Raw genomic sequence first — 115343 nt, forward strand, 5'->3', positions numbered from 1 at the left:
ACCGACGCGCCGAAATTCGAAGATAACGAAACGACGGTCGCCGATCTGCGCGAACGCCTCGCCAAGGCCGAAGCCTATCTGGCGACGGTTACGCCTGACATGCTCGATGGCGCTGCAAAGGCAGAAGTCACCCGCCAGATCGGCGGCAAGACGGTAACGCTGAGCGGCGACGAATATCTCGCCACGTTTGTGCTTCCGAACTTCTATTTCCACATCGGCATGGCCCACGCCATCCTGCGCAACCAGGGCGCCCCGGTCGGCAAGATGGACTATCTCGGCAATTTCGGCTGAACGCTTCAGGGCCGGTAAGACACCGGCCCTTTTTCCGTCAGTTCGGTATAGGCAAGCGTCTGATCGAGGTGACGCGCCCTGAGCGACAGCAGCTTCTCCGCATAGGCAAGCCGCGTTCCCGCATGCGCGGGATCGGCGGCAAGGTTCCGCAACTCCATCGGATCAACCTTTAGATCGAAGAGCAGCGGCGGCAGCGCCGCGAAATGCACATATTTGAACAGTTCGTCGCGGATGACCGCGAGATTGCACTGATTAGGCCTTAGCCCGAAATGCGCCTCGGCATCACCGCTGGCGATCTCCCGGAAGTCGAATTCCCAGAAGGCCGCATCCCGCCACTGACCGGCATCCGCACCATCGACAAGCGCGCGCAGCGAACGGCCATCGAGCCCGTTCTGAGCGCTCATGCCAAGCGTTTCGCAAAGCGTCGGGAAGATATCGGCAGCGCTGGTGAACTGGCTGATGGTCGCGCCTTTTTGCCCTGTGCGCGGATCACGGATGACGAGCGGGATGTGATAGCTGCCGTCGAAGAAGCCGCCCTTCCCCAACATCCAGTGGTCGCCCATCATCTCGGCATGGTCGGAGGTGAAGATGACGATCGTGTCATCCCAGATCCCGGCATCCTTCAGCGCCTGCCAGATCCGCCCGAGCTGCGCATCCACCTCGGCAATCATCCCATAGTAGATCGCCCGGATTGCTGCGAAATCATCGGCATCCCAATCGTTGACCAGGCCTTTGGCGCCATGGATGAAGCTACCTTTGCCGCTCCTTGGCATCGCATAGGCGAGATAGGGATGCGCCTCCATCTCCGCCTCAGCGGAAGAGGCACGCGCGAAGGCCGGTCCGTCACCGGGCCTGAACATCGCGCCATAGGGCTCCGGCACCGAAAACGGCGGATGCGGGCGGAGAAAAGAGACATGCGCAAACCAGGCATCCTCCTGCTCGCCGAGCCAGCGAATGAATTCACCCGCCAGAAAAGCCGTCTGCGTCTCGTCTTTTGAATAGGCCGGGCTGCCGGCCGATATTTCACCCGCCTGTGCCCCGGCCGGAATATGGATATCGCGGTTCACCGCTCCGGCATGCCCGCGCGACCGAAGCCACGACAGCCACTGCTTTTCATGCTCCGGCAACAACTGCCGTGCGGTGAAACCCGGCAGCAGCCCTTCATAACTGGTCAGATGCGGATCGCCGCTCTGAAGCGCCCGCGGATCGGGCGCCGTATCGGTATAGCCGAACAGCGTCGGATCATAGCCCGCCCGCCGCGCCATCAGCGCCAGATTGTCGAAACGACGGTCGAGCGGCGACCCGTTCCGGCAGACCCGATGGTTCATCTGATAGAGGCCGGTATAGAGCGTCGCCCGCGCCGGAGAGCATGGTGCCGCCCCGGCGAAATGATTACGAAACAGCACGCCCTCGCGAGCAAGCGCATCGACACCAGGCGTTCGCACGGCGGGATGGCCGACTGCGGAAAGGCAATCACCGCGCCATTGATCCGCGGTGACCAGGAGAACGTTCGGGCGTTTGCTCAAGGCTGCCTCAGTGCTGGTTGGTACGCGAATGCCAGTTCCAAGCCGAGCTTATGATCTGCGACAGATCATATTGCGGCACCCAGCCGAGCACATCGCGCGCCTTATCGTTATTGGCAACCAGCGTATGCGAATCACCCTCGCGGCGACCGATATATTCGACCGGGAACGGCCGGTGCGACACATCCTCGATCGCCCCGAGCAGCTCCTTCACGGTCGTGCCAGTACCGGTGCCGAGATTGAGCGCCACCGAATCACCGCCGCGCAGCAGATATTCGACCGCGCGCACATGGGCGTCGGCAAGATCCAGTACATGAATATAGTCGCGCACGCAGGTGCCGTCGCGCGTCTCGTAGTCGCTGCCGAACACCTTGAAGCCTTGGCGGCGGCCGAGCGCGGCATCAATCGCCAGCGGGATCGCATGCGTTTCCGGATCATGCCACTCGCCGATCCGGCCCTCGAAATCGGCCCCGGCCGCATTGAAATAGCGCAGAATCACCGAACGCAGGCCCTTATACTGGTCATAATCGGCCAGCGCCTGCTCGACGATATACTTCGTCCGTCCGTAAGGATTGATGGGCACCTGCCGGTGCTGTTCATCGAGCGGTACGCTCTGCGGCAGGCCGTAGGTCGCGCATGTCGAGGAAAACACGAAGGCATTGATGCCGGCCGCCTGCGCCGCCGACAGCAGCGTCAGCGTACCCACCACATTGTTCTCATAGAAGGCAACGGGATCCTTGACCGATTCGCCGACCTCGATCAGCGCCGCGAAATGCAGGATCGCCGAAGGCTTGTGCTTCGCCAGCACCTCGTCGAGCCGCGCCCGGTCCCGGATATCCCCTTCCTCGGCCGGCCCCCATTTGACGAATTCCCGATGACCATTCGAGAAATTGTCGAAAACGACGGGCTTATACCCCTTGTTCGCCAGATCGAGGCACGTATGCGAGCCGATATAGCCGGCTCCGCCGACCACGAGAACAGTTTCACCTGCCATGTACCACCTTTGTTGCCGTATCGGATGACAGGAACCTAGAGGAGATAAACGGCAAGAAAAAGGGGGACTGACCGAGAGATGCTGCAGAGCAGCAAAAGAGGTATAGGAAGGCTTAGCTCGGGTGGCGGCGCTGTGCCGAAATGTCGAACCCGGCAAGAACTATGCTTGGAGGATGAATGGCGGAGAGGGTGGGATTTGAACCCACGGTACCCTTGCAGGCACGCCGCATTTCGAGTGCGGTACATTCAACCACTCTGCCACCTCTCCGCAGTTTTGGTTGGCGCTGTTGGGCGCGGGCTGTCTCATAGCGATAGAATCACGGACTGGCAAGACGAAATTGCGAAGCTTTTTCATCCTTCTGCCTTGACAGATTTTTGACACTCGTCTATCCCGCGTCCGCAATAGGCGTGGAAAAGTCCGTGCCTTGCCCGCCCCGCGCTCGCGTGGGGCTTCACCGGCAGACAGAATTTGGGGCATCCGCCCTGAAGTCCCTGCTTAACACAGACTGATAAAAAGACGGCCACCTGCACCTTGCGGGGAGAGCTGGATCGAACATGAAAGGATTAAACAATGTTCGCAGTCATTAAGACCGGCGGTAAGCAGTACCGTGTGGCAGCAAACGACGTGCTGACCATCGAGAAGCTTGAAGCATCCGCTGGCGACTCCATTGAATTCACCGAAGTACTCGTCATCGGCGAAGGCGCCGATGCGGCGATCGGCGCACCCTTCGTCAAGGGCGCATCGGTAAAGGCCGAAGTGGTCGAGCAGAACCGTGGCAAGAAGGTCATCGCCTTCAAGAAGCGCCGCCGTCAGAACTCGAAGCGCTCGCGCGGTCATCGCCAGCATCACACGGTTGTCCGTATCACGGACATCCTGGCAGCCAAGTAATCGGTTCGGGCAACAAGGTTTAAAGGAGAAATCCAATGGCACACAAAAAAGCTGGCGGTTCGTCGCGCAACGGTCGCGATTCTCAGTCTAAGCGCCTTGGCGTGAAGAAGTTCGGCGGCGAAGCCGTCATCGCAGGCAACATTATCGTGCGTCAGCGCGGTACGCAGTGGCATCCGGGCGCCAATGTCGGCCTCGGCAAGGATCACACCATTTTTGCGCTTACGGCAGGCAATGTGGACTACCGAACGAAGGCCAATGGTCGCGTGTACGTATCTGTAATGCCGAAAGCCGAAGCAGCGGAATAAGCCGGTAGCGCTCTAAAACAGCCGGCGTCTCATCGACCCGGCTGAGCGTATCAGGTTCAGTCCAGAAAACAGGGGAGATGGGGCGCCATCTCCCCTTTTTCTTTGTCCATAAGGAGGACTGAACATGCAAGGCGAACTGATCAGGGTCGACCAATCACGGTCAACCCGGGAAGACCAGAGGTCTCCCAAGGAACGGCTGAGGCCGGAGCGGTTAAGGACTGATTGCCCTGTCTTGTTATCGGAACGGCTCGTCATGCGCGCGCCGCACGAGGAAGACATTGACGCCCTTTCCCATCTCGCCAACAACGCCAAAGTCGCCACAATGGTATCGCGCATGCCGCACCCGTATACCGCCAATGATGCCGCTGACTTCGTGCGTCGCACGAAGAATGGCGAGATCGGCAAGTGCGTCTATGCGATTACCAAAGCTGAAAACGGCGCGTTTATCGGTTGCTGCGGTGTCGAGCCGCATGCCGATGGCCGCACCGTCGAGATCGGCTACTGGCTCGGCGAACCCTTTTGGGGCCAGGGCTACACGACGGAAGCATGCCACGCGCTGGTCGACATGGTTTTCCGCACGCGGGAAAACATCGACCAGATCGATGCCCGTTGCCGGGTGATGAACATCGCCTCGCGGCGGGTCATCCAGAAGTGCGGCTTCCAATTCCAGGGATCCGGCCTTGCCGCATCGCTGGCGCTCGGTTCCAACGTGCCCGTCGAATGGTACCGGCTGGACCGGAAGACCTGGATGTCGCTGAGAAGCTGGGGAGCACTGTCATGAATGCTGCCCTGCTCGACCGGCCGAAGGTCCAGCCGATGACGCCAGGGCCTGCCCCGGTCATCGGCACGGCAAGACTGTCGCTGCGCCCTCACCGGCTGAGCGATGCCGATGCCATGGCGGAAACGCTGTCCGACTTTGCCGTGACCCGCATGCTTTCGCGCGTCCCGGCACCCTATCACCGGCAGGATGCTCTGGACTGGCTGGTTCCGGTCACTTCAGGCGCCCTGCCGGGCTGGAACCTGGCGATCACCAACGGTGACGATGCCCATATCGGCATGGTTTCCGTCGAGCTTCGTCATGGCCGCTGGCACCTCGGCTACTGGCTGAACCGTTACTACTGGCGGCGCGGCTACATGAGCGAGGCTGTCGAAGCCGTTCTGGAGCGGTTCTCGCGGCGGATGCCCGACATGCCTGTTCATTCGGGCGTGTTTGCCGACAATCCGGCATCGCTCCGGCTGCAGGAAAAGCTCGGCTTCCGCATGACCGGCTGCTCGGAGATCTACAGTTTCGCCCGCAACACCATGGTGGCGCATGTCGAAACCGTTCTCCAGCCCGGCGCACTGCAGGCTGCCAGGGCCGCCTGAAACATGAAGGACACGCCGCGGTTGCGCCGCGGCGTTTCTAGATTTCGATCTCGGCCCAGATGGGGAAATGATCGGAACCGACAGACCCCGTATCGATATGGGCGCCTCTCAGGCTGCCTGCCAATCCGCCGCTGACGAAACAATAATCGAGATGCATGCGCTTTCCGTGATCCCCAGGATCCATCCAGCTATAGCTTCCCGGATGATAGCCATCGAGCGCCGCAAGCGCATCGACCGGCGTGCCAACACGCGGCGTGCGGCCGTAATAGCCGTCCCTGGTACCGGCGAAAGCACAATATTCCGGCGATTCAGGCACCATGTTGAAATCGCCCATGACGACGTAATCCTCCGGCAGAGGCAACTCCTCCAGACCGATCTCCGCCGCTCCGCTGACCGACCCGCCTTCAAGGCGGAACGCATTGATCCGCTCGTTGAGATGGCGGATCTGGGCAATGCGCTCGTCGACCCAGACATGGTCAAGATGCACGGAATAGACGCGCAGCGGCCGGCCGGGAATATCGATCAACGCCTCGGTCGCGCCGCGCTGCAGGTTGAGCTTGGAGACCGTGCGGCTGCGCGGCAACAGGATCGTTCGCGTCGACAGGATCGGAAAACGCGACAGGATCATGTTGCCGAACTGGAAGCGCGTGCCACGCGGCGGAAAGCCGCCCTCGCCGGCCGCAACATGCAGATCGCACGGCGCGCCATAGACCCAGAAATAGTCGGGAAAGAAGGCCGCCAGATCGGCCGGCATGTCGGCAAAATCGTTCTTCTCGTAGCCTCGGGTCACCTCCTGCAGGGCGATGACGTCAGCACCCTCGAGGCTCTCCGCAATGCGTCCCAGGTCGTAAATCCCATCAAGACCGAAGCCGTACTGTATGTTATAGCTCGCAAACTTCACGATATTCTTTGACCTCCGCATGAACCGCCTATATCGAAAGCGGCGAATGGGGCGCGTTAATAGCCACCGGTACTGGAAGTAAAATGAAATTTCTCGACGAAGCAAAGGTCTATATCAAGTCTGGAGACGGTGGCGCGGGCAGCGTCTCGTTCCGGCGCGAGAAGTTCATTGAGTTCGGCGGCCCCGATGGCGGCGATGGCGGACGCGGTGGCGATGTCTGGGCCGAAGCGGTCAACGGGCTCAACACCCTGATCGACTTCCGCTATCAGCAGCACTTCAAGGCGCAGATCGGCACGCACGGCATGGGCCGCAACCGGACCGGCGCCAATGGCGGCGACGTCACACTCAAGGTGCCGGTCGGCACGCAGATTTTCGAAGAAGACCGCGAAACGCTGATCTGCGATCTCACCGAGGAAGGTCAGCGCTTCCGCATTGCAGCCGGCGGCAACGGCGGCTTCGGCAATGCGCATTTCAAGTCTTCGACGAACCAGGCGCCCGATTGGGCGAATCCCGGCCTTGAGGGCGAGGAAAAGACGATCTGGATGCGGCTGAAGCTGATTGCTGACGCCGGTCTCGTCGGCATGCCGAATGCCGGCAAGTCCACCTTCCTGGCCTCGGTCACCCGCGCCCGCCCGAAGATCGCCAACTATCCCTTCACCACGCTGCATCCGAACCTCGGCGTTGCCACCGTGGACGGCCAGGAATTCATTCTCGCCGATATCCCGGGCCTCATCGAGGGCGCCCATGAAGGCGTCGGCATCGGTGACCGCTTCCTCGGCCATGTCGAGCGCACTCGCGTTCTTCTGCATCTTGTTTCCGCGCAGGAAGAGAAGGTCGGCAAAGCCTACAAGACCGTCCGCCACGAGCTCGAAGCCTATGGTGAGGAACTCGGCGAAAAGGTCGAGATCGTCGCGCTGTCGCAGATCGACGTGCTTGACGACGAAATGCTGAAGAAGAAGACCAAGGAACTTGCCAAGGCCTGCGGCCGGACGCCGTTCCAGATTTCGGCCGCGACCGGCAAGGGCATGACCGAGGTGCTGCGTGCTTTGCGCGAGATCATCACCGAGGCCAATGCCGGCTCGTCTGAAAAGATCGCCAAGACGCCGAAGCTTCGTCACCGCGATATGGCATCCGATGAAGAAGGCGAAGTGGATGACAACGCGTAAGCCGCTCGACCGCTATCGCCGCATCGTCATCAAGATCGGCTCTGCACTGCTCGTCGATCGCAAGACGGGCCTGAAGAACGCTTGGCTCGATGCCATGTGCGCCGATATCGCGGCGCTGAAGGCCAAGGGCGCCGATGTCCTCGTGGTTTCCTCCGGTGCTATCGCCCTCGGCCGCTCGGTTCTCGATCTCCCCTCCGGCGCTCTAAAGCTTGAAGAAAGCCAGGCCGCCGCCGCCGTCGGCCAGATTTCGCTGGCACGCGCCTGGTCGGAAAGCCTGTCGCGCGACGAGATCGTCGCCGGGCAGATCCTGCTGACACTCGGCGATACCGAAGAGCGCCGCCGCTATCTCAACGCCCGCGCCACCATCAACCAGCTCTTGAAGATCGGCGCCGTGCCGATCATCAACGAGAATGACACGGTTGCCACCAGCGAAATCCGCTATGGCGACAATGATCGCCTGGCCGCACGCGTCGCGACGATGACCGGCGCCGACCTGCTGATTCTGCTCTCCGATATCGACGGCCTCTACACGGCCCCGCCGCATCTCGACCCGGATGCGAAATTCCTGGAGACGATCGCCGAAATCACCCCCGAGATCGAAGCCATGGCCGGTGGCGCCGCCTCCGAGCTGTCGCGCGGGGGCATGCGCACCAAGATCGACGCCGGCAAGATTGCGACGACCTCCGGCTGCGCCATGATCATTGCTTCCGGCAAGACGGACAGCCCGCTATCGGCCATCGCCAATGGTGCCCGCTCTTCCTGGTTTGCACCATCTGGAACGCCCGTGACCGCCCGCAAGACCTGGATTGCCGGTCAGCTGCAGCCCGCCGGCGAGCTCCATATCGACGAGGGCGCGATGACGGCGCTCGGCGCCGGCAAGAGCCTGCTTCCCGCAGGCGTGCGCAAGATCAACGGCGTCTTCAGCCGCGGCGATACAGTTGCGATCATCGGCCCCTCCGGCCGCGAGATTGCCCGCGGTCTCGCGAGCTACGACGCCGACGAGGCCCGCCAGATCGCCGGCCGCAAGTCCGCGGAGATCGAGAAGATTCTCGGTTATCCCGGCCGCGCCGCGATGATCCACCGTGACGACATGGTGATGACGGCGCAGATAAGTTCGAAATCTGAAAGGCAGAAGAAGGACGCAAGCTATGCTTGATACAGTTGTGCAGGGCCCTGACATTGATGTGCTGATGAACGACATCGGCCGCAAGGCAAAGGCTGCAGCACGACCGTTGGGCTTTGCCTCCACCGAAAGCAAGAACAAGGCGTTGAACGCCATGGCCGATTCGATCCTGCGCAACAAGGCGCATATCCTCGCCGAAAACGCCAAGGATCTTAAAGATGTCGAAGGCGGCAGCCTGCTGGCGTCCTTCGTCGACCGCCTGACGCTGAACGACAGGCGCGTCGCCGAAATGGCCGAGGGTATCCGCACGATTGCCGCGCTCAAGGATCCGGTCGGCGAAGTCATCGCCGCCTGGGACCGGCCGAATGGCCTGAAGATCCAGCGAACTCGCACGCCGCTCGGCGTCATCGGCGTCATCTTCGAAAGCCGCCCCAACGTGACGGCAGATGCCGGCGCGTTGTGCCTGAAGGCCGGCAATGCGGTAATCTTGCGCTGCGGCTCGGATTCGCGCCGTTCCTCGCAGGCGATCCATGCCTGCCTGGTTGAAGGCTTGAAGGAAGCCGGTCTGCCCGAGCATGCGATCCAGCTGGTTCCCGTCACCGACCGTGCCGCCGTCGGTGCTATGCTACGCGGCCTTGAAGGCGCGATCGACGTCATCGTGCCGCGTGGCGGCAAGAGCCTTGTCGCCCGCGTACAGAACGAAGCCCGCGTCCCGGTCTTCGCCCATCTCGAAGGCCTCTGCCATATCTATGTCGACAAGTCTGCCGATCTCGGCATGGCCAAAGAGATCATCGTCAACGCCAAGATGCGCCGCACCGGCGTCTGCGGCGCTGTCGAGACGCTGCTGGTCGACCGCGCGGTCGCTGAAACGCATCTGAAGCCGCTTCTCGATGGGCTTGCTGCCGCCGGCTGCGAAATCCGTGGCTCTGCCGATGTCCTCAAGGCCGCTCCGGGCATCAAGCCAGCGACCGAGGAGGACTGGTCGACGGAATATCTCGATGCGGTCATCTCGGTTGCGCTCGTCGATGGCATCTCCGGCGCGATCAAGCACATCCAGACCTATTCGTCGAACCACACCGAAGCCGTGATCGCCGAGGATCCTGCCGTGGTCGAGCGCTTTTTCACGGAGATCGACTCGGCCATCCTGCTGCACAATGCCTCGACCCAGTTCGCCGACGGCGGCGAGTTCGGCATGGGGGCGGAGATCGGCATCGCCACCGGCAAGATGCATGCCCGCGGCCCAGTCGGCGTCGAACAGCTCACCTCCTTCAAATACCGCGTTCGCGGTACCGGACAGACGCGGCCCTGACGTGATCCCAGAAGAGATCGACCGGCGCTATCTTCGCATGCCGCACACCGAGCGCGGCATGGTCGTCGGTCTTTTCGGCGGGTCGTTCAACCCGCCGCACCAGGGCCACGCACTGGTGGCTGAGATCGCCATACGCCGCCTGGGTCTCGATCAGCTTTGGTGGATGGTGACACCCGGCAATCCGCTGAAGAGCCGCAATCATCTGGCGCCGCTCGCCGAGCGCATCGCGCTCAGCGAGACGATCGCCACCGATCCGCATATCAAGGTCACGGCCTTCGAGCAGTCGATCGGCATCAGCTACACGGCCAATACGCTGGCACGGGTGAAGGCGCGCAATCCGCATGTCCATTTCGTCTGGATCATGGGCGCCGACAGTCTGGAAACCTTCCACAAATGGCAGAAGTGGCAGGATATCGCCCGCACCTTCCCGATCGCCGTGATCGACCGGCCCGGCTCGACGCTCTCCTATCTCTCTTCGAAGATGGCCAAGACTTTCGCCTTTGCGCGCATCGACGAGGATGATGCGAGGGCGCTCTGGAAGAAGCCGGCGCCCGCCTGGACTTTCATTCACGGACCGCGCTCTGCCTTGAGCTCGACGGCAATCCGCAAGGCTGCCGAATAAACGAATTCTGGAAGTGTGGAGAAATGAAAAGCCCGACGGGGGAGGATCCGTCGGGCTTCATAAACTTGATCGACAACTGGGAGGAGGAGTGTTGCCGATCCATATCGAACGGCCTGGGAGGAGGAGTGGCCGTTTCGATGAGTATGTTTTACCATAATCGATCGAAACGTGAAGATCGCATATCGCATTGCAGCAATGCATCATGCGCAAGGCTGGGCTAAATACTTCGCATGATGATGCTGTTTTTTGCGGCAATCCGAACGGGCTATCGGTAGACTCGTTCGGAAAAGGCGCTCATTCCTGACCGGATCATCAATTCATAGACCATTCGCCTGCTGATTGGATTGTGGAGCCTTGCAACTTTGGACCCCAGGAATTCCGTTTCGACATGGTCGAAGGCAGTCAGGTCCGGCGCCTTGGCGATGACATCGTAATAGAACTGGTGATGGTCGCGGCGGCAGACATAGGTCTTGTACTTCGTCATGCAGAAGGCCGAGAACTCCGCGCCATTCTCGCGCAGGAAGTCGGCGACCCCCACCGTGACCTCCGGCCACGCCGGATTGAAGGTGTCGTCGAACGCGATCACGCCATGCGGCGCCAGGCAATCTTTCGCCAGCTGGCTGTCGGCCACGACATGCGGCAGCATATGCCCGCCATCGATGCTAAAGAATCGGATTTCGCCCGCCTTGGCCCTGATCTCGTCGGCCGAAAGCCGGGTGCTATCGCCCTTGATGACCAGCTCCTCATCGACAGCAAGGCCGAGACGCCGGCCATTCTCTAGGAAACGGCCATATTGCGGCGAGGCGCCGTCATCGGTCTGGCCGAGATCGAAGAGATCGATCGCCACGACCTTCTGCTCCGGACCGCAGATTTTGCGGAAGAGGTAATATGAGCGCCCGTAGAACACGCCGATCTCTGCAATGCCGCCGGCAAGGCTCTTGCTATTTTGACTTTGCAACAACGAGAGGAACACCAGTGCATCCGGGGGATCAATGTATCCCTCGATCGTCTGCAAGTCGTGAAAGATGAATTTCCGTGTCGTCGAGTTCATCAAAACTGCTGATCCTCTATGCCTGTTAATTCCATAGCGATTCCTGCATATTTCTACCGTCATTAAACAGCAGATAAAACAGTTTCGGCAAGATCAACCCGCATATGACTCTATTTTACTTTGGTTACCAAGGGATTCCGGCAGAATAGATGCAATCATCGCGAGAAAAATATCGCGGTTGCTTCGTCATTTGTGGCAATACTTGGGCAGATAATCTATAGCGCTTCCGCAATATGTCCTGCCAAATATATCGCTAGCAAAGCAGCAGCAGATCGATATATTCCCTTCGATATTTCGAACTGGGGAGTGAATGACATGCAAAACCGCCGCCATTGGATGAAACTGGCTATTGCCGCGATTTCGGCAGGCTTTATCGGCCTCGGCACCCTACCGCAGCCGGCCGCAGCCGCCGAGAAGGTCACCGTTTTTGCCGCAGCCAGCCTCAAGGATGCGCTCGACGCCGCCAATGCGGCCTGGGCAAAGGAGAGCGGCAAGGAAGCCGTCGTTTCCTACGCAGCAAGTGGCGCGCTGGCAAAGCAGATCGAGAATGCCGCACCGGCTGATGTCTTCATCTCCGCCGACCTCAACTGGATGGACTATGTCGCCGGCAAGAAGCTGATCAAGGACGACACGCGCTCCAACCTGCTCGGCAACCGCCTGGTGCTGGTTGCCGCCAAGGACAAGGCCAAGCCTGTCGACATCAAGCAGGGCTTCGATCTCGCCGGCCTGATCGGCGATGGCAAGCTTGCCATGGGCGAGCCGAAGTCGGTTCCGGCAGGCAAATACGGCCAGACCGCGCTCGACAAGCTCGGCATCTGGAAGGCCGTGGAGCCGAAGGCAGCCTTTGCCGAAAGCGTCCGCGCCGCGCTGGCGCTCGTTTCCCGCGGCGAAGCGCCTTACGGCATCGTCTACCAGACCGACGCAGCCGCCGATAAGGGCGTCGCGATCGTCGGCACCTTCCCGGCCGATTCTCATCCGCCGATCATCTACCCGGTCGCCCTTCTCGCCGAGAGCAAGAATGCCGATGCGGCTGCCTATCTCGACTTCCTGAAGTCCGACAAGGCAGCTCCCTTCTTCACGGCGCAGGGCTTCACGATCCTGAAGTGATCAAACTGAAATGATTGCGGAATTTCATTCTGCAGCTTAGCGTGAAGGCTCGCACATCAGCGAGCCTTCTATTTTTTTGGAGAACCGCGATCTTGGATGCCCTTGGCCTCAGCGCCGAAGAGTGGACCGCCATCATGCTGAGCCTGCGCGTCTCCGCCGTGGCGATGGTGGCAAGCCTGCCATTCGGCATTGGCGCCGCCCTACTGCTCGCCCGCGGACGCTTCTATGGCAAGTCGCTGCTGAACGGCATCATCCATTTGCCGCTTATTCTTCCGCCTGTCGTCACCGGTTTCCTGCTACTCGTCCTGTTTGGCCGCCGCGGGCCGATCGGCAGCATGCTCGACCAGTATCTCGGCATCGTCTTCTCCTTCCGCTGGACCGGTGCCGCGCTTGCCTGTGCCGTCATGGGCTTTCCGCTGATGGTTCGCAGCATCCGCCTGTCGATCGAGGCCGTCGACCGCAAGCTCGAGGAAGCCGCGGGAACGCTGGGCGCCAGCCCCCTCTGGGTCTTCCTCACCGTCACTCTGCCGCTGACACTTCCCGGCATCATCGCAGGCATGATCCTCTCCTTCGCAAAAGCGATGGGCGAATTCGGCGCGACCATCACCTTCGTCTCCAACATCCCGGGCGAGACGCAGACACTGTCGGCCGCCATCTACACTTTCACCCAGGTACCGGGCGGCGATGCGGGCGCCTTCAGGCTGACGATGGTGGCAGTCGTCATTTCGATGGCGGCCCTGCTGGCCTCCGAATTCATGGCCTATCTTGCCGGCCGGAGGATCGATCCGGAATGACGCTGACCGTCGAAGCCAGACATCGCCTCGGGTCCTTCCGCCTCGACGGCGCCTTCACGTCCGAAAGCGGCGTCACCGCCTTGTTCGGCCGCTCCGGCTCGGGCAAGACCTCGATGATCCGCATCATCGCCGGATTGACCCGGCCCGAAGACGGCAAGGTGCTGCTCGACGGTGAGCCGTTGACCGATACCGCAAAGGGCATTTTTGTCCCCCGCCATCGCCGCCGCTTCGGCTACGTTTTCCAGGAAGCGCGGCTCTTTCCGCACCTGAGCGTTCGCAGCAACCTGACCTACGGCCGATGGTTCGCACCGAAGACAGGCGGGGCCGGTGATTTCGACCGGGTGATTGACATGCTCGGCATCGAGCCATTGCTTGGCCGCAGCCCGGCGAAGCTTTCTGGCGGCGAAAGACAGCGCGTTGCCATCGGCCGGGCCCTGCTTTCGTCCCCGCGCCTGCTATTGATGGATGAGCCGCTGGCCGCGCTCGACGACGCGCGCAAGGCCGAAATCCTGCCCTATCTCGAACGGCTGCGTGACGAGACGCAGATCCCGATCGTCTATGTCAGCCATTCCATCGCCGAAGTGGCACGCCTCGCAAGTCAGGTCGTCGTCATGCGCGACGGCAGGGTGGACGCGATCGGCAGTGCCGTCGATGTCTTGAGCAAGCCATCGACGGAAGAGGGGCGGCGCGAGGCCGGCGCATTGCTGGAAGGAACGGTCGAAAGTGTCGATACCCTCCACCGGCTCGCCACCGTGGCGCTGAAAACCGCGCAGCTGCAGCTCCCCGGAACAGCGGTCCAGCCCGGCAAGCGCGTGCGCATCTTGATCCCGGCCCGTGACGTCATGCTCGCGACCCAAAAGCCGGAGGGCCTCAGCGCCCTCAACATCCTCGAAGGCAGCATCCGCGATCTCGCTCCGGCCGACGACGGGACAGTCGAAATCCAGGTGGATTGCGGTGGCGATATCGTGCTGTCGCGCATCACCGCGCTCTCTGTCGAGAGACTGGCATTGGCGCCGGGCAAGCCCGTCTACGCCATCATAAAGACGGTGGCGCTGCAGCCGTAATCAGCGCTGTCCGCCATCGGCAGGGCTGCGGTTGTCTTCGAGCCAGGCGAGCTCGCTGGCAAGGGTCGTGCGCACCGTCGCTTCCATCCGGCGGAAGCAGGCGAGCAGCTCCTCGCCGAACGGCGTCAACGCCGCGCCGCCACCCTTCTGGCCACCCCGCTGCGATTCGACGACCGGCTGCTTGAACATCCGGTTCATGTCGCTGACCAGCAGCCAGGCGCGGCGATAGGACATGTCCATCGCCCTGCCCGCCGCCGAAATCGATCCTGTTTCGCGAATATGCTCGAGAAGCTCCATCTTGCCGCGGCCGAGGCGATCCTCGTGCGGGAAGCTGATACGGAGCACCGGAATGAGATTGTTCTTGGCGAGCTCGGGCATGTAATCCGCATTTTCTAAAACAATGGCGGCACTTTACGCCGGGCCTTTGCCGCTGTACACCGCCGCCATCGACTGCGGCCTGTCATAATTGTTGATCGCCAGCGCAAGTCTTCGCGCGACGAAACCGGGCCTGTGTCTTGAAAGATTAATGGTTTGATGCCTATCTTAACTATGATTTGGACGATCCAAATCAGTTGATGTGCATGTCTGTTATTCCAGGAAAGGGAAAGCACTGACAACAGTACACGCCAAGGGAAGAACGCTCGCCGTTATCCCGAAGAGCCCGGAACGTGGCGCCGATGCCGCTGCCCGCGCCCTGCAAGCCGTCCTCGCCAGCCTCGAGGACTCGAAAGCTGAAGATATCGCCACCATCGACATTGCTGGGAAATCTGCGCTGGGCGACTACATGGTCGTTGTCTCCGGGCGATCGAACCGCCATGTCATGGCGATTGCCGACCACCTCCTCTCCGACCTGAAGGACGACGGCTTCGGTGCCGCTCGTGTCGAAGGACAGGAAGGTGGCGATTGGATCCTGATCGATACCGGCGATATCATCGTGCACGTTTTCCGCCCCGAAATCCGCGAGTTCTACAACATCGAAAAGATGTGGGCCGCTCCGGATATGGACGAAGAAACGCGCCACTAACAGGCACCCGGCCTTCATCCGGCGCCTGACATGCGGCATGCAGCAAGGCCGGAAACAATGGACACCGGCCTCAGTAGGCCGGTTTTGCGTTCTGAAGGGCGCTGAACAGGAGCGGATGATATGCGCATAGGCCTTTTTGCCGTGGGGCGGCTCAAATCCGGCCCGGAGAAGGATCTTGCGGCCCGCTATTTCGACCGCTTCGCCAAGGCTGGCCCGGCGGTAGGCCTCGAATTTTCTCGCGTTGCCGAAGTCGCCGAAAGCCGCGCCTCCAATGCCGAGACCCGCAAGCGCGAGGAAGCGGCAATGCTGCTGAAGACGCTTCCGGATGGCGGCATCCTCATCCTGCTCGACGAGCGCGGCAAAGCCCTCGACAGCGAGGCTTTCGCAAGCACGCTCGGCACCTATCGCGACAACGGAAAGCGCGACCTGACGATCGCGATCGGCGGCGCCGACGGGCTCGATCCCGCTCTCTACGACCGCGCCGACATGACGCTCTGCCTCGGCAAGATGACATGGCCGCACCAGATCGTCCGCACTCTGATCGCCGAACAGCTCTACCGCGCCGTGACCATCCTCTCCGGCCATCCCTACCACCGGGTCTGAGCCTCACGCAGCCGTGTATTCCGCCGCTGCGATCTTTCTGGTCAAAACTGCCAAATCAGCTTAGTCTCCGCGCGATTTTGAGAGTTGCCCCGAACACGCATGACACGACGCGCCCGCAAGCGAACGAGCCTGATTTTGCCTCTTCTTGCGGCAGGTCTTACCGCGGCAGCCGTGCCTTCCCTTTTGCCGCTTCCATCTAGAGCGCAGGATGCACCCGCTCAGAGCGGTGATGAGGCCACGCCTGCGCCTGCCGCACCACCTACAACACCTCAAGCCGCAGAAGCGCCGCCGCCGGATCCGGCCGCAGAACTCGCCAAGAAGCGTGACGAGACCCGCGCCGAGCTCGATGCTCTCTCGAAGACGATCAATCTTTCGTCAGACAAAGTGAATGAGCTTGAGAAGAGCATCGCCGATCTCGACAAGAGCAGCACGACCATTCGCCAGGCGCTGATCGATTCCGCCGCCCGTCGCAAGACGCTGGAAAAGCAGATCCTCGACAGCGAGAAGAAGCTCGCCGATCTCGGCGTCAAGGAAGACGGCATCCGTCGCTCGCTGCATGACCGCCGTGGCCTGCTCGCCGAAGTGCTGGCAGCACTGCAGCGCATGGGCCGCAACCCGCCGCCGGCGCTTCTGGTAACCCCCAATGACGCACTCGCATCCGTCCGCAGCGCCATTCTGCTTGGCGCTGTTGTACCGGGAATGCGCAAGGAAACCGATAAGTTAGCTGCTGACCTGACCAATCTCGCCGCCTTGCAGGCAGCCAGCACCAAGGAACGCGCCGACCTGACGGCGACGATGACCAACGGCATCGAGGAGGAGCGGCGCATGGATCTGCTGCTCGCCGAAAACGACAAGCTGAGCCGCAGCAACGCCGCCGAGCTGGAGGCCGAAAAGAAGCATTCCGAAGAGCTCGCCGGCAAGGCGACGACGCTCGAAGGCCTCGTCGCATCGATGGAATCGGAGATCTCTTCCGTGCGCGACGCCGCCGAGGCGGCCCGCCGCGAGGAGGAAAATCGCAAGCTCCTGACCGATGAACAAAGGGCCCAGGCGAAGGCCCTGGCAGACAGCGGTGTGCCCGATAAAAACCGCATTGCGCCCGCATATCCGTTCGGAGAATTGAAGGCGAAGCTGGAGCTGCCCGTGGCGGGCGATATTCTGCGTCAGTTCGGCGATGCCGACGGTACCGGGCACGAGGCCATGGGCATGACGCTGGCGACCAACCCGGATTCGGTGGTCACCGCACCGGCGGACGGACTGGTGGTTTATGCCGGCGCCTTCCGCAGCTATGGCCAGATGATCATTCTTGATACGGGCGACGGTTACCACCTGGTTCTATCGGGGATGGACACGATCAGCACCCGCCAGGGCAAGTTCGTTTTCGCCGGTGAACCGCTTGCGGCAATGGGCGCAAAAAGAGTGGCAAGCGCGACAGCATTGGCGCTGGAAACAAACCTTCCAACGCTTTACATTGAATTTCGAAAAGACGGTAAACCGGTCGATTCCCGGCCGTGGTGGACCGCCAAAGACACTGGAAAGGCACGCAATGATTCGTAGGGCTTCTCTTGTTCTGGTCGGCGCATTGATGGGTGCGACCGCGATGAGCGTCATCTATTCGGCAGGCGTGCCCGCCGAGGCGGCGGGAGCATCCACCTACAAGGAGCTCTCGGTATTCGGTGATGTTTTCGAACGTGTGCGCGCCCAGTACGTGACGCCTCCGGACGAGAACAAGCTCGTCGAAAATGCCATCAACGGCATGCTTTCCTCGCTTGACCCGCATTCCAGCTACATGAATGCCAAGGACGCCGAAGACATGAGCACCCAGACCAAGGGTGAATTCGGCGGTCTCGGCATCGAAGTCACCATGGAAGACGAGCTCGTCAAGGTCATCACCCCGATTGACGACACCCCGGCAGCCAAGGCCGGCGTTCTCGCAGGCGACTACATCTCCGAAATCGACGGCCAGTCCGTCCGCGGCCTGAAGCTGGAAGACGCTGTCGAGAAGATGCGCGGCGCCATCAACACGCCGATCAAGCTGACGCTTATCCGCAAGGGCGCCGACAAGCCGATCGAACTGACTATCGTCCGTGACGTCGTGGCCGTACAGGCCGTGAAGTCCCGCGTCGAGGACGATGTTGGCTACCTGCGCGTCATCTCCTTCACCGAGAAGACCTATCCGGATCTCGAAAAGGCAATCACCAAGATCAAGGCAACCGTTCCGGCCGACAAGCTGAAGGGCTACGTCCTCGACCTGCGCCTCAATCCGGGCGGTCTGCTCGACCAGGCGATCAAGGTCTCCGACGCGCTGCTGGAGCGCGGCGAAGTGGTTTCCACCCGCGGCCGCAACCCGGATGAAACCCGCCGCTGGAACGCCGGTCCTGGTGATCTGACCGACGGCAAGCCGGTGATCGTGCTGATCAACGGGGGTTCTGCCTCCGCTTCGGAGATCGTCGCGGGCGCTCTGCAGGATCTGCGCCGCGCAACGGTGCTCGGCACCCGCTCGTTCGGCAAGGGCTCGGTCCAGACGATCATCCCGCTCGGAGAAAACGGCGCCCTGCGCCTGACGACGGCGCTCTATTACACGCCGTCGGGCCGCTCGATCCAGGGCACCGGCATCACGCCTGACATCAAGGTCGACGAGCCGCTTCCGGACGATCTGAAGGGCAAGATGGTGACCGAGGGCGAATCCAGCCTGCGCGGCCACATCAAGGGCCAGAGCGAGACAGACGAAGGCTCCGGCTCTGTTGCCTACGTCCCGCCGGATCCGAAGGACGACGTCCAGCTCAACTACGCGCTCGACCTGCTCCGCGGCAAGAAGACCGATCCGGCCTTCCCGCCGAACCCGGAAAAGGCGGTTTCCGCAAAGTAATTTCGAGATTGCATCAGGCCGGAGTAACATCCGGCCTGATGATTCTGACTGTTTCCCGGTTTGGGGCGGGCGAGGAAATTGGGAACGGATTTGCATGCACCGCTTGGCCAGAAGCGTAAATCTGGCCCGAAGAGGCCGGGCATCCTGCGCATTGGCCGGATCGCCGCCAGCCTTTGCCTGATCGCCATCGGCGGCTTCTCGCTTTACACAGCAATGCGCGACGACGGCCTGCAGAAGCAGCCCGCACCGCCGGTCGCCGGTACAGGCTCTTCCGGCGTGCCGACGGATACCGCCCAGACGCCCCCCGCACCAGACAAGCAGCCTGCCAGCGGCATGACACGCTCCGATCCCCATTCAGGCGCCAATGTCGAGACGATGGTGACGGGTGACGGCTCTGTCGTCACCAAGTACAGTCCGCGCCCGCGCGACGGCAATGGTCCGGCGCTGGTCGACGCGACGCAGATCGGCCAGGATCCGCGCATGGCGGCGATGCCGAACGACAAGCTGCTGGAAGACTCTCCCTTCGGACGCCTGCCGATCGTCGGCCCGGATGGACGCCGCCCGATGGACCAGTATGCACGCCCGTGGTCTGGCGCCCGCGGCACCCGCATCGCCATCGTCGTCAGCGGCCTTGGCCTCAGCCAGACGGGCACGCAACGCGCCATCAAGGAACTGCCGGAAGAGATCACCTTTGCCTTCGCCGCCAGCGGCAATAGCCTGCAGCGCTGGATGCAGGAGGCCCGACGCGGCGGCCACGAAATCCTGATGCAGGTGCCGCTGGAGCCCTTCGATTATCCGGCAAACGATCCGGGCCCGGAAACGCTGCTGACCTCGAAACCGCCGGCCAAGAATATCGAGAACCTGCACAAGGCGATGGGCGAGATCACCAACTACACCGGCGTCATGAACTATCTCGGCGGCCGCTTCCTGTCGAACCCCGACGCTATGGAGCCGGTGATGCGCGATATCGGCAAGCGCGGGCTGCTCTTCCTCGACGACGGCTCCTCGGCACAGTCGAAGACCGAGGCTGTCGCCAAGGGCACCGAGCTGCCCTATGCCTTCGCCGACTTGCAGCTGGACAACCAGCTCGACGTCAACGCCATCATGCAGAAGCTCGACGAGTTGGAACGGATCGCCAAGCGCAACGGCCAGGCGATCGGCGTCGCCTCGGCTTTCGACGAGAGCATTGACGCCATCTCCAAGTGGAGCGAAGAAGCGGCCATGCGCGGCATCGAGATCGTCGGTGTCGCGGCGCTTGCCAACGACCCGCAAAAGCCCTGAGGACATACAATGACCAAGGCGCCTGTGAAGGCTGAAGACCTGCCCTACCGCCCCTGCGTGGGCGTGATGATCTTGAACCGCGAAGGACTGGTTTGGGCCGGCCGCCGCATCCCGGTCGGCAATTCCGAATATGATGGCTCGCCGCAGCTTTGGCAGATGCCGCAGGGCGGCATCGACAAGGGCGAGGATCCGCTGGAGGCCGCCTATCGCGAGCTCTACGAAGAGACCGGCATGAAAACCGTCTCCCTGCTCGCGGAGGCGAGCGACTGGATCAATTACGACCTGCCGCCGCAACTGATCGGCATCGGCCTGAAGGGTAAGTTCCGCGGCCAGACCCAACGCTGGTTCGCCTTCCGCTTCGAGGGCAACGAAAACGAGATCGCGATCAACCCGCCACCGGGAGGCCACGAGCCGGAGTTTGACGCCTGGGAATGGAAGGCGATGGCCGAGCTACCCGGCCTCATCGTGCCATTCAAGCGCGCAGTGTACGACCAGGTTGTCGCTGAGTTCTCGCATCTCGCCGCGCTGAAGGCGGCGGACTGAGACGGCAAGCGGATCGCCACGTTCAAGATCGTCGATCACGCTCCGTGGGCAGGGTGATCACAGAGCCAGAGACCAAAAACTACCAGCGTAACCGCTGCCGTATTGCCTCAGCGGTATGTCTCCATAAGAGACGCGGTCTACGACGGCGGCGGATAGGTACCCAAAGCAGGATATGAAAACGGCCGCTTTCGCGGCCGTTTTGTTTGGTCTTAGTGACCTTCCGCCTCGTTGGCGGGATCGGCATTCAGCTGGCCATACTTGGCTTCGCCGATCTTCTCCAGCAGCTCGAGCTGCGTTTCCAGGAAGTCGATATGGCCTTCCTCGTCCATCAACAGCTCTTCGAACAGCTTCATGGACACGTAGTCGCCGGCATCGTGACAGATATCGCGGGATTTCTTGTAGGCCGTGCGGGCATCATATTCGCCGGCAAGATCGGCTTCCAGCACTTCCTTGACGTTCTGGCCGATGCGCAGTGGCGCCAGCGTCTGCAGGTTCGGATGGCCTTCAAGGAAGATGATGCGGGCGACGAGACGGTCGGCGTGGTGCATCTCTTCGATGGATTCGGCGCGTTCCTTCTTCGCAAGCTTGGTGTAACCCCAATCTTCGAGAAGGCGGTAGTGGACCCAGTATTGGTTGACTGCACCGAGTTCGAGAAACAGCGCCTCGTTAAGCCGCTCGATGACTTTTTTGTCGCCTTTCAATGTCCGCTCTCCTGTTTTCCTCATGGAATTCTTTTAGGCGGGACATGAAATCAAATATTTCGGCTTCCGTCGAGTGGCGACGGGCATGATAGTCTTCAGTGGTCTGGATGATGATATCGACGACGTTGGGGAAGCAACCGCAGCAACGGCCGCGCTTCTCCATGGCATGATAGACCTTCGCAGGAACGATCAGCTGCCAACAGTCTTCGTCGAGAAGGCTGTTGATAACCTCACGGATTTCCTTGTCGGTTATGTAGTTGCAGCTGCAGACCAGCACGTCATCATTCCAAACATGACATTCACTATCGTGTTTTCTGCTAAAGAAGATGGTGAGTGTCAAGAAAAAATCGAGATGAAAAAACATCACCAGATGCCCGGGACGCTCACATCAAGGTGAGCACCCTGCACGGTAAAAACCTATCGATCTGATCTTGCTGCATTTTCGCGGGATCAATGGAAATTGCGCCCTCTCGGCATCACTTTCACGGTTTCTGCCACTTCCTTATCGCTCTTCTCTCCGGCCATGCGTTTTTCCAGACCTGCACGTTCCAGCGCCGTCATGATCTTCTTCTGCCGGTGATCGACCGTCGGCCGCATGGCTTCGTCCGATCGATCGCTCGCCCCGAACCGCCGCGCCTCCTGCTGGAGAATGCCGAGCGCAGGGGTCATGTCCTCGATATGCTCGACAACGGTATGGATTACACCGCTCTGGCTCTGCAGCTTGCCGCGAATCTTGACCAGCCGGGCACCCATGACGGTGGCGCGATATTTTTCGAACACGGCGGGCCAGACGATCGCATTGGCGACACCGGTTTCGTCTTCTAGGGTCATGAAGATGACACCCTTGGCCGAACCCGGCCGCTGCCGGACCAGGACGAGCCCAGCAATCGTCACCCGCCTGCCATTTGCGACCTGCAGCAGATCGACATTGCGGGTTATGCCGGCCCTACGGAAGTCCTCGCGCAGGAAGGAGACAGGGGGCGCTTTCAGCGACAGCGAGAGATAGCGATAGTCCTCGACCACTTGCTCACCGGGCAGCATTTCCGGCAGCTGTGTCTCCGGCTCGATCTGCAGATCATCCTTACCCGCACATTCGAATAGCGGCAGCTTCTCGGCGGCGCTCTGCACATCCAGAGCTCGCACGGCCCATAGAGCCTCGCGCCGGGTAAGCCCGATGGACCCGAAGACATCTGCATCGGCCAATCTTTCGATATCGGACTTCTTGAGGCCGGAGCGCAGCCAGAGGTCGTGGATCGAGCGATAACCGTTTCCACGCATGTCAACGAGCCGCCGCATGCTGTCTTCAGAGAGACCCTTCACCTGCCGGAAACCGAGCCGAACAGCGCGCTTTGATTGGATGACATCGCGCATCCCGGCATGCCGGAAATCGACCTTGCTCTTATCGAAGGCCGCCTTTTCCAGCAGGCAGTCCCAATCCGAGCTGTTAATATCGACCTCGCGGATCTCGACGCCGTGCTCACGCGCGTCGCGCACCAGCTGCGCCGGCGCATAGAACCCCATGGGCTGCGAGTTCAGCATCGCCGCACAGAAGACATCGGGATAATAGGCCTTCATCCAGGATGAGGCATAGACGAGCAGGGCGAAGGAGGCTGCGTGGCTTTCTGGAAAGCCATACTCGCCGAAACCCTTGATCTGATTGAAGCACTGCTGGGCAAATTCGCGGTCATATTCCTTGGCGACCATCCCCTCGATAAAACGGCTTTCGAAATTTCCGATCGTGCCCGTTCGTTTGAACGTCGCCATGGCGCGCCGCAACTTGTCGGCCTCGGCGGGTTTGAAGCCTGCCGCCGTGATGGCGATCTGCATTGCCTGTTCCTGGAAGAGGGGAACACCAAGCGTTCTCTCCAGCACGGATTCCAGTTCCGGGCTCGGATAGTCAATCTTGGCGCCGCTTTTGAACTGTTCCCGCCGCTTCAGATAGGGATGCACCATGTTGCCCTGGATCGGGCCTGGGCGCACGATCGCCACCTCGATAACGAGGTCGTAGAACCGGTCGGGCCTGAGACGCGGCAGCATGCTCATCTGCGCCCGGCTTTCGATCTGAAAGACGCCAAGCGTATCCGCCCGGCACATCATCGCATAGACCGGCCGCCCCTCTTCGCCGTGCTCCCTGTTGCCGAGATCGGCCAGCGTTTTGCGGACCCCATAGTGATCCTCAAGCAGCGCAAAAGCCTTGCGCAAACAGGTCAGCATACCGAGTGCGAGAACATCGACTTTCAGAATCCGGACATTATCCAGATCGTCCTTGTCCCACTCGATCATGTAGCGGCCGGGCATCGCGGTCTTCATGATCGGCACGATCTCATCGAGCCGATCGCGGGTAATGACGAAGCCACCGACATGTTGCGTCAGATGCCTCGGAAAGGAGAGGAGCTCGGACGCATATTGCAGCACGTTTCTCGTCATAGAATCGAACATGTCGAGACCCGCGGCGCGTGCCTCGCGCTCGGACAGGCTATCGTCCGACCATCCCCAGACCAGACTGCCGATCGCCGACTGAACATCTTCGGAAAGACCGAAGGCTTTGGCCACTTCGCGCCCTGCCGAGCGCGTCCGGTAGGTGGTCACCCCTGCCGTCAGGCCGGCGTGATTGATGCCGTAGGTCTCATAGATGAACTGGATGACCTCTTCGCGCCGGTCATGCTCGAAGTCGACATCTATATCCGGCGGCTCATCCCGGTCCATGGAAATGAACCGGTCGAAGAGCAGGGTACTTTTTGCAGGATCGACTTCGGTTATCTCAAGGCAATAGCAGATGACGGAATTGGCTGCCGAGCCACGCCCCTGGCACAGGATCTTCTTGTCGTAGCGCGCATGCTGGACGATCCGATGAACCGTCAGGAAATAGGAGGCATAGTTTTTCTGCCTGACCAGATCGAGTTCATAATCGATCTGATCCTGGATCTTCTTCGGAACTTCACCGGGATGATACCGCTTCACCGCACCGGCCCGCGTCAGCCGGTCGAGCGTTTCATAGGCGGTTTCGCCAGGCGCGTTCTCCTCCGGATAATTGTGGCTGATCTCGTCCAGGGAGAATTTCAGCTGAGCAAAAAAATGGCCGGTGTTCTCAATCGCCTCCGGGTAGTTCCTGAAGAGCCGCGCCATTTCCCGGCCTTTCTTGAGATAGCGTTCCGCATTCGGCGCTAGAAGAAAACCAGCCCGGGGGATTGGTACATGCTCGCGAATGGAGGTCACCACATCGGATAGCGGCCTGCGCGTTCTTGCGTGATAGAGCGGCTGATTGGTCGCAATCAGCGGGACACCGATGTCTGCCGCCATGTTGGCAAAGGCCGCAAATGTCAGCGCATCGTGACCGTTGTAGGCCGGGGTCAATGCCAGGAAGAGATTGGAACGGAACCGGTCTTTGAGGCGGCGGAGACAATCCAGGAAGAGGCCTCGCCGATCGCTATCCTTGATGAGCTTGGGATCGGGCCCGACAGCAAGCATCATGTCATCGCCCCATTCCATGATATCCGCCTCCTCGAGAAGACAGGTTCCCTTTATCGCTCCCTCCTTCAGATTCCCGGCACTCAGCAGACGGCAGAGATGCCCCCAGCCTTTCCGGTCTTTCGGGTAAGTCAGGATTTCAGGCGTCTGATCACAGAAGACGAGCCGCGCTCCCGGCTGAAACGGCACGGGATCCAGGATCTCTTCTGCCTCCTCTCCTTTCTCCAGCCGGCCCGCCAGCTTTCGCTCATACTTGCCGCGAAGGACCTTCGTCTGGGCATAGGCGCGCACGACACCCGCCACGGAATTCCTGTCGGCGACCCCGATGCCGGAGAGACCGAGAAGGGCCGCCTGGGTGACGATCTCCTCAGGCTTGGAGGCGCCCTCCAGAAAGGAGAAGTTGGTTTTCGCGCCGATCTCGAAGAAGGCCGGGCTCATGCGAAAATTCCATGCATGAACCATTGCGGGGTATCCGGCCCATAGTGACCTTCGCGATAGATCCAGAAACGATATCCTTGCTCGTCCTCGACGCTGAAATAGTCGCGCTCCTTGGCGCCGACGCCATCGATCCACCATTCCATGGCGATCCGCTCCGGCCCTTCGCTCTTCAGGACGCGGTGACGAATGCGCCTCCAGCGAAAATGTGCCGGCGCGCCATCCGGAACCTCTGCGGCAAACGCTTCCATCAATTCAGGCGCCGGAAGCAGGCGAGCCGGCCGCTCGCTCTTTGCCGCGGGTGGCGTTACCTCCACCGGCGCTCTGTCCAGGACTTGAATGGCGGGAACGGCAAAGGTTGCCCGCTCCGGGATATGGCTTTCGCGCAATTCAAAACGGGTCAGGCATTCCTCGCCGAGACGGGCCGATACCTTATCGACGAAGACGGCAAGCGAGACCTGTGATTGCCTATTCCCTTCGAAATCGTCCTGAACATTATGGAAGCTCTCATGCCGGAGAACATTGATCCGCAGGATTTCGAAACCGTATCCCGCATCGATATCCTCATGGATTGCTGTCAGGCGTTCGGAAAACAGACCGGCAATGCGCTGCGGATCCCGCAAAGGCCGGGACGCCCCCGCAGAAATTCGAAAGACGCATCCATCCACCCGGAACAGGACCAGCTCGAAGACCCGGCCTCCGACGCCCTGGGTTTCAAAGGAGGGCTTCAGGCAATGCGCGACCTGGCTGGCAAGAGCGATAATCTCTTCTTCGGCGGCAATGGGATCAACAAGCCGCCGCTCGGCCGACAGGCTGGCGACCGGCAGACGGGGAGAGACCGGTTCTTCATCATGCCCCAATGCCTGATCGAGCCGCAAAAGAACACTGCCGCCAAAGCGGCGGTTGAGCGGCGCGCGCGGCGCCTGCATGAGATCGCCGACATAGCGCAGGCCGAGCTTTTGCAATGCCTCTATGACAGATACATCCAGCCGCAGCGCCGTGACCGGCAGGGGCTCGAGAACCGCTTCCGCCTCGTCCTCCGCAATCACACCGCCTTCGCCGAAACGGCTGACGGCCCAGGATAGTCCCGGTGACGAGGAAATCGCGCCGCGGATATCGAAGCCCATGCCGGCAAGACGAGACAGGATATCCTTCAGCATCGCCCGCTCGCCGCCGAAGAGATGCGAGCAGCCTGTTATGTCGAGGAAGAGCCCGTCCTTGCCATCTAGAGCGACCAGAGGCGTATAGCGGTCACACCAGTCAGCAACGGCCTCAAGCAGGCGTTTGTCGGCTGCCGCATCTTCTTCCACGACATCGATGATCGGGTGGATGGCGCGAGCTTCGGCGACGCCAAGACCCTTCTTGAGGCCGAGTTTCTCCGCCTTCTCGTCCAGCGCCGTCAGCCGCATCGTATTGTCGGAGCGACCAGAGCAGACGATCGGAGCGGCCTCAGGACGCCCTTTCGAACGCCACGAGAGGCCCCACCGCTTTCGGGCGATCCTGTCGGTCGAAAGATGTGGGAAGTACAGCGCCAGAATGCGCTGCCCGCTGCTCTGGAAAGCGAGTAACGGCTGGTTGGTCGACAGGGAGAAACTGGCGGTCATGGGGATTCCACTCCAGGAAGAGGGAGAGGGGGGCCGGATTGCGGCTCTTCTCCAGGGTGAGATGAAAGACCGGATTGCCGATGCTGCCGCCCAGCATCGAACCATCCGGCAGGGGCCGCTCCCGCGCAGGCGCGGGCCCGGCAAGAAAACGGAAATGTGCGCTGCTTGTCTCTTCCTCTCCTGATTGCCGCAGCAGCAGCAGGGAGCGACCGGCCGATTTCGCCCGCAGGTGAAAGCGCCGGCTCTCGGCAAGGCCGAAGGATTTCGGATTGCCGCGGATTTCCAGGATCGTCGTCACGAAGGCGCCGCTCTCAAGCGCCGCTTCCGCAAGCCAGAGCGCATCCTCCAGTTTGCGGGGGCTCGCATGCAGGAAAAGCTCCGGCCGCAATCCGAAATCCTTCAGTCCGACGGCATAGGGCACCCCTGCCTCGATCGTGCCGACCTTGTCGGCGATCCAGAGGACGGGATTTTTTTCCTCGGCCCGATGCTGCAAAGCTGCGGCGATCGCCAGCGCAAATCCGCTGCTGCTGCCTGCATCGAGAAACATCTTCGTGCGGATTTCCGTCAACGCATCGAGCGGTAATCCGCCTTCGAGTGCCTCATCCAGCTCCGGTATGCCAAAGCAGAACCGTGGTGTCTCATCCCTCTTTCGCGGTGCATTTCCCTTACCCAGCGCTTCCTGTTCGGCTGCCGCAAGCGCCGGCACCGGTTTTCCTTCAAGCTTTGCAATGGTTTCGCGGAGCGCAAAAAGCCGCTCGCGCGTCACGGCCGTCTGTGCCATGACGTTCACTCCAGATCAGAATTGTTCCTGTTATGTTCTTATGGATTCCAGAGCCTGCCGGAAGAGTCAACAGCCGTTTGTTGTGAATTTATTCCTGCCATTGATTCCACACTCGAAAATCCTTCACAAAGGTTCTATATGGGCGGCAGAGAAAGGGGTTTTTGATGGCCCGCATAGACCAGAGCGAGGATTGGCGCGATCGCCATGCTCCGACGCTCAGCACATTTGAATCCCTGGCGATGGAGGCTTACAGCCACCTGCCGGACGAGTTCCGTTCGCTTACCGCCAATCTGACGATCGAGATCGAAGATTTCCCGGACGACGACGTTTTCGAGGACATGGCGCTGGAAACGCCCTTCGACCTGCTCGGCCTTTTCGAGGGCAGGGGCATTTCGGAACGGTTCACAATGGAAACCGGCGAACTGCCGAACCGCATTCGCCTCTATCGCCGCCCGATCCTGGATTACTGGGCCGAGAACGACGAAACGCTCGGCGATATCATCACCCATGTCCTCATCCACGAAATCGGCCACCATTTTGGCCTCAGCGATGACGACATGGAGCGTATCGAGGCGAGCGCCGAAGAGGCGGCCGACCGGTAAATCTTACTGCTCGGAGAGCTTCATATCCGGGTGGTAGTCCTTGCCTTCGACGTCCTTGACGATCGCCTGGGCGGCAATGACCTGCTTGGTCTCGGCATTGAAGGTGACCGAGGGAGAGCCCTGCAGCGACCAGCCCTTGTTGAGAGCATCGGTTACACGGTGGCAGAATGCGGCATCGTCCTGGCCGGTCAGAAGGCGGTAGAGCTTCATGTCATGATTTCCGTTCAGCAATGAGGCGGGATTTATGAACCAGACTTTCCGCCTGGACAAGATGCAGGCGCTCGATCATCCGGCCGTTTGAATTGATGACGTTGAGACCTTCAGTCGCAGGATCGGCAAAGGCAGCGATAATCTCTTCGGCCTCGCGGATGGCAGCGTCGTCAGGCCCGAAATGCCGGTTTGCAATTTCGATCTGCGCCGGATGGATCAGCATCTTGCCATCGAAACCCATCGCGCGGGCATGCGCGCATTCCGCCTCGAAGCCATCCGCATCCTTGAAATCGTTGAAGACGCTGTCGATCGCATCGAGCCCATAGGCCCTGACGGCCAAGATCACCTGCATCAGCCACGGCACCAGATAGGTGCGCCCCGGCTGCGGCAGAACGCCGGTTTCCTTGCGCAGATCGTTCAAGCCCACAACGAAGCAATCGAGCCGCGACCCGGCTGTCCGCCCGAACTCGGCGATCGCCGCCGAATTTAGGATGCCGCGCGGCGTCTCGATCATCGCCCAGATCCGCAGCGTTTCCGCGGCATCGGCATCGCCAAGCATGTCGCTGATCGCCATCACATCCTGCGGCTCGTCCACTTTCGGCAGCAGCACCGCATCCGGCTCGAGAGCCCGCACCAGTTCCATATCGGCAAGGCCGAAACCGGAGGAAAGGGCATTGATGCGGATGATCCTCTCCTTGCCCGCCAGCGCCGGGCCGGCGAAGAACGCCTTCAGGTTTGCCCGCGCCTCATCCTTCTTCTCCGCCGCGACGGAATCCTCCAGATCGAAGATGACGGCATCGCAATCAAGCACATGGGTCTTTTCCAATGCGCGGGCATTGATGGCAGGAACGCTGAGCACCGAGCGGCGCAGGCTGAGGGAACGGGCAGGGGAATTTCGGCTCATCACGAATGTGTGCCAAGCTTTGTGAAGGCTGACAAGACAACAAAAAGCCATGCTTGCCTTGCACAGAGGGAAATCAAGGACCACATTCCTTTCGAAGAGAGGTCTAGAATTATGCAGAATATCCGTTCCATCTTCCTCATGCTGGCAGGCGTCACCGTGTTTGTGGCTCTTGCGCTGTTTACCTTCTCGGTCACGCTCGCCGTCGGCGGCATCCTGACCGTGCTGATGGTTGGCCGCGCCCTGTCGCTGAAGATGAAACCGGCTCCGGTGCGCGCCAAGGCTCAGACGCAGCAGCGCGAAATGCGCATCTGGAACGACGGCCGCGGCACCATCATCGATCTCTGATCGCACCGGCCTTCCAGCCTTCACGAAAAATTCTTTATGGAGCTGTCGGCTCCCGCTCTACCTTCACGTCCTTGAGGCGGACGGCCCCGATGCCGGACCTTCAAATCAGGAGACGGAGGAAGAACATGAGCACGATGGAAACCGCACCCGCCAAGATGCCGCCGGTCAAGAATGGCCTGCTGCCCTATCTGACAGTCGACGGTGCGCTCAAGGCCGCAGAATTCTACAAGAAGGCATTCGGCGCCGAAGAGGCCTATGTCGTGCCGGCCGACGAGAAGGGCCGGACGATGCATGTGCATCTCTATATCAACGGCAGCTCGCTGATGCTGTCGGATGCCTATCCGGAATACGGCCATCCCTTCAAGGGTCACGAAGGCTTTGCGATCCAGCTCGTCATCGACGACATCGATGCCTGGTGGAACCGCGCAGTGGCTGCCGGCGCCGAAGTCGTCATGCCGATCGAGCTGATGTTCTGGGGTGATCGCTACGGCCAGCTGCGCGACCCCTTCGGCGTCGTCTGGGGCCTCAACGAAGCATCCAAATAGCCGCCTATGCAAAGTGGTCAGGCTGCGCGAAACGCCGCGCAGCCGCCATTCTGGAAAGATTCTCCTTCATTTCGGCGGGAAACTGGACTAGATGCTGATCAACGAAAGTACATCCGCTGAATTTGGAGCCTAGGTCATGGATAAATTCGTGAAGCTCACCGGCGTTGCCGCGCCCCTGCCCGTCGTCAACATCGACACGGACATGATCATCCCGAAGGACTATCTGAAGACCATCAAGCGCACCGGCCTTGGCAAGGGTCTCTTCGCCGAAGCCCGCTACAATGAAGACGGTTCCGAAAACGCCGATTTCGTGCTGAACAAGCCGGCCTACCGCGACGCCAAGATCCTCGTTGCCGGCGACAATTTCGGCTGTGGCTCTTCGCGCGAGCATGCCCCGTGGGCGCTGCTCGATTTCGGCATCCGCTGCGTGATCTCCACTAGCTTCGCCGACATCTTCTACAATAACTGCTTCAAGAACGGCATCCTGCCGATCAAGGTCAGCCAGGAAGATCTCGACAAGCTGATGGACGACGCTTCGCGCGGCTCCAACGCCATCCTCACCGTCGACCTCGAAAACCTCGAGATCACCGGCCCGGACGGCGGCTCGATCAAGTTTGACCTCGACGCCTTCAAGCGCCACTGCCTGCTGAACGGCCTGGACGACATCGGCCTGACGATGGAAAAGGGTACGGCGATCGACAGCTTCGAAAAGAAGAATTCCGCTTCGCGCCCCTGGGCTGCCTGAGCCATCGAGAACATCTGACGAAAAAGCCGGGCAATGCCCGGCTTTTTTGTTTGCCCCTCAGAAAAAGCGTTCCTGCCACGCCTTGAGCTTGCCGAGCGACACCCCGATGCCGCCGCAGACTTCAATGAGCGGGTTTTCGAAGCGTGACAGCAGTCCCGCATGCACGTCGGCAACGGCGAGCGCCGCGCCGCAGGCGGGCTCGACGAGAATGCGGTGCGCATCGGCAAATTTCAGGCAGGCGGCCACCGCTTCCGCATCGGTCACGGTGACGCTTTCGATCGGATGGTGATTGGGCAGATCGAAGACATGCTGCGCAACCTGCCGGGCGCCGAGCGAGTTGGCGATCGAGGTGATGCCGGGCAGGGTGATGCGCTCCTTCGCCTTCAGCGCTTCATGGAAGGAGGCAGCACCTTCGGTTTCGACGGCGATCACCGGCACATCGCCAAGGCCATTGCGCTTCAGGCCCGCGACGATACCGGCCAACAGACCGCCGCCGCCGACGCTGGCGATCACGCAGTCGAAACGGGTCCCGCTCGCAACGACCTCATCGATCAACGTCCCATGCCCTTCCCAGAGCAGCGGATGATCGAAGGGATGCACATATGCGGCCTTGCGCGCTTCCGAGAGCTTGATTGCATAGGCATTGGCCTCATCGAAGACCGAGCCATGCACCAGAACGGAAGCACCGGTCGCCTCGATCGACTGGCGGACTTCAGCTGACGTTGTCTCCGGCACGACGATCGTGACGGGAACGCCGAGCGCCCGGCCAGCAAACGCCGCCGCAATCCCGGCATTGCCGCCGGAGGCGCAGAAGATCTCCTTTGCGCCATTCTCCACCTCATGCTGGCACAGCCGGCTGACGCCGCGCATCTTGAAGCTGCCTGAAGGCTGCAGCGCATCGAGCTTCAGTAAGAGCGGCTTGCCGCTGGCGCTGTAATCGGCAGCGCTGCGCAGGAGAGGGGTGTTGAGATGCAATGGAGACGGGGACATTCTGAATTCCATTTCTTGAAACGTGACCATCTTCTTGGCGCGGAGACGCGCAGGGGTCAACACTCCAGAACAGATCGATAGCGCGGCAAACCGTACCGATTCGGCCTCTCTCTTGCTTGAAATGCGGTTTTCCGGGGTCTAAGAAGCCGCAGCTTGTTTTTCTGCGGAGGGTTTCATGACATCGCGCAATCTTTTCCTGCTGCCGGGCGACGGCATCGGCCCCGAGGCCATGGGCGAGGTCCGCAAGATCATCGCTTACATGAACGATGCAATGAAGGCCGGTTTCGTCACCGACGAAGGTCTCGTCGGCGGCTCGGCCTATGATGCCCACGGCCAGGCGATTTCCGAAGCCGACATGCAGAAGGCGCTTGCCGCCGATGCGGTTCTGTTCGGCGCCGTCGGCGGCCCGAAGTGGGATAGCGTTCCCTATGAAGTGCGCCCGGAAGCAGGCCTCCTGCGCCTGCGCAAGGATCTGCAGCTCTTCGCAAACCTGCGCCCGGCAATCTGCTACCCGGCGCTCGCTTCCGCTTCCTCGCTGAAGCCGGAACTGGTTGAGGGCCTCGACATCCTCATCATCCGTGAACTCACCGGCGGCGTCTATTTCGGCGAGCCGAAGGAGATCATCGATCTCGGCAACGGCCAGAAGCGCGGCATCGATACGCAGGTCTACGACACCTACGAAATCGAGCGTATCGCCGGCGTTGCCTTCGAAATGGCCCGCACCCGCCAGAACCGCGTCTGCTCCATGGAAAAGCGCAACGTCATGAAGTCTGGCGTGCTCTGGAATCAGGTGGTGACGGCGACGCACAAGGAAAAATACGCTGACGTCCAGCTCGAGCACATGCTGGCCGACGCCGGCGGCATGCAGCTCGTGCGCGCACCGAAGCAGTTCGATGTCATCGTCACCGACAACCTGTTCGGCGACATGCTCTCCGACGTCGCCGCCATGCTGACCGGTTCGCTCGGCATGCTGCCGTCTGCTTCGCTCGGCGCTCCCGATGGCAAGACCGGCAAGCGTAAGGCGCTCTACGAGCCCGTTCACGGTTCGGCACCTGACATCGCGGGCAAGGGCATTGCCAACCCGATCGCCATGATCGCCTCCTTCGCCATGTGCCTGCGTTATTCCTTCAACATGGTCACCGAAGCCGACAACCTCGAGAAGGCGATCGCCAACGTTCTCGACAAGGGCATCCGCACCGGCGACATCATGGGCGAAGGCTGCAAGCAGGTCGGTACCGTCGAAATGGGCGATGCTATCCTCGCGGAATTCAAGGCGCTCTCCGCCTGATATTTCACGTGAAACGCTTTTCAGGCCCTTCGCGCATCCGCGCGGAGGGCTTTTTCATTGAAGCCGCCGCCTCGTCTCCCTATGTCCCCCGTGCCAACCACAAAGGGACAGAATGAGCGACACCGCCGGAGCGAAGCCAGGCTGCAAAGCCTATCTGAAGAAGCGCTATGAGGCGCGTCGCACGATCCATCGTCGGGTTCCCTGGAAAGCTTTCGCGCTCTTCGCCATCAACGCCGTCGCAATTGCCTTCTTCGTCTTCGACCGGCCGCTGGGGCAGGCGGTCAAAAGCCTTTCGCCGCCGCTGGTCTCGATTGCCGGTGACGTGACCGATATCGGCAGGCTCGCCTGGATCCTTGCCGGCCTCGCCACCATTCTGCTCACCGGCTATGTCGTCCGCCGCCGCCTCTGGAAAGTGAGGCGCAGATTCCGGATGACCTATTTCGGCCAGATGGCCGCCTATGTCGGCCTTTCTGTCGTGCTCGCGAGCGCCATCGCCAATCCGCTGAAGTTCCTGATCGGCCGCGCCCGGCCGCTGCTCTACGAGCAGGAGGGTATATTCAGCTTCACGCCGTTCAGTTGGGATTTCCTGCACCAGAGCTTTCCTTCGGGACATTCCGCCAATATCGGCGCGCTCTTCATGTCGCTGGCCTTGCTCTTCCCGCGCTTCCGGCTGGTCTTCATCGGCATCGGCCTCTGGCTCGGCGCCACCCGGGTCATCATCGGCGTCCACTACCCGAGCGATGTCGCCGCCGGACTGGCGCTTGGAGCCTGGCTCGCCTTTGCGCTCTCCATCGCCTTCGCCCGTTTCGGCTTTGTCTTCTCGGTCGGGCGCGAGGGCTGGCCGATACCGCGGCTCAGCCGCCTTCTTTAAAGGCATCCGTAAAAAAACTGTCGCCGCCGGATGCTAGCGTCGATCCGTTCTTGAGATTGATTTTCGAACGGATCGGATTTGATGCAGGCGATACTTTCCTCGCTCGACAGGCGCTGGCGCCGGAGCACCTGTCGCATGCCGCAATTGCGGTGGCAGACCTGCCTTTTCATCACCTGTAACGCAGTTCTGTTGTCGATGCTGCTTCTCGACGGTCCTGTCGGCGCCGGACAGGTGCCACCGGTCATCCGACGCCTCGGCCGCATCCTCACCGATTTCGGCACGTCCGGATGGATCATCATCGTCAGCGCCTTCCTGTTCTTCGAAGGCCTAGCGGCGCTTCGTATCGTCAGATCGCTGCGTACCCGCATCCAGGCGCTGCAGATGTGCTGGATCGGCGCCTATCTGCTGATCTCGATCGCACTATCAGGCATCCTCGCGAATATCCTCAAGCGCGCCATTGGCCGCGCCAGGCCGCAGCATTTCGATGACTACGGGATCTTCTCATTCTCGCCCTTTTCGGGTCACGCCGCCTTTGAAAGCTTCCCGTCAGGACATGCGACGACCATCGGCGCTTTCTTCGCGGCGCTGTCGCTTCTCTTCCCGCGCTACCGCGTCGTCTTCCTTGCCTGCGCCCTCTGGCTCGGCATGACCCGCGTCATGGTCAGTGCCCATTATCCAAGCGATGTGATTGCCGGCCTGGCGCTCGGCGGCTGGTTCTCGCTGATGATCGCCATCGTCTTTTCGCGCTACGGCATCCTTTTCAGGGTGGCGGATGGCTGGCCGGTGCCAAAACGCATGCTGCGGACATAGAAAAACCCGGCGCCTTGAGAGCGCCGGGTCTTTTTCGTCACTACGCCAAATCTTTAATCAGCGTGGATATCGCGGTTCTTGGTTTCCGGCAGGAACAGCAGGCCGATGACCAGCGTGATGCCTGCGAAGACGATCGGATACCAGAGGCCGTAGTAGATATCGCCGGCGGCGGCACTCATCGCGAACGCCGTTGCCGGAAGCAGGCCACCGAACCAGCCGTTGCCGATATGGTAAGGCAGCGACATGCCAGTGTAGCGGATGCGGGTCGGGAAGAGCTCGACCAGAAGTGCTGCGATCGGGCCATAGACCATCGTCACGTAAAGCACGAGAACGAAGAGGACGGCGATCGTGCCGACCCAGTTCACGCGCGCCGGATCGGCAACCATGGCGAAGCTGCCGCCACCGGCGACCGTATAGACCGCCATGTCGGTCACACCGTTGGCTTCTTCCGCCGTCAGCAGCTTGCCGGCAATCAGCTTGTCGGCCGGCATTGTTTCCTTCTCGCCGCCGCGGATCGTCTCGGCGTTGAGATTGAGTTCCGGATTGGCAGCGATGAAAGCATCGAGCTTGGAATCCGGAACCTTGGCGGCGCCACGGTTCAGCGGATAACCGGCATCGTGAAGCGCCATGTTGGTGCTCTTCTCGAAGGCGGCCGTCATGCCCTTGGCCTTGTCGCCGGCAGCGATGACGTCGAAGCTCGGAATGGTCGCTTCGCCGATCTTGACGGTTGCCGGTTGTCCGGCCGGGCCGGGCACGACGTCATAAGGTACCGAGTTCTTCGTCAGGAACGCCGTAGCCACGTCGCAGGAGCTGGTGAACTTCGATGTACCGGTCGGGTTGAACTGGAACTTGCAGTCTGCCGGGTCAGCGGTCACCGTTGCGCGGATCGCAGCCTGTGCCTCATAGAGGGCCGGATTGGCCATATAGGTCATTGCCTTGAACAGCGGCTGGTAGGTGATGGCGGCAATCAGCAGGCCCGCCATGATGATCGGCTTGCGGCCGATCTTGTCGGAGAGCGAACCGAAGATCACGAAGAACGGCGTTGCAAGAATAAGCGCGATCGCGACCATGATATTGGCCGACTGCAGATCCACCTTGAGAACGTTCTGCAGGAAGAACAGCGCGTAAAACTGGCCGCAGTACCAGACGACTGCCTGACCCATCGTGGCGCCGAGCAGCGCGATGATGGCGATCTTGGCATTCTTCCAGGTACCGAAGGCTTCCGTCAGCGGCGCCTTCGAGCCCTTGCCCTCGGCCTTCATCTTCTGGAAGGCCGGAGATTCATTCATCTTGAGACGAATCCAGACCGAAACGCCGAGAAGCAGAACCGAAACCAGGAACGGAATGCGCCAGCCCCAGGCAGCGAATGCGGTCGAGCCGAGCATCTGCTGGACGGAGATGATGACGATCAGCGACAGGAAGAGACCAAGCGTTGCCGTCGTCTGGATCCATGAGGTGAAATAGCCGCGCCGGCCATTCGGCGCATGTTCGGCAACATAGGTCGCCGCACCGCCATATTCACCGCCAAGCGCCAGGCCCTGCAGAAGGCGCAGCACGATCAGAATGATCGGAGCCGCAATGCCGATTGTCGCCGCACCCGGAAGGATGCCGACGAGGAAGGTCGAGAAGCCCATGATCAGGATCGTGACCAGGAAGGTGTACTTGCGGCCGACGAGATCGCCGAGACGGCCGAACACCAGCGCACCGAACGGACGGACAAGGAAGCCCGCCGCAAAGGCGAGAAGCGTGAAGATGTTACGCGTCGCTTCCGGATATTGGGTGAAATAGGTCGCGCCGATATAGGTGGCGAGCGAACCGTAAAGATAGAAATCGTACCATTCGAAAACGGTACCGAGCGACGAGGCGAAGATGACCTTCTTCTCCTCGCCGGTCATCGGACCGGCCTTCGCGCCTTCGGCGCTTGCGACATTTGCCATTGTCTGTCCTCCACAGAGTGATGAGCAGCAAGGCGCGTCCCAAACTCTCCTCAAAGTATGCCCCTGGACGCGGCTCGCCTGTGAAGAGTGTGGCAGAAAAGGATTCGGATAAAGAGAGCGGCTTTGGGATTATGACTTTAGTCTAATGCGTTTGCACAGATTGTCGCAGCCCGCGAACGCCTCAGGCGCGCAAGGCCTGCGCCGGAGACTGCCGGTAGGCAAGAACGGCGGGTAGAGCCGCAAGCAGCGCTCCGAAGCCGAGCAACAGAAGCGCAAGAAACACATCCTGACGCGCAAAGCCGACCGGCACCGTGATACCGCTGCTTGCACTGAAAAGGCCGGACAGCATCAGCGCGGCGCCATAACCCAAGCCAAACCCGCCAGCGATGCCGATCGCGATCAGCGCGAAGAACTCGCCCCAGACGATCCCGAAGATGGCATGCCGCGGCGCGCCGAAGGCCCGGAGAGCCCCGATCTGGCGCCGCCGCTGGCCGATATGGATGACCGTCACCAGAATGAGCGAAGCCGCAACCAGCCCCTGGGCGCCAGAAGCGACGGCAACGAGAATGCGTTTCGCATCGCCGAGCGTGGCATAAAGGTTCGTCAGGACTTCGCCTGGAAAAACCGCGACGGTGCTGCCGTTGCGGTAATCCTGCCGCAGCTTGTAGGCATCGGCGATCGTCTTCGGCTTCACCAGGATCGCAGGAACGGCGGGTGTTTCCGCAGACCAATCAGCATCAAGGTCATGATCTGACTCCGGCTCATGATCGTTATCATGCTCGTTATGACCGGCCTCGTCATGCTCCGCTTCCCCATGCGCCTCCAGCCCATGAATGTGCCAGACGGCCTGGATCGGAACGAGGATGGCGCGATCCCAGGCCGTTCCCGTTGCTTTCATTCGACCGGTCACGCGATAGACGATTTCGGTATGCGTGTGGCCGCCGGTTTCGGCGGTGCCATGCATCGGCTTTATCTCGGACCCAAGCGGCAGCGTGACAGCCGCGCCGACCACCGCCTCGGTTTCGGCAGCAAAACCCTGACCTTCGCTGAATCCGCCCGACAGATCCGCAGGCAGCGCAGTGCTCGTGCCGACGACCGGATAGCCGGAAAAGGAATCGCCGAAACCAACAGGCGACAGCCAGGCGACGCGCGGGTCTGCCGCAAGCTTGGCAAGTACTTCACCGGGCATCAGCGGCAGGGGTGAGGGCTGGAGGAAAATCGAAGACAGCACCAGCTGTGTTTCGCTGCCGCCGGCGCCGATGACGAGATCGAACTTGTCAGCAGCACGAGCACTGCCGAGGCGCAGCGCGCGCTCCTGCAGGATGACGCTGACGCCGAGCGCCGTTGCCAGCGCCACGAGCAGCACGACGACGAGCGAACCGGCCCACAGGCGCCGGAGGTCGGCCAGAATGAAACGGATCATGCCGCAGCCTCGTCCATCAGGGTGTCGTCGGCGATCCGTCCGGAGCGCAGCAGGATGCGGCGATCCATCCGGTCAGAAAGGCGCGTATCATGCGAGATGACGATCAGCGTGCCGCCTTCGGCGATCGCAAGATCGAGCAGCAGATCGCCGATAATGTGCCCAGTTTCGGCATCGAGGCTCGCCGTCGGCTCGTCGGCCACGATGACACCGGGCTTGCGCAGCAGGGCGCGCGCGATCGCCACACGCTGCATCTCGCCGCGCGACATCGTCTCGATTTTCTGACCGGGTCGCGGCAGCCCGGTGCGCGCCAGCAATTCGCGAGCCCGGGCGATGAGCACTGCATCGGCGACGCCCGACAACCGCGCCGGCAGGAGAACGTTTTCGATTGCTGAAATCCCGGGAAAGAGATGAAAGTCTTGCATGATCAAACCGATATTCGCGGCCCTGAAACGGTCGCGGCGGCTCTCGGAGAGGCGGCAGATATCCTCGCCATTCCAGCGGACGGATCCGCTTCCGGCGCGCTCCAGCCCGGTGACGATATTGACGAAGGTGCTCTTGCCGGAGCCCGAGGCACCGGTAATCGCTACCCGGCTTCCGGCCGCAAGAGACAACCGTCCGATCTCAAGCGCAGGCGCGCTCAAGCCCGGAAAGACCACGGACAGATCGTTGATCTCGAGAGCCAGCATCAGGCGATCGAATACTCGGCCTGCCGCAGGCGCAGGAGGCTTACAAACCCGGTTTCCGGATCTTTCCAGGAACCGTATTCCAGCACGCCGCGGACTTCGATCGTCTGGCTCGGCTGCACAAATGTCTGCTTCTCGTCGAGATAAACGACGACGATATTGTCGGGCCAGTCTGCGTCGGATGAGCAGAACGGGCAGAGCGACATCGGAATTTCGGTCAGCACGAAGAACGCAGCCTCGGCCTTCAGCGGCGGCGCCATGAAGCCGCGCATCGAAATCTCCTGGCCTGCCAGTGTCTTGACCTTGCTCGAGAATTCCAGGCCGAGCACGCCGAATTTGCCGTAGAGTTCGTCGAAGCTGAGTGTTGTATCCGCCGCGCGTGACATCGACGCCGCAAAGGGCAGCAGGCCGGCAGCGGCCATGAATGCGCGCCGGTTGAGAAGCGGGGCCAAAGGCTTTTTCATGCCGATCTCCATCAAATGGGTTCCCGGCCGTGACAGCCGGGAACGTGATTGGCGAAGAGAGGGGGACAGTGTCCCCCGCGATGGATCAGTTGGTCTGCTTCGCGCCGAGCGCGAAGGCATCGGCCAGCACGCGATAGACGTCGCTGCTGTTCCATATAGCCCTTGAAGCCTTCGGCGCCGGGGCCGGTTGCCTGCAGCACCACGTCGTCGACGGTGTGAGCGCCGGAAGCCTGGCTCTTCGGCAGGTTGCCCTGAACGAAGACGGCACCGGGGACATCCTTGTAGGCTTCGTTCGCGACGAAATCCTTCTTCTCGTTCTGAACCGCCGGAGTGAACGGATTGTCGAGCTTCGGACGGAAGGTTTCGTAGTGATCCGGATAGTTCGATACGAACATCGCGAGACGCTTGGAAACGTCGATATTGTCAGGATAGCCGTCGTTGTTTGCGTCGACATAGTTGGTAAAGCCGCGACCAGCGACCTTCTCGCGCATGTCGGTGCCTTCAACGGTGTCGTCGACCGTGCCGACGATGGTGATGCCGTGCGTATGGTCGCCGGTGACGACGATCATCGTATCCGGGTTGCTGGCAGCAAATTCCTTGACAACGCCGATTGCCTTGTCGAACTCGATCGTGTCGACGACAGCGCGCTCGTTGTCGAGCGGATGAGTCATCTTGTCGATATTCGCGGCTTCGACGACCAGAAAGAAACCTTCCTGGTTCTTCGACAGCGTATCGAGAGCGACCTTGGTCATCTCGACGAGACCCGGCTGTGCCGGGAACTTGCCGACAGTGCCCTTCCTCAGGAATTCACGGTCCAGCGTCGTATCCATGTTGCCGGTGTGGAACAGGCCGAGGATCTTGCCGTCGTTGGCGCCGGCAGCTGCCGAAAGTTCCGTCTTGTCGGTCGCAAGCTTGTAGCCGGCGTCCTGGAACATCTTGACATAGTCCTTGTCGTCCTTGCGCTTCGAGCCCGCGGTTGCCTGCGGCAGGAAGTAGGCCGAGCCACCACCGAGAACGACATCCGGCTTCACGTCGAACAGCATGCCGGTGATTTCGGCCTTGTCGTCGCGGCGGCGGGTATGGGAGACGACGGCAGCCGGCGTGGCGTCCTGGAGCTCCGAAGTGGTGACGATGCCGATCGACTTGGCGGTCTGGCGGCGCAGGGCTTCGCCGAGCGTTTCGACGCGCGGATCGTCGAGCGTATCGGGCGTACGGTCGGCATAAACGCCGAGCGAGTTGATGGCGCCCTTATGGCCGCTCATGTAGGCCGACATCGTATTGGCGCTGTCCGTCGTGATCGAGTCCGTCGCCGAGGTGCCGATGAAGGCCATACGGTCGAGATCGTCCATGTTCAGGCGGCCATTGGCCTTACCTTCGGTCATGCCCTTGGACATGATGCGGGCAGCAGTGCGATGCGCAACGGAAAGACCATCGCCGATCAGGAAGATGACGTTCTTGGCCTTCGGCGCGGTGCCGGTGCCGTAGACGTTCCAGGTGACCGACTTCTTCTCGTCACCGGCGGAAACCTCGACCTTGTACTCGCCGGGCGCGGCGATCGTCAGTCCGCGCAGGATGATGGCGGAACCGAGCGCCTTGTCTTCCTTACCCTTTTCCAGTTCTACAAACTTGGCCTCGCCCCCGAGAACCGTCTTGTAGTCCTGACCATTGACCGTGATATTGATGTCTTCAGCCTTGACCTGCTTGCCGAGCTCGACCTTGAAATCGAACGGCGAGCCGGCGAGAATCGTCGCACGGTCAAGCGGATAGACGGTGGCCGCCTGTGCGGCACCGGCAAGAATCGTTGTGGCCGCCAGAGCGGCAAAAATCATACGCATGGAAAACCCCCGTTTTCGTTGCAGTCAATAAACAACGGGCCGGGGATAGCCGCCGGGGATGACATGTCGATGACATCGCTATGACAATCTGCCGCAGCCGCCGGGAGGCCGTTGGGCCAGCGCAAAAACCTTGACTCCTGTGGAAAACCTTTTAAGAGCAACGGCGGAAAAGGAATTATCCATGGTTCGCCGCGAACACGCCATTGCTGCATGCAATGACCGGGCACTGAGTGCCGGGATGGATATTGCCGTTCCGGTTTCTTCCAAAACCAAGGCCAAAACGACGACGAAAACCGTCTGACGTCTCTGGCCTGCCGCTCTCTCCCCGGCCCGGCTGGGGACAGGAAGCCGCGAGGATTTCGCGCCTTCCCCCCTCACCGGACAAGAGGAGAGAAGAGAAAGAGAGCTTAAAATGGGTTTCAAAGTAGCAATCGCGGGAGCAACCGGAAACGTCGGCCGGGAAATGCTCAACATTCTTTCCGAACGCGGCTTCCCCGCCGATGAAGTCGTGGCGCTCGCTTCCGCCCGCTCCCAGGGCACGGAAGTTTCCTACGGCGACCGCACGCTCAAGGTTTCCAACCTCGAAAACTACGATTTCTCCGACACCGACATCTGCCTGATGTCCGCCGGCGGCGACGTCTCGAAGAAGTGGTCGCCGAAGATCGGCCAGCAGGGCTGCGTCGTCATCGACAACTCCTCGGCCTGGCGCTACGACGCCGAAGTGCCGCTGATCGTGCCGGAAGTGAACCCCGACGCCATCTCGCTCTTCACCAAGAAGAACATCATTGCCAACCCGAATTGCTCGACCGCCCAGCTCGTCGTGGCCCTGAAGCCGCTGCATGACGCTGCCAAGATCAAGCGCGTGGTCGTCTCAACCTACCAGTCGGTTTCCGGCGCCGGCAAGGACGGCATGGACGAGCTCTTCAATCAGACGCGCGCCGTCTTCGTTGCCGATCCGATCGAGAACAAGAAGTTCACCAAGCGCATCGCCTTCAACGTCATCCCGCACATCGACGTGTTCATGGAAGACGGCTACACGAAGGAAGAGTGGAAGGTCCTGGCAGAAACCAAGAAGATGCTTGATCCGAAGATCAAGGTGACCTGCACCGCGGTTCGCGTCCCCGTCTTCATCGGTCATTCGGAATCGGTCAACATCGAGTTCGAAAACGAGATCACCGCCGACCAGGCCCGCGATATCCTGCGCGACGCCCCAGGCTGCCAGGTCATCGACAAGCATGAAAACGGCGGCTACATCACGCCTTACGAATCCGCCGGCGAAGACGCGACCTACATCTCGCGCATCCGCGAAGATGCGACTGTCGAGAACGGTCTCAACATGTGGGTCGTTTCCGACAACCTGCGCAAGGGCGCCGCTCTGAACGCCATTCAGATCGCCGAACTCCTGGTCAACCGCGGCCTCGTCAAGCCGCGCAAGCAGGCCGCCTGATACCGAATATTAACCATAGCTTGCTATCAGCCCCGCATGTCGTCAGACTTGCGGGGCTTTCCTTAAACAGGCAGACGGCAATCGCGCGGCAGACCGCCAATCTCGCTAAAAGGTGATCGTGACAAAATCACCCCCGGCTGGCATTCTGCCCGGCATTCCAGCGACTGCAGATCGAGATCGGGGTTTCTCATGCGCATGACAAAGTTCTTGGTGGCGGCCATCGCGGCGGTGGGCGCTTTCCATGTAGTTCCGGCAGCGGCCAATGCTGCGCAATGCGGCAATAACGGCGCTGGCTTCGATGCCTGGGTGCAGCAGTTCAAGCAGGAAGCTGCAGCGCAGGGCGTCAGCCAGTCGGTTCTCAACCGCGCCTTCGCCAACGTCGCCTACAATCGCCCGACAATTGCCGCCGACCGCGGCCAGAAGAGCTTCAAGCTCTCCTTCGACGCCTTCATGCAGAAGCGCGGCGGCGCAGCGATAATCTCCCGTGGCAAGGGCATGAAGCGCTCCAACCAGGCGCTCTTCACCTCGATCGAGCGCCGTTACGGCGTCCCCGCTGGCCCGCTGATCGCAATCTGGGGCATGGAAACCGGCTTCGGCAGCTATATGGGCACGCAGCACACCATGTCTGCGGTCTCGACGCTGGCCTATGACTGCCGTCGCTCCGACTATTTCACCGACCAGCTCTACGCTGCCCTTCAGCTCGTCTCCGAAGGCTATCTGAGCCCGCAGGCGCGTGGCGCCGCGCACGGCGAAATCGGCCAGACGCAGTTCCTGCCGCGCAACGTCGTCCGCTTCGGCGCCGATGGCGATGGCGATGGCCGCGTCGACATGGTCGGTTCGCGCGCCGATGCGCTGGCATCAACCGCCAACTTTCTCAAGGGCCACGGCTGGCGGGCAGGCGCAGGCTATCAGCCGGGCGAGCCGAACTTCGTCGCCATCCAGGGCTGGAACGCGGCAACGGTCTACCAGCAGGCGATCGCCTATATCGGCAAGCAGATCGACGGCGGCCAGTAAGCCGCGGCGACAGATTGATTGCAGACGAGATCGAAAGGCGCCTCATGGGCGCCTTTTTCATTTGGCTTCGGCTCGTGCCATCGGTTGCGGAACCAGTGAGCCCGCCACGACGCAATTGCGTCCGGAAGCCTTGGCAGCATAGAGCGCCATATCCGCCCGCTTGACCAGATCTTCGAAATGATGACCGCTGCCGGCTTGCGTGCGGCCGGCGCAGCCGAAGCTCGCGGTTACCACCAGGCTTTCTCCGCCCGGCAATATGATGACTGCACGCTCTATCGCCTCACGCACGGCTTCGGCAACGGCCGCCGCCTCATCCGGCGTCACATCGGGCAGCAGGGCGAGGAACTCTTCCCCGCCATGGCGCACCAGAAGGTCGAACTGGCGGAAATTATGCTTGGCGACAGCCGCAACGTGGCGCAGCACGATATCGCCGACGTCATGACCATGGATATCATTGATCTTCTTGAAATGATCGAGATCGAAGAGCACCACCGAGATCCAGCGGGAGCCGCTTTTGGCCTGCTCGAAGAGGGCGGCTGCAGCCGCCTCGAAGCCACGGCGGTTATAAAGCCCGGTCAGAAGATCCGTCTGCGCCGCACTGCGGAGCTCACCGACCAGAACCTCACGCTCCCGTGTCAGCCGCGAGATCATCCCAAGCCCTTTTGTGGCCAATGTCGCGACGACGCCAGCAAGCAGCAGCAAGCCGCCGCAGAGCACGAAAACCAGCATCACATGCAGGTGTGAGCGCTGCGCCAGCGTTTCGCCGGTGCGATGGATGTCCGCAGTCGCCTCGGTGATCTTCTCCTTGAGGAAAGCAATGCGGTCAGCCTGCGCCGCCGCCCAATCGTTGCGGACTTCCAGCGGAGGCCGCGCTTCGCGGGCCAGGATCGCATCGGTTACCGCGTCGGCACGAACCTGCTGCGGCAGTTTCATGTAATCGGTGATCGACGTGACGAGCGGGGACGTCGAGTGGAAGACCATATGGTCCATACCCTCGGCCTGCATCATCTTGCCCTGCACATAGAGGTCGCTGGAGCGCAGCGAATAGCCGTGCTCGCTCAGGTGACGCGTGCCGATGAATGTTAGCAGCCGCTCACCGTAATAGCTCAGCAGGATACCCATCAGCTCATTCGATTTTGCCAGCAGGACGGGATCCTGGATCAGCGGTGATAGCGCATCGACAACATCAAGCTGCTTCAGCGCCGCCTGCCAATAGACATAGCCCGGATCGCCCCCGGCATAATATCCGCGGTCGACAGCGGCGCGGATCGAAATGATACGGCTATAGGCAAGTGCGAGATCGGAGAGTTCGTTCTGGAGATTGCCATCGAGCATGCCTGCCGAGGGCAGGCTCATCTGGAATTTCCGGCGCTCCTCATCGAGCCGCGCGCGGCTCTGCTGCATGCTGACCGCATTGTCGGTACCGGGATGGGTGAGATACTGCCTGGTCGCAACGGTCTCGCCGAGGATCTCGTTCGCCGCGATCGAGCCACCGCGCGCCAGAACATCAGCGAAACGATAGTCTTTTTCCAGCGAAACATACTGGCGGAACGACGTGCGTACGACCAGAACGCCTTCGGCGATCATGAAGATGAAAGGCAGCAGGATGGCCGCGAGAATGATCTTGTTGGTCGTTTCGAACTTCATCGAAAGCCGCCGCAATCCGCAGGTTGAAGACGTGTTTCGATGAAATTCTAGCGGGATTCCCTAAAGAACCCATAAACCTATATGCAAAGGCCTATACGTCGGGACGGATGAAATCGCGCGTTTCGGCATCCATGACCCACAATTCGCCGGTCGAGATGTCGAACCAGGCGCCGTGAAGGGCGATCTTGCCCTCTTTTTCCAGCGCCTTGACCTCGGGGAAGGTCCTAAGATTGTTGATCGAGTTGCGGATCGAGACACGCTCGAGCGCCGTCTGGCGCTCGGTCTGGGTCATGACGTCGTTGCTGCCGATCTGCTCGGCGGCATCCTTGACGAGCGACATCCAGCGGCCGATGAAATCGCCCGGCGAAAGCGGTTCTGAGCTCGGATCGAGTGCAGCGCGGATACCGCCGCAGCGGCCATGGCCCATGACGACGATATCGGTGACTTTGAGCGCCTGTACGGCAAACTCGAGGGCAGCCGAAGTCGCATGGAAATGCCCGTCCGGCTCATAGGGCGGCACGAGATTGGCGACGTTCCGGATAACGAAGAGCTCGCCCGGGCCGGCATCGAAGATCAACTCCGGAGCCGCGCGGGAGTCGCAGCAGGCGATGACGAGCGTGGTCGGGCTCTGCCCGTTTTCCGCAAGCGTCTTGTAGCGGTCGCGCGCATCGGCATAGCGCCCGCTCATGAAGTTGCGATAACCGTCGAGAAGTGATCCAGGAAAACGCTGCATGACATTTCGATTAACGCTTGGCGCGGGCAAGATCAACTGCTGCAGTGCAAAATGAGTCGTTGCTATTGCTTGCGCCGCTGCGCCGGATGCATGAGGCGGCGCATCTGCACCATGGCCATCGGCGTGGCGAGGCTCGAAGCATCACTCGCAAGCGTCAATTCGTCGCTTCCGCGTTTGACGGCACGGGCAAGCACTTCATAGACGCTGGCCGTCGCCAGCTGCAGAGCCTTCTCGTCATCCATGCCCGAGAGCAACCGTGACATGAAGAGAGCGGCCAGGAGATCTCCGAGCCCATTCGGCGGATTGTCGATCGCCCGATGCTCGGCAAGCAGCGCGTGGCGTCCGGAAAGATAGAGATTGCCGATCCCGCCGCTCATCATCGGAACAGCCGAGGTGACCAGCATGCGCGACGGACCGAGCGACAGGGCCGCCTCCATGACGGCATTGTTGTCATCGAGCGGCGCGCCGGCCATCCAGGCGAGCTCGTAGCGGTTGGGTGTGGCGAGCGAGGCAAGCGGGATCAGGTGATCGCGGATCGCTTCCGCTGTTGCCTGCGGGACATAGAGACCGCCGAGATCACCCATGACGGGGTCGCAAACATAGAGAAGATCCGGATTGCCCTGCCGCAGCGAGCTGACCAGGCGGGCCACCGACTTGGCCTGCGCCGCATTGCCGAAATAGCCTGACAGCACCGCCTTCACCTCGCCCACCCAGGGCGCGCGGATCAGGTCATCGATCGCCGCATCGAAGTCGGCTTCGGCAAAGGTCAGCCGTGTGGAGCGGCCATGCCCGGGATGCCAGGGCAAAACCACCGTCGGAAGCGCCCAGACCTGATGTCCGAGCGTTTCCAGCGCGAAGACGGCGGCGCGATTGCCGACCGAACCGCGAACGACGTGACTGGAGATGACGATAACCGTTCCGGCAGCGGTATTTTCTGGCATGATGATGGTCCTGAACCCGATGCGCCGTTGATCCCCTTTTTGCGCCACAGCTGTCAACCGTTCTTCATCTCTGCGTGGAAAGGTCGCGAAGCGGACGGAGAAAACCGGAGACGACTTATTTTAGCTATTCGAGATAAGCGTCAATTCTTCCGGAAAGTGATCCAAACAGGGGCGAAAATGAACGAAAGCTGCCGTCAAACCGCCTCTTTTAGAGATTTTTTCGATAACTCTTCTGATATTTTGCCCAAAACCGACCGACTCGGGGGGAGCATCTGAAATGGCCGTAAGACAAAATCCGAAACGTGAAAAGCAGATCGAGAGCGCCAAGAAGATCGCGGCCGCGACCGGCGACAAATTTCTTGAGCCCGAAATTCTCTTCGGCCGCGCCAGCGGCGACGATCTCGACCGCTACACCCCGGAGATGCTCGCGCTGTCGGCGGTCCATTCCGCCCGTGAATTGCAGGCCTGGAACGGCAAGACGCCGCGCGTCAGCATCGACACCATCGCGGATGTCGAGCCCGCGGGCATTGCCGTATCGGTTCTGACGATCACCGACCACAACATGCCCTTCCTCTACGAGTCCGTGATGGGCGAGGTGACCAGCACCTACCGCGATCTCTTCATGGCGGTTCACCCCATTCTGGTCCTCGAAGACGGCAAGGCTCCTGAGCTGTATTCGGCCGATGAGCCGAGCGATCCGGCAAAGCGCGTCAGCCATATCCAGATCCATATTTCGCCGCTGACATCGGCCCAGGCCGCCGACCTGCAGAAGCGCATCAAAACGGTGCTGGAGCAGGTCGACCAGGCGGTTTCCGACTGGAAGCCGATGCTGTCCAAGCTCGATACGGCGATCGACGAGCTGCGTGAATATGGCTCCAGCCGCAAGAAGGCAGACCGCGACGAAGCACTCGCCTTCCTGACCTGGCTGCGCGATGAGAACTTCACCTTCCTCGGCATGCGCGAATACGTCTATTCCGGCAAGGGCGCCGGCGCCAAGGTGGAGCGCGACAAGGGCACCGGCCTCGGCATTCTCTCCAATCCCGACGTTCTCGTCCTGCGCACGGGCAAGGACGCGGTGACGACGACGCCCGAGATCCTCGCCTTCCTCGACGGCCCGGATTTCCTGATCGTCACCAAGGCCAACGTCAAATCGGTAGTCCACCGCCGCGCCTATATGGACTATGTCGGCGTCAAGCGTTTCGACAAGGATGGTAACGTCACCGGCGAACTCCGCATCGTCGGTCTCTTCACGTCGACGGCCTATACGTCCTGGGCGTCCGAGATCCCGCTGATCCGCTCGAAGATCGCCAAGGTGAAGGAGCATTTCGGCTTCGACCCGATGAGCCACTCCGGCCGCATGCTCGACAACACGCTGGAATCCTATCCGCGCGACGATCTCTTCCAGATCGACACGACGCTGCTGTCGAGCTTTGCCGAGCAGATCAACGACCTCGCCGACAGGCCGCGCGTGCGCGTCCTGCCGCGCATCGACCATTTCGACCGCTTCGTCTCCGTCATCATCTATGTGCCGCGCGAAGAATATGACTCGATCGTCCGCGAGAAGATCGGCACTTACCTGAAGACCGTCTATGACGGCCGCGTTTCCGCCTATTATCCGGCCTTCCCGGAAGGCGGCGTCGCCCGCGTCCACTTCATCATCGGCCGCTCCGGCGGCAAGACGCCGCGCATTCCCCAGGCCAAGCTCGAGGAAGCGATCCGGGCAATCACCGCCCGCTGGGACAGCCGCTTCGAAATGCTGGCAGGCCCGAAGGCGCCCCGGATCGGCGTCAGCAACGCCTTCCAGGAAGCCTTCTCGCCGGATGAAGCCGTCGGCGATCTTCCCGATATCAGCGCATGCGCAGCCGGCGAACCGATCCGCATCGAGTTCTATTACCGCGACGACAACGAGCGCGGGCGCATCCTGTCCCTGAAGATCTTCCACAGCGGCGAACAGCTGCCGCTCTCGCGCCGTGTTCCGCTGCTCGAAAATCTCGGCTTCAATGTGCTCAGTGAACGGACCTTCGATATCGAAGTCCCCGCTGCCGATGGCGCCACCAGCATCGTCGTGCTCCACGATATGGAGCTCGAAGCCCGCAGCGGCACCGACATCGATCTCGGCCGCTTCGGCGCGCCACTGGAAGAAGCCTTCGTTGCCGCCTTCAACGGCACGATCGACAATGACAGCTTCAACCGGCTGATCCTATCGGCGGCCCTCTCCGCCCGCGAAACCAACGTGCTGCGTGCCTATGCGCGCTATCTGCGCCAGGCAGGCATTGCCTATTCGCAGGATTATATCGCCGCCACGCTCGACAAATACCCTGATATCGCAGCAGCGATCTTCCGCCTCTTCCATGAAACCATGGATCCGGCAGTTGCCGAGAAGCCGCGGCTGAAGAAGCTTGCCGATCTGCACCAGTCGATCGAAACGGCACTCGCCAACGTTCCGAGCCTCGACGACGACCGCATCCTGCGCCGCTATATCAACGTCGTCGACGCCACGCTGCGCACCAACTATTTCCAGCGCAACGAGGACGGTTCGGCCAAGGCGATGCTCGCCTTCAAGCTCGATCCGCATCTGGTCGATGGCCTGCCGCAGCCGCTGCCCTTCCGCGAAATCTTCGTCTACGGCGTTGAAGTCGAGGGTGTTCACCTGCGCTTCGGCAAGGTCGCCCGTGGCGGCCTGCGCTGGTCCGACCGCGCCGAGGATTATCGCACGGAAGTGCTGGGTCTCGTGAAGGCACAGCAGGTCAAGAACGCCGTCATCGTTCCCGTTGGCGCCAAGGGCGGCTTCTATCCGAAGAAGCTCCCGGTCGGCGGCAGCCGCGACGAGATCTTCAACGCCGGCCGCGAAGCCTACAAGACCTATATCCGCACGTTGCTGTCGATCACCGACAACATCTCCGGCGCCGATATCCTGCCGCCCGCCAACACGGTTCGCATCGATGGCGACGACCCCTATTTCGTCGTCGCCGCCGACAAGGGCACCGCGACTTTCTCCGACACGGCCAACGCGCTGGCGCAGGAAGCCGGCTTCTGGCTGGACGACGCCTTCGCATCGGGCGGCTCTGCCGGTTACGACCACAAGAAGATGGGCATCACCGCCCGTGGCGCCTGGGAGACCGTGAAGCGCCACTTCCGCGAAATGGATATCGACATCCAGACGACGCCCTTCACCGTCGCCGGCGTCGGCGACATGTCGGGCGACGTCTTCGGCAACGGCATGCTGCTCTCCCCGAAGATCCGGCTGCTCGCCGCCTTCGACCACCGCGACATCTTCATCGATCCTGATCCGGATATGGAGAAGACGCTCGCCGAGCGTCAGCGCCTGTTCAATCTCGCCCGCTCCAGCTGGCAGGATTTCGACAAGTCGGTTCTGTCGAAGGGCGCGATGATCATCTCCCGTGCCGCAAAGTCGGTAACCCTGACGCCTGAAGCTGTCGCTGCGATCGGCATCGACAAGTCCGTGGCGACACCGTTTGAGATCATGACCGCGATCCTCAAGAGCCCGGTCGACCTGCTCTGGTTCGGCGGCATTGGCACCTATGTGAAGGCCGCGGCCGAAACCGACACCGAAGTCGGTGACCGCGCCAACGACCCGATCCGCATTGCCGCCGACGATGTCCGCGCCAAGGTGATCGGCGAGGGCGCCAATCTCGGCGTCACCCAGAAGGGCCGTATCGCCTACGGTCTGAAGGGCGGCCGCAGCAATTCCGACGCCATCGACAACTCCGCCGGCGTCAACACCTCGGATGTCGAGGTCAACATCAAGATCGCACTCGCCAACGCCATGCATGACAGCCGCCTGACGCGTTCCAAGCGCGACCAGCTGCTGTCCTCCATGACGAACGAAGTCGCGAGCCTCGTGCTGCGCAACAACTATCTGCAGTCACTCGCGATCTCGCTGACCGAGCGCAAGGGCACCGCCAACGGCCTGGAACTTGCCCGCTTCATGACCGTTCTCGAAGGCGCAAAGCAGCTGAACCGCAAGGTCGAGACGCTCCCTGACGATGCAACGCTCGCCGAGCGCTATGCCGCCGGAAAGCCGCTGACCCGCCCGGAAATCGGCGTCCTGCTTTCCTACGCCAAGATCGTGCTCTTCGACGCGCTGATCGCCAGCGACCTGCCTGACGATCCCTATTTCGCCTCGACGCTGTCGGGTTATTTCCCGGCGAAGATGCAAAAGACCAACGCCGCCGATATCGACAGCCATCGCCTGAAGCGCGAAATCATCGCAACGGTTCTGGCTAACGAAGCGATCAACCGCGGCGGCCCGGCCTTTGCCGTCAGCATGGTCGATGCGACGGCAGCCTCCGCAGCCGAAGTCGTCCGTGCCGCAATCATCGCCCGCGATGGCTTCGATCTGACACGCCTCTGGAGCGAGACCGATGCGCTGGATGGTAAGATTTCCGGCCAGATGCAGAACCGCATCTACGAAGAGATCGGCCATAGCTTCACGGTCCTGACCCGCCTGATGCTGAAAACCGGCATGGCCAAGGGCGATATCGCCGAAACCGTTAGCCGGCTGCAGGCCGCTCTGAAGAAGCTGAAGCCGTCTTTCGCGGCGCAGGCGCCCGCCGAATTCGAAGCGCGGCAGACGGAGTTCCAGGAAGCCGGTCTGCCCGAGAAGCTGGCAGCCGATATCGCCGGCCTTCCGGGCTTTGCACTGGTGCCGGAGATCATGCAGATCGCCGAGCGGACCGGCGAAGCGCTGGCACGCGCAGCCGAGAGCTATTTCGCAGTATCGCAGACCTTCCGCATCGGCCGCCTGCTTGCCGCCGGCAACCGGATCGTCACTTCCGATCACTACGAGAACCTGGCTCTCGCCCGCAGTATCGACCAGATCGCCAGCGCACGCCGCGACATCGTCATTTCGGCGCTCTCGGAGCACGGCAAGGAAAAGCTGCCGGTTCAAGCCTGGCATGCGGTCGATCGTATCCGCATCAACCGCATCACCGAGGAGCTATCCAGCCTCGGCGACAGCGGCGAGCCGAATCTCGCCCGGATCACCGTTGCCGCAGGTCTCCTGACCGATCTTGCGCGCGACCGGACGAGGTGACACAGTCCGCCGCGATAATGGGAGCGGACGTGTGAGCAGAATCGACTGGACGGGAGAGGGAACTCCGGCGCCGCAGAAAGCGCCGGAGGCGGGTATCTGGGGCTGGATGTTTTTCGATTGGGCGGCGCAGCCGTTCTTCACCGTCGTCACCACCTTCATCTTCGGTCCCTATTTCGTCTCCCGGCTGACCACCGATCCCGTCCATGCCCAGGCCATGTGGAGCAACATGGCGACGATCTCCTCGGTGATCATCGCCGTGCTTTCACCGATCCTGGGATCGATCGCCGACCAATCGGGCGCCAGAAAGCCCTGGATCGGCTTCTTCGCGGTCATCAAGATCGCCAGCCTGTTCGGCCTCTGGTTTGCGGCACCGGGCTCTCCGGTCATCTACCCAATGATCTTCATGATCCTGGCGTCGATCGCCGCCGAATTCTCGATCGTCTTCAACGATTCGATGATGCCGCGGCTGGTTGGCAAGGACGAGGTCGGACGCCTCTCCAACACCGCCTGGGGCCTCGGTTATCTCGGCGGCATGATCGTGCTGATCGCCGTCGTCACCCTGCTCGCCGGCAGCCTCGAAACCGGCAAGACGCTGCTCGGCTTCGATCCGCTCTTCGGGCTCGATCCCCACACCGGCGAGGACGCCCGCGTCACCGGACCGATTTCCGCGGTCTGGTACCTGATCTTCATCATCCCGATGTTCCTCTTCACGCCTGATGCGCCGAAAGGCATACCGTTCGGCCGCGCCGTAAAGGTGGGGCTCGCAGAGGTTCGCAACACGATCGGCGAACTGAAACACCGCAAGGGCATCCTGAAGTTCCTGCTCGCCCGCATGATCTATCAGGACGGCGTCAACGGCCTGCTGATCCTCGGCGGCACCTTCGCCGCCGGCATGTTCGGCTGGGCGACCATCGAGATCGGCCTTTACGGCATCATCCTCAATGTCGTCGCGATCTTCGGCTGCATCATTGCCGGCCGCATCGATCACCGCATCGGCTCGAAGGTGACGATCGTCATCAGCCTGATCATGCTGCTCATCGCGACTGTCGGGATCATCTCGACGGGACCTGGCTATACGCTTTTCGGCCTGATCGAGCTGCCCGTTGCCGATTCCGGGGGCTTCTTCGGCACCGCCGCCGAAAAGGCTTACATTCTCTACGGATTGCTGATTGGCCTTGCCTTCGGCCCGGTGCAGGCTTCATCGCGCTCGTATCTGGCACGCAGCGTCAGCCTCGAGGAGGCCGGACGCTATTTCGGCATCTATGCGCTCTCCGGCCGCGCCACCAGCTTCATGGCAACGCTGATGTTCTCGATCGTTACCTATTCCAGCGGCTCCGCCCGGCTCGGCATGGCAACGCTGGTGATCTTCCTGATCGGCGGCCTGGCGCTGCTGTTCTTCACACCCTATCCGGCTGACAGGAAGAAGGCCTGAACGAAAAACCCCGGCTCGAGGCCGGGGTTTTCTTGATCAATGGCGGAAGTGCCGCATTCCGGTAAAGACCATCGCGATATTGTGCTCGTTGGCCGCGTCAATGACCTCCTGGTCACGCATCGAGCCGCCCGGCTGGATCACCGCAGTCGCGCCCGCTGCGATCATCGACAGCAGACCGTCGGCGAAGGGAAGGAACGCCTCGGAGGCGACGGCCGCACCCTTGGTCATCGGAACGGGCAGGCCAAGCGCCTTTGCCGCTTCCTCGGCCTTCAGGGCGGCGATACGGGCAGAGTCGACGCGGCTCATCTGGCCGGCGCCGATACCGGCCGTCTGGCCGTCCTTGGCGTAAACGACGGCATTCGACTTCACATGCTTGCCGACCTTGAAGGCGAACTTCATGTCTTCGAGTTCCTGGGCCGTCGGCGCACGCTTGGTGACGACCTTCAGCTCGAGGTCCTCGACCATGCCGTTATCGCGGGTCTGAACCAACAGACCGCCGGAAACCGTCTTGGCAGTGATGCCGGCAACGCGCGGATCGGGAAGACCACCGGCCGACAGCAGGCGCAGGTTCGGCTTCTTGGCGACGATCGCCTTGGCTTCCTCGGTCACATCAGGTGCAATGATCACTTCGGTGAAGAGCTTGATGATCTCTTCGGCCGTTTCCGCATCCAGCGTCTGGTTCAGCGCGATAATGCCGCCGAAGGCCGAAACGGAATCGCAGGCGAGCGCCCGCTTGTAGGCTTCGAGCAGCGTCGGGCCTGTTGCCACGCCGCAGGGATTGGCATGCTTGATGATGGCGCAGGCAGGAGACTTCTCCGGCAGGAACTCGGAAACGAGTTCGTAGGCCGCATCGGTATCGTTGATATTGTTATAGGAGAGCTGCTTGCCCTGCAGGAGAGCGGCAGTCGAAACGCCCGGGCGCTGCTCGCCGGTCACGTAGAAGGCAGCCTTCTGGTGCGGGTTTTCGCCGTAGCGCATCTCTTCCTTGAGAACGCCGCCGATCACCCGGTGGCGCGGCGTATCGATTGCCAGCGCTTCGGCAAACCAGTTCGAGATCATCGCGTCGTAAGCCGCCGTGCGGGCATAGGCCTTGGCGGCCATGCGCTGGCGGAAGCTGTAGCTCGTCTGGCCGGCATCATCGGAAAGCTGCTGCAGCAGCTCGGCATAATCGGCCGGATCCGTGAGGATGGTGACGTAGGCATGGTTCTTCGCCGAAGCACGGATCATCGCCGGGCCACCGATGTCGATATTCTCGACTGTCGTCGGATAATCGCCGCCGGCAGCGCGAACTTCCTCGAACGGATAGAGGTTGATGACGGCGATATCGATGCCTTCGATGCCGTGCTTCTTCATCGCGTCCTGATGCTCGGCATCGTCGCGGATAGCGAGCAGGCCGCCGTGAACCGTCGGATGCAGCGTCTTGACGCGGCCATCCATGATTTCGGGAAAGCCGGTGACCTCGGAAACGTCGGTGACATCGAGACCGGCAGCGGCAATCGCCTTGTGCGTGCCGCCGGTCGAGAGCAGGCGAACGCCCTTTTCCGACAGCGCCTTGGCAAGCTCGACGATACCGGTCTTGTCGGAGACGGACAGCAGCGCGGTCTTTGCTTTGACCTTGTCGGGGGCGGGGATCTTCTTGGAAATGACGGCCATGAACCTTCTCCGTTCGGGCTTCGGGAGACATCCGGCGAGGGACGTATAGGATTATGGCGCCGCGTTAGCACGAGCGCTGCCGCCGCGTAAATGCCGACTAGCTCTTGCGGGACAGAAACCAGCGAATTTCCGGCTTTTCAGCGAAATCGAAGTCGATTTCGATCTGATCGGAACCGCAGATGCCGGAGGCATCGGCAAAGAAGATGTCTTCCGAAATCAGCACTTCGTTGCCGGGAGAGGAAAACAGCCAGCTCTCGCCATCGGGCGCGGTCAGCAGGATGGATTCCCGGTCGTTCTGTTTCAGATTGATCGACGGGTGGATGTGAAAACGCACCGCCGCCTTCAGCGGCTCGTCGCTGACTTTCTCGCCCGGCAGGATCAGCCGGTCGCGGCCGGCGATGATAGCGCCCGCAGAGTTCATCGACAACTCGCGCTCGTGCAGCACGCCGAAATCGCGCAGATAGCCGTCGTGAACCATCTTCAGCCCATCACGTCCGTCTTCCGTCTCGGCACGCTCAACCGTCACGCTATCCACCATATCGGTCATCACGTGACCGAGGAATTCCGAGGGCGAGAAGTGGCTGGAGGACGTATCGTTCAGCGTCACCGTCGAATGCGTCGCCGTGGTGCGTGCCATCTGTACATAGCGCTTGCCGGCAAATTTCGGTGAACCGGAGTTGACGATGAAGCGATGGCGGCCAGACGACATCTCGAAAGACAGGCAACCGGCATGCGCAGTGCGTGACAACAAACCCACCGGAGGAGTACCGGTATCGGCAATGACGACGGTCTTTCCTGCCGCCAGCCGCTGATAGCGCGAATGCGGCATCGCCTTGAACGGCTGGCCGGCGGTCTCGTCATAGCGCAGCACCGACATCAGCTCATTGGCGAGCGTCGAGGTCGCGCCGTTGAAGAGCGCAAGATCGCCGTCCTGATGCCGGAAGAAGCGCAGCGCCGGATACATGCGGTCGATGCCGGAGATCAGCTTCTGCGGCAGATCATGGCCGAGATTCACATAGGTCTGGCGCAGCGGCAGCAGATCGAGCAGGAGTTCAAGCCCGGCGCGGGGATTGCGCGAGATGTGTCCTCCATCGGGAAGGATCTGCAGATCGAATTCATTGTCGAGCGCCAGCGCGGCCTTGCGCAGCGCACCGGCGCGCATCGGCATGGAGATCGACGCCATGGCGAGCGCAATCCGCAGACGGAAGAGCACTTCGCCCGCAGGCGCATAAGGCGCCATCCGCCGCAGATACCGCACCTGAAAGGCAAGCGAGCGCATGAAGCGGCGATAGAAACCGCGGTCGGCATTGTGCAGCACGACAGGCGAATGCGACAGCCAAGCGATGACCCGCTGCGCCGTGACGTCGATTTCCCAAGCCACGCCTTCGATGCGGCCGGAATGCAGGGACAGCCAGCTATCGACGATCGACCGGGCGATCAGCGACGCACGATCGCTCTTGTAGGCCCGCATATGCCGCAGCCAGCCGAAGCCATGCAGGCGATTGGCGAAGGCGCGCGAGGGCAGGGTGAAAGCGAAGGGCGACTTGCCGTTGGTCTCGAGCATCCGCCCCGCCAGCGGAAAGCGCCCATTCATGATCTCGTCGGCGACATGGGAATCGATGGCGCGCAGATCGGTCGGCGCAACGATCAGGCGCTCCGGCGCCTGAATGGTATGACGGAAGGCGCGCAGGCGCAGCAGGGCAGCACGGCGCGACACGCGCCGCCAAGCCTCCCGAACATACAAAGTCCAAAAACGCCCGCCGGATTGCATAATTTATTTTCTATTGACCCTCGTGATTAAGAATAGGTGAACGAGAGCCGCTTTCACCGGGTGGGCTGCATTAATTCGTGACAAAGATGAAATATAAGAAGCTGCCTTGCAATCAGGCAACACGTCGCAACACCGCGGCATAGAAACCATCCAGCCCCGAAGCGATCCCATCAGGCATCGGCAGCATGACGGGGGTCGTGCGGAAATCACCAAGCGGGCTGATGGCCTGCTCAAGGCCTGGCCAGGATGCCGCCTCTATCGGTACCCGGGCAATGCCGGGCACATCGGCCAGAACACGCGCAATCACATCCTCGCCTTCGGCGGGATCGAGCGAGCAGTTCGAGAAGACGATGACGCCATCGGGCTTCAGAAACGCCAGCGCGTGACGCAGCAGCCGCTCCTGGACACCGGCCAGCTTCTCGATCTCCTCCGGCCCCTTGGTCCAGAGCACATCGGGGTGGCGCCGGGTCGTGCCGGTCGAGGAGCAGGGAGCGTCGAGCAGGATCGCATCGAAACCCTCTTCAGGCTGGAACTTGGTGAGATCCGTGACCAGCGTTTCCGCTTCCAGCCCGAGCCTTGCGAGATTGGAACGCAACCGCTTCAGGCGGTTTTCGGACTGATCGATCGCCGTGACCTTGCCGCCGGCAAGGATCAGCTGGGCCGTCTTGCCGCCCGGCGCAGCGCAGAGATCGGCAACGCGCTTGCCGGTGAGATCGCCGAACAGTTTCGCGGGGATGCTGGCTGCAGCATCCTGTACCCACCAGGCGCCGTCCTCAAAGCCTTCAAGCGAGGGAATGCTGCCATCGAAGGCGGCCAGCCGCACGCCGCCTGTCGGCAGCACGGCGCCATTCAGACGCTCAGCCCAGCCGGCGGCATCGGCTTTCACGGTAAGGTCGATTGCCGCGGGTTCCAGCTGGGAATCCGAAATGGCGAGCGCCGCTTGCCTGCCGTAAGCCTTGGTCAGACGCGCCAGGAACCAGTCCGGCATGGCCGGAACATCGGCAACGGCAGCCAGGATCGCTTCCTTCTCGCGGCCGAGACGGCGCAGGATGGCGTTGACGAGCTTGGCAAAGCGGCGGTTGCGGGGATCGTTGTTCGCCTGCTCGACGGCGAGGTCGACGGCCGAATGATCGGGCACGTCGAGATAAAGGATCTGCGCCGCACCGACGACGAGAACGTGATGCAGGGCGCGAGCACCATCCGGCAGCGGGGAATCGAGAAGCGAGGCAATCGCCGCATCAATGCGCGGCAGATGCCGGAGCGCAGAGTTCAGAATCGCGCGGACAAGCGCGCGGTCGCTTTCGCCGAGCGCCTTATAGGCCGGATTGCCGTGCTCGTGATCGAGAGCGCCATCGAGCGGCAGCTTCTTGTCGACCACCGCAGCAAGGATCTTGGCGGCAGCGGAGCGCGCCTGCAGACCGGGCTTTGCCGACGGGCGCTCACCCGGTTTGTTGCTGTTCTTATTGGCTGGCTTCTTGCCGTTCGAATTCAAGACCACGGACCTTTGGGCGGTTGGGAATCACCGCGGCCAAGGCCGGTATCCGGAACAGAGCGCGATTTCCGCGACGGATTAGCAGTCCGAGCCGGTGCCGTCGAGACATTCATGCCGCCGCGGGCCATTTCCTGCAGTGCGGCGATGCGGTTTTCGGTATTCGGATGGGTCGAAAACAGGTTGTCCATGCGCTCGCCGGACAACGGATTGATGATGAACATATGCGCCGTCGCCGGATTGCGCTCCGCGTCATAATTCGGCACCTGCGCCGCGCCGCGGGCGATCTTGCCAAGCGCCGAGGCAAGCCACAGCGGATTGCCGCAAATCTCGGCACCGCGCCGATCGGCCGAATATTCGCGCGTGCGGCTGATCGCCATCTGCACCAGCATGGCGGCCAAAGGCGCCACGATCATCGCCACGAGAACGCCGATGAAGCCGAGCGGATTATTGTTGTTGCCGCGATTGCCACCAAAGAAGAAGGCGAAATTGCCGAGCATCGAGATCGCACCGGCGAGTGTCGCGGTGATCGTCATGGTCAGCGTATCGCGGTTTTGAACATGGGCGAGCTCATGCGCCATGACGCCGGCCACTTCCTGCGGCGACAGAACCTGAAGAAGGCCAGTCGAGGCGGCAACGGCGGCGTTCTCGGGATTGCGGCCGGTCGCAAAGGCATTCGGCTGCGGATTGTCGTAGAGATAGACCATGGGCATCGGCAGGCCGGCATTTCGTGCCAGATCGCGAACAATGCCGTAGAATTCAGGCGCATTGCGCTCATCGACCTCCTGGGCGCGATAGGCCGACAGCACCATGTTTCCCGAATTCCAGTAGGAGAAGAAGTTCATGCCGGCGGCGATCAGGAAGGCGATCATCATGCCGCCGCGGCCACCGATCAGGAATCCGACGAACATGAACAGGGCCGTCATGAAGGCAAGCAACATGGCAGTACGAACGAGGTTCATCGAGGGTCTCCATCTCCTATGTGGCGGCTCAAGGGTTTCAATCGGCCCTTCCAGGCACTATGATTTGGTTATTCGCCCGCCACTTTCAATATTTTCCGGCAGGATAGCCCCATGCAATCAGCTGACAACGACAACACCGAAGGCCCGGCCACGGAAGGCGCCGTAACGCGCAAGCCCCTTTCGCCTGCCGCCAAACGTGCGCTTGCCGAAGCTGAAGAGCGCCGGCGCACCGCGACACCCATGAACCTGCCCCCGGAAATCGGCGGCCGCGGCGGCGCCGAACCCGCCCGCTTCGGCGACTACGAGATCAACGGCCGCGCCATCGATTTTTAAGTAAATATTCCTATTGACAGTAGCAAATTATCGGAATTTATTCCTCTACATGAGGACGATGATTTCGATTCTTGTCGCCATGTCTGTCTTTCCGCTTACGGCGGAGAGCGCCGAGCAAATTGCCGGTCCGGTCGCTGCGCAGATCATTCGCGTGATCGACGGCGACACGCTTCTGGTGGAAGCGGCCCCCTGGCCGCAGCAGCGCATTGAAGTCTATGTCCGCATCCGCGGTATCGACGCACCGGAAATGAAATCGAAATGCCCCGCTATCAGGCAAGCAGCCGAACAGGCACGTTCCGTGCTGGATGAAATGGCGGCCAATTCGCCGCACATCAGGCTGACCAATATCAGCGGCGACAAATATTTCGGCCGCATCGTCGCCGATGTCGCCATGCAAGACGGGAGGAATCCGGCTCAGGAGATGCTGAGTGCTGGCCTTGCCGCCGGATATGATGGCGGGCGCAAGCCCCGTATAGCCTGCGCCAGCACCAATTGAAAAAGCCGCTCCGGATGGGAGCGGCTTTTGAGATCAGCCGCTCGCCTTGTTCTGGCGATTGGCGATGAGATCGTCGACGACGGCGGGATCGGCGAGCGTCGAGGTATCGCCGAGCGATCCGAAGTCGTCCTCGGCAATCTTGCGCAGGATGCGGCGCATGATCTTGCCGGAGCGGGTCTTCGGCAGACCCGGCGCGAACTGGATCTTGTCGGGCGAGGCGATCGGACCGATTTCGGTGCGGACATGCTTGATCAGCTGCTGGCGCAGCTCGTCAGAGCCCTCGTTGCCGGCCATCAGCGTCACGTAGCAATAAATGCCCTGACCCTTGATCGCATGCGGATAGCCGACGACGGCGGCTTCCGAGACGAGATTGTGCGAGACGAGCGCCGATTCCACTTCGGCCGTGCCGAGACGATGGCCGGAGACGTTCAGCACGTCGTCGACGCGGCCGGTGATCCAGTAGTAGCCATCCTCGTCGCGGCGGCAGCCGTCGCCGGTGAAATACTTGCCCTTGTAGGTCGAGAAGTAGGTCTGGATGAAGCGCTCGTGGTCGCCATAGACGGTGCGCATCTGGCCCGGCCAGCTGTCGGTGATGCAGAGATTGCCGTCGGCCGCACCTTCGAGCACCTTGCCCTCATTGTCGACCAGCTGCGGCTTGACGCCGAAGAACGGCACGGTGGCCGAACCGGGCTTCAGATCGGTCGCCCCCGGTAGCGGCGTGATCATGTGACCGCCGGTTTCCGTCTGCCACCAGGTATCGATGACCGGGCAGCGCTTGTCGCCGACGACGTTGTAATACCATTCCCAGGCTTCCGGATTGATCGGCTCGCCGACCGTTCCGAGCAGCCGCAGCGAGGAGCGCGACGAGCGGGTGACGAAATGATCGCCGGCGCCCATCAGCGAGCGGATCGCCGTCGGTGCGGTGTAGAAGATGTTGACCTTGTGCTTGTCGATGATCTCCCAGAAACGGCCCTGATCCGGGAAGTTCGGCACGCCCTCGAACATCAGCGTCGTCGCGCAGTTCGAAAGCGGTCCGTAGACGATATAGGAGTGACCGGTGACCCAGCCGACATCGGCCGTGCACCAGTAGATATCGCCGGGGTGATAATCGAAGACATATTCATGCGTCATAGACGCGTAGACGAGATAGCCACCGGTGGTGTGCAGCACGCCCTTCGGCTTGCCGGTAGAGCCCGAGGTGTAGAGGATGAACAGCGGATCTTCCGCCTTCATCTTCACCGGCGGGCACTCGGCCTTCACGGTGGCGACTTCCTGGTGATACCAGAGATCGCGGCCCGGCGCCCAGCCGGTCTTGCCGCCGGTGCGGCGCACGACCAGCACCTTGTCGACGATGACATGCTGCTTGGCGGCGATATGGATCGCGGTGTCGGTATTTTCCTTGAGCGGAACCGGCTTGCCGCCGCGAACGCCCTCGTCGCAGGTGATGACGAAGGTCGATTCACAGTCGACGATACGGCCGGCCAGCGCCTCCGGCGAGAAGCCGCCGAAGACCACCGAATGCACGGCGCCGATGCGCGAACAGGCGAGCATCGCATAAGCCGCTTCGGGGATCATCGGCATGTAGATGGTGACGCGGTCGCCCTTCTTGACGCCGTGCTTCTTCAGCACATTCGCCATCCGGCAGACGTGCTCGTAGAGCTCGTTATAGGTGATCTTCTTGTCGACGTAGGGGTTGTCGCCTTCGAAGATGATGGCGGTCTGGTTGCCATGCGTCTTCAGGTGACGGTCGATGCAGTTATAGGAGACGTTGGTCTGGCCGTCTTCGAACCACTTGATCGAAACCTTGCCGGTGAAGGAAGTGTTCTTGACCTTGGTATAGGGTTTGAACCAGTCGATGCGCTTGCCGTGCTTGCCCCAGAACTTGTCCGGATTCTCGACGCTCTCCTCGTACCACTTCTCGTATTTCGCCTTGTCGATCAGGGCATGGCTCTTCACCGGTTTGGTAACCGGATAGATCTTCTCCGACATGGAAACTCCTCCTCACGCGGGCACCGGTTTCGCCGCACGAAGCAGCGCCCGGGACTCAATTCAGGGCATTCATAGCAGGTCAAAACGGCCCGGCAATTAGACAAAGGTCATTTCATTCCGGATCAATTGCAATTCTGCGTCACTCCGGTTATATAGCGCCAATATTTCCCGGACATTGTGGTGACAATCCACGGACCGCGACACCGGCGCGGACGACAGAAGGACTATATCCATGGCTCAACAACTGCTCATGCCGAAAGCGACTGCCATCTGGCTCGTCGACAACACGGCGCTGTCTTTCGACCAGATCGCACAGTTCTGCAAGCTGCATCCTCTGGAAGTCAAAGCGATCGCCGATGGTGAAGCTGCGCAGGGCATCAAGGGCCTGGATCCGATCGCAACCGGCCAGCTGTCCCGCGACGAAATAGCGCGCGCCGAGGGCAACCCGAACCACAAGCTGAAGCTTTCCGAGCCGAAGGTTCGCGTTCCGGAATCGAAGCGCCGCGGCCCGCGCTACACGCCGGTTTCCAAACGCCAGGATCGCCCGAACGCCATTCTCTGGCTGGTTCGCAACCATCCGGAACTGAAGGACGCCCAGATCTCGCGTCTCGTCGGCACCACCAAGTCGACGATCGAGCAGATCCGCGAGCGCACCCACTGGAACTCCGCAAACCTGACGCCGATGGACCCGGTAACGCTCGGCCTCTGCAGCCAGATCGACCTCGACATGGAAGTCGAAAAGGCGGCCAAGGGCCGTCCGCTGCCGACGGCAGCCGAGCTGGGCGCGACGCTCGAATCCGCTCAGGAGACCGAGCGCCTGACGCCGAGCTACGAGCGTGAAGAAGAGCGCGAAATCGACGCCGATGCGGTCTTCGCAAAGCTGAAGTCGCTGAAGTCGTCTTCCAAGGATGAGGACGAAGACGATCAGTTCTGATCGTCTTTCTCTCCAAACGAAAAACCCGCCGGATCGCTCCGGCGGGTTTTTTATTGGCCGTTTGCTGCCGCTTAGCTGCGGAACAGCGACAGGATGTTCTGCGAAGCGGAGTTGGCGATCGACAGCGACTGGATCGCAAGCTGCTGCTGCGTCTGCAGTGCCGTCAGTTTCGACGATTCCTCTTCCATATCCGCGTCCACCAATCGCCCGACACCGGAGTCGATCGAGTCGCTGAGTGTAGAGACGAAATTCTCCTGCAGCTGAATGCGCGTCGAAATCGAACCGAGCTGCGAACCGGCGCTCGTCATCGCCTTCAGTGCGTTCTCGACATTGTTCAGCGCCGAGGCGATATCGTCGGACGACAGGTTGCTGATGTTCATCGAGTAGACCGAACCGACCGAACCGTTGGACGTGCCGAGAATACCCGTCGAGGTGTCGATAACACCGCCGGTCGTCGTGCCGAACAGGACGTTGCCCGTCGAGCCGCTGTCGAGAATGTAGTCGGTCATCTTGACCGAGATGCCATTCGAGCCATCGCGAACAAAGGTCGAGACGACGCTCTTCGTGCCGTTGCCCGCAACCCAGTTTTCACCGGAGAAGGAAGCCGATTCCGAAATGCTCTTCAGCTGCGCCTGCAGCTGGGTGATTTCTTCCTGGATCTTCGACTTGTCGACGCCCTTTTCAGTTGCGGCAACGATCTTTGCCTTGATTTCGGTAACGACGTCGATGGCGTTGTCCATGGCCGAATAGGCGGTATCGACCTTAGCGGCGCCGAGACCCAGCGCGTCGGAGACGGCCGACAGCGCCTTGTTGTCGGATTTCATCGTCGTCGCGATCGACCAGTAGGCGGCATTGTCGGCGGCCTTGGCAACGCGGAGGCCGGAAGAAACGTGTGCCTGCGTCGTCTGCAGGCTCTGGTTGACGCTGCGCAGGGTCTGAAGAGCTGACATCGCAGCCGTGTTAGTCAGGATGCTTGACATCGCTTTTTCCACTTCTCGTGAGGATGAAGGAGCATACCGGCAGAGGCCGGCGGTGGCGGTGCTTCATGCTTCACCTGAGCTCAGGTGTCCGTTGAGGGAAAGCTAATGAGAACATGGTTAACAAGTCGTCAACGATGGTCACATCTCGTCAACGATTCTTACCAAATAGCAAATATCCTATATGGGTCGAGAGCCAAAACCCCTGTGGCGCAAGGCTTCTGCGACTTCTTCAAGTGTTACCGGGTCATCAATTGTCGCAGGCATTTTCCAGGGTAGACCATCCGCAATCTTCTGAATCGTGCCCCTGAGGATCTTGCCGGAGCGCGTTTTTGGTAACCTTTCGACGGTGATGGCAGTTTTAAAGGCGGCAACCGGACCAATTTCTTCACGAATCATTTTAACGACTTCTGATTCGATCTCCGGTGATTCGCGCCGCACGCCCTTCTTCAGCACGAGCAGTCCACAGGGCACCTGACCCTTCAGCGAATCAGCGATTCCAACCACGGCGCATTCGGCAACATCGGGGTGCCTGGCGCAGATTTCTTCCATCGCACCTGTCGAAAGACGGTGCCCGGCGCAATTGATGATGTCGTCGGTGCGCGACATGATGAAGAGATAACCATCCTCATCGATATAGCCGGCGTCGGCCGTCTTATAGTAACCCGGAAACTCCTCGAGATAGGCCGAACGAAACCGGGCATCGGCATTCCACAGCGTCGGCAGGCATCCGGGCGGCAGCGGCAGCTTGGCAACGATATTGCCGAGCGTGCCCGCGGCAACCGGATGACCGGCATCGTCGAGCACCTGGATATCGTAGCCGGGCATCGGCACCGCAGGCGATCCGTGCTTGACCGGCAACTCGCCGAGCCCGATCGGATTGGCAGCGATCGGCCAGCCGGTCTCTGTCTGCCACCAGTGATCGATGACGGGCACGCCAAGCGTCTGCTCCGCCCATTTCAGTGTTTCCGGATCGGCGCGCTCACCGGCAAGAAACAGAGCCCGGAACTTCGCTTTCTTGTAGCGTGCCGCAAGCTCGCCATCGGGGTCCTCTCGGCGGATGGCCCGGAATGCCGTCGGCGCCGTAAAAAGCACCCGCACATCGTAGTCCGACACGACCCGCCAGAATGCCCCGGCATCCGGCGTGCCCACCGGCTTGCCCTCATAGATCAACGTCGTGACCCCAGCCAGCAGCGGCGCATAGACGATATAGGAATGACCGACCACCCAGCCGATATCAGATGCCGTCCAGAAAACCTCGCCGGGCTTCAGCCCATAGATATTCGCCATCGACCAGTGCAACGCGACCATATGGCCACCATTGTCGCGCACCACGCCTTTTGGCTGGCCGGTCGTTCCCGATGTGTAGAGGATGTAAAGCGGATCGGTCGCAAGCACCGGCGTACAGCCGATGTCCGCACCGCGATAGCGATCCACCGTCCCGGCGAAATCAAGGTCGCGCCCCTCTGTCAGATCGGCTGTAAGCTCCTGCCGCTGCAGCACGAGGCAATGGGCAGGTTTGATCTTTGCAGTCGCAATGGCCTGATCGACCAGGGGCTTGTAGGCAACGACACGGCCGGGCTCCAGACCGCAGCTCGCCGTGATGACCAGCTTGGCACCCGAATCATCGATACGCGATGCAAGCTCGCTGGCGGCAAAGCCGCCGAAGACGACGGAATGCGCGGCCCCAAGCCGGGCGCAGGCCAGCATCGAGAAGATCGCCTCTGGCACCATCGGCATATAGAGGATCACCCGATCGCCTTTGCCGATGCCGAGTGCGCTCAGCGCGGCCGCAATCGCCTTCACCTCATCGAGTACCTCTCCATAGGTGAAGCGCCGCTTGGCGCCATTCATGGCGCTGTCGAAGATGATGGCGCTCTCACCGCCTCGTCCGGCGGCAACATGACGATCGAGGCAATTGAAGCAGGTATTGGTCTCGCCGCCCTTGAACCAGCGGCCATAGACGCCGTCACCGGTGGAAAATATCTGCTCCGGCTCCCTAAACCAGTCGATCGCCTCCGCGGCTTTCTTCCAGAAACCCTCGGGGTCGGCTTTCCAGCCGTCATAGACGCTGTGATAGTGGCTTCGCATCTTCTCCTCCCCAGGACATGCAAGCTATAGAGCCAATCTAGGGGAGGGAGGTGCGGACAGGAAGCCCGACGAAAGACGAGCTTAGCGCGCGCCGAAAATTGCCGAGCCGACGCGCACGCTGGTGGCGCCGAAAGCAATCGCCGTTTCATAATCTCCCGACATGCCCATCGACAGCTTCGTCAGCCCGCAAGCCTTTGCAAGCTTGGCAAGCAGGGCGAAATGCGGCCCCGGATTTTCCTCCGCCGGCGGAATGCACATCAGCCCTTCGATCGCCAGCCCAAGCTCGTTGCGGCAGAGATCGACGAAAGCGGCGGTATCGTCTGGCGCGATACCCGCCTTCTGCGGCTCCAGTCCGGTATTGACCTGAACATAGAGGCGAACCGTTTTGCCCTGCCGCTTCATCTCATCGGCGAGCGCTCGGGCAATCTTCTCACGGTCGACGGTCTCGATGACATCGAAAAGCGCGACGGCATCTTCCGCCTTGTTCGACTGCAGGGGACCAATGAGATGGAGCTCGATGCCCGCCGTCTCGCTTTTCAGCTCGGGCCATTTGCCCTGGCTTTCCTGCACGCGGTTCTCGCCGAAGACCCGCTGACCGGCGGCAATCGCCGGGCGGATGGCATCGGCATCGAAGGTCTTGGACACCGCAACAAGCTGCACCGAGCCCGCCGGACGCTTGATCCCGGCCTCTGCCTCGGCAATGCGTGAACGCACCTCGTTCAGCCGCTCTTGAAGTTCCATCGCTTACCCCCGACATGATGCTAGGTGATGACGGCAGAGCACTAAACGCGGCATGCGTGCTTGCCAAGACCCACCGGCCCGAAAACGGCCTTTCCTGTGCCCGATCGGGCATTTGCAGCACCCGCAAAACTTGACGCTACGGTGGTTTCGTGGTGAAGGTCACCACCAACTTCCCCTGATTTTCCGGAAATTCGAATACCATGGCTACCGAACGTTATAATCCGCGCGACGCCGAGCCCCGCTGGCAGCAGAAATGGAACGAGGCAAAGGTCTTCGAGACCGACAATGCCGATCCGCGCGAGAAATACTACGTCCTTGAAATGTTCCCGTATCCGTCGGGCCGCATTCACATGGGCCATGTCCGCAACTATGCGATGGGCGACGTCGTTGCCCGCTACAAGCGCGCCCGCGGCTACAACGTTCTCCACCCGATGGGCTGGGACGCATTCGGCATGCCGGCGGAAAACGCGGCGATGGAACGTGGTGTTCACCCGGCATCCTGGACCTATCAGAATATCGGCTCGATGAAGTCGCAGCTCAAGGCCATGGGTCTGTCGCTCGACTGGAGCCGCGAGTTCGCGACCTGCGACGTCGAATATTATCAGCACCAGCAGCACCTGTTCCTGGATTTCCTGGAGAAGGGCCTGGTCTATCGCAAGCAGTCGAAGGTCAACTGGGACCCGGTCGACAATACCGTTCTGGCCAATGAACAGGTCATCGACGGCCGCGGCTGGCGCTCGGGCGCTCTGGTCGAGCAGCGCGAACTGACGCAGTGGTTCTTCAAGATCACCGATTTCAGCCAGGATCTGCTCGATGCGCTGGATACGCTCGACCAGTGGCCGGAAAAGGTCCGCCTGATGCAGAAGAACTGGATCGGCCGGTCGGAAGGCCTGACGATCCGTTGGGAAATCGTTGCTGAGACTGCGCCCGCCGGCGAGACCGAGGTGACCGTCTACACGACGCGTCCCGACACGCTGTTCGGCGCATCCTTCCTGGCGATCGCCGCCGACCATCCGCTGGCCAAGGAAGCCGCCGCCAAGAACGCCGCGATCGACGCCTTCTGTGAAGAATGCCGCCGCGCCGGCACCTCGCTGGCAGCCCTCGAAACGGCCGAGAAAAAGGGCATCGATACCGGCATCCGGGTCAAGCATCCGCTCGATCCGTCCTGGGAGCTGCCTGTCTACGTCGCGAATTTCGTGCTGATGGACTACGGCACGGGCGCCATCTTCGGCTGCCCATCCGGCGACCAGCGCGACCTCGATTTCGCCCGCAAGTACGATCTTCCTGTCGTGCCCGTCGTCATGCCGAAGGATGGCGACGCAGCAAGCTTCGCTGTCGGCGATACCGCCTATGACGGCGATGGCGTCATGATCAACTCGCGTTTCCTCGACGGCAAGACGACGACCGAGGCATTCGAGATCGTTGCCGACAAGCTGTCTTCGACCGAGATCGGCGGCGCGGCCCAGGGCGAGCGCAAGGTGAACTTCCGCCTGCGCGACTGGGGCATTTCGCGCCAGCGTTACTGGGGCTGCCCCATCCCGGTCACCCATTGCGATGATTGCGGCGTCGTGCCGGTTCCGAAGAAGGACCTGCCGGTTCAGCTGCCGTCCGACGTCACCTTCGACCAGCCGGGCAATCCGCTCGACCGTCACCCGACCTGGCGCCATGTTGCCTGCCCGCATTGCGGCAAGGACGCGCGCCGCGAGACGGACACGATGGACACCTTCGTCGATTCGAGCTGGTATTTCACCCGCTTCACCGCCCCGTGGGAAAAGCAGCCGACCGATCCGAAGGCCGCCAATCGCTGGCTCCCCGTCGATCAGTATATCGGCGGCATCGAGCACGCGATCCTACACCTGCTCTACTCGCGCTTCTTCACCCGCGCCATGCGCGAGACCGGTCATGTCGACGTGAAGGAACCCTTCAAGGGCCTTTTCACCCAGGGCATGGTGGTGCACGAAACCTACCGACGCGGCACCGGTTCGCACGGCGATTGGGTCGCACCTGCCGATATCCGGATCGAGGAAGTCGACGGCAAGCGCCGTGCCTTCCTGCTGGAGGGTGGCGATGAAGTATCAATCGGCTCAATCGAAAAGATGTCGAAGTCGAAGAAGAACGTCGTCGATCCCGACGATATCATCGCATCCTACGGCGCCGACACGGCCCGCTTCTTCGTGCTGTCGGATTCTCCGCCGGAGCGCGACGTCATCTGGTCCGAAGCAGGCGTCGAAGGCGCCCACCGCTTCACCCAGCGTCTGTACCGCCTGATTTCCGAAGCATCGGAAGCGCTGGCAGCGGTGCCTGCGAATCCGGCTAAGGATGGCGAGGCGTTGGCAATCTCCCAGGCCGCTCACAAGACGCTAAAGGCCGTCCAGAACGATTATGACAAGCTCTGGTTCAATAAGGCCGTGGCGCGCATCTATGAGCTCGTCAATGCGCTCGCGTCGCCGCTGACAAAGGTTGCGGCCGGCGAAGGCGACGCGGCCTACCGTTCTGCCGTTCGCGAAGCATCGCAGATCCTCGTCCAGCTAGTGGCCCCGATGACCCCGCACCTGGCTGAAGAATGCTGGGCAGCACTCGGCAATACCGGCCTGCTGGCGCAAGCTGCATGGCCGGCCTATGACGAGGCGCTGACAACCGAGAATGATGTCGTTATGCCGGTCCAGATCAACGGCAAGAAGCGTGCTGAATTGACAATTTCTCGCGACGCGGATCAGAATGCCGTGACCGAAGCAGTGCTTGCTCTGGAGGCGGTCACCGCCGCCCTGAACGGCCAAGCGCCGAAGAAGATTATCGTGGTTCCGCAAAGGATTGTGAACATTGTCGTCTGATTTCGCTTCGAAGCTCGGCCGCCGTGCCGCTCTCGGCATCATCATCGCTTCCGCGGCACTGCTGAGCTCCTGCCAGGTCCGTCCGCTTTACTCGGAATCCTCCGGGGTCACCGCGAAGCTCTCGTCGGTCGGCTTCTCCGAGGCGACCTCACGCGTCGAGCAGGAAGTCCGCAACCGGCTGATCTTCATCGCCGGCCGCGGCGCTGGCGAGGCGGAAAACCCGGAATATGAAGCCGAGATCCACGTCCGCTCAAGCGTTACCGACACACTTCTCGTGCAGTCATCGGACACTGCCCGCGCCGGCCGCGTCACGGTCAGCGTCGACTATACGCTGCGCTCGACCAAGGACAGCCAAGTCATCAAGGCGGGCAATCGCTATGCGACTGCCCTGCTGGATTATCCCGGCCAGGAATTTGCCAAGCAGCGTGCCGTTCGCGACGCGGAGAACCGCGCCGCACGCGAAGCTGCAGAATTCGTAGGCCTCGATATCGCCGCCGCCCTCGGCCGTTGAGGGCAGGGCTGTGGCGGAAATCAAGTCGCATGAGTTCGAAGGCTTCCTTCAGCGCTCCGCCGCCGCCTACAGCCTGTTTGTGATATATGGTCCCGACCGGGGCCTGGTTTCCGAGCGCGCCTCACAGATCGCCGCCAAAAGCGGCGTCGCGCTCGACGATCCCTTTTCGCTGATCAAGCTCGATATCGGCGACCTCCAGAAAGATCCCGGACGGTTGATGGACGAGGCAGGCTCGATCGGCCTGTTTGGCGGCGAAAAACTGATCTGGATCAGAGGCGCCGCTAATGAGAAGTATCTCGTAGATGCGCTTCAGTTGCTCGCCGCCAAGCCCCCCGAGGGAACATCGGTTATCGTCGAAGCCGGCGACCTCAAGAAGGGTTCGCTTCTGCGCAAGGTGGTGGAAGGCGCCCGTACGGTCGCGGTTATCCCATGCTATGCTGACGACGCGCGCGCCCTGAACGCGCTGATTGACAACGAACTGGCTGCGGAAGGATTGCGCATCACCCCCGCGGCACGCCAGGCACTGGTCGAGCTGATCGGCGGCGACCGTATCGCGTCACGCAACGAGGTGCGCAAGCTCGCACTTTATTGCCGCGGAATGGACACGATCGAAGAGCACCACGTCGATGAGATCATCGGCGACGCGAGCGCCATCTCGGTCGATGATGCCGTTGACGCGATCCTGAGCGGCAACACGACGACATTTCTGCATGCCATGCAGAAGATCACTGCCTCGAAGACTGCAATCTTCCTCGTCATCCAGGCATGTCTGAAGCAGTTCCAGCTTCTGGATACGATGCGGGCGGAAATGGATGAGAAGCGGCTGCAGGCCGGGCAAGTGATGCAGACCCTCGGCCGCCACCTGCATTTCAGACGCAAGCCGATCATCGAGCAGGCATTGAGAACGTGGTCGGCGGAAGCTATCGCCCGCGAAACGAACCGCCTGCACGCAGCGATCCTGCAGACGCGCAAACGTCAGAGCCTGGAAGACAGCATCGCCCTCCAGACCCTACTATCGACGACGCTGCAATCCGGCCGCAAGGGCTGATCAGCGGCGTTCCAGAAGCCGGCAGATTTCTTCCAATTGTTCCAATGACTTATAGGCGATCTTGATCTGCCCGCCACTGGCCTTGTGATTGATCGTCACGTCGAGGCCAAGCGTGTCGGACAGCGTGCGTTCCAGCGCCAGCGTATCCGAATCTTTCTGATCCAGTCGTGGGCCGGAACTTTTGGGCTCCGACTGCGCCTTGATATCGTTCTGCGCCAGGCGCTCGGCATCGCGCACCGACATACCCTTGGCGACAATCGTCTTCGCCAGCATCGCCGGATCCGAAGTCGACACCAGGGCGCGCGCATGGCCTGCCGAAAGGCTGCCAGCAGCAAGGAGATCGCGAACCTGATCGGGAAGCTTCAACAGGCGAAGCGAATTCGCAACATGGCTGCGGCTCTTACCAATGATCTCGCCGAGATCGTTCTGCGTATACCCATACTCGGCGATCAGCTGCTCGTAGCCCAGCGCCTCTTCAAGCGGATTGAGATCGGAACGCTGGACGTTCTCGACAATAGCGATCTCCAGCGCCGTCTTGTCGTCGACATCACGAACCAGAACCGGGATCTCGATCAGGCCGGCAAGCTGAGCCGCACGCCAGCGCCTTTCACCGGCGATGATCTCAAAGCGGCCTTCGCCGATCGTGCGAACGACGATCGGCTGAACGATGCCATGCTGGCGGATCGAGCTCGCGAGATCATGCAGCTCGGTGTCATCGAAGAAGCGGCGCGGGTTGCGCGGATTGCGGCTCACGAATTCGATCGGCACCTGGCGATCGGCGCTCACGCTGGGTTTCTCGCCCTCTACTGGAACCGGCTGATCCATCTCGCCGATCAGCGCAGCAAGTCCGCGCCCAAGGCGCCTCTTCGAAACATCGTCGTTCATGGTCTCAACTCACTTTACAATTCAAGCTGCGAGGCGCTGGCGTTCGCGCTGGATCACTTCCGACGCCAGCTGCAGATAGGCCTGACTGCCGGCGCACTTCAGATCGTAGAGGATGGCGGGCTTGCCGTAGGAGGGCGCTTCAGAAACGCGAACATTTCTCGGAATCAATGTATGGTAGACCTTCTCGCCGAGATGCGTCCTGACGTCGTTGACCACCTGCTGCGCCAGATTGTTTCGGGCATCAAACATTGTCAGCACGATACCCTGGATATCCAACCTCGGATTGACCGTCCGGCGAACCTGATCGACGGTTTCGAGCAACTGGCTGAGACCTTCAAGCGCGAAGAATTCGCACTGCAGCGGCACAAGAACCGAGTGAGCAGCGGCCATCGCGTTCATCGTCAGCAGGTTGAACGACGGCGGGCAGTCCAGGATGATGTACGAGAACTCAAAGGCTTCCTCGCTCGCGAGAGCCTTCTTCAGCTTGAAGACGCGGTCGGACTGTTGCGCGATCTCCATCTCGATCCCGAGCAGATCCATGGTCGACGGCACGATGAAAAGATTAGGCACGGCAGTCTGCTGTGCGGTTTCCCGAACGCTGGCTTCACCGACCAGCAGGTCGTAGGACGAGACCCGGCGATCCTTGCGATCGATACCAAGTCCTGTGCTGGCGTTACCCTGCGGATCAAGATCGACGATCAGAACACGCTCACCGATCGCGGCAAGCGCAGTCGCCAGATTGATGGCCGTCGTCGTTTTGCCGACGCCGCCCTTCTGATTTGCTATGGTGATAATCCGGTTTCGCTCGCCAGCCATCATCGATGATCCAAAATCGTTAAACCAAGTGCCGGAGTTTGGAGATTTCGAGAATAACGGAATCTCTCTCGACGACACTCGTATGTTCTACCAGATCGAATTGCCAGCGACCATGCGCTTTCTTGATCTCGGATCGGTAATCCCGGCCTTTATGGAAGAAAGCCTGGCATTTTTCATTTCGGTCCATCCATGGCTTTGAGAATTCTAGCAGCTTGTCCAGATCGGCTAGCGCACGGCCCGAAATGGCATCACTGTCAGGCACTTCCTTGTAGACATCCTCGATTCTGACAGCATGGACAGAGCCGCGCGCATTGGTCTCGCGTAGCGCAAGCCGCAGAAACGAGGCCTTCTTGTTGTTGCTTTCGACAAGATGCACCCACCCATTGGCCTGCTCAGCCATCAGGATAGCGGTAATGACACCCGGAAAGCCGCCACCGCTACCCAGATCCACCCAGGTCTTCGCGCCGGGGCTCAGCTGGTAGATCTGAGCACTATCGACGATGTGGCGGTCCCATGCATCGGAGAGTGTGGAGGGCGCCACCAGATTGATGGTCTTGGCCCACTTCTGGAAAAGTTGCAGAAAATGCTCTAGTCGCGCCTGTGTTTCACGTGAAACACTTTGACCGTTCAGCTTCATTCAAGGACTCTTTTCGCGTGTACTAGATGGCGCGTGCCATGTCAGCGCGCCGCAGATGGACGAGCAATAGCGATATAGCCGCCGGTGTCATACCGTCAATCTTCGCGGCTTGCGCAATGCTGTACGGCTCCGCACGTTGCAGCTTCTGTTTCAACTCATTCGAAAGACCCGAGAGCTGCGAATAGTCAAAATCCGCGGGAATGAGACGGTCTTCATCGCGTTTTATATCAGCAATATCAATAGCTTGCCGCTTCATATACACTGCATACGATGCCTCGATATCCATCGCCTCACCGATCTTTGCATCAAGCCTGGCAATGTCTGGCCAAATCCTCGCGATATCCGCTAAGCTGAAGTCTGGATAGGAAAGAAGCTCATACGCCGTTCGGCGCTGCCCATCGAGATTGATCATAAGGCCGGCACGTCGCGCTTCGTTCGGCGTGGTCTCCAGAGATTGAAGCATCGCGCGCGCCGCATCGAGTTGCTCGTTATAAGCCGCGAACCGCTGCGCGCGTCCGCTGCTCACGCAGCCAATCTCCAACCCGATCGGCGTAAGTCGCACATCGGCATTGTCGGCACGAAGCGATAGCCGGTATTCCGCTCGGGAGGTGAACATCCGATAGGGCTCGGCGACGCCACGCGATGTTAGATCGTCGATCATCACGCCAATGTAGGAGTTCGTCCGGCTGAGGACAAAAGGATCGGAACCACCTGCAACGCGCGCTGCATTGAGGCCTGCGACGAGGCCCTGCGCCGCGGCTTCCTCATAACCGGTCGTTCCATTGATCTGACCGGCAAGAAACAGCCCCGATAAACGCTTGAGCTCCAGCGATGGTGTGAGCTCGCGCGGATCGACGTGATCGTACTCTATCGCATAGCCCGGCTGCAGGATCGACACCGCTTCAAGACCGGGGATTGTCCGGATGAACTCTTCCTGCACCTCGGCGGGGAGGGAGGTGGAAATGCCGTTCGGATAGATCGTATGATCATCGAGGCCTTCAGGCTCGAGGAAGATCTGGTGGCCGTCGCGCTCACCGAACTTGACGATCTTATCCTCGATCGACGGGCAATAGCGCGGCCCCACGCCTTCGATCTGGCCGGAATACATTGCGGAGCGGTTGAGATTATCGGCGATGATCTTGTGCGTCGCAGAGGTGGTCCGCGTCACGCCGCATTCGACCTGCGCATTGGTAATGCGGTCTGTCATGAACGAGAAGGGGATCAGCTCATCATCGGCGGCCTGCCGGCCGACGGAAGACCAGTCAATCGTGCGTCCATCAAGCCGAGCCGGCGTGCCGGTCTTCAGGCGGCCAAGCTTGATGCCGAGCCGCAGCAGGGTACCAGACAGGCCGACAGAGGGTTCCTCACCAACGCGTCCAGCTGGGATCTTTTTATCGCCGATATGGATAAGGCCGCGAAGAAATGTGCCCGTCGTCAGGACAACAGCGCGGCATTCCAGAATCCGGCTATCTTTCATGATGACGCCGGCAACAACGCCATCCTCAACCCTGAGATCAAAGGCATCGCCTTCAATGATATCGAGGTTCTCGATCGCTTCGATCTCGCGCAGCATAGCCTCGCGATAGAGCTTGCGGTCCGCCTGCGTCCGTGGGCCGCGGACCGCCGGGCCCTTCTTGCGATTGAGCATGCGGAACTGAATGCCGCCGGCGTCTGCAACACGGCCCATAAGGCCATCGAGCGCATCAACCTCGCGAACCAGATGTCCCTTCCCAAGCCCGCCGATCGCGGGATTGCAAGACATCACGCCGATCGTATCCCGGCGATGGGTTACAAGCGCGGTCTTGGCGCCGAGACGGGCAGCAGCGCTTGCCGCTTCCGTGCCTGCATGGCCACCGCCAATGATGATGACATCGTACTTCATGCTCTGAGCATCCGATACTCGCCGCGTTTCACGTGAAATTCACGCGCTTGCGGCCATCCAGTGTTTCACGTGAATCATTTACCGATGCAGAACTCGGAGAAGATCACGTCAAGGAGATTCTCTACATCGACCCGGCCGGTAATCCTGCCAAGTGCATTCGCCGCGACCCGCAGCTCTTCGGCTCTGAGGTCAAGCTCGCCCGCGGACAGGGCAATCCCGATGGCTCGCAAACATTCCGCAAGCGAATCTTTATGTCTCAGCCGGCTCGGCAAAGCCAAGCTCTCGGGCCGCACCGTGCGGGCGATCCGATCGCCGATCAGCAGCCTGAGCTCGTCCAGACCTTCGCCCGTCTGCACCGATATCGACAGATCAAACGCATCCGAGGCAACAGCAAGATCCGCCTTTGTCCCGATATTGACACGCGCATCGCCGCTAACAGCATGCTCCGCACTCAGGCCAGACGATTGGTCATGCAAATACAGCACCAAGTCCGCCTGGGCAACAAGGTTTTCGGCGCGGCGGATACCCTCACGCTCGACGCGTTCCTCTGTCTCGCGAAGTCCAGCCGTATCGTAAAGCTTCACCAGAAAGCCACCGATATCGAGATCGACCTGGAGCACATCACGAGTGGTGCCGGCTATGTCGGTAACAATCGCCACATCGCGCTGGGCGAGGGCATTCATCAGCGACGACTTGCCGGCATTCGGCGCGCCGGCGATGACGACCTTGAAACCATCTCGGATGATCTCGCCGGCATCTGCATTTGCAAGATGCGCAGATATCTCGGACTTTAGGCGGTTGACCTCTGCCCATACCTGATCCGAAACCGAGCCGGGAACATCGTCCTCGTCAGCAAAGTCCAGTTCCGCCTCAATCAGCGCGCGGCAACGCGTCAATCGTTCCGCCCACGAATCGTATAGCTTGGAAAGGTGTCCTGAGCTGTGCTCTACGGCCAGGCGCCGCTGCATCTCGGTCTCGGCAGCAATCAGATCGGCCAAGCCTTCGATCTCAACGAGATCAAGCTTGCCGTTCTCGAATGCCCGGCGCGAGAACTCACCTTCTACGGCAAGACGCAGCCCGGGAATTTCGCTCAGGCACTGAAGCAGGCTTTGAACAACGGCGCGGCCGCCATGAATCTGCAGTTCGGCGCAGTCTTCACCGGTGAACGATGCGGGGCTCGGGAAGAATAGGATCAGACCCGAATCGATCGGGTCACCGTTCCGGTTTCGAATCGTTCGCAGGCTGGCCTGCCTCGGAGAGGGGAGGGTGCCGATCAGATGCTGAAGCGCTGCAGCCGTCGCCGGACCGCTGATGCGAACGACAGCGACGCCCGAGGGAAGGCCGCCACTCGACAGGGCATAGATCGTTTGTCGCGTCATCGCTTGCTCTCTCCGGCTCCCAAAATAGCAAAGCCGGCCGCTAGATGCGACCGGCTTCTATGGATGAATCCGGCTAACGGATTAGGTGTTCATCGAGTCGAAGAAGTCAGGGTTGTTCTTCGTCTGCTTCAGCTTGTCGATGAGGAACTCGATTGCATCGGTCGTGCCCATCGGCGCCAGGATCCGGCGGAGCACGAAGATCTTCTGGAGATCCTGGCGCGGCACCAGCAGATCTTCCTTACGCGTACCGGACTTGAGGATATCCATCGCCGGGAAGATACGCTTGTCGGCAACCTTGCGGTCGAGGACGATTTCCGAGTTGCCGGTACCCTTGAACTCTTCGAAAATGACTTCGTCCATACGGCTGCCGGTATCGATCAGCGCCGTTGCGATAATTGTCAGCGAGCCGCCTTCTTCGATGTTACGGGCGGCACCGAAGAAGCGCTTCGGGCGCTGCAGGGCGTTAGCGTCGACACCACCGGTCAGAACCTTACCAGAGGAAGGAACAACCGTGTTGTAGGCGCGGCCGAGGCGGGTGATGGAGTCGAGCAGGATGACGACATCGCGACCATGTTCGACGAGGCGCTTGGCCTTCTCGATGACCATTTCAGCGACCTGGACGTGGCGAACGGCTGGCTCATCGAAGGTGGACGAGATGACTTCGCCACGCACCGAGCGCTGCATGTCCGTCACTTCTTCCGGACGCTCATCGATCAGGAGAACAATCAGGTAGCATTCCGGATGGTTTGCAGTGATCGAATGCGCGATGTTCTGCAAGAGAACCGTCTTACCGGTACGCGGCGGAGCAACGATCAGACCGCGCTGGCCCTTGCCGAGCGGGGCGACGAGATCGATGACGCGCGAAGACAGATCCTTCGAGGTCGGAATATCGAGCTCCATACGGAAGCGCTCGTTCGGATAAAGCGGCGTCAGGTTGTCGAAGTGAACCTTGTGACGGATCTTTTCCGGATCGTCGAAATTGATCGTGTTGACCTTGAGTAGCGCGAAGTAGCGCTCGCCTTCCTTCGGTCCGCGGATCGGACCTTCGACGGTATCGCCTGTCTTCAGCGAGAAGCGGCGAATCTGCGACGGGGAGATATAGATATCGTCAGGACCCGGCAGGTAGTTTGCGTTGGCGGAGCGCAGGAAGCCAAAACCGTCCTGCAGCACTTCGACGACGCCTTCGCCGATGATCTCGACGTCCTGGCTGGCGAGAACCTTCAGGATCGCAAACATCAATTCCTGTTTGCGCATTGTGCTTGCATTTTCGACCTCGAGCGATTCGGCAAACGCCAGAAGATCGGTCGGGGATTTACTCTTAAGTTCCTGAAGCTTCATTTCAGCCATGAAGTGACCATTACTCTGTATTTCAAAAGGGGGAAGGCTATGTCGGGTCGTATTCGGTGTTGCGAAAGGGCTCGCAGACGACTGAACTCAAAACACATGCCACGAAGATGAGATGCGCGGAAAATAGCGACTAAGATAAGGCGCCGCAAGGGGGCTGCTTAAAATGAAGCAAATTTAACCTCGGCTTCCGCCAGACCTCAAAAAGGCTTCACGACAACCAGAATGACGATCAGGATCATCAGCAGCGTCGGGGCTTCATTCATGAACCGCCAGTAGCGCGCCGAGCGCCGGTTGCGATCCGCCGCAAAGTCGCGAACGGCCCGGCCGAAGAACATGTGAACAGCCGTCAGCAGCACCACAAGCCCGATCTTGGCATGCAGCCAGCCGCCCTGGAAGCCATAGACGGACCAGGCGAGATAAAGCCCGAAGATCCAGGTCAGCATCATCGCCGGGTTCATGATGATCTTCAGAAGCCTGCTCTCCATCACCTTGAAGGTTTCCGACTGCTCGGAACCGGGCTCTGCATCCGTGTGGTAGATGAAAAGCCGCGGCATGTAGAAAAGGCCGGCCATCCAGGAGATGACCGCAATGATGTGCAGCGCCTTGATCCAGAGATAGAGGTTCTCGGGGTTCCAGGCAAAAAGCCCGACAGCCAGAACGGCAAAGAAGGCGAGGGCGAAATGCGCGCGCCGACGTGCATAGGCTCCGGGCCGGGCTCCAGTCTGCTTTTCCATGCTCAACCTCGCGATCCGCGCACCCGCTCGACCAGCAGCCGCACATTCTCTGGATCCGCCTGCGGCGTGATGCCGTGACCGAGATTGAAGATCAGCGGCCCATTGCCGAGCTTCTCGAGGATTTCGTCGATGCCTTCCTCCAGCGCCCGGCCACCGGCGACAACGCGCATCGGATCAAGATTGCCCTGAACGGCGCCATCCCTCTGCAGCTCACGCGCAAATTCCAGCGGCACCGACCAATCGAGGCCGATCGCGTCCGCCCCGGTCTTCTGTCGGTAGTCCTTCAGGAGATAGCCGGCGCCCTTGGCGAAAGCGATGATCTTGGCCCGCGGACGCTGTGCACGGATCGAAGCGATCATGCGCGCGACAGGCTTCACGGCATAGGCAGCAAATTCCTTCTCACCGAGAACACCCGCCCAGGAATCGAAAATCTGCACCGCATCGGCGCCGGCATCGATCTGCGCCACGAGATAATCGGCCGAAACATCGGCAAGCAGCATCAACAGCCGCTCGAAGGCTTTCGGATGCTTGTACGCGAACAGGCGGGCGGGTGCCTGATCCGGCGTACCCTTCCCAGCGATCATATAGGTCGCAACGGTCCAGGGAGCGCCACAGAAGCCGAGCAGTGTCGTTTCCGAGGGTAGCTCAGCCCGCAGCCTCGAAACCGTCTCCAGCACTGGCTTGAGATACGGGACGATCTCCTCGTCATTGAGATTGGCAATCCCGGCCTCGTCGATCGGATCCATCTCAGGACCATGGCCTTCCGTGAAACGCACGTTGCGCTTCATCGCGTCGGGAATGACCAGGATATCCGAGAACAGGATCGCTGCGTCGAAGCCATAACGGCGGATCGGTTGCAGCGTCACTTCTACGGCATGGTCAGGAGAATAACAGAGGTCGAGGAAACTTCCGGCCTTCTGGCGCGTTTGCCTGTACTCCGGCAGATATCGTCCTGCCTGTCTCATAAGCCAGATCGGAGGAGGGGAGAGAGTTTCACCGTCGAGAACTCTCATGATTTTCCGGCGCGTTTCGCTCAAGCGCTTCTTCCCTATCTAAAATCAAAGATATTTTAAAAGGTTTCTATTTCTTAGAGTCGGTGTCTATCAAGGATTAAAATCCATCCACGATCGATGCGATTTGTCGCGTTTGCCCGCGCGGCGCGGAAAGAAATCAGCCATTTGGGCTATAACCTGTGGACCAAACGGAATCTCGAAACGAATCCAATCGCGTTAATGCTTCCGCTTTATCGTCCGTCTGTGGACAACCAGTGGAAGAGAGTCTGGCTTCTCTTCATCATCCACATCCTCCACAAGCCGGCCCTTTCGCTGTCCGGAAAATTCCGAATGTGGATAAGCAGGCACGTTTTCCCTTGCCTCGAACCCCGCGGCTCCCTTAGCTCTTGGTCATCCAGTCTTATCAACAGGTGGCGGAAAATAACGTGGAGAACCGGACTAACTTCTTCCATCTGCATCTCATATCTGACTCAACAGGAGAGACTCTCATCTCGGCCGGACGCGCGGCTTCTGCGCAGTTCAAATCAGCCCAGCCGATCGAGCACGTCTATCCGCTCATCCGAAATCGCAAGCAGCTGCTGCCAGTTCTCGATGCCATCGACCACGAGCCCGGCATCGTCCTCTATACGATTGTCGACCGCGAGCTCGCGACGCTGATCGACGAGCGTTGCGCCGAAATGGGTGTCGCCTCGGTCAATGTTCTCGAGCCCGTGATGGCCGCGTTCCAGATTTATCTCGGTGCGCCGTCGCGCCGTCGTGTCGGCGCGCAGCATGTGATGAATGCCGGATATTTCGCGCGTATCGAAGCGCTGAACTTCACCATGGATCATGACGACGGGCAGATGCCGGATGATTATAATGACGCCGATGTCGTTATTGTCGGCATCAGCCGCACGTCGAAAACCCCGACCAGCATCTATCTCGCCAATCGTGGCATCAAGACCGCAAACATTCCGATCGTCTACGGCGTGCCATTGCCGGAAGCCGTCTTCTCGGCGACCAAGCCGCTGATCGTCTGTTTGATCGCGACGACCGATCGCATCTCCCAGGTTCGCGAGAATAGAGTGCTCGGTGCCACACCCGGTTTCGATCGGGGCGAGTATATCGACAGGGCCGCCATCTCCGAGGAGCTGAAATATGCCCGCTCGCTTTGCGCCAAGCACAACTGGCCGATCATCGATGTCACGCGCCGCTCGATCGAAGAGACGGCGGCGGCGATCGTTGCCCTTCGCCCGAAGCTGCGCTAATCGCATCCGATCTGTGAATTCTCAGGGAACCCGATGACACCGACGCTGATCCTCGCTTCATCCAGCCCCTTCCGCCGCATGCTGATGCAGAATGCTGGCCTGACCTTCGAGGCGCATGCCGCCGAAATCGACGAACGGGCGATCGAAGCGCCGCTGGAGAAAAACGGTGCTTCGCCGGATGAAGTGGCGCTCGTTCTCGCCCGCGCCAAGGCGAAGGAGGTCAGCGGCCGCTTTCCCGGCGCCCTGGTCATCGGGTCTGACCAGACCATGTCGCTGGGCGAGAAAGTGTTTCACAAGCCGAAGGATATGGTGGATGCCGCCAATCACCTGACGGAACTCAGCGGCAAAACGCATCGGCTGAACAGCGCGATAGCTCTATGCCGCGATGGCGAGTTGCTGTGGGATCATGTCGCCCATGCGTCGCTGACGATGCGCTCGTTGAGCGCAGAATTTATTGATCAACATCTTCAGCGGGTCGGAAACAAGGCCATGTCGAGCGTCGGCGCCTATCAGCTGGAAGGCGAGGGAATCCAGCTTTTCGAGAAGATCGACGGCGATTACTTCACGATCATCGGCCTTCCGCTGTTGCCGCTGCTCGCCAAATTGAGGGAATTGGGTGCCATTAATGGATGATTCACGTGAAACATTTGGTCAAAACGCGTTCGTCACCGGCTTTCCGGTCAAGCATTCGCGCTCGCCGCTGATCCATGGCCACTGGCTGAAAAGCCTCGGGTTGGCTGGTAGCTACCGCGCCCATGAGGTCGCGCCGGAACAGTTCGGCGCCTTCATCGCCGGCATCAAGGATGGCAGCTCCGGTTTCATCGGCGGCAATGTCACGATCCCGCACAAGGAACTTGCCTTTCAGCTGGCGGACCGGCCGGATGCGCTGTCGGAAGAACTTGGCGCTTCGAACACGCTCTGGATGGAGGAAGGCAAGCTGCACGCCACCAATACCGATGGCCGCGGCTTCACAGCCAATCTCGACGAGCGTCATCCCGGTTGGGATCAGACGGACACGGCGGTTATCTTCGGCGCCGGCGGCGCCAGCCGCGCGGTCATCCAGGCGATCCGCGACCGCGGTCTGAAAAACATCCATGTCGTCAACCGCACCATTAGCCGCGCGCAGGAACTGGCTGGTCGCTTCGGCCCGGCGATCCATGCGCACCCGACCGATGCACTCGGCGAAGTCATGAAGGGCGCCGGCCTCTTCATCAATACGACGTCGCTCGGCATGGACGGCGAGGCGGCACCGCAGATGGATTTCTCGCCGCTGGCATCAGGCGCTGTCGTCACTGACATCGTCTATGTTCCGTTGCGCACGCCGATGCTGATCCAGGCAGAAGAGCAGGGCTTTGCGACGGTCGACGGTCTCGGCATGCTTCTGCATCAGGCTGTGCCCGGTTTTACCAAGTGGTTCGGCAAGACGCCCGTTGTCGATGAAGCGCTTCGCGCCCTGATCATCGCTGATATGGAAAAGCATTGATGCTGAAGATCGGGCTGACGGGTTCCATCGGCATGGGAAAGTCGACGACGGCAAAGCTCTTTGCCGAAGCCGGCATTCCCGTGAACGATGCGGATGCTGTCGTGCATGATCTCTATGCGGGCGAAGCCGCGCCCGCCGTCGAAGCGGAGTTTCCGGGAAGCACCAAGAACGGCGCGGTCGATCGGGCAGAACTTACTCGGCTTCTGTCAGCGCGGCCGGATGGCTTCCAGGCGCTTGAGGCCATCGTCCATCCGCTCGTGCACCAGCGGGAAACGATGTTCCTGGAAAAACATCGGGCGGCCGGCGTCAGCATGGTGCTCCTCGATATCCCCCTACTCTTCGAGACCAGTGGCAACACGCGCGTCGATTTAACCGTCGTCGTCAGCTGCGATCCACAGATTCAGAAGGCGAGGGTGCTTGCGCGCCCCGGCATGACGGACGAAAAATTCAATATGATTCTCTCGCGGCAGATGCCAGACGCCGAAAAGCGCGCGCGCGCCGATTACATCATCGATACCGGTCACGGCATCGAAGCGGCAAAGGCGAGAGTGAACGAGATCATTGCCGATATCAAAGACAGGATCGGCAAGGGAGACTTCCGGAATGCGTGAGATCATCTTCGATACGGAAACCACCGGCCTCGACAACCGTCTGGACCGCATCATCGAAATCGGCGGCATCGAACTCAACAATCATTTCCCGACCGGCCGGACGCTCCATATCTATATCAATCCCGGCGACCAGAAGGTTCACCCGGATGCACTCGCCGTCCACGGCATTACCGACGAGTTCCTGAAGGACAAAAAACCCTTCGCCGACGTTGTCGAGGAGATCATCGAGTTTTTCGGTGACGCCAAGTGGATCGCCCATAACGCGACCTTCGACATGGGCTTCATCAATGCCGAGCTCGCCCGCCTCAGCATGCCGCCGATCCTGCCGGAGCGTGTCGTCGATACATTGTCGCTTGCACGGCGAAAGCATCCGATGGGGCCGAACTCGCTCGACGCGCTCTGCCGCCGCTACGGCATCGACAACTCGCACCGCACCAAGCACGGCGCGCTTCTCGACTCCGAACTGCTGGCCGAGGTCTATATCGAGATGATCGGTGGGCGCCAGACGGCGCTCGGTCTCGGCGTCGCCGCATCGGCCGGTTCGGCAAATGATGCAGACGAAGCAGATGACGTAATCCTGGCCGTTCTCGAAAGGCCGCGCCCGCTGGCGCCGCGCCTCAACACTGCGGAAGCCGAAGCGCATGATGCGCTGATTGCCAAGCTCGGCACCAAGGGCATCTGGTCGAAATACGATCGGCCAAACTAAAAATGCCCGGCTTTGACCGGGCATTTTCATTCAATCAGCAAAATGTGATCAGTTCGTCTGAACCTTGGCGCGGGTCTGCTCTTCGGCAACGCGCTGAGCAAACATCTGCGCGAAATCGATCGGGTCGATCATCAGCGGCGGGAAGCCGCCGTTGCGCGTCACGTCAGCGATGATCTGGCGGGCAAACGGGAAGAGCATGCGCGGGCACTCGATGAAGAGAACCGGCAGCATGTGTTCCTGCGGGAAGCCGGCGATGCGGAAAACGCCGCCATAGACGAGCTCGGTGTGGAATACCGTCTTGTCGCCATCCTTGGCTTCGGCGTTCAGCGAGAGAACGACGTCGAAGTCGGTGTCGGACAGCGGGTTGGCATTGACGTTGACGCTGATATTGATCGCCGGCGCGGTCTCGCGGGCCTGCAGCGAACGCGGCGCGCCCGGGTTTTCGAAGGAAAGATCCTTCGTGTACTGAGCGAGAATGGTGAGGCTCGGGCTTACTGCGCCGGCGCCGTTGTTTTCATCAGCCATTGGGTTTTCCTCGAAAGGGCATTTTGATCGTGCCGCCATCTACCATTTCGAGGAAACGCTTACAACCCTGGGCGAAGGTCGCTTTCAGTCGCCGAGCCGCTTGCCGGACCACGGCGAGTTCTGGTTCGGCTCGCGCTTGAAATCGTCTTCGTCGAGGTCGACGACCTTGCCGCCAGCGGATGGATTGCGATTGCGGAAGTCAGGACCCGCGGATGCGGTAAAGCCATTGCGGCCGCCGACGACCACGAACCTGCGGCTCACATACTTCCATGCGAGATCGCGAACGGCGGGAATACAGATCAGGATCGCCAGGATATCCGAGATGAAACCGGGGATCATGAACAGCAGGCCGGCAATCACAAGCATTGCAGGCTTCAACAGTTCACGGCCGGGAACCACGCCGGACTGCCCCTCTGCCGACATTTTCTGCAGGATGCCCAGGCCCTGCCAGCGCAGGATCGCCATGCCGATGACGACGCCGAGAACCACCAGCCCCAAGGTCGCCAGAACACCGATCGCGCGCCCGACAATCACGAAGCCTGCGATCTCTGCCAGCGGCAAAAGCAGCATGAAACCGGGAAGCATTGTCAATCGCATCGTCTCTCCACCCGCAACCTGACGGGCTCCTATTTGAATCATCTGTCTATGCGGACTATATGGGAGTACAAATTTGGGATGTTAACGGCAATCGCGGGACAATATGAGTTCAAACGACTTCATCACGTTATTTTTCCTGGTAGCGGCAGTTCTGATCTTTTTTCAGCTGCGCAGCGTCCTTGGCCGCCGCACCGGAAACGAGAAGCCGCCACGTGATCTCTATACGCCGCGCGATGCGGCCGGCCCCGAACCGGCAGATGCCGGCAAGGTGGTGACGCTGCCGCGCCGCGACAGCAATGGCGAGGAGGAAGATCGCTTCGCGGCTATCGACGCCTTCGCTCCGGCCGGAACTGCGCTCAACGAATCGCTTCGCGAGCTTAACAAGGCGGATCCTTCTTTCACGCCGAAGGAATTCCTGAACGGCGCAAAGATGGCCTACGAGATGATCGTCATGGCCTATGCCGATGGGGACCGGAAATCGCTGAAGAACCTGCTTTCGCGCGAAGTCTATGATGGCTTCGATGCAGCGATCGCCGATCGCGAAGCCAAGGGCGAGAAGGTGAAATCCACCTTTGTCGGCATCGACAAGGCGGAAATCACCCATGCGGAAGTGAAGGGCAGCGAGGCACAGATCACGATCCGCATCATCAGCCAGCTGATTTCGGCGACCTACGACAAGGACGACAAGCTGATCGAAGGCGATGCCGAGAACGTCGCTGAGGTCAACGACCTCTGGACCTTCGCCCGCGACACGCGTTCGCGCGATCCGAACTGGAAACTTGTGGCAACCGAATCGGAACATGAGTGACGGTCAGGCAGATTTTACGCTGCACCCCATCAGCTTCGATGAATTGAAGGGCTGGAAGGATGATGATCCTTCCAGCCTTTTTGAAGTCATGGACGCCTGCCGCAAACATATCGCTGTCAAGCCCTACCGCACGGGATCGCTTGGGCTGACCGCGGCGGATCTCTCCGCGCTTCTCGATAAGGCACGAACGGCCGATATCTCGGACGCCGCTTCGGCGCGCCGTTTCTTCGAAGAAAACTGCCAGCCATTTCTGATCCGCAAGAGCGATGGCAAACCCGGTTTCGTCACCGCCTTCTATGAGCCTGAGATCGCGGTTTCAGCGGTGCCGGATGAAGTCTACCGCTTTCCCTTCTATCGCCGCCCGGAGGATCTGATCGATCTCGACGACAGCAATCGTCCCGCCGATATCGATCCCTATTATGCGTTTGGCCGCCTGGCGGATGGCAGGATCAGCGCCTATCCCGACCGGCAGATGATCGATGAAGGTTTTCTCGATGGACGCGGCCTTGAGATCGCCTGGGCCAAATCCAAGGTCGATGTCTTCTTCGTCCACGTCCAGGGTGCCGCGCGCCTGCGCTATCCCGATGGCACTATCGGCCGCATCACCTATGCCGCCAAGGCCGGCCATCCATTCTCCGCTGTCGGCAAGCTTTTGATTGAGCGCGGCGAAATCGATCGCAGCCGGATTTCCATGCAGTCGATCCGCGCCTGGCTCAATGCCCATCCGGAGCAGGTGGATGAAGTCCTCTGGCATAATCGCTCCTACATTTTCTTCCGGGAAGCCGAGGTGGAGGGGATCGAAGCCGGACCGATCGCCGCTGCAAAGGTGCCGCTGCTTGCCGGCCGCTCATTGGCCGTCGACCGGCTGATCCATACGTTCGGCTTTCCCTTCTTCATCCGCTCGGAAAGCCTCACCCATCTCGATGACGGAAAGCCCTTCGCTCGGCTGATGCTGGCGCTCGACACCGGCTCGGCAATCGTCGGCCCGGCCCGCGGCGACATCTTCACCGGCTCGGGCGATGAAGCCGGCGAACAGGCTGGAACGGTGCGCAACGATGCGGACTTCGTCATCCTGATCCCCAACGACGCCGCGGAGAGATTTCTCTGATGGCCAAGGATCGCAAGCTCAGCACCGACGAACGTATTCTCTGGGGCAGGGTGGCCAAGAGCACCCGGCCGATGTCGGGCAAGGCGGAGGAACTGACGGAGCTCGACGCTTTCCTAGCCGCTGCCGAAGCTGAGATTGAAAAGGCCGAGCAGCAGCGCAAAGCCGCGCCGGTTGCCGAACAGGCGCCGCCGACACCGGCCGCAAAGAAAACCTCCGGCGTCCATCATCCGCTGGAGCGCCCGGTCAAGCGCAAGATCGCCAAGGGACGCCTTGCGCTGGAGGCCCGCATCGATCTCCACGGCCTCGTCCAGAGCGAGGCGCATGTCATCCTTCTCGACTTCCTGATCCGTGCGCACGAACGCGGCATGCGCCATGTGCTCGTCATCACTGGCAAGGGCAGTTCGCTCGGCAGCGAAGGCGCGCTGAAGAGGGCGGTGCCGTTCTGGTTCTCGAAGCCGGAATTCCGCTATTTGATCTCGTCCTACGAGACTGCCGCGCAGCATCATGGCGGCGAGGGCGCGCTTTATATTCGTCTCGCCCGGCGCGGAGAGCGCTCATGACGACGCCGTTCGGAGAAGCGGTGCGCAAATTGCGGGTGCGCAAGGGCGTCTCGCAGAAGCAGATGGCAGCGGCGCTGAATGTCTCGCCGGCCTATCTATCGGCGCTCGAGCATGGAAAGCGCGGGCTGCCGACATTTGATCTGCTGCAGCGGATCGCCGGATATTTCAACATCATCTGGGATGAAGCCGAGGAGCTCTTCCTGCTTGCCCGCTCGTCAGACCCGCGCGTGGTCATCGATACCGCGGGTTTGCCGCCCGAATACACGGCTTTTGCCAACCGCCTGGCAGGCCAAATCCGCAGCCTTGACGCGACTGTTTTGGCGGAGCTCACAGCCCTGCTTGAAAAAGGCAAAAAAGCGGACGGAAAAGCGTCATAATCCCCTGCTTTATGCCTGATTTCAGGGCTCCGGCATTGGGAATGGCGTGCAAAAACCCTATATTCCGGAATGAAAAACACCAGTGATTCGCAAGGGTCATTGCAGCTGTTACAACAGGGAAATTCAAAGACAGTATGACCGATACACCCGCGACGGAAAACGGCGTTACCGCCGAGTATGGCGCAGACTCCATCAAGGTCCTGAAGGGCCTCGATGCCGTCCGCAAGCGCCCCGGCATGTATATCGGCGATACCGACGACGGCTCCGGCCTGCATCACATGGTCTACGAAGTCGTCGACAACGCGATCGACGAAGCGCTGGCCGGTCATGCCGACCTCGTCACCGTCACGCTCAATCCCGACGGATCGGTCACGGTCACCGACAACGGCCGCGGCATCCCGACCGGCATGCATGACGAAGGCGTTTCGGCGGCCGAAGTCATCATGACCCAGCTCCATGCCGGCGGTAAGTTCGACCAGAATTCCTACAAGGTCTCCGGCGGTCTGCACGGCGTCGGCGTTTCGGTCGTCAACGCGCTGTCGGTCAAGCTCAAGCTCAAGATCCGCCAGAAGGGCAAGATCCACGAGATGAGCTTCACCCATGGCGTGGCCGAGGCGCCGCTTGCCGTGACCGGTGATGCGGGGGACGAGACGGGCACCGAGGTGACCTTCCTTGCAAGCCCCGAGACCTTCACCAAGACCGAATACGATTATCCGACGCTGGAACATCGCCTGCGCGAGCTGGCCTTCCTCAATTCGGGTGTGCGCATCATTCTCACCGACAAGCGCCATTCCGACGTCAAGCAGGAAGAGCTGCTCTATGACGGCGGTCTCGAAGCCTTCGTGCATTATCTCGACCGCGCCAAGAAGCCGCTGATCGAAAAGCCGATCTTCTTCCGCAACGAGAAGGATGGCATCACGGTGGAAGTGGCAATGTGGTGGAACGACAGCTACCACGAGAATGTCCTCTGCTTCACCAACAACATCCCGCAGCGCGACGGCGGCACCCATCTTGCCGGCTTCCGCGCGGCGCTCACTCGCCAGGTCACCGGCTATGCCGATAGCTCCGGCATCCTGAAGAAGGAAAAGGTTGCGCTGACCGGCGACGACTGCCGCGAAGGTTTGACCGCCGTTCTCTCGGTAAAGGTGCCGGATCCGAAGTTCTCGTCGCAGACGAAGGACAAGCTCGTTTCGTCGGAAGTCCGTCCGGTTGTCGAAAACCTCTCGAACGAGGCGCTCAGCATCTGGCTCGAAGAGCATCCGGCTGAATCCAAGATTCTCGTCGGCAAGGTTGTCGAAGCCGCTGCCGCTCGCGAAGCTGCCCGCAAGGCACGCGAACTGACCCGCCGCAAGGGCGCTCTCGACATCGCTTCGCTGCCCGGCAAGCTCGCCGACTGCTCCGAGCGCGACCCGTCCAAGTCCGAAGTCTTCCTCGTCGAGGGTGACTCGGCAGGCGGTTCGGCAAAACAGGGCCGTTCGCGTGAAAACCAGGCGATCCTGCCGCTGCGAGGTAAGATCCTGAACGTCGAGCGTGCCCGCTTCGACAAGATGCTGTCTTCTGCGGAAATCGGCACGCTGATCACCGCGCTCGGCACCGGCATCGGCAAGGACGAGTTCAACGCCGAAAAGCTGCGCTACCACAAGATCATCATCATGACGGACGCTGACGTCGACGGCGCCCATATTCGTACGCTGCTGCTGACCTTCTTCTTCCGCCAGATGCCGGAGTTGATCGAGCGCGGTCATCTCTACATCGCCCAGCCGCCGCTCTATAAGGTGGCACGCGGCAAGTCGGTGCAGTACGTCAAGAACGAAGGCGCTCTCGAAGAATACCTGATCGGTCAAGGCCTCGAAGATGCGGCCCTGAGGCTTGCCAGCGGTGAAGTTCGCGTCGGCCAGGATATGCGCGAAGTCATCTCCGACGCGCTGCGCCTTCGCACGCTGATCGACGGTCTGCATTCCCGCTACAACCGCGCGGTCGTCGAACAGGCGGCGATTGCCGGTGCGCTGAATGCCGAGGCCGTCAGCGATCGCGCTCGCGCCGAGCAGCTGGCGTCCGACGTTGCCAAACGTCTCGATATTATCGCCGAAGAAACCGAACGCGGCTGGGAAGGCGGCTTGACGAGCGAAGGCGGTCTCCGTCTCGAGCGCATGGTCCGCGGCGTCAAGGAAGTCGTTATCCTCGACATGGCGCTGATAGGTTCGCAGGACGCGCGCCACATCGATCAAATCTCGTCACGCCTCAAGGAAATCTACGACGTTCCGCCGAAGCTCTCGCGCCGCGATGGCGATACCGAGATTGCCGGCCCGCGCGCTCTTCTGGACGCGATTTTCGCCAGCGGCCGCAAGGGCCTGACGATGCAGCGCTACAAGGGCCTTGGCGAAATGAATGCCGAACAGCTCTGGGAAACGACGCTCGATCCAAACGTCCGTTCGCTGCTGCAGGTCAAGGTCGCCGATGCGACCGATGCCGATGGCCTGTTCGCTCGTCTGATGGGCGATGAGGTCGAGCCGCGCCGCGAGTTCATCCAGGACAACGCGCTGAGCGTCGCAAACCTCGATATCTGATCGAATTTGAACAAGGAAAAGGCCGCGTAACGACAGCTGCGCGGCCTTTTTTCTTTTTCTACGACAATGGTTTAGTCGGCGATGAACTTGCCGTTGAAGGCGACTTCCGAGAGCGGCTTGCGCTGGCTCGGGAATTCACGCGCCTGGTTGCGTTCGGAAAGCACGCTCTTGTCCGCCAGACGGCCGAATGCGATGCCGGCTTCGACGCGGTAGCCTTCCGGGATCTCGAAAGTCTTCATGATCTCGTCGTGTTTGATGCCGCCCATGCCATGCGCATAGAAGCCTGAAAGCCGCGCCTGCAGGGCGAAGTAACCCCAGGCCGTCCCTGCATCGAAGGAATGCGTGTAGCTCTTTTTGCCCTCGGAGAACTCGCCGCTGAAGCCGCGGGAGACGACGAAGAGCAGCGCCGAAGCATTCTTCGCCCATTCCTGATTGGCCTCGACCAGCAAACCAAGCAGCGTCTCGAAATGCTCGGAGCCCTTCAGCGCGTAGATGAAGCGCCAGGGCTGCTGGTTGGCGGAGGAGGGCGCCCAATGGGCGGCGTCGAGGATGGTCAGAAGCTGCTCTTCGCTGATGACTTCGCCGGTGAAGGCGCGCGGCGACCAGCGGTCGAGAAACATGGCATCGATCGGAAATTGGGATTCGCGGCTGTTGCTTGTGGTCATGGGTGGGGGCTCCTGTCCATTGTCGCCTACCGTCATATTTCCGGCCTCCACCCTTTGGCAAGCGCGAGACCGAGCGAAGCGTGCACAGTCTGTTTCAAAATTCTGGGCCTCCCACGCGCGCGAATAAGCGGTAGGTAAGCGGCAACATGTGATCAGGAGGCATGGCCGTGCTGGTAAATGGAAAATGGACCGAAGATTGGCAGCCGGTGCAGGCGACCGATGCGAAGGGCGGCTTTGTCCGCCAGACCTCGAGTTTCCGCAACTGGATCACGCCGGATGGCTCGGCCGGGCCGACCGGCGAGGCGGGCTTCAAGGCCGAGGCCGGGCGTTACCATCTTTACGTCGCCTATATCTGCCCCTGGGCATCGCGCACGCTGATGGGCCGGGCTCTTAAAGGGCTTGAGGATGTCATCACCGTCTCCGTCGTCGAACCGGCGCTGTCGCGACAGGGCTGGCAATTCGGTGACTATCCGGGCGCGACCGCCGACACCGTCAACGGCGCGACCTACATGCATGAAATCTATACGAAAGTTGCACCTGATTTCACCGGCCGCGCGACCGTTCCCGTTCTCTGGGACAAGCAGAAGCAGACGATCGTCAACAACGAATCCGCCGATATCCTGCGCATGCTCAATAGCGGTTTCGGCAATCTCGCCAGTAATGACGTCGATCTTTACCCGGCTGCCAAACGCGCGGAAATCGATGCGTTCAATGAGCGGATTTACCCAAATCTCAACAACGGCGTCTATCGCGCCGGCTTCGCGACGACGCAGATCGCCTATGAGGAAGCCTTCGCCGACGTCTTCAATTGCCTCGATTGGGTCGCCCCGCAGCTCGAAGGACGATCATTCCTTTTCGCCGATCACCCGACCGAAGCCGATATCCGTCTGTTCGTCACGCTGGTCCGCTTCGATGCCGCCTATCACGGCCTCTTCAAATGCAATCTGCGCCGTGTCTCGGATTATTCCGCTTTGAAGGCGTTCTGCCGCCGCATGCTGGATTGGCCGGGCGTCGCGGCCACCGTGAACATCGACCATATCAAGCGCGGCTATTACTCGATCGAGAAGCTCAATCCGACGCGGATCGTCCCTGTTGGCCCAGATCTCGCGGAGATTTTTTGAGCGCGCCGTACCGCTTCACTGAAAACCCGTAATGACAGTGCGGGCCAACTAGGTCATAGGTGCCTTCCCACTGCTTTTCGATGAGGAGGACACCCCCATGAAACTGATGCGTGTTGGCGAAGCCGGCAGCGAAAAGCCTGCAATTCTCGATGCCGATGGCAAGATCCGCGACCTCTCGGCGCATGTTGCGGATATCGGCGGCGCTGCGATTTCGCCGGATGGCCTGAAGAAGATCGCGGCACTCGACCCCAAGAGCCTGCCCGAACTCGCGCCGGGCCGCATCGGCGCCTGCGTTGCCGGCACCGGCAAGTTCATCTGCATCGGCCTGAACTATTCGGACCACGCTGCCGAAACCGGCGCAACGGTTCCTCCGGAGCCGATCATCTTCATGAAAGCCACCTCGGCGATCGTCGGCCCGAACGACAACGTCATCATCCCACGCGGTTCTGAAAAGACCGATTGGGAAGTCGAGCTCGCTGTTGTCATCGGCAAGACGGCAAAATACGTGTCGGAAACCGAAGCCCTTGATTATGTTGCGGGTTACTGCGTCTGCGACGACGTCTCCGAGCGAGCTTTCCAGACCGAGCGCTCCGGCCAGTGGACCAAGGGCAAGTCCTGCGACACCTTCGGCCCGATCGGCCCCTGGCTGGTCACCAAGGATGAAATCCCCGACCCGCAGAACCTCGGCATGTGGCTGACCGTCAATGGCCAGAAGATGCAGGACGGCTCCTCGAAGACCATGGTCTATGGAGTGGCTTTCCTGGTTTCCTACCTCAGCCAGTTCATGTCGCTGCATCCGGGCGACGTGATCTCGACCGGCACGCCTCCTGGTGTCGGCATGGGCCAGAAGCCGCCGCGCTATCTGAAAGCCGGCGATGTCGTCGAACTCGGCATCGAGGGCCTCGGCAGCCAGAAGCAGACATTCGTCACCGATCGTTGAACAGCGGTCTCTTAACGATTGAAGAGCATCATGATGCCGGGGATGTGATGCCCCGGCATTTTCTTTTGCAGTGCGGATACCTATGTTGCTATGCAACAAAAGCCTGTTAATCTGCGTTGAAGTGCCAGCAGAGACGATGGAAAGAAGTGTGTGCCTGCCCCCAATGGCGCCGTCTTTTCCGGTAAAGAAAGGTGGCGCATCCGATGTTTTACCAGCTCTATGAACTGAACCATGCCGCAATGGCGCCCTTCCGGGCCGCCGCCGATGTGATGCGGCTTGCCTATGCCAATCCGCTCAATCCTTGGTCCCAGACCCCCTTCGGCCGAACGATTGCCGCCAGCCTCGAAATGTTCGAGCGCACCACCCGCCGCTACGGCAAGCCGGAATTCGGCCTGCCCGAGACCGTGATCGGCGGCAAGAAGGTGAAGGTTCGCGAAGAGATCGTCTGGTCGCGCGCCTTCTGCAATCTCCTGCATTTCTCCCGCAATCTTCCTGCCGCCCATCGCGATCCGCGCATCCTGATCGTCGCACCGATGTCGGGCCACTATGCAACGCTGCTGCGCGGCACGGTCGAAGCGCTGCTGCCGAGCGCTGATATCTACATTACCGATTGGATCGACGCCCGCATGGTGCCGATGACCGAGGGCACCTTCGATTTCGACGATTATGTCGACTACGTCATCGAGATGCTGCATTTCCTCGGCCCGGACACGCATGTCATCGCCGTCTGTCAGCCCTCCGTGCCGGTCCTTGCGGCCGCTGCGGTAATGGAAGAGGCGAACGATCCGCTGTCGCCCGCGTCGATGACTCTGATGGGCGGCCCGATCGATACCCGCATCAACCCGACGGCCGTCAACAAGCTCGCAAAAGACAAGCCGTTGGAATGGTTTGCCGATAACGTCATCATGAATGTTCCCTGGCCGCAGCCGGGCTTCATGCGTCCCGTTTATCCGGGCTTCCTGCAGCTGTCGGGCTTCATGTCGATGAACCTCGACCGCCATGTGATTGCGCACAAGGAATTCTTCATGCACCTCGTGAAGAACGACGGTGAGCCGGAGAAGCATCGCGATTTCTACGACGAATATCTGGCGGTCATGGATCTAACGGCGGAATTCTACCTGCAGACCGTCGATCAGGTGTTCATCAAGCACGCGCTGCCGAAGGGCGAACTCGTTCATCGCGGCAAGCTCGTCGATCCCTCGGCAATCCGCAATGTCGCGCTACTCACTGTCGAAGGCGAAAATGACGACATCTCCGGCGTCGGCCAGACCAAGGCCGCCCAGACGATCTGCACCAACATCCCCGACAACATGCGCATGCACTACCTGCAGCCCGATGTCGGCCATTACGGTGTCTTCAACGGCTCACGCTTCCGCCGCGAGATCGCGCCCCGCATCGTCAGCTTCGTCAACGAGCACTCCCGCTCGTCGAAGCCTTCGGTCAAGCGGGTCATCAAGGGCGGTAAATCCGCCTGAGTTAGCGGATGCTGAATTAATCAAGCCCGCTCAAGGCCTTGTCCGATTTTGCCGGAAATCGCCTTGAAGGCGCGGGTAGCGGTAACCACATCGATTTTCAGCATTCGGTATTCTGCCGGATGCGGAAAGCGAGGATACCGCACGATGAACCAGTCAGCATTGCTCCGCCCGGATTGGACTCCGGCTACCATTGCGTTGATGGTGCTCGGCTTCGTGGTCTTCTGGCCCCTGGGCCTGGCCATGCTTGCCTATATCATCTTCGGCGAACGCCTTCGCGGCTTCAAGCGCGATGCCAACAGCACGGCCGATAGCTTCTTTGCAGGCTGCCGCCGCTCGCGGGACCGTTACCGCCCGCACTTCACCACCGGCAACGTCGCTTTTGACGACTGGCGGAAGGCCGAACTCGACCGCATCGAGGAAGAGCGCCGCAAGCTCGACGAAATGCGCGAAGAGTTCGACAACTACATGCGCGAACTTCGCCGCGCCAAGGACCAGGAAGAGTTCGACCGCTTCATGCGCGATCGCAAGAACGCCAAGCGCGACGACAACGGCCCGGTCGCCGAGTTCCAGACGCCGTAACCGGTGCCCGGAAATGAGGATCGAACCGGCATCCCCGATGCCGGTTTTTCTTTGCCCGGATTTGCCGCGAATCGTATAGAAAAGCCCTATGTTTCCGCTTCTTTCAAAGCCGCGGCGGCCTGCCGCCCGAAAGCCTGCGCCGCCTGAAACGCGGACGCTTGACGTGGCGGGCCGGCTGATGCCGCTGACGATCAAGCAGCATGATCGCGCCACGCGCATCACGCTGCGCATCGAGCCCGGCGGCCGGGCGCTGAAGATGACCGTTCCCCGCGGCTTGGCGCAGCGCGAAGTCAACGCTTTCCTGGACCGGCATCAGGGCTGGCTTCTCACCAAACTCGCAAAGTTTTCGCCGGAGACCGGCCTTCGCGACGGCGGCGAGATTCTTCTCCGCGGCATTCGCCACCGGATCCAGCATACCGGCAGCCTGCGAGGCTTGACGGAAACCGCGATCATCGATGGCTACCATGTCCTCAAGGTCAGCGGCATGCCGGAGCATCTCGGCCGGCGGATCGCCACCTTCCTGAAAAAGGAAGCCCGCGCCGATCTGGAGAGACTGGCGCATTTCCACGCCCGCTCGATCAAGGCGCCGATCAAGTCCATCTCGATGAAGGATACCCGCAGCCGCTGGGGATCCTGCTCTTCTGAAGGCAACCTGAGTTTTTCCTGGCGCATCGTCATGGCGCCGCCATCCGTCATCGATTATCTCGCCGCCCATGAAGTGGCCCATCTCAAGGAGATGAACCACGGGCCACGCTTCTGGGCGCTGTGCGAAAAGCTCTGCCCGGATATGGACGAGGCCAAGGGCTGGCTGAAGCGCCACGGCAGCCTGCTTCACGCCATCGATTTCGACTGAGCGGAAACCGCGGGAAATTAAGCCTTCGTCGCAAATTGGCTCGACTCAGCAGCCTTTTCGTGTCACTCCGCTGCCATGAAACCGGACATCAAAATCTGCGGCCTCAAGACTGCCGAGGCGATTGACCGCGCGTTGGCGCGCGGCGCAACGCATATCGGCTTCATCTTCTTCGAAAAGAGCCCGCGTTACATCGAGCCGGACGTCGCTGGAAGGCTTGCCGAGGCGGCCCGTGGCAAGGCCAAGATCGTTGCCGTCACGGTCAACCCGACGAATGACGATCTCGATGAAATCGTTGCGCTTTTGCGCCCGGATATGATCCAGCTGCACGGCGATGAAAGCCCGGAACGCGTTTTGACCATAAAGGCCGTTTACGGTCTTCCGGTCATGAAGGCCTTCTCGGTCCGCACCTCCGAAGATCTGCAGCGCGTCGAGGCCTATATCGGCATTGCCGACCGGTTCCTGTTCGATGCTAAGCCCCCGAAGGGTTCCGAATTGCCCGGCGGTAACGGCGTTTCCTTCGACTGGAGCCTGCTCAGCTGGCTTGACGACAGCGTGGATTACATGCTTTCCGGAGGGCTGAACAAGGATAACATCGCCGAAGCCATGGCGATAACCAAGGCGCCGGGTATCGACGTTTCCTCCGGTGTCGAGAGTGCCCCGGGTACCAAGGACGTCGTGATGATCGATAGATTTTTCGATGCGGTCGAGAAGGCGTGTGAGCCCGAAACCGTTTCAGGGAGTTGAGAGTGAACGATACGCCTAAACCGAATTCTTTCCGTTCCGGCCCCGATGAAGACGGCCGTTTCGGCATCTATGGCGGCCGTTTCGTCGCCGAGACGCTGATGCCCCTGATCCTCGACCTGCAGGCTGAGTGGGACAAGGCAAAGAACGATCCGGAATTTCAGGCGGAACTGAGGCATCTCGGCACGCACTATATTGGCCGCCCGAGCCCGCTCTACTTCGCCGAACGCCTGACGGCTGAACTCGGCGGCGCGAAGATCTACTTCAAGCGCGAAGAGCTGAACCATACCGGCTCGCACAAGATCAACAACTGCATTGGCCAGATCCTGCTGGCCAAGCGCATGGGCAAGACCCGCATCATCGCCGAAACCGGCGCTGGCCAGCACGGCGTTGCCTCGGCAACTGTTGCCGCCCGCTTCGGCCTTCCCTGCGTCGTCTACATGGGTGCCACCGACGTCGAGCGTCAGGCGCCGAACGTCTTTCGCATGAAGCTCCTCGGCGCCGAAGTGAAGCCGGTGACAGCTGGCCACGGCACGCTGAAGGACGCCATGAACGAGGCGCTGCGTGACTGGGTTACCAATGTCGAGGACACCTATTACCTGATCGGCACCGCTGCCGGTCCGCATCCCTATCCGGAAATGGTTCGCGATTTCCAGGCCGTCATCGGCACCGAAGCCAAGCAGCAGATGCTCGAGGCCGAAGGACGTCTGCCGGATCTCGTCGTTGCTGCCGTCGGCGGTGGTTCGAATGCGATCGGCATCTTCCATCCGTTCCTCGATGACCAAAGCGTCAAGATCGTCGGCGTCGAAGCCGGCGGTAAGGGCTTGCAGGGCGATGAGCATTGCGCTTCGATCACCGCCGGTTCGCCCGGCGTTCTGCATGGAAACCGAACCTATCTGCTGCAGGACGGCGATGGCCAGATCAAGGAAGGCCATTCGATTTCGGCCGGCCTCGACTATCCCGGCATCGGTCCTGAGCATTCCTACCTGAACGATATCGGCCGCGTGGAATACGTGCCGATCATGGACCACGAAGCGCTGGAGGCCTTCCAGACGCTGACGCGCCTCGAAGGCATCATTCCGGCGCTCGAGCCGTCGCATGCGCTGGCTGAAGTCATCAAGCGCGCGCCGAAGATGGGCAAGGACGAGATCATCCTGATGAACCTCTCCGGCCGCGGCGACAAGGATATCTTCACTGTCGGCAAGATTCTCGGAATGGGTGCTTAAGTCATGACTGCTCGTATGGACAAACGCTTTGCCGACCTGAAGGCTGAGGGCCGCCCGGCGCTGGTCACCTATTTCATGGGCGGCGATCCGGATTACGAAACTTCCCTTGGCATCATGAAGGCGCTGCCGGAAGCCGGTTCCGATATCATCGAGCTCGGGATGCCCTTCTCGGATCCGATGGCCGATGGCCCGGCGATCCAGCTTGCAGGCCAGCGCGCGTTGAAGGGCGGCCAGACGCTCAAGAAGACGCTGCAGCTCGCCGCCGACTTCCGCAAGTCCGATGATGCGACCCCGATCGTCATGATGGGTTACTACAACCCGATCTACATCTACGGCGTCGAAAAATTTCTCGACGATGCGCTTGCCGCCGGTATCGACGGCCTGATCGTCGTCGACCTGCCGCCCGAAATGGACGATGAGCTCTGCATTCCGGCAATCCGCAAGGGCATCAACTTCATCCGCCTGGCAACGCCGACGACGGATGAGAAGCGCCTGCCGGCCGTTCTGAAGAACACTTCGGGCTTCGTCTATTATGTCTCGATGAACGGCATTACCGGCTCGGCTCTGCCCGATCCGTCGCTGGTCTCGGGCGCCGTAAAGCGCATCAAGCAGCACACCGACCTGCCTGTTTGCGTCGGCTTCGGCGTCAAGACGGCCGATCATGCAAAAGTCATCGGCGGCTCGGCTGATGGCGTCGTCGTCGGCACCGCCATCGTCAATCAGGTGGCCACAAGCTTGACCAAGGACGGAAAAGCGACAGCTGATACGGTTCAGGCCGTTGCCACGCTCGTCCGCGGTCTTTCATCCGGAACGCGTTCGGCGCGCCTTGTTGCTGCCGAATAGTGTCCCCACATTGGCTGTAGTCAATCAGGAGTTTTTGATTTGAACTGGATCACCAATTACGTCCGCCCGCGGATCAATTCCATGCTGGGCCGCCGTGAAGTTCCGGAAAATCTCTGGATCAAGTGCCCGGAAACGGGCGAGATGGTCTTCCACAAGGATCTGGAAGACAACAAGTGGGTCATCCCTGCTTCCGGCTATCACATGAAGATGCCGGCAAAGGCACGCCTGGCCGACCTGTTCGACAATGCTGAATATGAAGCGCTGGTCCAGCCGAAGGTGGCTCAGGACCCGCTGAAGTTCCGCGATTCCAAGAAATACACCGACCGTCTGCGCGACAGCCGCCTGAAGACCGAACAGGAAGACACGATCGTCGCCGGCGTCGGCAAGGTTCGCGGTCTGAAGCTCGTTGCCGTCGTTCACGAGTTTAACTTCATGGGCGGCTCGCTCGGCATTGCTGCCGGTGAGGCGATCGTGAAAGCATTCGAGCGCGCCATTTCCGAAAAGTGCCCGCTGGTCATGTTCCCGGCTTCGGGCGGCGCCCGCATGCAGGAAGGCATTCTCTCGCTGATGCAGCTGCCGCGCACGACCGTTGCCGTCGATATGCTGAAGGAAGCAGGCCAGCCCTATATCGTTGTTCTCACCAACCCGACTACGGGTGGTGTCACGGCGTCCTACGCCATGCTCGGGGATATGCATCTGGCAGAGCCGGGCGCCGAAATCTGCTTTGCCGGCAAGCGCGTCATAGAACAGACGATCCGGGAAAAGCTGCCGGAAGGCTTCCAGACATCGGAATACCTGCTCGAACACGGCATGGTCGATATGGTCGTGAAGCGCCACGATATCCCGGATACGCTGGCGCGCGTCCTGAAGATCCTGACGAAGAAGCCGGCAAATACCGTTGCAACGAATGGCAGCGCGGTCGCCCTGGCAGCGAGCGCCTGATCGATCCAGAACCTGCCTCAGCGGAGGGCTGAATGATACCTAGGGGTCAGACCGTCGTGAGCGAGGCAGCACAGGAAATCGACAAGCTCTTGGAATTGCATCCTAAGGGCTTCGATCTTTCTCTGGAACGAATCACCCGCCTTCTCAAAATTCTCGGAAACCCGCAGGACAAGCTTCCGCGGGTTATCCACGTTGCCGGCACCAACGGTAAGGGATCGGTGACGGCCTTCTGCCGTGCCCTGCTTGAAGCGGGCGGCTATAGCGTCCACGTCCACACCTCTCCGCATCTGGTCAGCTGGCACGAGCGCTACCGCATGGGCGTCAAGGGCGGCCGCGGCGAGCTCGTCGAAGACGCCGTCTTTGCCGATGCCGTGCGCCGCGTCGCCGAAGCCAATGCCGGCCAGAAGATCACCGTTTTCGAAATCCTGACCGCCGTCACCTTCCTGCTCTTTTCAGAGCATCCGGCCGATGCCGCGGTCATCGAAGTCGGCCTTGGCGGCCGTTTCGATGCGACCAATGTCATCTCCGATCCGGCTGTCTCGGTCATCATGCCGATCTCGCTCGATCACCAGCCCTATCTCGGCGATCGCGTCGAGCTGATCGCCGCCGAAAAGGCAGGCATCATGAAGCCGAAGCATCCCGTCGTGATTGGCCAGCAGCCCTATGATGCCGCCCTCGAAGTGCTGATGTCGACTGCCGAGCGGCTGCATTGCCCGACCGCCGTCTACGGCCAGGACTTCATGGCTCATGAAGAATATGGCCGCCTGGTCTATCAGGATGAGTTCGGCCTCGCCGACCTGCCGCTGCCGCGCCTCCCGGGCCGCCATCAATATGCCAATGCCGCCGCTGCCATCCGCGCCGTCAAGGCTGCGGGCTTCGTCGTCACGGAAGCGATGATGGAAAAGGCACTGGGAAGCGTCGAGTGGGCCGGTCGTCTGCAGCGGATCACCGATGGTCGGCTGATGGCGAATGCGCCCGCCGGCGCGGAAATCTGGGTCGATGGTGGACACAATCCCGGTGCTGGCGAAGTGATTGCCGAGGCTATGGCGAATTTCGAGGAAAAGCAGCCGCGGCCGCTTTATCTGATCACCGGCATGATCAACACCAAGGATCCGGTCGGTTATTTCAAGGCATTCGCGGGATTGGCGGAAAAGGTCTTCTGCGTTCCGATCCGCGGCAGCGATGCGATGATCGACCCGGTCATTTTGGCCAACGCGGCCTATGATGCCGGTCTGGTGGCCGAGCCAATGTCGACGGTCGGCGAAGCGCTCGATGCGATCAAGGAAATCCTCGATCCGGCAAAGCCGCCGCCGCGCATTCTGGTCGGCGGGTCGCTCTACCTCGTAGGCGACGTGCTCTCGGACAACGGCACACCGCCGAAATGAAAAAAGCCCGGTCGAAACCGGGCTTTTTCTTTGAGATATCAACGCGCATTAAGCGGCGCTGGAAATCCAGTTCGACAGGGCCGTCTTCGGAGCGGCGCCGACCTTGATGTCAGCGACTTCGCCAGCCTTGAAGATTGCGAGCGTCGGGATCGAGCGAACGCCGAACTGGGCAGCCAGTTCAGGGTTTTCGTCGATGTTGAGCTTGGCAACCTTGACTTTGCCGGCGAGCTCGGTCGAAATTTCTTCGAGGCTCGGGGCGATCATCTTGCACGGGCCGCACCACTCAGCCCAAAAATCGACAACGACGGGCTCTGCGGATTCCAGAACTTCCGACTGGAAGTTATTGATATCGACTTTCACGGTAGCCATAGGCTGCTCCTTTGGAATTTGCTGTTGACCCACATGTGATGGTGCGGTGTCACAATTTCAATGACCGGTATTTCACTTTGTCTTGAGTCCCGCAAGCGCCAATTCGAGGGTGCGCTCGCTCAGCCGGTGAACGGCTGCGTTCTCCGTATAGACCAGCACGCATTCGATCGGCTTGCCGGGATAAAGCGGCGCCAGGATCTCGCGATAGATCGCAAGCTGCGCCTTGTGCGCATAGGGAACGGCCTCTTCCGTTTGCGGCGGCACCCGGTTCGTCTTGTAATCGAGGATCACCACGCGGTTATCGAGGACGGCCAATCTGTCGATCCGGCCGGAAACCGCATACTGTTTGTCCTCAAGCGTCAGCGTTCCCATGATCGAGACTTCCGGCTGTGCATGCGCCGAAAAGACCGGCTGCAGGCTCTGCTCTGCCAATAGTTTCAGAACCGAATCGACGAGCCGTTCCCGTTCGCTCTGAGGCCAATGCCGCGCTGTCCTGCCGACATAGCGCTCGGCCGCAGAGGCGCGTTCCACTGCCGGAATATCCGGGAGCATCTGCAGCATGCGGTGGATCAGGCGGCCTTTCTCCAGCGACCGGTCGGATCGCGGCGGCTCGCTGAAAAGCGGCGAGGCGACCAGCAGATCGTCCGCCTCCTCATCGATGATCGTCCCGGCGCCCGATGGGCTGAGCGGCCGCGGCAGCTGTCTTTGCGGCGGCAGCGGCCGGAGCATCGCTGCGGGCAGCTCGTGTTTGTCCTGCAACTCCTCCCGCGGCTCGGCCCGTTCGAAGCTGCGCTCGACCTGCGGTACGCGCCACGTCACGCCGGGCCAGCTACCGTCCGGCCCGTCAAACTCCACCGCCGTCACATGCGGATTGCTGTCGCTCATCGCAGCAGAGATCATCGCATGCCAGGTTTCTGCGTTGGCGCGCACGCCACGATAGCCGCAGACGACCAGCCGGTCGGCCGCGCGCGTCATCGCCACGTAAAGCAGCCGACGATATTCCTCTTCCGCCAGCGTCTGGATGCGTGCGGCATCGGCCTGCGTCCGCGAATTGGCAAGATCACTGACCGGCACCCAGACCGGCATCGGCTCGCTATTGGCCGTCTCAAGCAGCCGCAGTTTCGGCATATGCGTGTGGGTAAAGGCCTTGCCGCCGCTATCGACCAGGAAGACAATCGGCGCTTCCAGACCCTTCGAGGCATGCACGGTCATGATCCGGACTTCGTTGCGGCCCTTGTCCTGCTCGCGCTTGACCTCCGGTGCCTCGAGTTCCAGCGTCGAGATGAAGGATTGCAGGCCGGGCAAGCCGGAGCTTTCGTGATCGAGCGCAAAGGTCAGGAACTCGTCCAGGATGTCGCTGACCTCGGTGCCGAGCCGGGCAAGAAACTGCCGGCGTCCGCCATGCACGCCAAGCACCCGGGCGTAGAAATCGTGAACCGAGAGCGCTCGCGACTGGTCGAGAAACAGCTTCAGCCGCTTTTCCGCGCCGGCATAGACCTCGTGACCGTCGGCAGCGAAGCTCTGCAGATGGCTCCAGACGCTCTGATGCTCGCCGCGAAGGGCGGCCAGAGCAAAGACCTGATCCTCAGAGAGATCGAAGAGCGGACTTTTCAGCACCGCCGCCAGCGAGAGATCATCCTGCGGCAGAAGCAGGAAGCGGCCGAGCGCAAGAAGATCCTGCACGGCGATATGGCTCGTCAAGCGCAGACGGTCGGCACCAGCCACCGGAATATTGTTTCGGCGTTTCAGCGCCCGGGTCAGCGCATTGACGAAGCTGTCGCGCTTGCGCACCAGAACCAGGATGTCGCCGGCCTCGATCAGTCGCTCTTTGCCCTTTTCGACGATCGTTTCGCGTCCCACCAGCTTCTCGATCGTATGGGCCATGCGCCGGGCAAGGATCGCCGGCGGCGCGCTTTCCGGCGTCGCATCGAAGGGAGCCGTCCAGTCTTCGTCTTTGATGACCGCCTCGGGCGCGACCATCTCCCAGAGATCGACAGCGCCCGGATGGCCGATGCGGCTCGAGCGGTGAATGACCGGCTCGCCCTCGGCGCTCAGCCCCCTGGCGTTCTCCGGCGGTAGGAACACGTGGTCGACGGCAGCCAGCACATCCGATGTCGAGCGGAAGGAGAGCGGCAGGCGCACGGGCGTGAACTGCTGGCCGCTCGCCTGCACCTTGCGCTGCGTTCGCTTGCTCTCTTCGGAGAAGCGCTCCGGCCGGGCGCCCTGAAACGAATAGATCGATTGCTTCTCGTCGCCGACGGCAAACAGCGTGCGCACCACCGGCCGGGCGCTTTCGCCGGAGAAGAAGTCTTCCGCCAGAGACTGGATGACGCTCCATTGGATCGGGCTGGTATCCTGCGCCTCGTCGACGAGGATGTGATCGATGCCCTGATCGAGCTTGTAATGGATCCAGGGGCCGACGCCGCTCTTCGTCAGAAGATCGGCCGTACGGGTGATCAGATCCTCGAAGTCGAGATGGCTGCGCTGCTTCTTCAGGTCTTCGTAGTCGCGGTTCAGCCGTTCGGCCAGAACCAGCGCGGCATGCGTCGCGGTAAACATCCGCATGATCTTCAGCCGGTCGCGGCAGGCAACGACATGGTCGCGCGCCGCGGCGATCGCAGCCGTCAGTTCCGGCGCATCGGCGAGCATCGCCTTCACGGTGAACTGCGAATCCGACTTTGGTTCACCCTTCACTGTCAGGAAGATCTTCTCCAGCAGCTCGGCGCGCTTGGCCGCATTGCGTTCGTTCGATGCCTGGCGAAGTCCGTAGGCGACTTCCTGCGCCTTGGCGCCACCCTTCTGCGCCGCGAGCGACATATAGAGGTCCAACGTCAGGCCGGAGAGCTCGGGCAGCGGCCAATATTGGCCGGCGATGTCGGCCTCGGTCTCCGTCGGCGATAGCTTTAGGCTTTTGCGCAGGGCCATGGCGATGCCGCCCTGCGCTTCTGCAACGGCCGTGAAGCGGCGGATGGCATTGCGATTGGCAACGATCTCTTCGAGCAGCGCTTCCAGCCCGCTTTCGTCGCCAAGATTGAGAACATAGGCGAAGGCTTCGGCGAGCGCCGCATCCTCTTCCGGCGCTGTTGCTGTCAGAAGCGAGCGCCGGGCATCCGCGAGCAGCGTTGCCGCTGCCCGGTCGTCGAGCACCGAGAAATGTCCGGCGACATTGGCTTCCAGTGGAAACTGGTGCAGCAGCGCTTCGCAGAAGGCGTGGATCGTCTGGATCTTCAATCCACCCGGCGTTTCCAGCGCCTTGGCGAAAAGCCGCCGCGCTTCGGCAACCTTCACCCTGTCCGGCATTTCGCCTTCGATCTGGCCGATCCGCTTACTGAGTTCCTCATCCGGCAGGACGGCCCAGTCGGCCAGCCGCGCAAAGACGCGGTTCGACATTTCGGAGGCCGCAGCCTTCGTATAGGTGAGGCAGAGGATGGCCGAGGGCCGGGCGCCCGCAAGCAGCAGACGGATGACGCGCTGCGTCAGAACGTGCGTCTTGCCAGATCCGGCATTGGCCGACACCCAGGCCGAGCGTTGAGGATCGGAGGCGATCGCCTGCTGGATCGTCGTCCAGCTGATCCAGGTGCCGGGATCGTCGTTCTCGGGAAGAGCGGTCACGTCATTCATCACCGCCGGCCTCCTCGTCCTCTGCCGTCGACCATTCGGAAACGCGGGCCAGATGGTCGTAGTCCCCGCCGAAATCGAATTGCTGGGCGGGAATGAGCCGCGAGGTAAAGCCGCGCTCGCCGGATTGCAGCAGCGACACGAACTTGATCAGCTGGTCGATCGAGTCTTCTGCGAGGTCCAGCGCCGACTTCGCCTTGTCGCTGCGTGCCGAATTCTCGTTGTTGACGGTATCGGCACGGAACCGGCTGCCGGGCCGCAGCCGCACATAAAGCAGATCCTGTGGTACTAGGCTTCCCGCATCCCGGAAGGCGCCCGCGCTCAAGGCTGCCGCTTCAAGCGCCAGCTGCGGATCGAGCAGGGTGCGTGCCTGGGCAGGAGAGGGGTTGTAACCGGTCTTGTAGTCGATGATATCGGCGGCCTTCGGCCCGGTCAGATCGATGCGGTCTGCCACCCCGGTCAGCCGGATATTGACGGTATCGAGCTCGACGCTGCCGCGAACTTCGGTAAAGGTCCGACGGATCGCCGGGCGGCGCTCGGCTTCCCAATCCAGAAAGGCACGGGCCACCTCGCGGAAGCGTGGGCGCCAGACGGCATCGATATGGGCCGGCAACTCCTCCATGTCGAAAAGCTCGGTCAGGATGCGCTCCATTGCCGATTCGCCCTCAAGCGTTCCGGCAATATGTCCCTCGTGGACGAAGCGGTCGATGATCGCGTGATAGAGCGTACCGCGCTCGGCCGCGCCCGGATCGCGATTGAAGGGATCGACGGGATCGAGACGCAGGATGCGTCGCGCATAGATCGCATAGGGATCACGGCGCAGACGGCCGACTTCGCTGAAGGAATAGGATTTCGGCTGTAGCTCGGCCGGCGGAACCGGGGAGGGACGTTGCGCCGGCGCCTGCGGCTTGCCTTCGTCGAGTAGATTGACCCAATGCACGTATTTTTCGCCGCGCCCTCTCAAGCTTGCTTCGAAGTCCGTGCCGCCAAGCGCCAGCAACCGCTGCAGCCAGCGGGAGGCGACCGTCGGCGTTGAGCCTTGGCGCAGCGCACGCGAATAGATCAGCTTCCGGGTCCCGTTCGCCATCTCAAAGTCATGGGCGAGCTGGCCGATGCGCCGCTCCGGCGGCTCCAGGCCGATCTCCGTCTTCATCATCCGCGAGATGAATGGGTTATTGGCCGTCTGGCCCGGCCAGGAGCCCTCGTTCAGGCCGCCGAGGATCAGCGTATCGACATTCTGGAGGCGGGCTTCGAGCGTACCGAAGATGAAGACGCGTGGATGGGCGAGCGCCCGGGGCTTCGCCGCCTGACCCGCCGAAAGCGCCGCCATAATATCGATCCATTGCGGACCGTCGGCTTCCAGTTGACCCTCTGTTTCCATCACCTCGGCAAGCAGCCCGGCCAGCGCATCACCGGCTTCACCGCTCCAGAGACTGGAGAGATCGCCGCGGGCATCGCGGGCCACCGCTTCCAGCGCGCGGCCGGTGCGTTCCGCCCATTCGGAAAGTGTGAACTTGGCGGTCAGCCCGCGCCCATCGGCACCGCGTCTGACCAGCGTTGAAACCAAAGGCTCCGTGGCGCCGGTGATCCGTGTGGCGAGATCGCGCGCCTGATCGATGGCATCGGCGGGCAGCGCCTTGCGCCAGTGCGGCGCATGCCGGTCGTCGCGCTGTTCGAAGAGCTGCCGCTCCAGAAGGACGTTTAGCGTCGCGATATCGACATCCGCCACGCCGCCGCGCAATGCCAGCAGCTCAAGCGCCTCCACGGCACCGGTGAGCGCTGCCTTGTCGAGACCGAAATGGCTCAGTGGGTGTTTCAGCAGGGCGACGAGCGCGACGGGATCACCCGGCCGCAGGGTCGCTTCAAGGACGAGCTGCAGGAACGTGCCCTGCGGCATCGCCGCCAGCGGCGTACCGGCGGATTCGTCGGCGAGGATGCCGAAACGCGCCAGCTCGGACATGACGCGCCGGGCGAGGTTGCGGTCTGGCGTGATCAGCGCCGCCTGGCTCTCGCCGTTTCGCCCCGGCTCCCCAAGGGCAAGGCGCAGAGCAATGGCGATCGCGGTCGCCTCCTCACGCTCGTTTGCCGCTTCGATCAGCGCCACGTCGGCAAAGCCGGATGCGATGGCATCGCCGGGCAGCTCGCTCTTCCAGTCGCCCCAACCGCTGGTCGCTTCCGCCGGTGCGAGCGCACGGGATAGGACTTCGGCACGTTGCCGCAGCGCCGGCTCTGCTTCGACGATCGGCGTGACATCATTGCGTGTCAGCTTGAGCCGCTTCAGAAGATGAGAAAGGCCATATTGCGAATGGCTGCGGCTCGCCGGATTGACTGGTCGTCCGGAGATCGGCTCCGGCGCGACCATCCGCCAATGCTCGTCCGGCATGGAAAGATCGAGGCCGGGCAGTACGATAACGCCTTCGGGCAGATCGGCTACGGCGGCGATCAGATCGGCCGTCGCCGGCACAGAACCGGTTGAACCGGCGATAATGATCGGCCCGGCCGGATGCGAGGTGGCGAGCCGGTTAGCTTCGGCGCGCAGGATCGCATTGCGGTGGCGCGCCGGCGAAGAGCGTCCGAGCTCGGCCAGCCGCTCCGGCCAGAAGGCGCTGGCGATCTGCAGGAATTCCGCCGTCAGCTGCCACCAGAGCGCATGGTCGGCGGCATCGAGCTTGGCAAGCTCGCTCCAGTCGCGATCCTCGGTCTCGATCGAATCGATCAGCTCCGCCAGATTGCGCGCCAGCCAGATGGCATCGGCCGGGCTTGCCGGGGCCACCAGCGGCGAATCCGAATGGATGTGGCGAACGATCTCCGGCAGCTTGTTGCGCCAGGCAAGGATCAGCCGCGCGAGCTCCAGAAGGCGGGCCGTGTTGGACAGCGGCTGCGCCAGATCGAGCGTCGCGGGCAGCGCCTCATCGAAATAGCCGCTGTCATCGTCAGTTTCCCCGAGCGGTCGGATGACTGGGAGAATGGCCGAGAGGCCGCCGAGCAGATCGACGAATTCCGATCGCAGGACGCGTGCCGCACGCCGCGTCGGCAGGTAGATCGTCACCTTCGACAGCGATAACGGATCGGCCGGGTCGTGCCGGAAATGCGGTGTTAACCGGCCATCGCAGAGCGTCTCCGCGAGTGTCTTCAGAAAGGGCACACCGGCAGGGATCGTCAGGATTCGCGGCTGGTGGCGCTCGCTCATCGCTCAGGCAAACGTCCGGAATCGCCGGATCGTTTCCTCCGCCTCGCCGACGGCTTCGGGCGTGCCGACGGTCAGCCAATGGCCGTCCATCATCATGCCATAGAGGCGCCCGCGGCTGATCGCCTTGTCGAAATAGATGTTGATGTTGAACGGATCGCGCGGAGCATCGTCCAGAAACTCGGGCTTCATGGCGAAGGCGCCGGCATAGACCACGGGATTGGATTGATCGTCGCGATAGCGCGTCAGCCGTCCATCCGGGCCAATAGAGAAATCGTTGACGCCGTTATGGCCCGTCGTGTCTTCGATGCGCACGCAGAGCATGGCCATATCCATACGCTCAGGATCGAAGAATCCGGCTAAGCGATCCAGGTTGCTTGGTTCGCCCGGCTTCTCGCCGATCCAGAAAAGGTCGGCATTCATCACGAAGATCGTGTCGCGGCCCAGCAATGTCAGGCCTTTGACTATGCCGCCGCCATTGTTCAGCAGCGCCTCGCGCTCGTCCGATATCAGCACATCGAGACCGCTATAGGTCTTGAGGTGGGTTTCCATCTGATCGGCGAAATGATGGACGTTGACTGCAGCAACTTCTACGCCGGCCTGCTTCAGCGCATCCAGCGAATAATCGATCATCGGCTTGCCGCCGATCTTCACCAGCGGCTTGGGCATCGTGTCGGTGATCGGGCGCATGCGGGTGCCGAGACCCGCCGCCAGTACCATGGCTTGTTTGATCGTCATTCTGGTCCGGAACTTATGATTCGCTGGTGACTATTCCAGCCCTTGCGCACCATTCGCGCAAGGGGGCAAGCGCCTCGTGCTCTAAAGCAACGCGAAGATAGGCGAGCGTGCGCGGCATGTGCTTGAGATAGCCCGGTTTTCCGTCGCGCTGCAGCAGGCGCACCCACAATCCAGCGAGCTTGCAGTTGCGTTGCGCCGACATGATGGCCCAGCTTTTCAGGAAGGAAGCCTCGTCAAAACCGCCCTGGGTGCGGCGGATGTCGAGATAACCGTCCATCAGTTCGCGGAACAGCGGTGGTTCGATGGTAACGCGGGCGTCCTGGGCGATCGAGGCGAGATCGTAGGATGTCGGCCCGATCATCGCGTCCTGGAAATCGATGAGACCGATCTTTTGCACGCCCTGCTTTTCGCCGCGCCAGATGATGTTGGGCGAGTGGAAGTCCCGAAGCAGGAGGTTCTTTTCCGCCTCCGCCAGCTGATCGATCAGCGCGTCCCAGATCGAGAGGTATTCGTCGCGCTCGGCTTCGGTGGCGGCAGCGCCGTCGCGCTTCCATGGCAGGTGCCAGTCGAGCAGCAGGCGCGCTTCCATCTTCATGGCCGTTCGGTCGAAATCCGGAACGTGATGGATGTGGCCCTTGCCGGCTGGAATGTCCTGCGGGATCTGCATGCCATGCAGCCGCGCCAGGCAGGCGACGCTTTCGCGGTAGCGCTCGGCGATCGGCAGACCGTCGGCATCGAGAACGCCTTCGGTGCCGAGGTCCTCGATCAGCAGGATACCCTGCGGATAATCGACGCCGTAGATTTCGGGCGTCGCAAAGCCGCGCTCGCGCAGCGCATCGGCAATGGCGACGAAAGGATAGGCGTTTTCGGCGAGATGCGCGACTTTCGGATAGGGTTTGCCGTCCAGAACTGAAGGCCCTTCGGGGAGCGGCGGCCAGTCCATCAGGATCTTCCTGCCGCCGGTGGCCGGATAAACGGCTTCATAGGCGCGCAGCGATGCATCGCCGGTCAGGAACCGGCGGCTGGCCGTCTCATAGCCGAGACCACCAAGAAACGTGCGGATCGCCAGCACGCGCTCAATCCGCTCTGCTTTCTTTTCCGGTGCTGTGATCGTCACGCGGCGTCCCTGGCCTTCGTGCTCGAGCGCCAGGACGATGCGATCCTCAGGCATCTCGTGCTGCGCCATTTCCGGCCATTCGACGAGACAGATACCGTTTTGCAGCGCTTCGTCGAAGCCGAGCTCTTCCAGCTCCGATCCGTCGGCGAGACGATAGAGATCGAAATGCGAGACGGGAATCCTGATGTCGTAGGACTGAACCAGCGTGAAGGTTGGGCTCGGCACTTCGAGGCGCGGATCATCGGCGATAGCGCGGATCATCGCCCGCGCCAGCGAGGATTTTCCGGCGCCGAGATCGCCTGAGAGCGTCAGGCAGTCGCCGGCTTTCAGGGCGAGCGCCAGATCTTCGCCGAGGCGGATCGTTGCCGCCTCGTCTGCCAGGAACAGGGAGATTGGCGCGCCGCTGGCGGTCATTCGGCAGCTGCGATAGCGCGCGGCAAGTTCACCGATGGAATCCGGCAAACGACCGTGGTACCGCGGCCCGGCTTGCTGTCGATCGTGACCTTGCCGTTATGCAGGCTGACGAAGCTGTCGACGATCGAGAGGCCTAGGCCGGCGCCGCCGCGCTTGCCGCTTTTCGCGCCCGTGGCGAACCGGTCGAAGACCGTCGCGATCATCTCCTGCGAGATGCCGGGGCCGCGGTCGGCGACCGAGAAGACGAAATCGGTGCCTTCGCGATGGCATTCGAGCGCGATCGCCGCGCCCTCCGGCGAAAAGTTCGCCGCATTCGACAGGAGCTTCAGCAGGATCTGCTTCAGGCGCTGCGGATCGGCAACGATCGTGCCGAGCTGCGCCGGAGCGGTGATTTCGAGCGTCACGCCGCTTTCCTGCAGCCGGTCGGCGATCTGCATCGAGACGTCGTCCAGCAGGTCGCTGAGATCGATCTCGGAATAGTTCAGCCGCATGATCCCGGCATCGACGGTCGCCAGATCGAGAATGTCGTTCACCAGCGTCAGCAGCACCGACGACGAGGTGGCGATATGATCGATATATTCGGCCTGCCGGTCGTTCAGTGGGCCGACGCCCGGCGTGCGCAGCAGGTCGGTGAAACCGATGATGTTGGTCAGCGGCGAGCGCAGCTCGTAGGAAACGTGCTGGACGAAATCGTTCTTCAGCTCGTCGGCCTTGCGCAGCGCTTCGTTCTTTTCCGTCAGCGCCCGCTCGGCGCGCACCGCATCCGTCATGTTGACGAAGGTCAGCATGGTCTGGGCGTTTGGCAGCGGAATGACGGCGTAGTCGAGCACGAGGCCGGAGAAGAGCTCAAGCGTGCCCTGACTCGATCGGCGTTCGTCGTCGAAGCTGGTGATCAGCTCGGCAAAGGTCTTCCAGCCATCCGCCCGGTCATAGGATTGCACGCAGGCCTCGCCGACGGCGCGGATATGCGTGCCGGGCTTGGCTTCGGCTTCGGTGATGCCCCAGAGCACACGGAAGGCCGGATTTGCAAGGCGAACCCTGCCATCGGCGCCGAACACCGCGACACCCTCGGAAAGGTGGTCGATAGTCTCACCCTGAACCTTTACCAGCGTGTTGTATCGGGTCTCAAGATCGACCTGTTCAGTCAGGTTTTCGAATACCCAGGTTGCGCCACCCTGCGGATGTGCAGTCGCGAAGACGCGCAGCGTCTGGCCGTTCGGCAGGTGCCAGACGTCGGATTTGGTGTCGAGCGAGCGATAGACGGCCAGCGCCGTATCCTTCCAGCTCTTCCAGTTCAGCTGGTCCGGCAGCTTCTTCGCCACCCGCAGGCGCTCGAGAAGCTCGGCATTGTCAGGCTTGCGCTCGAGGAAGGCTATATCGAGTTCCCAGAGGGTCACGAAAGCCTGGTTATAGAACTGCAGCCGCTGGTCGCCGTCGAAGATCGCAACAGGTGTCGCCAGATGGTCGAGCGTTTCGGCATGGCTCTTCAGCGTCCGCTCAAGCTCGGCGCGGACGGCTTCCGCATCAGAAACATCCACCGCGATACCGGCAGAGCCGCTCGGCACCTTGACGTCGACGACGTCGAAGAAGGTCCGGTTGCCGTGGACGACGGTGGAAATCTTGTCATGGAACGGCGATTCCGGCGTTGCTGTGGCGCGGATGCGCTCGCGGGCGACGGTCGTCAGGATTTCGCGGCTCTCGTTGATCGCCTGCTGCGGCGTGGTCGCCTCGACAGCATCGCCATAGGCCTGGTTCACCCAGGTCAGGCGGCCATCGGTATCGCGCTGCCATGCCGGCAGGTCGATTGCGTCGAGCAGGTTCTGGAAGGCCGAGATCGACGACATCAGCCGGTCGCGCTCGATCTTCAGTTCGGCAAGCTCGGCGCGCAGATTGTTGAGCGCAACGAACCGCACGAAGGCGCGGCCGCCGGAAACCCGGCCCTGCGCTTCGAGGATTTCATCGCGATTGGTCTCGACGACCATATCGAAGCTCTGCGCCGCTTCGCGCAGCCGGTCGATGGCGCGGTCGAGTTCGGAGGCCGAGCGTGGCTTCAGCCACAGGCCGAATGCCAGGAATTCATTGTCCTGCGGCGCGCCGGTTTCGGCCGGCAGCTGGCCCAGCAGTTCGGGCCGCTCATTGCCGTCCCAGATGACGATGCGGCGGTTCTTGTCGGCGATCAGCGCCTGGTACTGGGAAATTCGCTGCTGCGCATCGGACAGAGCCGTACGCATCTCGCGGCTTTCGGTCTCGATATTGCCGCGCTGGCGCACTGACCACAGTGTCGAGAGCAGGGCTGCCGAAATCACGCCGATGACGACGGAAACGCCGACGACCTGAGACGAGGTGAAGAGATGGGCCGATGCCGCCGCTTCCGACTCGACCTGAGCCATCACCGGGCGTGCGAGCGCAGAAATCGCAGTACCGCCGGCGCAGATCTGCGCCAGTCGCATCAGCGATCCCTTTCCTTGCTTCACGACCCGCCCGGCCGCCGCAAGTGTATCGTTTTGTGCTGCCGCTCTCAGGTGGGCTTCCGGCCGAACGCCGTCATCCACCTGTCCCGGCAGGCTTTTTTCTTCTTCCGGCATCCCCGGTCTGTCTCCGTCTTTCAATGTGCCGCATCACGACAAGACATCCCATTTTCGGGCAAACGGACGAGTCCGGGCCACGAATCGAGTTCTAAAACAATACTTCGGATGGGATTCAGCGGGAAGGTAGGAGGCAAAAAATAAGGGCGCCGCAAATGTCAATGCGGCGCCCATCAAGATATTGTGGATAGTCGAGATACGATTAGTATCTGTAGTGGTCAGCCTTGAACGGACCCTGCGGCTTTACGCCGATATAGGCAGCCTGTTCTTCCGAAAGCTGGGTCAGCTTGACGCCGAGCTTGCCGAGGTGAAGACGGGCGACCTTCTCGTCGAGGTGCTTCGGCAGGATGTAGACCTGGTTGGAATACTGCTCCGGCTTGGTGAAGAGTTCGATCTGTGCCAGCGTCTGGTTGGTGAAGGATGCCGACATGACGAAGGACGGATGGCCGGTGGCGTTGCCGAGGTTCAAGAGGCGTCCCTCGGACAGCAGGATGATGCGGTTGCCCTTCGGGAACTCGATCAGGTCAACCTGCGGCTTGACGTTGGTCCACTTCAGGTTACGCAGCGCGGCAACTTCGATTTCGTTGTCGAAGTGGCCGATATTGCCGACGATCGCCATGTCCTTCATCGCACGCATGTGGTCGATGCGGATAACGTCCTTGTTGCCGGTCGTGGTGATGAAGATGTCGGCGGAAGATACGACGTCTTCGAGCAGAACCACTTCATAACCGTCCATGGCGGCCTGCAGGGCGCAGATCGGGTCGGCCTCGGTAACCTTGACGCGGGCGCCGGCGCCGGAGAGCGAAGCGGCAGAACCCTTGCCGACGTCGCCGTAACCGCAGACAACAGCAACCTTGCCGGCCATCATGACGTCGGTACCGCGGCGGATACCGTCAACCAGCGATTCCTTGCAGCCGTACTTGTTGTCGAACTTCGACTTGGTGACGGAGTCGTTGACGTTGATCGCCGGGAACGGCAGCAGGCCCTTGGCATGCAGCTGGTAGAGGCGGTTGACGCCCGTGGTGGTTTCCTCGGTGACGCCCTTGATCGCGTCGCGCTGCTTGGTGAACCAGCCCGGAGAAGCGGCGAGGCGCTTCTTGATCTGGGCGAAGAGGATTTCTTCTTCTTCCGAATGCGGGTTCGACAGCACGTCTTCACCGGCTTCGGCGCGGGCACCGAGCAGGATGTACATGGTCGCATCGCCGCCGTCGTCGAGGATCATGTTGGAGAAGCCGCCGTCGGCCCACTGGAAGATCTTGTCGGTGTAGGTCCAGTAATCTTCGAGGGACTCGCCCTTGATCGCGAAGACCGGGATGCCGGCTGCGGCGATCGCGGCGGCGGCATGGTCCTGCGTCGAGAAGATGTTGCACGAAGCCCAGCGGACTTCGGCGCCGAGCGCCACCAGCGTCTCGATGAGAACAGCCGTCTGGATCGTCATGTGCAGCGAGCCGGTGATGCGCGCGCCCTTCAGCGGCTGCGACTTGCCGAATTCTTCGCGGCTGGACATCAGGCCCGGCATTTCGGTTTCGGCGATCGTAATTTCCTTACGGCCGAAATCTGCGAGGGCGATATCGGCGACGACATAATCTTTTTCAGTGCTCATAGAGGTCTCCAGGCTGAAAAGCGTGTCAATAAATCAAAAGTGCGCAATGGGCGCAGCAGAGCGCGTGCGGTCTGCACGGCCATGCTTGCCGTTTAGCAGGCTT

General features: G+C 61.1%; 101 protein-coding genes, 1 tRNA gene and 2 pseudogenes (1 of these 104 running past the window's edge). 56 read left to right on the forward strand and 48 right to left on the reverse strand.

Annotation, left to right across the window (positions count from 1 at the left end):
• Window positions 1-291, forward strand: partial view of a DUF1993 family protein gene (locus tag ACEN84_RS08340; protein WP_199627989.1) — the 3' portion only. Its footprint begins 219 nt before the window's first position; only the last 291 of its 510 coding nucleotides appear in the window; its start codon lies off the left edge, out of view; the stop codon is at window positions 289-291.
• A gap of 5 nt (window positions 292-296) precedes the next feature.
• Here ACEN84_RS08340 and ACEN84_RS08345 read toward each other — a convergent pair whose 3' ends face one another.
• The 3 genes from ACEN84_RS08345 to ACEN84_RS08355 all read right to left on the reverse strand — a co-directional run bounded on the left by ACEN84_RS08345 (window position 297) and on the right by ACEN84_RS08355 (window position 3075).
• Window positions 297-1847 carry an alkaline phosphatase family protein gene (locus ACEN84_RS08345; RefSeq protein ID WP_413711277.1) on the reverse strand — a complete coding sequence of 517 codons (1551 nt, stop codon included), beginning with the start codon at window positions 1845-1847 and terminating at the stop codon, window positions 297-299.
• On the reverse strand, window positions 1825-2808 hold the full coding sequence (gene galE / locus ACEN84_RS08350) for a UDP-glucose 4-epimerase GalE (protein WP_413710547.1): 984 nt from the start codon (window positions 2806-2808) through the stop codon (window positions 1825-1827). Before galE ends, ACEN84_RS08345 begins: the two co-directional genes overlap by 23 nt.
• A gap of 177 nt (window positions 2809-2985) precedes the next feature.
• Window positions 2986-3075: transfer RNA gene (locus ACEN84_RS08355), tRNA-Ser, on the reverse strand.
• Window positions 3076-3378: 303 nt separating this feature from the next.
• On the opposite strand from ACEN84_RS08355, the gene rplU reads away from it, so the two are divergent.
• From rplU to ACEN84_RS08375, 4 genes are all read left to right on the forward strand, one after another.
• The gene (gene rplU / locus ACEN84_RS08360; RefSeq protein ID WP_112385937.1) at window positions 3379-3696 is read left to right on the forward strand and encodes a 50S ribosomal protein L21; all 318 of its coding nucleotides are present in this window, start codon (window positions 3379-3381) and stop codon (window positions 3694-3696) included.
• A 35-nt stretch (window positions 3697-3731) separates the two neighbouring features.
• A complete protein-coding gene (gene rpmA / locus ACEN84_RS08365; protein ID WP_112718171.1) occupies window positions 3732-4001 on the forward strand; it encodes a 50S ribosomal protein L27 in 270 nt (89 codons plus the stop codon).
• A 124-nt stretch (window positions 4002-4125) separates the two neighbouring features.
• Window positions 4126-4782: a GNAT family N-acetyltransferase gene (locus ACEN84_RS08370; RefSeq protein WP_112718169.1), complete on the forward strand. Its 657-nt coding sequence runs from the start codon at window positions 4126-4128 to the stop codon at window positions 4780-4782.
• A 35-nt stretch (window positions 4783-4817) separates the two neighbouring features.
• Window positions 4818-5366 carry a GNAT family N-acetyltransferase gene (locus ACEN84_RS08375; RefSeq protein WP_413711278.1) on the forward strand — a complete coding sequence of 183 codons (549 nt, stop codon included), beginning with the start codon at window positions 4818-4820 and terminating at the stop codon, window positions 5364-5366.
• Window positions 5367-5403: 37 nt separating this feature from the next.
• On the opposite strand, the gene ACEN84_RS08380 is transcribed toward ACEN84_RS08375, so the two are convergent.
• A complete protein-coding gene (locus ACEN84_RS08380) occupies window positions 5404-6267 on the reverse strand; it encodes an endonuclease/exonuclease/phosphatase family protein (protein ID WP_413710548.1) in 864 nt (287 codons plus the stop codon).
• Window positions 6268-6350: 83 nt separating this feature from the next.
• Here ACEN84_RS08380 and obgE point away from each other — a divergent pair, with 83 nt between their 5' ends.
• Genes obgE through ACEN84_RS08400 form a run of 4 tightly spaced genes read left to right on the forward strand, consistent with a single transcriptional unit; the run spans window position 6351 to window position 10487 of the window.
• Complete coding sequence (gene obgE, locus ACEN84_RS08385; protein WP_413710549.1) at window positions 6351-7433, forward strand: GTPase ObgE; 1083 nt, start codon at window positions 6351-6353, stop codon at window positions 7431-7433.
• The gene (gene proB, locus ACEN84_RS08390) at window positions 7420-8589 is read left to right on the forward strand and encodes a glutamate 5-kinase (RefSeq protein ID WP_413710550.1); all 1170 of its coding nucleotides are present in this window, start codon (window positions 7420-7422) and stop codon (window positions 8587-8589) included. The genes obgE and proB overlap by 14 nt, the downstream gene beginning before the upstream one ends.
• Window positions 8582-9865 (forward strand): glutamate-5-semialdehyde dehydrogenase, encoded by a 1284-nt coding sequence (locus ACEN84_RS08395; protein WP_413710551.1) that lies wholly within the window; start codon window positions 8582-8584, stop codon window positions 9863-9865. The genes proB and ACEN84_RS08395 overlap by 8 nt, the downstream gene beginning before the upstream one ends.
• A gap of 37 nt (window positions 9866-9902) precedes the next feature.
• Window positions 9903-10487, forward strand: coding sequence for a nicotinate-nucleotide adenylyltransferase (locus tag ACEN84_RS08400; protein WP_413711279.1), 585 nt, complete (start codon window positions 9903-9905; stop codon window positions 10485-10487).
• Window positions 10488-10752: 265 nt separating this feature from the next.
• On the opposite strand, the gene ACEN84_RS08405 is transcribed toward ACEN84_RS08400, so the two are convergent.
• Complete coding sequence (locus tag ACEN84_RS08405) at window positions 10753-11538, reverse strand: class I SAM-dependent methyltransferase (RefSeq protein WP_413710552.1); 786 nt, start codon at window positions 11536-11538, stop codon at window positions 10753-10755.
• Window positions 11539-11853: 315 nt separating this feature from the next.
• Here ACEN84_RS08405 and modA point away from each other — a divergent pair, with 315 nt between their 5' ends.
• From modA to modC, 3 genes are all read left to right on the forward strand, one after another.
• Window positions 11854-12645 carry a molybdate ABC transporter substrate-binding protein gene (gene modA, locus ACEN84_RS08410; protein ID WP_130283043.1) on the forward strand — a complete coding sequence of 264 codons (792 nt, stop codon included), beginning with the start codon at window positions 11854-11856 and terminating at the stop codon, window positions 12643-12645.
• A 92-nt stretch (window positions 12646-12737) separates the two neighbouring features.
• Window positions 12738-13439 (forward strand): molybdate ABC transporter permease subunit, encoded by a 702-nt coding sequence (modB, locus tag ACEN84_RS08415; protein WP_413710553.1) that lies wholly within the window; start codon window positions 12738-12740, stop codon window positions 13437-13439.
• Window positions 13436-14503 (forward strand): molybdenum ABC transporter ATP-binding protein, encoded by a 1068-nt coding sequence (gene modC / locus ACEN84_RS08420; protein ID WP_130283039.1) that lies wholly within the window; start codon window positions 13436-13438, stop codon window positions 14501-14503. The genes modB and modC overlap by 4 nt, the downstream gene beginning before the upstream one ends.
• On the opposite strand, the gene ACEN84_RS08425 is transcribed toward modC, so the two are convergent.
• On the reverse strand, window positions 14504-14881 hold the full coding sequence (locus tag ACEN84_RS08425; RefSeq protein WP_130283037.1) for a winged helix-turn-helix domain-containing protein: 378 nt from the start codon (window positions 14879-14881) through the stop codon (window positions 14504-14506). It abuts the gene before it with no gap.
• A 199-nt stretch (window positions 14882-15080) separates the two neighbouring features.
• On the opposite strand from ACEN84_RS08425, the gene rsfS reads away from it, so the two are divergent.
• The 6 genes from rsfS to ACEN84_RS08455 all read left to right on the forward strand — a co-directional run bounded on the left by rsfS (window position 15081) and on the right by ACEN84_RS08455 (window position 20820).
• Window positions 15081-15527, forward strand: a complete 447-nt coding sequence (rsfS, locus tag ACEN84_RS08430) for a ribosome silencing factor (protein ID WP_112718147.1) — start codon at window positions 15081-15083, stop codon at window positions 15525-15527.
• Between the two features lie 120 nt (window positions 15528-15647).
• On the forward strand, window positions 15648-16130 hold the full coding sequence (gene rlmH / locus ACEN84_RS08435; protein WP_130283035.1) for a 23S rRNA (pseudouridine(1915)-N(3))-methyltransferase RlmH: 483 nt from the start codon (window positions 15648-15650) through the stop codon (window positions 16128-16130).
• 129 nt (window positions 16131-16259) lie between these two features.
• Window positions 16260-17684 (forward strand): murein hydrolase activator EnvC family protein, encoded by a 1425-nt coding sequence (locus tag ACEN84_RS08440; protein WP_413711280.1) that lies wholly within the window; start codon window positions 16260-16262, stop codon window positions 17682-17684.
• On the forward strand, window positions 17674-18996 hold the full coding sequence (locus tag ACEN84_RS08445) for a S41 family peptidase (protein ID WP_112718143.1): 1323 nt from the start codon (window positions 17674-17676) through the stop codon (window positions 18994-18996). The genes ACEN84_RS08440 and ACEN84_RS08445 overlap by 11 nt, the downstream gene beginning before the upstream one ends.
• A 78-nt stretch (window positions 18997-19074) precedes the next feature.
• The gene (locus tag ACEN84_RS08450) at window positions 19075-20277 is read left to right on the forward strand and encodes a divergent polysaccharide deacetylase family protein (protein WP_413710554.1); all 1203 of its coding nucleotides are present in this window, start codon (window positions 19075-19077) and stop codon (window positions 20275-20277) included.
• Between the two features lie 9 nt (window positions 20278-20286).
• Window positions 20287-20820 (forward strand): RNA pyrophosphohydrolase, encoded by a 534-nt coding sequence (locus tag ACEN84_RS08455; protein ID WP_413710555.1) that lies wholly within the window; start codon window positions 20287-20289, stop codon window positions 20818-20820.
• 209 nt (window positions 20821-21029) lie between these two features.
• Here ACEN84_RS08455 and bfr read toward each other — a convergent pair whose 3' ends face one another.
• The 5 genes from bfr to ACEN84_RS08480 form a co-directional block, all read right to left on the reverse strand.
• Window positions 21030-21521 carry a bacterioferritin gene (bfr, locus tag ACEN84_RS08460; RefSeq protein WP_130283029.1) on the reverse strand — a complete coding sequence of 164 codons (492 nt, stop codon included), beginning with the start codon at window positions 21519-21521 and terminating at the stop codon, window positions 21030-21032.
• The gene (locus ACEN84_RS08465) at window positions 21487-21885 is read right to left on the reverse strand and encodes a (2Fe-2S)-binding protein (protein ID WP_112718135.1); all 399 of its coding nucleotides are present in this window, start codon (window positions 21883-21885) and stop codon (window positions 21487-21489) included. The genes bfr and ACEN84_RS08465 overlap by 35 nt, the downstream gene beginning before the upstream one ends.
• A gap of 86 nt (window positions 21886-21971) precedes the next feature.
• A complete protein-coding gene (locus ACEN84_RS08470; protein ID WP_413710556.1) occupies window positions 21972-25427 on the reverse strand; it encodes an error-prone DNA polymerase in 3456 nt (1151 codons plus the stop codon).
• On the reverse strand, window positions 25424-26833 hold the full coding sequence (locus ACEN84_RS08475; protein WP_413711281.1) for a Y-family DNA polymerase: 1410 nt from the start codon (window positions 26831-26833) through the stop codon (window positions 25424-25426). Before ACEN84_RS08475 ends, ACEN84_RS08470 begins: the two co-directional genes overlap by 4 nt.
• Window positions 26834-26873: 40 nt before the next feature.
• A complete protein-coding gene (locus ACEN84_RS08480) occupies window positions 26874-27809 on the reverse strand; it encodes an ImuA family protein (RefSeq protein WP_413710557.1) in 936 nt (311 codons plus the stop codon).
• 164 nt (window positions 27810-27973) lie between these two features.
• Between ACEN84_RS08480 and ACEN84_RS08485 the strand changes: the two genes are divergently transcribed.
• A complete protein-coding gene (locus ACEN84_RS08485) occupies window positions 27974-28411 on the forward strand; it encodes a metallopeptidase family protein (RefSeq protein ID WP_112718129.1) in 438 nt (145 codons plus the stop codon).
• 3 nt (window positions 28412-28414) lie between these two features.
• Here ACEN84_RS08485 and ACEN84_RS08490 read toward each other — a convergent pair whose 3' ends face one another.
• A complete protein-coding gene (locus tag ACEN84_RS08490) occupies window positions 28415-28621 on the reverse strand; it encodes a DUF1737 domain-containing protein (protein ID WP_112517868.1) in 207 nt (68 codons plus the stop codon).
• Between the two features lies 1 nt (window position 28622).
• Complete coding sequence (locus ACEN84_RS08495; RefSeq protein WP_413710558.1) at window positions 28623-29525, reverse strand: HpcH/HpaI aldolase/citrate lyase family protein; 903 nt, start codon at window positions 29523-29525, stop codon at window positions 28623-28625.
• Window positions 29526-29636: 111 nt separating this feature from the next.
• Between ACEN84_RS08495 and ACEN84_RS08500 the strand changes: the two genes are divergently transcribed.
• The 3 genes from ACEN84_RS08500 (at window position 29637) to leuD (ending at window position 31160) form a co-directional block, all read left to right on the forward strand.
• On the forward strand, window positions 29637-29870 hold the full coding sequence (locus tag ACEN84_RS08500; protein ID WP_112718125.1) for a hypothetical protein: 234 nt from the start codon (window positions 29637-29639) through the stop codon (window positions 29868-29870).
• A gap of 125 nt (window positions 29871-29995) precedes the next feature.
• On the forward strand, window positions 29996-30415 hold the full coding sequence (locus ACEN84_RS08505) for a VOC family protein (RefSeq protein ID WP_112718123.1): 420 nt from the start codon (window positions 29996-29998) through the stop codon (window positions 30413-30415).
• A 136-nt stretch (window positions 30416-30551) separates the two neighbouring features.
• Window positions 30552-31160, forward strand: coding sequence for a 3-isopropylmalate dehydratase small subunit (gene leuD, locus ACEN84_RS08510; RefSeq protein WP_112718121.1), 609 nt, complete (start codon window positions 30552-30554; stop codon window positions 31158-31160).
• A 57-nt stretch (window positions 31161-31217) separates the two neighbouring features.
• Here leuD and ACEN84_RS08515 read toward each other — a convergent pair whose 3' ends face one another.
• Complete coding sequence (locus ACEN84_RS08515) at window positions 31218-32150, reverse strand: pyridoxal-phosphate dependent enzyme (RefSeq protein ID WP_413710559.1); 933 nt, start codon at window positions 32148-32150, stop codon at window positions 31218-31220.
• Window positions 32151-32325: 175 nt separating this feature from the next.
• Between ACEN84_RS08515 and leuB the strand changes: the two genes are divergently transcribed.
• The 3 genes from leuB to lpxE all read left to right on the forward strand — a co-directional run bounded on the left by leuB (window position 32326) and on the right by lpxE (window position 35119).
• Window positions 32326-33438 (forward strand): 3-isopropylmalate dehydrogenase, encoded by a 1113-nt coding sequence (leuB, locus tag ACEN84_RS08520; protein ID WP_413710560.1) that lies wholly within the window; start codon window positions 32326-32328, stop codon window positions 33436-33438.
• A gap of 112 nt (window positions 33439-33550) precedes the next feature.
• Window positions 33551-34309, forward strand: coding sequence for a phosphatase PAP2 family protein (locus ACEN84_RS08525; RefSeq protein ID WP_413710561.1), 759 nt, complete (start codon window positions 33551-33553; stop codon window positions 34307-34309).
• Between the two features lie 81 nt (window positions 34310-34390).
• Window positions 34391-35119, forward strand: coding sequence for a lipid A 1-phosphatase LpxE (lpxE, locus tag ACEN84_RS08530; RefSeq protein ID WP_413710562.1), 729 nt, complete (start codon window positions 34391-34393; stop codon window positions 35117-35119).
• Window positions 35120-35172: 53 nt separating this feature from the next.
• Here lpxE and ACEN84_RS08535 read toward each other — a convergent pair whose 3' ends face one another.
• The 5 genes and pseudogenes from ACEN84_RS08535 to ACEN84_RS08555 form a co-directional block, all read right to left on the reverse strand.
• Window positions 35173-37056 carry an MFS transporter gene (locus ACEN84_RS08535; RefSeq protein WP_413710563.1) on the reverse strand — a complete coding sequence of 628 codons (1884 nt, stop codon included), beginning with the start codon at window positions 37054-37056 and terminating at the stop codon, window positions 35173-35175.
• A gap of 181 nt (window positions 37057-37237) precedes the next feature.
• On the reverse strand, window positions 37238-38479 hold the full coding sequence (locus ACEN84_RS08540) for an ABC transporter permease (protein WP_413710564.1): 1242 nt from the start codon (window positions 38477-38479) through the stop codon (window positions 37238-37240).
• On the reverse strand, window positions 38476-39165 hold the full coding sequence (locus tag ACEN84_RS08545) for an ABC transporter ATP-binding protein (protein ID WP_413710565.1): 690 nt from the start codon (window positions 39163-39165) through the stop codon (window positions 38476-38478). The genes ACEN84_RS08540 and ACEN84_RS08545 overlap by 4 nt, the downstream gene beginning before the upstream one ends.
• The gene (locus ACEN84_RS08550) at window positions 39165-39626 is read right to left on the reverse strand and encodes a hypothetical protein (RefSeq protein WP_413710566.1); all 462 of its coding nucleotides are present in this window, start codon (window positions 39624-39626) and stop codon (window positions 39165-39167) included. The genes ACEN84_RS08545 and ACEN84_RS08550 overlap by 1 nt, the downstream gene beginning before the upstream one ends.
• 85 nt (window positions 39627-39711) lie before the next feature.
• Window positions 39712-41461: pseudogene (locus tag ACEN84_RS08555) on the reverse strand (alkaline phosphatase).
• 111 nt (window positions 41462-41572) lie between these two features.
• On the opposite strand from ACEN84_RS08555, the pseudogene ACEN84_RS08560 reads away from it, so the two are divergent.
• The 3 genes and pseudogenes from ACEN84_RS08560 to ACEN84_RS08570 all read left to right on the forward strand — a co-directional run bounded on the left by ACEN84_RS08560 (window position 41573) and on the right by ACEN84_RS08570 (window position 43922).
• Window positions 41573-41762, forward strand: a pseudogene (locus ACEN84_RS08560) (hypothetical protein).
• A 111-nt stretch (window positions 41763-41873) separates the two neighbouring features.
• Window positions 41874-42908 carry an aspartate-semialdehyde dehydrogenase gene (locus ACEN84_RS08565; RefSeq protein ID WP_112718105.1) on the forward strand — a complete coding sequence of 345 codons (1035 nt, stop codon included), beginning with the start codon at window positions 41874-41876 and terminating at the stop codon, window positions 42906-42908.
• 189 nt (window positions 42909-43097) lie between these two features.
• Entirely contained in the window at window positions 43098-43922 is an 825-nt protein-coding gene (locus ACEN84_RS08570) for a lytic transglycosylase domain-containing protein (protein WP_413710567.1), read from the forward strand.
• A gap of 57 nt (window positions 43923-43979) precedes the next feature.
• Here the strand turns inward: ACEN84_RS08570 and ACEN84_RS08575 are convergent, their stop codons facing one another.
• From ACEN84_RS08575 to pdxY, 3 genes are all read right to left on the reverse strand, one after another.
• Window positions 43980-45569, reverse strand: coding sequence for a GGDEF domain-containing protein (locus tag ACEN84_RS08575; RefSeq protein ID WP_413710568.1), 1590 nt, complete (start codon window positions 45567-45569; stop codon window positions 43980-43982).
• 91 nt (window positions 45570-45660) lie between these two features.
• The gene (locus ACEN84_RS08580) at window positions 45661-46302 is read right to left on the reverse strand and encodes a carbonic anhydrase (RefSeq protein WP_112718099.1); all 642 of its coding nucleotides are present in this window, start codon (window positions 46300-46302) and stop codon (window positions 45661-45663) included.
• 62 nt (window positions 46303-46364) lie between these two features.
• A complete protein-coding gene (pdxY, locus tag ACEN84_RS08585) occupies window positions 46365-47243 on the reverse strand; it encodes a pyridoxal kinase PdxY (RefSeq protein WP_130283005.1) in 879 nt (292 codons plus the stop codon).
• Window positions 47244-47520: 277 nt separating this feature from the next.
• On the opposite strand from pdxY, the gene ACEN84_RS08590 reads away from it, so the two are divergent.
• Together ACEN84_RS08590 and ACEN84_RS08595 are read left to right on the forward strand one after the other, a co-directional pair.
• On the forward strand, window positions 47521-52299 hold the full coding sequence (locus ACEN84_RS08590; protein ID WP_413710569.1) for an NAD-glutamate dehydrogenase: 4779 nt from the start codon (window positions 47521-47523) through the stop codon (window positions 52297-52299).
• A 31-nt stretch (window positions 52300-52330) separates the two neighbouring features.
• The gene (locus tag ACEN84_RS08595) at window positions 52331-53731 is read left to right on the forward strand and encodes an MFS transporter (RefSeq protein ID WP_112718093.1); all 1401 of its coding nucleotides are present in this window, start codon (window positions 52331-52333) and stop codon (window positions 53729-53731) included.
• A gap of 36 nt (window positions 53732-53767) precedes the next feature.
• Here the strand turns inward: ACEN84_RS08595 and purH are convergent, their stop codons facing one another.
• The 4 genes from purH to htpX all read right to left on the reverse strand — a co-directional run bounded on the left by purH (window position 53768) and on the right by htpX (window position 59606).
• Window positions 53768-55384 (reverse strand): bifunctional phosphoribosylaminoimidazolecarboxamide formyltransferase/IMP cyclohydrolase, encoded by a 1617-nt coding sequence (gene purH / locus ACEN84_RS08600; protein WP_203429918.1) that lies wholly within the window; start codon window positions 55382-55384, stop codon window positions 53768-53770.
• Window positions 55385-55481: 97 nt separating this feature from the next.
• Window positions 55482-57155: a heparinase II/III family protein gene (locus ACEN84_RS08605; RefSeq protein WP_413710570.1), complete on the reverse strand. Its 1674-nt coding sequence runs from the start codon at window positions 57153-57155 to the stop codon at window positions 55482-55484.
• A gap of 112 nt (window positions 57156-57267) precedes the next feature.
• Window positions 57268-58653, reverse strand: coding sequence for an RsmB/NOP family class I SAM-dependent RNA methyltransferase (locus ACEN84_RS08610; protein ID WP_413710571.1), 1386 nt, complete (start codon window positions 58651-58653; stop codon window positions 57268-57270).
• Window positions 58644-59606, reverse strand: coding sequence for a zinc metalloprotease HtpX (gene htpX, locus ACEN84_RS08615; RefSeq protein ID WP_203429915.1), 963 nt, complete (start codon window positions 59604-59606; stop codon window positions 58644-58646). Before htpX ends, ACEN84_RS08610 begins: the two co-directional genes overlap by 10 nt.
• A gap of 111 nt (window positions 59607-59717) precedes the next feature.
• On the opposite strand from htpX, the gene ACEN84_RS08620 reads away from it, so the two are divergent.
• Window positions 59718-59939 (forward strand): DUF1674 domain-containing protein, encoded by a 222-nt coding sequence (locus ACEN84_RS08620; protein WP_112718083.1) that lies wholly within the window; start codon window positions 59718-59720, stop codon window positions 59937-59939.
• 58 nt (window positions 59940-59997) lie between these two features.
• On the forward strand, window positions 59998-60435 hold the full coding sequence (locus tag ACEN84_RS08625; RefSeq protein ID WP_413710572.1) for a thermonuclease family protein: 438 nt from the start codon (window positions 59998-60000) through the stop codon (window positions 60433-60435).
• Between the two features lie 33 nt (window positions 60436-60468).
• Here ACEN84_RS08625 and acs read toward each other — a convergent pair whose 3' ends face one another.
• Window positions 60469-62424 carry an acetate--CoA ligase gene (gene acs / locus ACEN84_RS08630; protein WP_413710573.1) on the reverse strand — a complete coding sequence of 652 codons (1956 nt, stop codon included), beginning with the start codon at window positions 62422-62424 and terminating at the stop codon, window positions 60469-60471.
• Window positions 62425-62656: 232 nt separating this feature from the next.
• On the opposite strand from acs, the gene ACEN84_RS08635 reads away from it, so the two are divergent.
• Window positions 62657-63358 (forward strand): DUF1013 domain-containing protein, encoded by a 702-nt coding sequence (locus tag ACEN84_RS08635; protein WP_112718077.1) that lies wholly within the window; start codon window positions 62657-62659, stop codon window positions 63356-63358.
• Window positions 63359-63429: 71 nt separating this feature from the next.
• Here the strand turns inward: ACEN84_RS08635 and ACEN84_RS08640 are convergent, their stop codons facing one another.
• From ACEN84_RS08640 to ACEN84_RS08650, 3 genes are all read right to left on the reverse strand, one after another.
• Complete coding sequence (locus ACEN84_RS08640; RefSeq protein WP_112718075.1) at window positions 63430-64338, reverse strand: flagellin; 909 nt, start codon at window positions 64336-64338, stop codon at window positions 63430-63432.
• Between the two features lie 177 nt (window positions 64339-64515).
• Window positions 64516-66426: a propionyl-CoA synthetase gene (locus tag ACEN84_RS08645; RefSeq protein ID WP_413710574.1), complete on the reverse strand. Its 1911-nt coding sequence runs from the start codon at window positions 66424-66426 to the stop codon at window positions 64516-64518.
• An 81-nt stretch (window positions 66427-66507) separates the two neighbouring features.
• On the reverse strand, window positions 66508-67167 hold the full coding sequence (locus ACEN84_RS08650) for a YggS family pyridoxal phosphate-dependent enzyme (protein WP_413710575.1): 660 nt from the start codon (window positions 67165-67167) through the stop codon (window positions 66508-66510).
• 200 nt (window positions 67168-67367) lie between these two features.
• Here ACEN84_RS08650 and leuS point away from each other — a divergent pair, with 200 nt between their 5' ends.
• From leuS to holA, 3 genes are read left to right on the forward strand one after another with little or no spacing between them, the layout of a single operon-like run.
• A complete protein-coding gene (gene leuS / locus ACEN84_RS08655) occupies window positions 67368-69998 on the forward strand; it encodes a leucine--tRNA ligase (RefSeq protein ID WP_413710576.1) in 2631 nt (876 codons plus the stop codon).
• On the forward strand, window positions 69988-70509 hold the full coding sequence (gene lptE, locus ACEN84_RS08660; protein WP_130282982.1) for an LPS assembly lipoprotein LptE: 522 nt from the start codon (window positions 69988-69990) through the stop codon (window positions 70507-70509). The genes leuS and lptE overlap by 11 nt, the downstream gene beginning before the upstream one ends.
• 10 nt (window positions 70510-70519) lie before the next feature.
• The gene (gene holA, locus ACEN84_RS08665) at window positions 70520-71557 is read left to right on the forward strand and encodes a DNA polymerase III subunit delta (RefSeq protein ID WP_413710577.1); all 1038 of its coding nucleotides are present in this window, start codon (window positions 70520-70522) and stop codon (window positions 71555-71557) included.
• Here the strand turns inward: holA and ACEN84_RS08670 are convergent, their stop codons facing one another.
• From ACEN84_RS08670 to hemE, 8 genes are all read right to left on the reverse strand, one after another.
• Window positions 71558-72442, reverse strand: coding sequence for a ParB/RepB/Spo0J family partition protein (locus ACEN84_RS08670; protein WP_413710578.1), 885 nt, complete (start codon window positions 72440-72442; stop codon window positions 71558-71560).
• A 21-nt stretch (window positions 72443-72463) separates the two neighbouring features.
• The gene (locus ACEN84_RS08675) at window positions 72464-73258 is read right to left on the reverse strand and encodes a ParA family protein (RefSeq protein ID WP_130282976.1); all 795 of its coding nucleotides are present in this window, start codon (window positions 73256-73258) and stop codon (window positions 72464-72466) included.
• Between the two features lie 19 nt (window positions 73259-73277).
• Window positions 73278-73895, reverse strand: a complete 618-nt coding sequence (rsmG, locus tag ACEN84_RS08680) for a 16S rRNA (guanine(527)-N(7))-methyltransferase RsmG (protein WP_413710579.1) — start codon at window positions 73893-73895, stop codon at window positions 73278-73280.
• Between the two features lie 22 nt (window positions 73896-73917).
• Window positions 73918-75777: a tRNA uridine-5-carboxymethylaminomethyl(34) synthesis enzyme MnmG gene (gene mnmG, locus ACEN84_RS08685; RefSeq protein ID WP_413710580.1), complete on the reverse strand. Its 1860-nt coding sequence runs from the start codon at window positions 75775-75777 to the stop codon at window positions 73918-73920.
• A 74-nt stretch (window positions 75778-75851) separates the two neighbouring features.
• Window positions 75852-77156 carry a tRNA uridine-5-carboxymethylaminomethyl(34) synthesis GTPase MnmE gene (gene mnmE, locus ACEN84_RS08690; RefSeq protein ID WP_413710581.1) on the reverse strand — a complete coding sequence of 435 codons (1305 nt, stop codon included), beginning with the start codon at window positions 77154-77156 and terminating at the stop codon, window positions 75852-75854.
• An 81-nt stretch (window positions 77157-77237) separates the two neighbouring features.
• The gene (gene rho, locus ACEN84_RS08695) at window positions 77238-78503 is read right to left on the reverse strand and encodes a transcription termination factor Rho (protein WP_112718055.1); all 1266 of its coding nucleotides are present in this window, start codon (window positions 78501-78503) and stop codon (window positions 77238-77240) included.
• Window positions 78504-78700: 197 nt separating this feature from the next.
• Window positions 78701-79237, reverse strand: coding sequence for a protoporphyrinogen oxidase HemJ (hemJ, locus tag ACEN84_RS08700; RefSeq protein ID WP_413710582.1), 537 nt, complete (start codon window positions 79235-79237; stop codon window positions 78701-78703).
• Between the two features lie 2 nt (window positions 79238-79239).
• Entirely contained in the window at window positions 79240-80274 is a 1035-nt protein-coding gene (hemE, locus tag ACEN84_RS08705) for a uroporphyrinogen decarboxylase (RefSeq protein ID WP_413710583.1), read from the reverse strand.
• Window positions 80275-80675: 401 nt separating this feature from the next.
• Between hemE and ACEN84_RS08710 the strand changes: the two genes are divergently transcribed.
• The 5 genes from ACEN84_RS08710 to dnaQ are packed head-to-tail and all read left to right on the forward strand — an operon-like array spanning window position 80676 to window position 84297.
• Window positions 80676-81497: a pyruvate, water dikinase regulatory protein gene (locus tag ACEN84_RS08710; protein WP_112718049.1), complete on the forward strand. Its 822-nt coding sequence runs from the start codon at window positions 80676-80678 to the stop codon at window positions 81495-81497.
• A gap of 33 nt (window positions 81498-81530) precedes the next feature.
• Entirely contained in the window at window positions 81531-82130 is a 600-nt protein-coding gene (locus ACEN84_RS08715) for a Maf-like protein (protein WP_413710584.1), read from the forward strand.
• A complete protein-coding gene (locus tag ACEN84_RS08720; RefSeq protein ID WP_413710585.1) occupies window positions 82123-82980 on the forward strand; it encodes a shikimate dehydrogenase in 858 nt (285 codons plus the stop codon). Before ACEN84_RS08715 ends, ACEN84_RS08720 begins: the two co-directional genes overlap by 8 nt.
• Window positions 82980-83591: a dephospho-CoA kinase gene (gene coaE / locus ACEN84_RS08725; protein WP_413710586.1), complete on the forward strand. Its 612-nt coding sequence runs from the start codon at window positions 82980-82982 to the stop codon at window positions 83589-83591. The genes ACEN84_RS08720 and coaE overlap by 1 nt, the downstream gene beginning before the upstream one ends.
• A complete protein-coding gene (dnaQ, locus tag ACEN84_RS08730) occupies window positions 83584-84297 on the forward strand; it encodes a DNA polymerase III subunit epsilon (RefSeq protein WP_112718041.1) in 714 nt (237 codons plus the stop codon). Before coaE ends, dnaQ begins: the two co-directional genes overlap by 8 nt.
• Before the next feature lie 48 nt (window positions 84298-84345).
• Here dnaQ and secB read toward each other — a convergent pair whose 3' ends face one another.
• Together secB and ACEN84_RS08740 are read right to left on the reverse strand one after the other, a co-directional pair.
• Window positions 84346-84822, reverse strand: a complete 477-nt coding sequence (gene secB / locus ACEN84_RS08735; protein WP_112718039.1) for a protein-export chaperone SecB — start codon at window positions 84820-84822, stop codon at window positions 84346-84348.
• A gap of 84 nt (window positions 84823-84906) precedes the next feature.
• Window positions 84907-85419 (reverse strand): FxsA family protein, encoded by a 513-nt coding sequence (locus ACEN84_RS08740; RefSeq protein WP_413710587.1) that lies wholly within the window; start codon window positions 85417-85419, stop codon window positions 84907-84909.
• Between the two features lie 103 nt (window positions 85420-85522).
• Here ACEN84_RS08740 and ACEN84_RS08745 point away from each other — a divergent pair, with 103 nt between their 5' ends.
• The 5 genes from ACEN84_RS08745 (at window position 85523) to gyrB (ending at window position 90839) form a co-directional block, all read left to right on the forward strand.
• On the forward strand, window positions 85523-86227 hold the full coding sequence (locus ACEN84_RS08745; protein WP_112718035.1) for a Tim44/TimA family putative adaptor protein: 705 nt from the start codon (window positions 85523-85525) through the stop codon (window positions 86225-86227).
• Window positions 86220-87335, forward strand: coding sequence for a murein transglycosylase A (locus tag ACEN84_RS08750; RefSeq protein ID WP_413710588.1), 1116 nt, complete (start codon window positions 86220-86222; stop codon window positions 87333-87335). Before ACEN84_RS08745 ends, ACEN84_RS08750 begins: the two co-directional genes overlap by 8 nt.
• Window positions 87335-87895 carry a Smr/MutS family protein gene (locus ACEN84_RS08755; RefSeq protein ID WP_413710589.1) on the forward strand — a complete coding sequence of 187 codons (561 nt, stop codon included), beginning with the start codon at window positions 87335-87337 and terminating at the stop codon, window positions 87893-87895. Before ACEN84_RS08750 ends, ACEN84_RS08755 begins: the two co-directional genes overlap by 1 nt.
• Window positions 87892-88272, forward strand: a complete 381-nt coding sequence (locus ACEN84_RS08760) for a helix-turn-helix domain-containing protein (protein WP_413710590.1) — start codon at window positions 87892-87894, stop codon at window positions 88270-88272. The genes ACEN84_RS08755 and ACEN84_RS08760 overlap by 4 nt, the downstream gene beginning before the upstream one ends.
• Before the next feature lie 134 nt (window positions 88273-88406).
• On the forward strand, window positions 88407-90839 hold the full coding sequence (gyrB, locus tag ACEN84_RS08765; RefSeq protein WP_413710591.1) for a DNA topoisomerase (ATP-hydrolyzing) subunit B: 2433 nt from the start codon (window positions 88407-88409) through the stop codon (window positions 90837-90839).
• Between the two features lie 71 nt (window positions 90840-90910).
• On the opposite strand, the gene ACEN84_RS08770 is transcribed toward gyrB, so the two are convergent.
• Window positions 90911-91504 carry a nitroreductase family protein gene (locus ACEN84_RS08770; protein ID WP_130282953.1) on the reverse strand — a complete coding sequence of 198 codons (594 nt, stop codon included), beginning with the start codon at window positions 91502-91504 and terminating at the stop codon, window positions 90911-90913.
• Between the two features lie 167 nt (window positions 91505-91671).
• Between ACEN84_RS08770 and ACEN84_RS08775 the strand changes: the two genes are divergently transcribed.
• The 10 genes from ACEN84_RS08775 to ACEN84_RS08820 all read left to right on the forward strand — a co-directional run bounded on the left by ACEN84_RS08775 (window position 91672) and on the right by ACEN84_RS08820 (window position 101609).
• Window positions 91672-92625, forward strand: a complete 954-nt coding sequence (locus tag ACEN84_RS08775) for a glutathione S-transferase family protein (protein ID WP_413711282.1) — start codon at window positions 91672-91674, stop codon at window positions 92623-92625.
• A gap of 97 nt (window positions 92626-92722) precedes the next feature.
• On the forward strand, window positions 92723-93565 hold the full coding sequence (locus tag ACEN84_RS08780) for a fumarylacetoacetate hydrolase family protein (RefSeq protein WP_413710592.1): 843 nt from the start codon (window positions 92723-92725) through the stop codon (window positions 93563-93565).
• Between the two features lie 203 nt (window positions 93566-93768).
• Complete coding sequence (locus ACEN84_RS08785) at window positions 93769-95040, forward strand: polyhydroxyalkanoate depolymerase (RefSeq protein ID WP_413710593.1); 1272 nt, start codon at window positions 93769-93771, stop codon at window positions 95038-95040.
• A 144-nt stretch (window positions 95041-95184) separates the two neighbouring features.
• On the forward strand, window positions 95185-95619 hold the full coding sequence (locus ACEN84_RS08790; protein ID WP_130282945.1) for a DUF2852 domain-containing protein: 435 nt from the start codon (window positions 95185-95187) through the stop codon (window positions 95617-95619).
• A gap of 88 nt (window positions 95620-95707) precedes the next feature.
• Window positions 95708-96472 (forward strand): SprT family zinc-dependent metalloprotease, encoded by a 765-nt coding sequence (locus tag ACEN84_RS08795; protein ID WP_130282943.1) that lies wholly within the window; start codon window positions 95708-95710, stop codon window positions 96470-96472.
• A gap of 75 nt (window positions 96473-96547) precedes the next feature.
• Window positions 96548-97216, forward strand: coding sequence for a phosphoribosylanthranilate isomerase (locus ACEN84_RS08800; protein WP_130282941.1), 669 nt, complete (start codon window positions 96548-96550; stop codon window positions 97214-97216).
• 2 nt (window positions 97217-97218) lie between these two features.
• The gene (gene trpB, locus ACEN84_RS08805; protein ID WP_413710594.1) at window positions 97219-98439 is read left to right on the forward strand and encodes a tryptophan synthase subunit beta; all 1221 of its coding nucleotides are present in this window, start codon (window positions 97219-97221) and stop codon (window positions 98437-98439) included.
• A 3-nt stretch (window positions 98440-98442) separates the two neighbouring features.
• Window positions 98443-99282 (forward strand): tryptophan synthase subunit alpha, encoded by an 840-nt coding sequence (gene trpA, locus ACEN84_RS08810; RefSeq protein ID WP_130282937.1) that lies wholly within the window; start codon window positions 98443-98445, stop codon window positions 99280-99282.
• Window positions 99283-99321: 39 nt separating this feature from the next.
• The gene (accD, locus tag ACEN84_RS08815; protein WP_199628041.1) at window positions 99322-100224 is read left to right on the forward strand and encodes an acetyl-CoA carboxylase, carboxyltransferase subunit beta; all 903 of its coding nucleotides are present in this window, start codon (window positions 99322-99324) and stop codon (window positions 100222-100224) included.
• Window positions 100225-100256: 32 nt separating this feature from the next.
• Complete coding sequence (locus tag ACEN84_RS08820; protein WP_413710595.1) at window positions 100257-101609, forward strand: bifunctional folylpolyglutamate synthase/dihydrofolate synthase; 1353 nt, start codon at window positions 100257-100259, stop codon at window positions 101607-101609.
• A gap of 48 nt (window positions 101610-101657) precedes the next feature.
• On the opposite strand, the gene trxA is transcribed toward ACEN84_RS08820, so the two are convergent.
• The 7 genes from trxA to ahcY form a co-directional block, all read right to left on the reverse strand.
• Window positions 101658-101978 (reverse strand): thioredoxin, encoded by a 321-nt coding sequence (gene trxA / locus ACEN84_RS08825; RefSeq protein WP_112718006.1) that lies wholly within the window; start codon window positions 101976-101978, stop codon window positions 101658-101660.
• Window positions 101979-102050: 72 nt separating this feature from the next.
• The gene (addA, locus tag ACEN84_RS08830; protein WP_413710596.1) at window positions 102051-105599 is read right to left on the reverse strand and encodes a double-strand break repair helicase AddA; all 3549 of its coding nucleotides are present in this window, start codon (window positions 105597-105599) and stop codon (window positions 102051-102053) included.
• Window positions 105592-108786, reverse strand: a complete 3195-nt coding sequence (addB, locus tag ACEN84_RS08835) for a double-strand break repair protein AddB (RefSeq protein WP_413710597.1) — start codon at window positions 108784-108786, stop codon at window positions 105592-105594. Before addB ends, addA begins: the two co-directional genes overlap by 8 nt.
• A gap of 3 nt (window positions 108787-108789) precedes the next feature.
• Window positions 108790-109521, reverse strand: coding sequence for a nucleotidyltransferase family protein (locus ACEN84_RS08840; protein WP_025555469.1), 732 nt, complete (start codon window positions 109519-109521; stop codon window positions 108790-108792).
• Window positions 109522-109534: 13 nt separating this feature from the next.
• Complete coding sequence (tsaE, locus tag ACEN84_RS08845) at window positions 109535-111052, reverse strand: tRNA (adenosine(37)-N6)-threonylcarbamoyltransferase complex ATPase subunit type 1 TsaE (protein ID WP_413710598.1); 1518 nt, start codon at window positions 111050-111052, stop codon at window positions 109535-109537.
• Window positions 111049-113637, reverse strand: a complete 2589-nt coding sequence (locus tag ACEN84_RS08850; RefSeq protein WP_413710599.1) for an ATP-binding protein — start codon at window positions 113635-113637, stop codon at window positions 111049-111051. The genes tsaE and ACEN84_RS08850 overlap by 4 nt, the downstream gene beginning before the upstream one ends.
• A 202-nt stretch (window positions 113638-113839) precedes the next feature.
• Entirely contained in the window at window positions 113840-115240 is a 1401-nt protein-coding gene (gene ahcY, locus ACEN84_RS08855; protein WP_025555282.1) for an adenosylhomocysteinase, read from the reverse strand.
• Window positions 115241-115343 lie beyond the last annotated feature (103 nt).

This window comes from Rhizobium sp. Rhizsp82 (assembly GCF_047325115.1).
In the GTDB taxonomy this organism is placed as follows: Bacteria; Pseudomonadota; Alphaproteobacteria; order Rhizobiales; family Rhizobiaceae; genus Rhizobium.

Bases quoted from the DNA above. Each gene is read 5' to 3' on its own strand.
- ACEN84_RS08770 (WP_130282953.1), bottom strand. From the start codon at position 91,504: ATGACCACAAGCAACAGCCGCGAATCCCAATTTCCGATCGATGCCATG.
- galE (WP_413710547.1), bottom strand. From the start codon at position 2,808: ATGGCAGGTGAAACTGTTCTCGTGGTCGGCGGAGCCGGCTATATCGGC.
- addA (WP_413710596.1), bottom strand. From the start codon at position 105,599: ATGAATGACGTGACCGCTCTTCCCGAGAACGACGATCCCGGCACCTGG.
- purH (WP_203429918.1), bottom strand. From the start codon at position 55,384: ATGGCCGTCATTTCCAAGAAGATCCCCGCCCCCGACAAGGTCAAAGCA.
- ACEN84_RS08465 (WP_112718135.1), bottom strand. From the start codon at position 21,885: ATGTTTTTTCATCTCGATTTTTTCTTGACACTCACCATCTTCTTTAGC.
- ACEN84_RS08515 (WP_413710559.1), bottom strand. From the start codon at position 32,150: ATGTCCCCGTCTCCATTGCATCTCAACACCCCTCTCCTGCGCAGCGCT.
- ACEN84_RS08800 (WP_130282941.1), top strand. From the start codon at position 96,548: ATGAAACCGGACATCAAAATCTGCGGCCTCAAGACTGCCGAGGCGATT.
- ACEN84_RS08795 (WP_130282943.1), top strand. From the start codon at position 95,708: ATGTTTCCGCTTCTTTCAAAGCCGCGGCGGCCTGCCGCCCGAAAGCCT.
- ACEN84_RS08540 (WP_413710564.1), bottom strand. From the start codon at position 38,479: ATGATCCGTTTCATTCTGGCCGACCTCCGGCGCCTGTGGGCCGGTTCG.
- proB (WP_413710550.1), top strand. From the start codon at position 7,420: ATGACAACGCGTAAGCCGCTCGACCGCTATCGCCGCATCGTCATCAAG.
- ACEN84_RS08535 (WP_413710563.1), bottom strand. From the start codon at position 37,056: ATGGCAAATGTCGCAAGCGCCGAAGGCGCGAAGGCCGGTCCGATGACC.
- rplU (WP_112385937.1), top strand. From the start codon at position 3,379: ATGTTCGCAGTCATTAAGACCGGCGGTAAGCAGTACCGTGTGGCAGCA.
- ACEN84_RS08445 (WP_112718143.1), top strand. From the start codon at position 17,674: ATGATTCGTAGGGCTTCTCTTGTTCTGGTCGGCGCATTGATGGGTGCG.
- ACEN84_RS08575 (WP_413710568.1), bottom strand. From the start codon at position 45,569: ATGAAGTTCGAAACGACCAACAAGATCATTCTCGCGGCCATCCTGCTG.
- mnmE (WP_413710581.1), bottom strand. From the start codon at position 77,156: ATGACGCGACAAACGATCTATGCCCTGTCGAGTGGCGGCCTTCCCTCG.
- ACEN84_RS08550 (WP_413710566.1), bottom strand. From the start codon at position 39,626: ATGAAAAAGCCTTTGGCCCCGCTTCTCAACCGGCGCGCATTCATGGCC.
- ACEN84_RS08645 (WP_413710574.1), bottom strand. From the start codon at position 66,426: ATGCGAAGCCACTATCACAGCGTCTATGACGGCTGGAAAGCCGACCCC.
- ACEN84_RS08760 (WP_413710590.1), top strand. From the start codon at position 87,892: ATGACGACGCCGTTCGGAGAAGCGGTGCGCAAATTGCGGGTGCGCAAG.
- ACEN84_RS08605 (WP_413710570.1), bottom strand. From the start codon at position 57,155: ATGCAATCCGGCGGGCGTTTTTGGACTTTGTATGTTCGGGAGGCTTGG.
- ACEN84_RS08820 (WP_413710595.1), top strand. From the start codon at position 100,257: ATGATACCTAGGGGTCAGACCGTCGTGAGCGAGGCAGCACAGGAAATC.
- htpX (WP_203429915.1), bottom strand. From the start codon at position 59,606: ATGAACCTCGTTCGTACTGCCATGTTGCTTGCCTTCATGACGGCCCTG.
- ACEN84_RS08785 (WP_413710593.1), top strand. From the start codon at position 93,769: ATGTTTTACCAGCTCTATGAACTGAACCATGCCGCAATGGCGCCCTTC.
- ACEN84_RS08490 (WP_112517868.1), bottom strand. From the start codon at position 28,621: ATGAAGCTCTACCGCCTTCTGACCGGCCAGGACGATGCCGCATTCTGC.
- ACEN84_RS08405 (WP_413710552.1), bottom strand. From the start codon at position 11,538: ATGAACTCGACGACACGGAAATTCATCTTTCACGACTTGCAGACGATC.
- ACEN84_RS08625 (WP_413710572.1), top strand. From the start codon at position 59,998: ATGATTTCGATTCTTGTCGCCATGTCTGTCTTTCCGCTTACGGCGGAG.
- ACEN84_RS08650 (WP_413710575.1), bottom strand. From the start codon at position 67,167: ATGGAACTTCAAGAGCGGCTGAACGAGGTGCGTTCACGCATTGCCGAG.
- ACEN84_RS08755 (WP_413710589.1), top strand. From the start codon at position 87,335: ATGGCCAAGGATCGCAAGCTCAGCACCGACGAACGTATTCTCTGGGGC.
- rlmH (WP_130283035.1), top strand. From the start codon at position 15,648: ATGCGCATAGGCCTTTTTGCCGTGGGGCGGCTCAAATCCGGCCCGGAG.
- obgE (WP_413710549.1), top strand. From the start codon at position 6,351: ATGAAATTTCTCGACGAAGCAAAGGTCTATATCAAGTCTGGAGACGGT.
- acs (WP_413710573.1), bottom strand. From the start codon at position 62,424: ATGTCGGAGAAGATCTATCCGGTTACCAAACCGGTGAAGAGCCATGCC.
- rpmA (WP_112718171.1), top strand. From the start codon at position 3,732: ATGGCACACAAAAAAGCTGGCGGTTCGTCGCGCAACGGTCGCGATTCT.
- trxA (WP_112718006.1), bottom strand. From the start codon at position 101,978: ATGGCTACCGTGAAAGTCGATATCAATAACTTCCAGTCGGAAGTTCTG.
- ACEN84_RS08455 (WP_413710555.1), top strand. From the start codon at position 20,287: ATGACCAAGGCGCCTGTGAAGGCTGAAGACCTGCCCTACCGCCCCTGC.
- gyrB (WP_413710591.1), top strand. From the start codon at position 88,407: ATGACCGATACACCCGCGACGGAAAACGGCGTTACCGCCGAGTATGGC.
- ACEN84_RS08590 (WP_413710569.1), top strand. From the start codon at position 47,521: ATGGCCGTAAGACAAAATCCGAAACGTGAAAAGCAGATCGAGAGCGCC.
- pdxY (WP_130283005.1), bottom strand. From the start codon at position 47,243: ATGCCAGAAAATACCGCTGCCGGAACGGTTATCGTCATCTCCAGTCAC.
- ACEN84_RS08495 (WP_413710558.1), bottom strand. From the start codon at position 29,525: ATGAGCCGAAATTCCCCTGCCCGTTCCCTCAGCCTGCGCCGCTCGGTG.
- modA (WP_130283043.1), top strand. From the start codon at position 11,854: ATGCAAAACCGCCGCCATTGGATGAAACTGGCTATTGCCGCGATTTCG.
- rho (WP_112718055.1), bottom strand. From the start codon at position 78,503: ATGGCTGAAATGAAGCTTCAGGAACTTAAGAGTAAATCCCCGACCGAT.
- ACEN84_RS08840 (WP_025555469.1), bottom strand. From the start codon at position 109,521: ATGACGATCAAACAAGCCATGGTACTGGCGGCGGGTCTCGGCACCCGC.
- coaE (WP_413710586.1), top strand. From the start codon at position 82,980: ATGCTGAAGATCGGGCTGACGGGTTCCATCGGCATGGGAAAGTCGACG.
- ACEN84_RS08640 (WP_112718075.1), bottom strand. From the start codon at position 64,338: ATGTCAAGCATCCTGACTAACACGGCTGCGATGTCAGCTCTTCAGACC.
- modC (WP_130283039.1), top strand. From the start codon at position 13,436: ATGACGCTGACCGTCGAAGCCAGACATCGCCTCGGGTCCTTCCGCCTC.
- ACEN84_RS08375 (WP_413711278.1), top strand. From the start codon at position 4,818: ATGACGCCAGGGCCTGCCCCGGTCATCGGCACGGCAAGACTGTCGCTG.
- ACEN84_RS08635 (WP_112718077.1), top strand. From the start codon at position 62,657: ATGGCTCAACAACTGCTCATGCCGAAAGCGACTGCCATCTGGCTCGTC.
- ACEN84_RS08580 (WP_112718099.1), bottom strand. From the start codon at position 46,302: ATGCAGCGTTTTCCTGGATCACTTCTCGACGGTTATCGCAACTTCATG.
- hemJ (WP_413710582.1), bottom strand. From the start codon at position 79,237: ATGGAAAAGCAGACTGGAGCCCGGCCCGGAGCCTATGCACGTCGGCGC.
- ACEN84_RS08715 (WP_413710584.1), top strand. From the start codon at position 81,531: ATGACACCGACGCTGATCCTCGCTTCATCCAGCCCCTTCCGCCGCATG.
- addB (WP_413710597.1), bottom strand. From the start codon at position 108,786: ATGAGCGAGCGCCACCAGCCGCGAATCCTGACGATCCCTGCCGGTGTG.
- ACEN84_RS08545 (WP_413710565.1), bottom strand. From the start codon at position 39,165: ATGCTGGCTCTCGAGATCAACGATCTGTCCGTGGTCTTTCCGGGCTTG.
- tsaE (WP_413710598.1), bottom strand. From the start codon at position 111,052: ATGACCGCCAGCGGCGCGCCAATCTCCCTGTTCCTGGCAGACGAGGCG.
- ACEN84_RS08505 (WP_112718123.1), top strand. From the start codon at position 29,996: ATGAGCACGATGGAAACCGCACCCGCCAAGATGCCGCCGGTCAAGAAT.
- ACEN84_RS08475 (WP_413711281.1), bottom strand. From the start codon at position 26,833: ATGCGGCTGACGGCGCTGGACGAGAAGGCGGAGAAACTCGGCCTCAAG.
- ACEN84_RS08790 (WP_130282945.1), top strand. From the start codon at position 95,185: ATGAACCAGTCAGCATTGCTCCGCCCGGATTGGACTCCGGCTACCATT.
- ACEN84_RS08525 (WP_413710561.1), top strand. From the start codon at position 33,551: ATGAGCGACACCGCCGGAGCGAAGCCAGGCTGCAAAGCCTATCTGAAG.
- secB (WP_112718039.1), bottom strand. From the start codon at position 84,822: ATGGCTGATGAAAACAACGGCGCCGGCGCAGTAAGCCCGAGCCTCACC.
- ACEN84_RS08620 (WP_112718083.1), top strand. From the start codon at position 59,718: ATGCAATCAGCTGACAACGACAACACCGAAGGCCCGGCCACGGAAGGC.
- ACEN84_RS08570 (WP_413710567.1), top strand. From the start codon at position 43,098: ATGCGCATGACAAAGTTCTTGGTGGCGGCCATCGCGGCGGTGGGCGCT.
- trpA (WP_130282937.1), top strand. From the start codon at position 98,443: ATGACTGCTCGTATGGACAAACGCTTTGCCGACCTGAAGGCTGAGGGC.
- mnmG (WP_413710580.1), bottom strand. From the start codon at position 75,777: ATGAAGTACGATGTCATCATCATTGGCGGTGGCCATGCAGGCACGGAA.
- ACEN84_RS08850 (WP_413710599.1), bottom strand. From the start codon at position 113,637: ATGCCGGAAGAAGAAAAAAGCCTGCCGGGACAGGTGGATGACGGCGTT.
- ACEN84_RS08565 (WP_112718105.1), top strand. From the start codon at position 41,874: ATGGGTTTCAAAGTAGCAATCGCGGGAGCAACCGGAAACGTCGGCCGG.
- lpxE (WP_413710562.1), top strand. From the start codon at position 34,391: ATGCAGGCGATACTTTCCTCGCTCGACAGGCGCTGGCGCCGGAGCACC.
- ACEN84_RS08740 (WP_413710587.1), bottom strand. From the start codon at position 85,419: ATGCGATTGACAATGCTTCCCGGTTTCATGCTGCTTTTGCCGCTGGCA.
- ACEN84_RS08670 (WP_413710578.1), bottom strand. From the start codon at position 72,442: ATGAACGACGATGTTTCGAAGAGGCGCCTTGGGCGCGGACTTGCTGCG.
- ACEN84_RS08425 (WP_130283037.1), bottom strand. From the start codon at position 14,881: ATGCCCGAGCTCGCCAAGAACAATCTCATTCCGGTGCTCCGTATCAGC.
- ACEN84_RS08470 (WP_413710556.1), bottom strand. From the start codon at position 25,427: ATGAGCCCGGCCTTCTTCGAGATCGGCGCGAAAACCAACTTCTCCTTT.
- ACEN84_RS08780 (WP_413710592.1), top strand. From the start codon at position 92,723: ATGAAACTGATGCGTGTTGGCGAAGCCGGCAGCGAAAAGCCTGCAATT.
- ACEN84_RS08485 (WP_112718129.1), top strand. From the start codon at position 27,974: ATGGCCCGCATAGACCAGAGCGAGGATTGGCGCGATCGCCATGCTCCG.
- ACEN84_RS08750 (WP_413710588.1), top strand. From the start codon at position 86,220: ATGAGTGACGGTCAGGCAGATTTTACGCTGCACCCCATCAGCTTCGAT.
- ACEN84_RS08500 (WP_112718125.1), top strand. From the start codon at position 29,637: ATGCAGAATATCCGTTCCATCTTCCTCATGCTGGCAGGCGTCACCGTG.
- ACEN84_RS08675 (WP_130282976.1), bottom strand. From the start codon at position 73,258: ATGGCTGGCGAGCGAAACCGGATTATCACCATAGCAAATCAGAAGGGC.
- ACEN84_RS08370 (WP_112718169.1), top strand. From the start codon at position 4,126: ATGCAAGGCGAACTGATCAGGGTCGACCAATCACGGTCAACCCGGGAA.
- leuD (WP_112718121.1), top strand. From the start codon at position 30,552: ATGGATAAATTCGTGAAGCTCACCGGCGTTGCCGCGCCCCTGCCCGTC.
- leuS (WP_413710576.1), top strand. From the start codon at position 67,368: ATGGCTACCGAACGTTATAATCCGCGCGACGCCGAGCCCCGCTGGCAG.
- ACEN84_RS08745 (WP_112718035.1), top strand. From the start codon at position 85,523: ATGAGTTCAAACGACTTCATCACGTTATTTTTCCTGGTAGCGGCAGTT.
- ACEN84_RS08480 (WP_413710557.1), bottom strand. From the start codon at position 27,809: ATGGCACAGACGGCCGTGACGCGCGAGCGGCTTTTTGCGCTCCGCGAA.
- ACEN84_RS08400 (WP_413711279.1), top strand. From the start codon at position 9,903: ATGCCGCACACCGAGCGCGGCATGGTCGTCGGTCTTTTCGGCGGGTCG.
- ahcY (WP_025555282.1), bottom strand. From the start codon at position 115,240: ATGAGCACTGAAAAAGATTATGTCGTCGCCGATATCGCCCTCGCAGAT.
- ACEN84_RS08720 (WP_413710585.1), top strand. From the start codon at position 82,123: ATGGATGATTCACGTGAAACATTTGGTCAAAACGCGTTCGTCACCGGC.
- rsmG (WP_413710579.1), bottom strand. From the start codon at position 73,895: ATGAAGCTGAACGGTCAAAGTGTTTCACGTGAAACACAGGCGCGACTA.
- dnaQ (WP_112718041.1), top strand. From the start codon at position 83,584: ATGCGTGAGATCATCTTCGATACGGAAACCACCGGCCTCGACAACCGT.
- ACEN84_RS08395 (WP_413710551.1), top strand. From the start codon at position 8,582: ATGCTTGATACAGTTGTGCAGGGCCCTGACATTGATGTGCTGATGAAC.
- leuB (WP_413710560.1), top strand. From the start codon at position 32,326: ATGACATCGCGCAATCTTTTCCTGCTGCCGGGCGACGGCATCGGCCCC.